The sequence below is a fragment of the Mesorhizobium sp. LSHC412B00 genome (genome assembly GCF_000503035.1).
Classification (GTDB): domain Bacteria; phylum Pseudomonadota; class Alphaproteobacteria; order Rhizobiales; family Rhizobiaceae; genus Mesorhizobium.
Window position 1 is genome coordinate 456909 of record NZ_AYWB01000001.1, and the last position, 114184, is coordinate 571092.

Sequence of the window (114184 nt, forward strand, 5' to 3'; positions counted from 1 at the left end):
GAAGGCCAGCGATGTCGGTCTGCCTCTTCATCCATGCTTCGAACGCCAAGGTCATGCCCGCCACGGCCGAGCCGCGATCCCCGGTAAAGACTCCTGCCGCACCGCGGGGGTGTAAAGCGGCGATCACATAGGGCGGAATCTCGGCGCCGGATGGCTTTCCGGTTGTGGACAGATCTACGAGCCGGGCATTCAGACCATGGCCCTTGAGAATGTGGCGCATGAAGCACAGTTCGATGCCCTTGGTATCCAGGGTGCCGCAGACATAGACTACACCGCCACTCGGAGTTTTCCGTCGATCGGAAGGGTCGGCGCGGCCCGAGCCAATCGTTGCGACCGGCGTCATCGTACGGGCCGCGCCCTCGATGAGTCCGACGGGGACGGGAGGGGTCCACCGTGTCGGCGCCACCGGGTTGGAAACATATATTTTAGTCGAGCTTGCAGGGATGGAGGCGGCTGGCTCGGCAGCAGGCGCGATCTCGTCGTGCGCGTGGCGTCCGACCCCCAACAATGTCTGTTGAAGATCCCGATCGCCGGCGAGAACATGGGCGTCGATGATCCGGCTGATGCGGCCGTTGACCATGATCGCCACGTCGCGAGCGACCGCGCAAGCAACCCCGATGTTCTGTTCGATCACAAGAACGTCGATGTCGCCCTGCTGGCCGAGATCGACAAGCATTTCGGCCACCTGATCGACTATCACAGGCGCCAGCCCCTCGGTCGGCTCGTCCATCACTAGAAGCTTCGGATTTGTGAGAAGGGCGCGCCCGATCGCCAGCATCTGCTGCTCGCCACCCGAAAGCTGGGCACCACCGTTTTGCCGGCGTTCCGCAAGACGAGGAAAAATCGAGTAGACACGCTCAGGCGTCCAGGCGCCGCCTTTCGTTGCGACGAGCCGCAGGTGCTCGTCAACGGTGAGCGAACGCCATAGGCGCCGCCCCTGCGGCACATAGCCGATGCCGGCACGCGCAATCTCGGCCGGACGAGCTCCACTCGTCTGCCAGCCACGGAACGCCACGGATCCGGATGCTGCGGGCAAAATGCCCATAATCGCCTTACACAGCGTCGTCTTGCCCATCCCGTTGCGGCCGACAACGGACATGACTCCGCGCGACAAGGTCAGACTGACGCCTTGCAACGCATGGCTGCGCTCATAATAGACGTTGAGGTCGCGCACTTCGAGCGCTGGAATCCCGTGCTCAGGAGTGGCCATGCTCGCCTCCGCCGAGGTAGAGCGCCTGCACTTCCGGATCTTCTTCAATCTCGGCTGGTTTGCCATCCTTGAAGATGCGGCCGTTGTGCATCAAGGTGACGCGGTCACTGACGCGTAGCGCCACATCCATGTCGTGCTCGATGATGATGTAGCCGATGTGGCTTGGGAGACCGGTGAGAATGTCGACCAGATTCCGCCGCTCGGTCGGGCTCAGTCCGGCCGCCGGCTCATCAAAAAGCACCAGGCGAGGCGCGCCCGCTAACGCCATGGCGATCTCGAGCTGGCGTTGTTGGCCGTAGGACAAGTCGGCTACGCGTCTGTCGCTCACATCCGAAAGGTGGACGGTGCGGGCGAGGTCTTCGGAAGCAGCGACTAGTGCGTCGTCGCGTCTGGGCCGCAGCATCGAGAACCTGCCGCGCGACACGCCCCGGCAAGCAAGGTAGATGTTGTCGGCAACAGAAAGCCCGCCGAACAGAAGGGATATCTGATAGGTCCGGCGCAGCCCGCGGCGAATGCGCTCGTAAGCCGGAAACGCGGTGACGTCCTCGCCAAAGAAACGGATGGCACCGGCCGTTGGCCGAAAGTCGCCAGTGATGCAATTGAAGAGGGTTGTCTTTCCGGCTCCGTTGGAGCCGAGCACAGCACGACGTTCACCGGGGCTTACGACCAGATCAATATCGGCCAGTGCTGCCAGCGCACCGAACGATTTGGACAATCCGCGTAGCTCAAGCGCGTTTGCTGCGCCAGCGGCGATGCTTGGGGCCACGGCCATCACGATCGCCTCCCCGTCAGGCGGTCGACCCCTCGTGAATCGCGCCAGCGGTCCCAAAGGCCGAGAATGCCGTCTGGAGAAAGCGCCACAATGACAAGAAATCCAACACCGATCAGGAGATTGAACCGCTCCGCGCCCAACCCAAGCGCCATGAGGATGTCGATCGCAAACGTCTTGAGGACGACGTACAACAGCGCACCAATGAAGGGACCGATAGGGTGACGAAGGCCGCCGACGACTGCGATGATTAACATGTCGATCGCCGGTCCAATGCCCGCAGTGCCAGGCGAAATCTGCCCTGAACCCCACATCAGCAATATCCCGCCGATGGCAGCGGGTATGGCGGCGAACGTATAGGCTGAGACCCGATGAGCGGTAACCGAATAGCCAAGGGCCGCCATTCGCCGGGAATTGTCGCGCACCCCTTGCAGGGCCATGCCAAATGGGGCGCGCACGACGTAACAGACAATGGCGTAAAACAGCGTCGCCATGGCGAGAGACAGGTAATAGAACGGGACCGGGTGTCGCCAATTTATGCCGAAGAGTTCCGGCGGCAGTGTGTGGTTGAACCCTGTAAAGCCGTTGAAAATGTCGTAATTCTGCCGGGTAAAATAGAAGAACGCGGCGGCCACCGCCAACGTGATCATGATCGTGTAAATGCCGGCTGTTCGTACCGCCAGCCAGCCGATGGCGGTCGCGAATAAAGCAGCTAGGATGATCGCCAGCGGAATTGCCACATACCATGGCCAACCCTGGCTGATCGAGACGACGGCGCTGTTGCCGAAAATCGCAAGCATATAGCCGGCAAAGCCCGCAACGGTCATTTGCGCCAGGCTAACCATGCCGCCGTAGCCGGCCAGCACGGTGAGCCCGAGCGCAATCAGGCCAAGGGCGAAACTCCAGCCGAAGATTTGAAACAGGACGAAAGGGCCGGCGAAAACGGGCATCGTCAGAAGAAGCGACCCAATGATCCAATACGCGGGCGGAACGCGCTCAAGGAGCAACGGTTCGGTACGGGGCTGGTCGATATTGAAAGCCATTACGCCCTCCCCAGCAGGCCCTGTGGCCGAAACGCAAGCACCACAGCCATGATGATGAAGGTGACCACCACCGCATAGGTCGGGAAGTAGACGGACCCGAACTGTTCGGAGAGACCGATAATCAGGGCGCCGATCGCTGCTCCGGGAATGGAACCCATGCCACCCACGATGACCACGACGAGTGAGCCCAGCAGAAACCGAATGTCCTCGCCAGGAGCCAGCGACTGGAAAGTACCCCCCACGACTCCGGCCAAACCGGCGAGCCCCGCGCCGAAGGCAAAAACGCCGACGAACACAATTTGAAGCCGTACCCCCATGGCCTCTAGGATCTCGCCATCGTCAACCCCCGCACGTATCACCATGCCGATACGGGTCCGATTGAGCAGTAGCCATATTCCAATGCCAGCGACGACAGATGCGGCGAAGATGACGACCCGCACGAGCGGATAGCTGAGATAGACAGCATCGCCCGAAGGCTTGACCGCCGTGACGAAGAAGGTGGCCATCGGCCCACCCAGCCATGATGGCGCCTGGATGTTATAGAAGTCGCCTCCGAAACCCCACAGCATGAGATCCGCAATCACTATGGACAGACCGATCGTCACCAGCGTTTGACGCAGGTCCTGACCTTGGATCGGCCGGAAGACGACAAGTTGCATGACGACGCCCAGCGCGCCGACGACCACGAACGCCACAGGGAAGGCGAGAAGCCACCAACCCGTCCATCCGGACACAAAGAAACCGACGTAGCCGCCAAGCAGGTAGAGCGAACCATGCGCCATATTCACGTTGCGCATGAGGCCAAAGATCAGGGTGAAGCCAGAGGCAACGAGGAAATACAGACCGCCAAGTGTAATGCCGTTGAAGAAGGCGTTCAAAAATACCTTCTTGCGCCCTATGACGTCCTCCAGACCTGCAGGCCAGACGGCGAAGATCAGCCAGATCAGGGCGAGCAAGGCGAGCCCGATGAGCCCTGTGGACAGGGGACGACGGGCAGCAAAATCTCTCACGATGCGTCTTCCGCACAGACGTCGGGTACAGTTAGCGACTTGGCGAATCCGGACACAGTTCCTCCTCGGGGCGATGCTCGCAGCCGCGCCCTCTTTCTCTGTGAATGTAAATTAGGATCAGTCGACGCCGACGGATTTACCCGAAAGTCTCGTCACGACGCAGCGGATCGGAAAAAGGTGCCCGCGCGGGGGCTGCGGCTCAAACGTGATGAGCGACGCGACGATACTCGGACGGCGGAATGCCAACGTTGGCCGCAAAAAAACGGCTGAAGCTGGCCTGACTGGAGAAGCCGAGGTCGTCGGCAATGTTGGCGACTGTGCGGTCCGTTGTGATGAGGCTTTCTATCGCCCGCTCGCTGCGCAGTGTGTTTAGGTACATGGTCGGCGGGATCCCGACCTGTTGCTTGAAGAGCTTGAAGAAATGCGGACGCGAAAGCCCCACTTCCCGCGCGACGCTTTCTATTTCGATCTCGTCGCCGACGAATTCCTTGAGCAAGCGCAGTGATCGCCTGACGCGAAAGTCACAAAGCGCGTTCGTATGATGGGGTCGAACCAACGTCGTTTGCCCGTCTTCCCAGGAGAGCTGATACGCAAGGCGGGTGACTTCGAAAAACAGCGGCTCGACGTCGACATCTTCGATGCCGTCTCTCAGCGCGGCCGCAAGCCGCATGGCAAGATGCAAGAGGGATGGCGTGACACGAATGTCGGAGCGGCCAAAGCTCAATGCGTACTCGGCTGACTGCGCATTTTCCAGGAACCAAACGGGCTTGATGTAGAGCACCAGACATATGCACGCCGCGCCAGCCCACGCGCTATCGACCTGGAAATTATGCGGCTCCCAGGGGCTGACCGCAACGACTGTGCTCTTATCGAGCAAAACGTTGGCGTCGCCGACTGCCATTCGGGCTGTCGCTTCCGACAAATAGAAGATCAGATGCCCCTCGCGATGGGCATGTACGATGATGGGCCGATCGAGGCGATATAACGTTGCTCGCCCAAAAGCGGCATGGCTGACGGCCAAAGCCTCGCTCATGACATTCCTCCCAGATGCCATACTCTTTTTCAGGTTCGGAGTGTGGCCTGTTTTCTTTGCCGCGCAAGAGAAACTCCTCGCAACGCAAGCCAAACAGCACGATGATCAGACGCTCAGTAACGAAAAAAGACCGCTGGAAGTCAACGAGCGGCCGCCAGCAGCGACTTCGCGCCCGCCATGAGGGTCGCGTTTCGAGGCCAGAGATGGACCATTTCTTCTGCATCTATGGCCGCGAGTTCCAAGTTCGTCTCAGCGATACCGACATCCGACAACCGTTGTGGGAAGCCTAGAGGACGCAGAAGCTCTGCAATTCCCTCTGCGATCAAGGCATCGCCATCGAGATTGAGTGCCTCCTTGAGCAGTCGCGCCTGCTCGGCCGGAATGTTCCTCACCGCCAAGACACGCGGCAGCAGGACCGCCCGTAGATCACCTCCATCCGCCGGTCCCTTCAAATGCCTGGACAGCGCATAGACGAGCGCCTGTACCGGACCAGCGCCTTTCTCCTGCGCAAGGGTTGCACCGAAACTCGCAGCCATCGCGTCTCGGCGCCAGCCAATGTCGGCGCGTTGGTCGATCGTTCGAAGCGCGCGGGCTGCTGAGCGGACAGCACTTAGCGCGACACCGTCGGCCGGAGGATGAAACGCCGGCGAGAGAAAGGCCTCGATGGCGCGCGACAGCGCCGTGGCCAAGCCCGATGCGGTCGCGTGTCGGTCTGCGTCGCTCGTCAAGGTCGGGTCGAGAATGATCACCGTGGACGTTTTGAGCTCGGGATGTTGTTCGCGCCCTGAATGTGCCGCTTGGTCTTGTGGATCTGGAAGGCCATACACCCAAGGGATTAAGAGCATTGGCGGCAGACCCCTCCCCGCAATTTTTCGAAATTCTTGATGTGCCTGTCGCACGATCTCAAGTGCTCGCGAAGAGCCGGCTGCAACCAGTGCATCTGCGCGTCTGTCACGAAATGCTTCGACTATTCTGGAGGCTAGGGCAGCGCCAGCGGCGTCAACAGGCATATCCAATGCACTCCCCAGCCGCCAGGCAGGCAATGCTGCGATCAGCCGCTCTGAAACTTGCGGACTGAGAGATGCAAAGTCCCCGACAAGAATGGGGCGGTGAATGCCGGAACTTTCAAATTCCGCGAAAATCGCTTCTTCTGTTATGCCGTCCGAGAAATGCACGCGCGAAGAATATGTGATCAGCGTCATCTAGGCATCTCCGCGTCATCTAGAGCGGCGCCGGCCGCACGTCGCGACCGGCGCTTGAGGCAGCCTGGCTATGGCTTAGTAGGACGCCTTGCACTCCGGCACGTCGCGGCTCGGCAAGCCGATCTTGGCGAAGGCCGCCGGATCGATGCCGAGAGTCTGACTGACGTTGTCGACCTTCTCGACCAGGTTGTTGGCGAGGCTCCCGTCGGCGAGTTGCGCCACCTCGGTCACGAAGTTCGAGCCCACCGCTTGGCGGTTCTTGTCAAGCGTGATGTGTCCGTTTGGCGCGTCCAGTGTGAGCGTCGAAAGACATTCGCGGAACTTAGCCTGACCGCCGGAGAGATCCCCACCAGTCTTTTCAAGGCACTGGAGCATGGCGTTGGTCGCATTCGCGTATGTCGTCGCAAACAGCGACGGTGTTGGAAAACGTTTGTCGGCAGGGAAAAAGTCCTGGTACTCCTTGACCCAGGCCTGCCATTTCGGGTCGTTCCAGGTATCGGCTTGCGGTCCAGACGATGGGGTTCCAATCAAGGCCTCCTTGGCCTTGCCCTGCGAGGTCAGCACGGTGCCGTCAACCATGATCGTGCCGCCGATCAGCTTGGCGCTGCCGCCGGCCTGCTGATATTGGTTGAGAAAGTTTACAGCGTCGCCGCCTCCCAGCCCCAGATAGATCGCATCGACATCGTCCGGCAGCGCGGCGATGATTGAGGCAAAATCCTTCGTTCCGAGCGGAACCCAGAACCGATTGGCAACTTTGCCGCCGGCGCCGCAAAACTCCGTCACGAAGCCGAAGACCTGGGTATAGATGAAGGAATAATCTTCTCCGACCGTCGCCACGGTCTTGTAGCCCTTTTTGTCATATACGTATTTTCCAAGTCCTGCGGACCACTGCGCGCCGTCAGTGTTGAAGCGAAAGAAGTTCGCGGAAGGATCCACGTATGTCGTTTCCATCGCGCCAGAGCTGCCGTTGATAAAGGTGACATCGGGCTTGGTCTTGGCGTAGTCACGGATCGCAATGCCTTCCGAGCCGGAAACCGGTCCGATGATAATCTGGACCCCGTCCTGCTCGATCAGCTTGCGTGCCGCCCGAACGGCACTGTCAGGTGTCGTATCGGTGGATGCGACGATCGTCTCGATCTCTCGGCCGCCAGCCATTTTCTTGGCAGCGCCGAGCGCCACTTCTATGCCGCGCACGCCATCCTGGCCGAGAAGGGTGTAGGTTCCTTCCAACGTGGCCAGAATGCCGACCTTCAGCGCCTCGGCTTTCGCATGACCGGCTCCGCTGGCAACGATAGCGAGCGTAGAAATGGCAAGCATCGATACCGCATGTCTATAGAATCTTGTCACGATAACCTCCCTGAACAACGCTCTTTGTCATTGCGAGCGGACAGGAAGCGTCAACCAGCTTCGAGCGCAGGAGAAGCGCCGAGGGTGGCGAGTCATTGCCGAGCGTCGGATTCTTGAATCCCAACTTAATTTATACCCGCACCACTCGTCGCCTCGGAAACCTGAGGGGAATATCCACGGGCCCGATGCAGGACGTGCTGACCCAGAAGGGCGAACGGAAGCGTATCCAGGTGACGTTGCGCCGCCTGTTTGCGACCCCAAGCACGGCGAGGCCATTCGCGAGGATCTGCGCCGGTCTCTCCGCCGTGCACGGCAACCGCGATGAAGACGACTTTACGTCCTTCGAGCACCACCCCCTTGAATGCGGTGATGCCCGCTATCCAATCTAGATGCGCCTCATTGCTATGCTCGGCCGCTTGCACGCTTGCCTCCTGCTTGGCGAACGCCTTGTAATCTCGGTGCAGAAGCGTGAAGCACCGGGGTCGAGCGATTCAAGCCATGATCCAGAGTGAAGCTAATTGAGCGGCTCGCGCGTTAAGACCAACTCACGTGCACACAAACTCTCGCGCGCACTCAATCAGCGGCGAGCAAAGTCTGATTAGGCGTGCCGTCAATCGTTACGGGATGAGACCTGTCGCTCGGTAGGCTCGGATCGTACGGTCATAGATAGCGATGTCCTGGCAGCCGCGTGCGACGAGTTGAGCGCCCTCGATGGCAGCGAAGATTGCCATCGCATGCTCCCGCAATTGTTGCTCGCTCGCCGCAGGCTTGGCCCGCGCCAAGACCTGCGCGATCCAGTCGACGTTCGTCTCAGCGAACCTGTCCACTTCGGTTCGAACCTCCGTGGGAAGATCGTCAAGTTCCGCGCTCATGATCCCGCACAGGCACATGCGATTGTCGTTGGCGAGGGCCGAACGGAAGATTTCGGTGTATCGGTTCATGCACCAGGTCGCGTCCTCGGACGTCGCAAGGAGCTTCGCCAGAAAGGCTGCCCCCTCCTCCGTATAGCGACGCGCCAATGCGGCGCCGAGGTCGCCCTTGGTAGGGAAATGGTAATGCACGCTGGCGCTTTTGATCCCCACCTCTTTCGCCAGTTCGCGAAAGCTGAGTGCGTTGTAGCCATGCGACTGCACCGTCGCTTTTGCGGCGGTCATGACCGCCTCTCGCATATCCGTTTTGGTTCTAGCCATTGTCGTTCCGTACCTATCATCCGATAGATAGTTGTTGACGCCGGAAAAGGGAAGGGATAAACGGCATTGCGTCACCTATCTATCGATAGACAGTTAAAGGAACCCTGTTATGAAAATCTTCGATCGCCCCGGCTTTCCCAATCCGGCTCGTATCCGCATCGTGCTTGCCGAGAAGGGTCTCGTACCGCAGGTCGAGTTCGTCTCCGTCGACCTCATCGGCGCCGAGCACAAACAGCCAGCTTTCCTCGAAAAGAACCCCTCGGGCGTTCTCCCGGTCCTCCAGCTCGAGGACGGCACCTACATCGCTGAGGCCACCGCCATCACCGAATACCTCGACAATGTCGACGGCGATCCGCGGCTCACCGGCAAGACGCCGAAGGAAAAGGCCGTCATCCACATGATGCAAAAGCGGGCCGAGACCGAGCTGCTCGATGCGGTCGGCAACTACTTCCATCATGCGACGCCGGGCCTGGGCGACGAGCTGCAGGCCTTCAAGAGCCCGGAATGGGCCGGCCGTCAGGAGTGGGGCAATCGTCAGCGCGACAAGGCGCTCGCGGGGATGAAGTATTTCGACAGAGTATTGCAGGACCAGTCGTTCGTCGCCGGCGATGTGTTCTCGATGGCCGACATTACAGTCTTTGCCGGGCTGATGTTCGCCGACGCCGCCGGCATTGCCATCCCTAACGATCATTCCGCGCTCAACTCCTGGCGCGCGAAGGTCTCCGAGCTGCCGAGCGTCAAGAACCGTAGCGGCCATATGTTCGTCGCCGAGGATCTGCGCAGGCTCGGCTTCTAATCTCGCACGCGACCTGAACATCGCGCCGACACGTCCAACCACATTCGCCACTCGTGCCGCCAGGCGGCATAACCTCACGGAGTTCCCTCATGTCCACGATCTCAACCGACCGCGCTTCCCGGCGCAACCTGCTGAAAGGGGTCGCCATCGCCAGCGTCGGGCTTGCAGCAGTTGGCGCCGGCGCATCCCCCGCCGATGCAAAGACCCCCGCGCCTGCCCGCGCCGGCAAGGCCACAGGCGATCGCCTCGTCGCGAAAGACGGCACCAGCCTCTACTTCAAGGACTGGGGCACCGGTCCGGCCGTGGTGTTCAGCCATGGCTATCCGCTCTCGTCGGACGCCTGGGAGGACCAGATGTTCTTCCTGTTGCAGAATGGCTACCGCGTCATCGCCCATGACCGTCGGGGTTTTGGCCGATCGAGCCAGCCGTCCGGCGGTTACGACTACGACACCTTCGCCGATGATCTGGCGCAGCTGGTCGAGGCACTCGATCTGCGCGGGGCGACCTTCGTCGGTCATTCGATGGGCGGTGGCGAGGTCGCACGCTATATCGCGCGCCATGGCCAGAGCCGCGTCGCCAAGGTCGCCTTCGTTTCCTCGGTGACACCCTTCCTGCTCAAGACCGCAACCAATCCGAACGGCGCGCCCAAGGAGCTGTTCGATACGTTCCGCGCCGCCGTGCAGGCAAACCGGTCGCAGTGGAATCTCGACGTCACCATGCCGTACTACAGTTTCAACCGTCCGGGCGCGCACGTCTCGGAAGGCCTGCGGGAGAGCTACTGGCGTCAGGGACAGGCAACCGGGTTTCTTGCTGCCTATCACGCGCTTGGCGCCTTCTCGGAAACCGATTTCCGCGACGACCTCAAGAAGATCACCGTTCCCGCGCTCGTGGTCCACGGCAGTGACGACCAGATCGTCCCGCTGGAAATCTCCGCGAAACTGACCGCCGGGCTCGTTCCGCACGCCAAGCTCATTGTCTACGAAGGCGGCTCCCATGGGCTGCTGCATGTCGACAAGGACCGCTTGAACGCCGACCTGCTGGCGTTCCTTCGCGGCTGATGGCGTGCAAAAGGCCGGGGGCTGGCCGTAGCCGGGCCCCCCGCCTTTGCGTGTGATCGTATGCTGATCTGGCAATCAGGACCCGGCGACCTCGTTCACCGGGGCGTTGTAAAAGAGATCGTCACCAAACTTCTCCCCGATGATGCCGCCCAGTCCTGCCGACAGTGACAGCGCAGCGTCCAGAGGCGCAAATGTCATCATCACGCGCCGGACGAGCCCGGTCCCGTCACGCTCGATGACGCCTACCGCTTCCAGATCGAGGCCGGTGCGAAGTGTTGCCTTGTATTGCAGGAAATGGCGCTGATCGATCGCCCCATAGAAGATGGGCGTCTGCGAGGCGTAGAGCGTGCCGACGGCCTCGACCAGGTGCTTGATCTTGTCTCGACCCGAAACCGGACGGCGCAGGACCGTCCCTCTCAGTTCGGCGTTATCGGCAAGATCATCGAGGAATGGATGCTTTTCTCCGTTGCTGCTCGACATGTCGTTTCTCCGGATGGCGTGATTTCTGGGATGGCCGCGTGAGCGCGATCCAGACTCAACTGCGACGTTCCCCGAACTTAGTGTGTAATTGCACTTCAAGCAATGAGCCGAGGAGCCGGGTTGTGCCGACTCTGGCAATTGCAGGTAGAGCGCCGAGGTTCGGACTTGACACTGTGCAATTGCACATTTAGATATGCCCCATGCCGACACCTACTGGTCCTCATCTCTGTTACGCCCTTGCCGCCCGCCAGAACGCGCGGCATCTGAGCCGTCTTTACGACAGTCATCTGGTGCCTGCCGGACTGTCGGTCTCGCAATTCTCGATTTTATCTCTGCTGGAAGCCTACCAAAGCCTCAAGATCACCCGTCTCGCCGAAATGCTGAGCATGGAGCGCACCACTCTTGTCCGCGCGCTGAAGCCGCTGCAGGCGGCCGGATGGGTTGTCGCCGGAAGAGCCGATAGCGGCCGGGCCTTCGATGTCACGCTCTCCCCCTCGGGCGTTGCAAAGGTGGCGAAGGCCATTCCTCTCTGGGAAGACGCCCAGGCCGCGTTTGAGCGGGAGGTCGGACAAGACCGTGCCGTACGCATGCGCGATGAAATCCTGGAACTGAACCTCGGCGGGTAACTCCCCTTTTTTACCCATAAGTGTGTAATTACACACATACTGACGCGACCAAACACAAGGAGATTGAAATGACTGACAAGTTCCTCGTTACCGGCGCGACCGGTGAGACCGGCCGCTACACCGTCCAACGCCTGCTCGAAAAGGGCCATGCCGTCAGGGCATTGGTCCACAGGCAAGACCAGCGGGCCGAGGCGCTTCGCAGCGAAGGTGCCGAGGTCGTGGTCGGCGATCTGTTCGAGCATGACGACGCTATCCGCGCCGCCGCCGGCACCACCGCCGCCTACTTCTGCTATCCGGTCCGTCCCGGCATCATCCAGACGACGGCATATTTCGCCGATGCGGCCAAGCGCGCCGGCCTCAAGGCCGTGATCAACATGTCGCAGATCTCCGCGCGCGAGGACTCCGAGAGTCATGCAGCGCGCGATCACTGGATCGCCGAGCGGATATTCGACTGGTCGGGCGTTCCCGCCATCCACCTGCGGCCAACCTTTTTCTCGCAATGGCTGCTCTACCCGTTCGCGCGCAAGACGATCGTCGAACAGAGCATCATCGACCTACCCTATGGCGCTGGTCGTCATGCTCCCATCGCTGCCGAGGACCAGGCCCGCCTGATTGCAGTGCTGCTGGCCGATCCGGCCGCCCATGTCGGCAAGACCTACACGCTTCATGGGCCGACCGAGCTTGATCAGCCGGGCATCGCCGCAGCCATCAGCGAGGTGCTCGGCCGCAAGATCAGCTATCAGCCGCTGACCATCCCCGCCTATCGCGAGCGCCTGGAAAAGTTCGGCCTGCCGGAATTTTTGATCCAGCATTTCTGCGCCATCGCCCTCGATTACCAGAACGGCATTTTCTCGGGCGCCGACAAGATCATCGCCGAAGTCACAGGCGTGCCGCCGATGACCGTTCAGGACTTCGTCACGTCGCACCGGGCCGCCTTCAATACGCTGGATGCGGCGGCGTAAGCCACTCCGGCGTCGCCCGACGGAACATCGGAATCACTGGGTCGGAGGCACCGGCTCTGTCCAGAACGCTGGTGGCGGCGCAATGAACGCGCCGCCAGGCCAATCTCTCAGGAGAAGCAAGTTGAACATCGACCTATCGGGTAAAATCGCTTGGTTACGCGGCTGCTTCCCTCAATGAGATCATTCGCGCCTCAGGGCTGACAAAGGGCGGGTTACTTCCACTTCGCTTCAAGGCTTGCTCGCGCGCTTGCCGTCGTTGCCGAATGCAGCGGCAGCTCTTGTCCCATGGCGCACGGCAGCGACCCGCTTCCCTCGCGGATTTTCAGCCCGGCCGCCGCCAATAGCATCAGTCCCTTGAAGAAAGCGGTGCTGGGTGCTTCGTTTCGCAGGAGGCATCACGTACCGGATGCGGATGTTTGCCAGGCAGGTACGGATAGATCGGAAGACTATTTTCGGGCAGCAAGCGAGGACGAGACATCGGCCTAGCAAGCATGAAAAGCGCGTTGATGACAATTCCTATCACATGGGAACTGGCATTCGTCAGAGCTGAAGCCTTGAATGGGATGAGTTCCGATTTCTGGAGATTTCCCTCACAATTCCACACTGCCATGCGACGAGTGATTATTGATTTCCAATCGCCACTTATTCGGCTTGCATGTTCCGAAATGGCCGCTTTGGGGCCGTAAGCAGCCGGTCCGCTTCGGGTGAACGGCTGGGGGAGCGGACGCCGCATGCGACGATGATCGAATTCAACGAAACCGCATTGGACCGCCTCGGAGCGACCAGGACGACTGCAGCGATCTTGCGGTTTCTCCGGGAATCTTGAGTCATTTCCAGGCCGCACATCATGCGGTCGCGTTCACGAGGTGGCCCGATACGGTCGAGATGAACGCGCGAAGACGCTGAAGACGCCGCAAGTCCCGGTGGTATCCCATCCAAATGTCTCGCGCCGGCGGTGGCGTCGGCAGTTCCAGTCTGCGAATACCTGGGATCTGATTGCCGACTACGCGGGGCAGGACAGCAATGCCGACGCCTTGCCTGCACATGCGCCCCTGGACATTGCGGTTGTTCGATCGCAGGACCCGTCTTGCGTTGGGGAAACTCTCGATGAGCCACGCGATGTCAGGAAAATGGCCCGTGGATGTGTCATGGGTGATCAGCCGGAAACCGGTCCCATCGCCATATTTGGGATCAGCCGCCTCCTCGGCGATGTAGACGCCGTATTCAAGCCTGAAGAGCCGCCGCTGAACGATATCGGCAGTGTCGAACGGCACGATACGAAAAGCGACGTCGGCCTCCCGTTGGGCAAGGTTGAACTGGCGCGTGCCAGTCAAGATCTCGACGTCGACATCGGGGTAGGCTTTTGAGAAATCCGCCAGGATAGGCGGGAGGACATAGGCCCCAAACCAGTCCGCTGACGAAATGCGCAGACTGCCTTTGAGATTCTGCTCCTGCCCCGCAAGCCGGCGCTCCATGGCCAGCGCGCCTTCTTCCATCTGCTCCGCCAGCGCGATGATCCCGTGGCCCTCGTCGGTCAGAACAAGACCGTCCGCTGTGCGCTGGAAGAGCGTGTGACCGATCGCCTGCTCAAGTGCGCGAAGGCGCCTGCCGACGGTCGGATGGCTTGTCTGAAGAGAACGCGCGGCGCCGCCGAGCGTGCCGGATCGCGCAATAGCAAGAAAAATTCTGACGTCACTCCATTCCATCGCGAGCGCCCATACAAAAATGAACGCCGAGAATACATTTATGTCAGTTAAAGAACAAATCTAAGCACCTAGATTTCCCATCATCGGTCAATCGGGCCGTCTCTCGTGTATCACCTCATGTCATTTGGAAGGATCGGCAAATGTCTCTCAAGTCTCTCTATCTCGGTGCTGCGGCTCTTGCAGTGGTGTTCGGCGCGCCCTCCGCTTTCGCGCAGCCGGCCCAAAATGTGATCTTGGTCCATGGCGCGTTGGTCGATGGCAGCGGCTGGAGGGGCGTATATGAGCGCCTGGTCGTCAAGGGCTTGAAAGTCACGGTCGTTCAGGAACCGAACACTTCGCTGGCGGATGACGTTCAGGCGGTTCATCGCGCTATCGAGCAGCAAAATGGGCCGGTCGTCCTCGTCGGCCACAGCTATGGTGGTCAGATCATCACCGAAGCCGGCGTCGACCCGAAGGTTTCGGCACTTGTCTATGTCGCGGCCATCGTCCCGGATGCTGGCGAGGGCGTAGGCGATGTGTTTGAGAAGTGGCCGAGTCCGACCACGGACGCGTTCAAGCCGACTTCTGACGGCTTCCTGCTGTTCGATCCCGCGAAGTTCCGGGCGGGATTCGCCGCTGACCTGTCCAAGGCCGAGACGGATTTCATGACTAACTCGCAGGTGCCGGTTTCGGCGAAGATCCTCGGAACCAAGACGCAGCACGTGGCCTGGAAGACCAAGCCGAGCTACGGCATCGTGGCCGGGCTGGACATGGCTGTCGGCGCCGAGGCGGAGCGGTCCATGTACAAGCGGGCAAATGCGAAGGTCACCGAGGTGCCCGGTGCCAGCCATGCGGTTTATATTTCGCATCCGCTCGAAGTCGCCGATGTCATCGCCGAAGCGGCGAGCAGATGAAGCCGATGCCCTGATGTTCAGGCTCAGGGCTGCGGAAAGTTTCGTGACCCATGCGCCGAAGCCACTCCTCTGGCTTCGGCATCGCGACCGGCCAACTCATCGGCGCGGGTCTCCCGATGCTTGAAGCTGTGCGCGAGGAGCTCAGCAAAGCTGTCTAGGCGGGCCTCGGGGAGAAGGACTGGTCGATCATGGCCGACATGACGGTTCGTGGCGGCGACAGCTTTGCGTCGTCTGAAAACAACTCGGAGAAGAAGTAATGAAAACTTGGCTCATCACAGGCTGCTCAAGCGGCTTCGGCCAGCGGCTCGCGCTCGCTGCAGCACAGCGCGGCGACCGGGTCATCGCGACGGCCCGCAATGTCAAGACGATCGAGGAAATGGCCGCGCCTTTCGGTGGCCGAATGATCACCTTGCCACTGGACGTGACCGATGCGGCGGCAGCCAAGGCCGCGGTCGCAAAGGCGGTCGAGACATTCGGCGGCTTTGACGTACTCGTGAACAATGCCGGCTACGCACTGTTCGGCGCGATCGAGGAAGGCACGCCCGAGGAATATCGGCCGATGTTCGAGGTGAACGTCTTCGGTCTGATCGAAACCACCAGAGCCGCCCTGCCCGTCCTGCGACGTTCGGGGGGAACGATCGTCAACATGTCGTCCGGCGCGGGCATCGAGGGCCGCGGCGGCGGAGGCTATTACCACGCCGCCAAATTCGCCGTGGAAGGGATTTCCGAGGCGCTCGCCGGCGAGCTGGGGCCTTTCGGCATCCGCGTGCTGATCGTCGAGCCTGGGCCGTTTCGCACCGATTTTCTTGGCCGTTCGATCACGACGGCGGCCAACGAGATGCCGGAATACGCCGCGAGCTCGCGCAAGCACTATCGCGAAACCAACAACGGCAATCAGGCGGGCGATCCCAACAAGGCGATCGCGGTCATCCTGCAGGCAGTCGGTGCCGATAACGCCCCGCTTCATCTGCCGCTCGGTCCGATCGCGCACGCGATCGCTGAGCGAAAGCTGGCTGCATTCCGCAGCGATATCGACGCCTGGCGCGACGTCTCGATCGCCACCGATTTCGGCCAGCCCTAAGCGCTGGCCGCGAGCTCTCTTTGAACGTCAACTTCGATTGGAAAGCGATCATGATCGCAACTTTGAAGGGGTTTACCCAGCAGCTGGTGCCGGCGAATGGCATCAAGATCAACGCTGTCACGGGAGGCTCTGGCCCGCCGATCCTTCTGCTTCACGGCTGGCCGGAAACATGGTGGGAATGGCACCATGTGATGCCGCTGCTGGCCGAGCATTTCAGCGTGGTGACCATGGACCTGCGCGGCGCGGGCTTTTCCGACTGCCCGCTTGACGGCTATGATAAGGCGACGATGGCGCATGACGCACACGAGGTCATGATTGCCCTTGGGCATGAGCGCTACGCTGTTTGTGGCCATGACATTGGCGGAATGGTGGCATTGCCGCAGGCCGCCATTTATCGGGAGGCTGTTACCCACCTGGCCGTCCTCGACGTTCCGCTTCCCGGCTGGACGCAATGGGAGGCGACGACTGCAAGGATCTGGCACTTCAGCTTCCATATGAACCGGGATCTGCCCGAGCGCCTGATCCATGGCCGTGAATATGACTATGTTTCGAGCTTCATGGCGGAGCGGTTCTACGATCACAGCACGTTCAATCCGGCGGACATCGAAATCTACGCGAAAGCAATGGCCCTTCCTGGTCGCACCCGCGGCGGCATGGAATGGTATCGCACCCTCGCCGCCGACCATGCGGCTGCGCTCGAGTACAAGAAGCAACCGCTCGAGATACCGGTGCTAGGTCTCGGCGGGGAGCAGCGCTTCGGTGCGCAGATGGTCCCAATGCTTAAGGAGTTCGCGAGCAATGTGACGGGCGGCTCGATTGCGCGGTGCAGCCACTATGTCGCGGACGAGCGGCCGGACGAAGTGGCGGCCGCTCTGATCGATTTCCTTAAGGCCAATTGAAATTCTGCACCGCCCGTCGCGGGCGGGCGGATCACGACATTGCGGGCGAGTTGCAACCCGCACCTGTCGCATTCGATCAATAAACAAGAAAGGAAAATTGTCATGACCGCACCTGTCATTCGCGGCGTCAATCATATCGGCATCACGGTGCCGGACATCGAAGCAGCAAAATCATTCCTGGTGGAAGCTTTTGGCGGCCAGGTGATTTACCAGTCCTTCGGACCGCAGGATCCGCCGCGGCAGGGACCCGAATTCGAGCGGGCCGTTGGCGCTTTTCCCGGAACCGTGGTGCGTGCGCAGGCTATGGTCAAGATCGGCACCGGACCCGATATCGAGCTCTTCGAAATGCACGGCCCCGAACAAGCCCAGCCGGTTCGAGCGAGCGACTTCGGCATTACACACTTCGGTGTCTACACCGACGACATCGACGCATCGGTCGAGCGCTTCGAAAAGGCCGGAGGCACACCCCTCACCGCGCCGCGCGCTATTCCCTATGCAACCGAGAAAGGTCCTGGAAACAAGGTCTGCTACTGCCGCATGCCATGGGGCACGACGATGGAATTCATCACCACGCCGGATCGCATGGCCTACAATGACCAGACGGCTCTGCGCAGGTGGCAGGACGAGGGCTGAGTAGGTGCGAAAAGGGACCGCATCAGTTAAGTCGCGGCGATGCTGACGCTGTCGGAAAGCACGAAACGAACATTCGCTTCTAAGCTGAACGAGTGTCTGCTTTCGGCCCGCGTCGGGAAAGGAAAATGCTCGCCGCCCCAGAGGCCGAGCCGCTGGGCATAGGCGAGATTGTGGACGGTGGTGGCGCCAGTCGCCGAGACATAGACGATGCGGGCATTCGGCAGCGCGTGTTGCAGCCTCAGGCCGGCACGGCCCTGCTGCGAGGGGGCGGCATCGCCCCGTTCGCTCTTGCCGCCACCGGCGTTTTGCATCGCGTGCGCCTCGTCGAAAATGATGACCCCATCGAAATCCGGACCCAACCATTTGACAATTTGTTTGACCCGCGAAACCTTCTCACCGCGATCGTCGGAGCGCAGCGTGGCATAGGTGGTGAATAGGATGCCTTCCGGCAGCACGATCGGCCTGCCCTGCGGGAAGCGGGAGAGCGGGGTGACCAGCAAGCGCTCCATGCCGAGCGCGGACCAGTCGCGCTGCGCATCCTCGATGAGCTTGTCGGACTTGGAGATCCAGACCGCCTTACGACGGCCCTTCATCCAATTGTCTAGGATTACGGCCGCGGACTCGCGGCCCTTGCCCACCCCAGTGCCGTCGCCGATCATGAAGCCTTGCCGGAAGCGCACGGCACCCGCGGTGTCATCGGCCGCTACGCTAACCACGTCAAAGGTATCGTCGAGCGTCCAGGCGCCGGCGAGATACTCGGCGTGAGCCTCGCCGGCATAGATGACGGTCTCGAGCTGCGCATCCGAGAGCAGGTCAAGGACGTTCTTCGGCAGGCGCGGCCGGTAGCTTGGCTTGGGTGGCGCCACCGAGGCCATGGCCGCCGATTGAACGAGCTGGGTGGGGTGAGCCCGAGAGCCGGGGATGCGGATCGCCTGAAGCCCGTAGGCCTCATAGATGGCGTCGCTGATCTGGGCCCCCTCGGCAGCCTGCCAGTCGACAGCCTTATAGGCGAGGTCGATGGCTTCCGGTTCGGCGATCGACATGCGTGGCGTGGTACTCGCCGCGCGTGTGAGATGGCCGTGCACGGTGCGGGGCGCGGCGACCGCCGATGCCGCGCTGGAAACGGCGGCCATCACGACCGGCGGCCGCGCGGGAAGGCGCTCCTCAATCCACGCGAGGAGCGTCGCGGCATCCGGGGCGATGCCGGGAGCATCCGCGAAGACGGTGGGATTGTCCGCTGGCAGCTTGTCGATGACGGTGAGGCGCGTCGGGAAGGTCGTGCCGTGCTTGGCATAGACCGAGCCATCGATGGCGGCGGAGAAGACCACGCGACCACGCTCCTGCAGGCGAGTGAAGCCGGCGGTCCAGGTCGGACGGTCGGGCGCCAAGTTCGCACCGGTGATCGTCACCAGCCGCCCGCCGGGCGCAAGGCGCGCCAGCGCCGAGGCGATATGCCGCCAGGCCGCGTCGGCCATGCGGCCCTCGACATTGGCCATGACCGAAAAGGGCGGGTTCATCAGCACCACGCTCGGCACGGCACATGGATCGAGATGGTCGTCGATCTGGGCGGCGTCGAAGCGGCTGGCGGAGACCGCCGGAAAGAGGCAGGAGAGAAGTGCCGCGCGCGTCTCGGCAAGCTCGTTGAGGACGAGCGAGGCGCCGGCTATCTCGGCCAGGATGGCGAGCAGCCCGGTGCCGGCGGAAGGCTCCAGCACACGGTCGGCGGGCGTGATGGCGGCGGCCGTTGCCGCGACCAGGCCGAGCGGAATCGGCGTCGAGAACTGCTGGAAGGTCTGCGCCTCTTCGGATCGGCGGGTATGCGTCGGCATGAGCCCGGCAATCTTCGACAATGCGGAAAGCCGGAGAGCCGGCGACGCGGCTTTGCGGAACAACGCCTTTCCGTACTTGCGCAGGAAAAGGACCGTCGCGGCCTCGCAGGCATCGTAGGCCTGCTTCCAGTCCCAGGCGCCGGCGGCGTCGGAGGCGCCGAATGCGGCTTCCATCGCCGAGCGCAGCTTTGGCACGTCGATGCACTCGCCGCGTTCGAGACGGGGAAGCAGCAGGCCGGCGGCGGCGAAGATAGCGCCGGCTGCACGGGTTTGGGCGAGCGGGATCGGCGCGGCAGCGGGAACCGTCGCAGCGGGCGAGATCATGTACATGGTGTGAACCTCGGGAGAGCGGGGACAGGATCGAGCCGCGCGGCGCTCTCTCTGGATCGCGCGGATTCAAACCCATCCCGGCCAGCCTCTCCCTCTCAGGAACCCGCCGAAGCTAAAATGAAACAAGCGCCCCGCCATGAGGTGGAGCGCTCGCCGGTATCAACCGATCCGATCATATTCCGCCGTCAGGCTCCGACTTCTGTAGGAAACCATTGGCGTCATCGGGGAAGGGCGGCAGGTAGGCATCATAGGGATTGCCATCGGCAAGATGGCCGAACGGCGTGAACACGTAGTCCGTGTCGTCTCGTCCGACCGGGATGACATAGCGCGGTTGCCCGGTCGTAGCGTCGGCGCACTCCAACAGCGCGAGGTTGCCGTCGCTGGCGGCGCGAAGCAGCGTGTGGAAGTTGCTGCGGGCATGGTCGGGAATGCTCATGGCAAGTCCTTCGCATCCACGGGTTCAACTGGATCGCGGGCGCCCTTGACGATCGCTTCGCCGCGCGCGATCGCCCATTCGGCCTTGCCGAGCCACCCCGGCGGCGGCGGTCGGCGGGCCTTCGCATCGCCGACGATGATCTTGAGCATGCCCAGCATGAGTTCGAATTGTGCCTTACGCTGTACTTCCTCCTCGAAATGCGCAGGAACCGGAATGGCCTGTCCGCGATAGGCGGCCTCGGCTCCTTCGGAGATGCCGGTGACATGGGATTCGCAGGAGGACTCGTAGTCCTCCTTCTGACCGGACCAGTCATTGTCCTCGATGGCGAGCCGGCAGGCGGCCTCAGGCGTGTCGGCCGAATAGGTTGATTGTCGGAAGACCGGCAGATGGTAGGTGGTCTCGATGGTAAATTCGGGCATCGTGCCGCTCCTGAAAAACAATGGCCCGGCACTCGTCTCCGAGCCGGGGCCTTGGTGTTTTGAGGGTTTGCTCTATGCGCGCGGGTGTGACGCTATGCGGCTCACGCTGCCGCCCTCCCCTCGACGACATCCGCGCCGACCTCGTCGGCGGTGACGTCTTCAAGACGCGCATTGCAATATCCGGTCTTGGCCAACCAGAGTGCGGCCGCCTCCCGGCTCTCGGCGAGGTACAGCAACTCGTCATCGTCGCCGATCTGCTGCAAGACCCGAACCATGCCGATACTGGGCTGCTCGACGATCTTGAAGCAGAGGTCGCTGTCGACCGAGTGGGTGCGCATAACGGTCACGAGGATGATGCCGCCGGAGGAGAAGGTCCCTTCGTTGAGCGTGATCGCGGCCGGTGCGCTGTAGGTCGGACGGTCGCGCGGAGGTGCCTTGCGGACCAGGCGGCCGAGGCCGTTGCGACGCTCCCAGTCCGCGAGCTTGCGGGTAAAGCGCGCCGGCGGTTTGGGCGTGCCGTCGGAATAGCGGATCAGCGAACCGAGCGGGGCGTTGTCATAGACGATGTGGGCGGACATGGATGTCTCCTGAAATGAAAAAGGCCCGGCGGGGAGCCGGGCCGTGAGGTGAAGGGGAGCGGGGCGACCGGAGCCGCCCCGTCGATGGGTGCTATTCGGCAGCTACCGCGTGAGCGATGACCTCATCGGCTGCAGAGGAGTCGTCTTCGTCATCGCCGGCGATGAATTCGGGCAGGTCAGGTTCTTCGCCCTCGCCCGGCTGCGCGGGCGGTGCGTCCTGATCGATCAGACGGAGCGGTTCGGGTAGCCAGCCACTATCGGCAAGGAGGCGTTCGGCCTCCTTGGCCATGTCGCCCTTCTTGAGGTGGTTAATGAGTTGAGCAGCCTGCTCGCCGACGCCCTCACGTATGGCTTCGAGGATGCGGGACTTGGTGACCCGGCCGAGATAGTTCTCGACCGTCGGACGCCAACCCGCACCGACCATGTCGAGCCCGGTCGCGTGGGAGAGCCGGTCGGCTTCGCGCAAGCGCTGCTCCAGCCCGTGCTGGGAAACGCCGCTGCCATAGGGGTTAGGCCTCTCGAACAGCGCGTTGATCCCATAGCTGACGCAATGCGCCAGCAGCGTGTGCCGACTGGCTTCATCGAGATTGTCGAGCCAGGTCCACAGAGTCTGGTCGTCACCGAGCGGGATGTCGCCCTTCCAAGCCTCATGGCGTTCATCGATCGCCTTGGCCGCGGGGCTGTCTTTCAGCTCGGCGTCTTGCGTCGGCAAGTTGACATGTCGGACGAACGCCTCGAGGCAGCCGGTCGCGGAGCGATGACCGAAGGTGTCGAGGACGAGCCGATGCAACAGCGCCGTGATGGCCACATGCTGGTTCTCGGCCACGGCATTGCGCAGCGCCAACGTGCGATGCGCGGTGAGCTCGATCACCAGGCGTTCGGGCAGCGGCTTGATGGCGTCGCCGTCATCCTCATCGGGCTCGGACGTTTGCGCGCCGATGGTGATGGTGGCGCGGCGAACCCAAGGATCGTCCCTGCCGTCCTCGCTCTCGATCGCACCGTCGGGCTCGGCGGCGTCGCCGTCGACCGCTTCCGGCGCTTCGTCCTCGGGGCGCACATATCCGCGATCGACGACCAGGTCACCGTCACGGTCGATGCTGATGAAGGCACCGGCGCGGCCGATATCGGCGGGATCGTAGTTCATCGGGCGACTCTCGAACGCCTCCAGCACAGACTCGATCTCGCCGAGACGTTGATCGACCGCGTCGGGGAGTTCGTCGACCTCGCTATACTCGGCTTGCAGTCGATCGAGCTCGGCGCGCAGGGCTTGGCGTTCCGCCCGCTCCGCGTCGGTCAGATCGACAGCCGTGCCGGCGAGTGCCCGCAGGCCGTGATTGTGGCCGTAAGGCAGATCGACATCGACCACGATCCACTTCCAGCCCTCTTCCGCGATCTCGTCGGCTGCGGACTTGAGCTTGTCGCGGACCAGGCGGTCGAGCAGCGCGGGGTCCTGCAGCCAGCCGCCGTTGTCGGCCTCGAACAGGTCGCGCAGCACCACGCCGCCGGCGGCGACGTAGGCCTCGACACCGACGAACAGCGCCCGGCGATCGTTTGCCCGCACGGTGGTCTCCGTCAGCATGCGCCGGATGTGATGCGGCTCCTTCGACCAGGAGTTTTCGAGCGCCTCCCAGACCTCCTCCTGACGGGCGTGATCGTCGGTCACGGTAAAGGCCATGAGCTGCTCGAGCTGCATGCCCTCCTGCTCGTAGACCTCGTGCAGCTTGCGCGAAACTTTTGCGAGCCGTAGGCGCTGCTGGACAAAGCTAGCGGACACGAAGAAGCGTGCCGCAATCTCCTCGTGGCTGGCGCCTTGGTCGTGCAAGGTCTGGAAGGCCCGGAACATATCCAGGGGATGTAAATCTTCGCGCTGAAAATTCTCGGCCAGCGAATCCTCCTCGATCGGGACCGCGCTGTGGGCATCGCTTATGACGCAGGGAACTGGCTCGGTCTTGCTCATTTGCTTCTGCTTGACCAGCAGCTCCAGCGCGCGATAGCGGCGCCCGCCAGCCGGCACCTCAAACATGCCGGTCTCGTTGCCCTCGCCGTCCAACACTGGCCGGACGTTGAGGCTCTGGAGCAGGCCGCGCCGAGCGATCGACGCGGCGAGATCCTCTATCGTTTCCCCGCGCTTGATGCGCCGGACATTGGACTGGCTCAGCATCAGCTTGTTGAAGGGGATGTCACGTGAAGGGTTGAGGGTGATCTTCTGCTTGGGCGTAGCCATGTGGACTATCTCCGCGACGGGCGGCCGAAACTCTCTCGACCTCCAAACCCGTCAAAAAAGACGGGCGCAGCCCTCTCACTCTGAGGACCGCGCCGCACCGAAGATCCAGAGGTGGGGACAGGGCCGCAGACACGACTTTGCGCATCTGCGGCTTTGCGGATTAAAGCTGAGATCTCACGCGCCGTCTCGGCCAGACTGGGCGGCGTGGTAGAGGATGCGTTCCGCGTCGCGAAGGCTTTCCGGCCCGGCGGGCGGCCTCTGCCCAGACCGAAATCGGTAGGTCGGTGGTAAAGAGGATATCGCGCTCGATGCCCATGCGGATAGGCAGCCGGACCGACGTCATCTCGAAGAGCGAGAAGCTGCCCTGCTCGGGATATCCGAGACCGGCGAGACCGAACATGGTGTCACCATCGGCACTCAGCTCGGTTGCGAGCCAGGTTCCTTCGTCGAGCGGATTGAAGAGCTTCACGACCGGTACGTGATCGGCGTTGCGGCCATTGGCCAGCAGGCGTTTGCGCAGTTCGTCGGTGAGGAGGATCATGCCGCCCTCCTCTCGATCTCGGCCTCATCGACGTCGGCCGGGCCTGCCCTGGCTGCACGGTCAGGTTGCGGCAGGAAGGCGAGCAGCCAGTCGGCCGCCTTGCTGGCCTGGGAGGCGGCACGCACGATGGCGCGGTTGTCTTCGCGCAGGACCTCGAGCCAGGAGGCCAGGTAGTCGGCGTGGCGCACGGTTGGCACGATGCCAAGCGAGGCGCAGCAGAAGGCTGCGTTCATCTCTGCGACCAGTTCCTCGAAAGCATATCTCTTGGTGCCGAAGGCGCCGCCGAGGTCACGGCCGACGCGGGAGGGATGGCCGGTCGCATGGCCAAGCTCGTGCAGGGCGGTGCGGTGCCAGTCGATGGTCTCGAAATAGGCCTGCGGGGGCGGCACCCGCACGTAGTCCTGCGCCGGCACATAATAGGCACTGCTGCCACCGATGCGGAAATCGATACCTGTCGCCTTGATCAGCGCCTCGACTGTAGGCTCGATCAATCCGGGTTCCGGTGCAGGCGGAGCCGCGGCCAGATCGTCTGGCAGATTTTCGCATTGCGCGACGTTGAACACGGTGAAGCGCTTAAGGAACGGTATGGCCTGTGCTGCCTCGCCGGTTTCCCGCGCGCGATGCTTCTCGTCGTCAGGAATGAAGCGGTCAGCATAGACGACGGTGGTCCCGTGTTCGCCCTTGCGGACATGGCCGCCCAGCGACAGTGCCTGGCGGAAAGTCAGCCAGCTTTGGACGGGAAAGCCATGCTCGACGACCGCACCCCACAGGATCAGCACGTTGATCCCGGAATAGGCGCGGCCAGTCGTGGCATTGGCCGGCATGGCGAGGGGCGCTTGCCCCGCCGTCGTTCCCCAGGGCTGCACCCAGGGGAGGCGGCCGGCTTCCAGCTCCGCGATGATCTTGTTGGTGATATCGTCATAGAGGCTTGTCCGGTCGGCGCCGGCGCGAGCGTAATGTCTGGACATCGCGGTTCTCCGCGACGGGCGCCGGAGGCCTCTCCTCCAGCCCTCAACCCGTCACGGCAAACCGGTCCGTACTCTCACTCTGGACGGCGTTGCGGGGACCTCCCGTAGAAGGGGGACGCTCTCGAATTTGGGCAAAGGCGGTCCGCGCCAAATCAAATGTCGCTAACCATCTGGTTTGGTTATTGCTACCGGACTGCGTGGCGGATGCGATCGGTAAGCGTTTGTTCGACGTCGAAATAGCCCTCCCAGGCTTCGGGCAACTGAGCCCGCGCGGCGGCGGCGAAAACATCGAAACCGTTGGCGCTTTCGCAGGAGGGCAATTCCTTCCAACTGACGGGCACCGCGCACGCCGCCCCCGCGCGTGCCCGAGTGGACCACGGACAGATTGCAGTGGAGCCCTGGCCGTTGCGCAGGTAATCGAGAAATATTCGGCCCTTGCGCTTCGACTTGCTCATGTTGGCGACGAAGCGCGACGGATCTGTACGGGCCAGCAGTTCGGCGAAGTCCTGGCAGAAGCTCTTGACCTCGTCCCAGTCTGCCTCGGGGACGAGCGGCACGACCACATGAACGCCCTTGCCGCCGGACAGCAACGGCCACGACTGCAGTCCAAGCGCTTCCAGAATGCCTCGAATGTCGAGGGCTGCCTGCTTGACGGCAGTGAAGCCCAAGCCTTCGTCGGGGTCGATGTCGAAGATCATGCGATGCGGCAGATCCGGCTGCTGGCGCAGGCTTCCCCAGACGTGGAATTCGAGCACGTTCATCTGGACGCCTGCGATCAGCCCAGCCAGGTCATCGACCCACAAGAAGCGGCTTTCCTTCCCGGACATCTTCTCCAACTGGCCGTCATGGATGGCCTTGGGCATGCCGGGCAGTCTGTGCTTCTGAAAGAAGGTCTGCTGCAGGTCGCCATCGGTATCGCGCACCAGCGACAGCGGTCGATCCTGGATGTGCGGCAGCATCTTCTCGGCGACGAGGGCGTAGTAGGCGGCGAGCGTGGCTTTGGTCACCTTGGTCCCGGGATACATGACCTTGTCTGGATGCGTCAGCTTGACGCCGACAGCAGCGGCGATCTCCTTGCCGGTTCCCGGGTCCAGATTGGCGGAGCCAAGAGTTGCCGGCGTCTTCGGCATTTCCATCACCACCTGGTCGGCTCGCTTGTCTTCGCGCATGCCCTCGAAGCTTGGATGCCGCAAGCTGCCGTCCGGTGTCACTTCGGCATAGGTGACCTCGGCAACTAGCTCGGGCTTCACCCACTTGGCACGGCGGGCAATGTCTCTCGGAACGGAGACGAAAGCCGGTTTCTCAACACGGCGTTTCTCGAGCTTCGCGAGGATGTCCTTGCGCATCGCCGCGGTGAACCCCGTGCCGACGCGGCCGCGATAGATGAGCTTGCCATTCTCGTAAGTGCCGAGGATCATCGATGCCATGCCACGTCCTGTGTCACTTGGGCGGTAGCCGCCGACGACGAATTCCTGTCGCTTCGTGCACTTGATCTTGAGCCAACTCCCGGTGCGGTCGCCGACGTAGGAGCTGTCGGCGCGCTTGGCGATGACGCCTTCGTGGCCGCCCTCGCACATGGCGTCGAACACCCTTCTGCCCTGATCGACGATGTGGCTGGAGAATTGCAGGCTGTCGTCAGGGCGGCGCGCGCCCAGCAGGGACTCAAGTCGCGCCTTGCGCTCAAGGAGCGGCAGGGTCGAGAGATCTTCGCCATCGAATTCAAGCAGATCGAAGGCGTAGAACTTGAGGGGCATACCCGCGGCAATGCCGGTTTTCAGCATGGAGAAGTTCGAGCGGCCTTGGCTGTCGATGGCGACGATCTCACCATCGATCAGAACCGCGCCTTTGGTCAGTCTCTGAAGCGGCGGCAGGATGACCTTGAACTGTCGGGTCCAGTCGTGGCCATTGCGGGTATAGACGACAACGTTCGAGCCGGAGATGGCGACTTGGGCACGATAGCCATCGAACTTCATCTCGAAGAGCCAATCCCCGCCCACCGGTATGTGGTCAGTCAATGTGCAGAGCTGGAAGGACCGAAATGCCGGCAGCGGATATGTAGGGATAGATTCTGAGTCTCTGCGCCGTGTGCGCCTTTTGCTGATGCTGAGGGTGCCATCTACAGCCGACATGCGGATCTCGGGTCCATGGTCCGATTCAATACCCTGCCTGGGATTCGGTTCCATGCCCAAGCACCCCGCGCCGGCGATCGTCGGCGCTCAAAGGAAGAACGGCGTATAAGCCGCAGTCCTGCGCGCGTCCGCGAATGCGGACATTGTCGCGCGCGGGACGGAGGAAATTCGCCCCCGCCGCGGGCGGTTAACAGGACAGCCGTAGGAGCGTTCTCTAATTGCGGGTCTGGGGTCAACCGTTTTCTAACCTATCCGATGTCCGGTAGCGGTGTCTCAGTTTGAAATTGTCGGCTTGGCTGGGTTCGGCGCCGCGAGGATCGCGGCTAGCAATTCAGCCGACGCGTCCAGACCTGCCACAGCCTTGTGCAGCGCAGTGGTTGCGGCTGCTAGGTGATCTTCTGGCTTGCCGTTGTCGTTTGCGAGATCGGCCTTCACTGGCAGCTTCATGGCGCGACTATGCGCCTTGCGGGAGCGGTCTACAACCGCATGACCGGGCTTGGACGAATGACATGCCTCCTGCCGGTTTCAGCGTTCTCTTCGTGGTCGAACAGTGCTCGCCACAGCATGGCATCGGACGCTGCGGCTCCCAATGTCAGCAACGCAGTCCGCTCCGATGGAAGGGCTGCATAGCTCCTGGCGGGTTTGCCGCTGCTCGTCCCGGCAAGGGACAAGATTACCGTCGAGCGACGGATTTCTTCGGGTTCACCTCCATCTTCATGCGACTGCCTCCGCTCCAGCGGCCGACCATCGGAAGGATACGCCATCCACCCACATGCGGTGCATGACTACTGCCAGCTTTCGTGCGACGGCGATCTTTGCCTTCTTCAAGCCGCTCCGCTTGGCGATCCGGAGGCCCCAGGCTTTGAGCGCCGACCACTTCTCGACCCTCGTCAGGAGCGTGCCAGCGGCCTCAAATAAATAGGTACGGACAAGACTGTCTCCGCATTTTGAGATGCCCCTGTTGCGATCAATTTCACCCGACTGATAACATCGCGGTGTCAGGCCGAAGTACGCGCCAACGCTTCTGGATTTCGCAAACTTGGACGGATCATCGACCGCTGTCACGAACGCGAGGGCCGTGAGGACGCCCACGCCAGGAATGGCCATAAGCTGCCGGCACACAGCACTCGCTCGAGCACGGCTCATCAGTTGGCGGTCAAGCTGCCGAATCTGCTCCTTCAGGCAGGAATGGACGCACAGCATCGACCGCACGGTTTGATTGAGCATGGGGTCGCTATTGTCGCACGCCTCATCCACGAGCCGTTCGAACGGCTCGCCCGTTCGTCTTGACAGAACGACGCCGAACGTTTTGAGAATGCCCCTGATCTGGTTGGTGACCTCTACCCGCATTCCGACGAGTTGAGCTCGTGCTCCAAGCATCGAGCGGACCGCGTGGCTGTCGAGACTCTTTACCCCGACCTCCCGATACCAGCCCGCCTTGACGATCTGGGCCAATCCATGTGCATCATTCTTGTCGGTCTTGTTTACCTGGCCACTCATGGTCGCCTGCGCATGGCGGGAATCAAGACACAGCACCGGTAGCCCCATCGCCTTCAACGCGTGCCAGTGCCAGGTGGACAGGGGACCGCTTTCGAGCCCAATGCGTACAACATCTGGTGCCTTGGATCTGATGTTTCCGGCTATGTCTTCTGGCGTCGATAGACACCTTCCTTGCCAGACAATCTTACCGTCGCTGCCGATAACGCACAGGTGGGTCATCTCCTGCGAGACATCTAACCCAACAAATTGGTCCATGTTGGCCTCCTTGAGAATCAGTGACGGCGAAGAATCTAGCATCGCCCGCAATTACCCCATGTCAGCATAGCGCCGGCCGCAGGACGGGACGCGGGACCGACTGTCCCCGTCCGCGGCGGTCATCGTTTGCATTCAGGATATGGATGCGACCGGCATCGTTCGCGCGCATTTGCTTTTCTCGACTGTGTCGCCGCTGATCGGCGACGATAGGATTGGCCGATACATCGGCGAGTTGGTATGAAAGAGTCTCGCACGTCATGGCCATTGAGGTGCAGCAGGTCGGCGACGAAGTGGAGGTAGTGCAGCGGCGTGTGAGATGAGGCACATGTGGGGCAGCATCAACCACTGGCGGGGCGATGCTGGCCCGGCCGAGTCTCGCAAGGTCGGCAAACCAGGCAACACACGCACGATAGGCCTTGGGCCGACCCGACCCGTTTGACGTCTGGCTATTCCATGTCCGGAACGTCGCCGCAGACGAATAGCGTCGTGGGCGGCCCATAGTCACCGAGCGCTGGGTCTGCATCACGGCTCCAGGCTATGACACCAACGTGGCCTGACGACAAAGCCTTAGCCGTGCGGACTGCGCGTTCTTCGCTCTGCTGGTCGGTGGGACCGTAAGCGGCAAAAAGCTCGCCGTCTTCGCCTCGATCAAACGCAACGACCACAATCAGCTTCGGCTTAGTCTGCGTGGGCAGCATATTGTCCGACATTCAAACCTCCTAGAGGAACCGTTCCCCGTCGTCGCGATGCTTCAGGCAGAACCAGTGCGATGGCTGCCGCGGCCGGGCAAAGCCGAAACCTCCATCCTTATCGCAGCCGGGGTGCTCGCACGGACGATTGGCAACGCGTCGTCGGTCGCGCGGCGGCGCTGTCATGCCTTCGGCAAGCCGGCTCGGTTCGTCGCTCATAACGGGTTGATCGGCCCGACCAGGCCGGGATAGTCGTTGGGCAATTTGTTGACGGCGCTCGTATTCACTTCACGACCAACGCGATTGAATTGAAGCTCGCCGTCGATGTCGTGGCGGAGAATGTCCTTGAGACTGTCCTTGGGTGTCGCAGGATCCAACCACGCGTCATAGTAGGCTTGGTCGAGGATGAGCGGCTGCCGATCGTGCAACTGCTTCATCGGGTCGCCCGCAGGCTCTGTGATGATGGTGCAGCTGGTGATGTCGAGATTGGAATTGTAGGCCCAGAGGCCGGCGAACGAGAAGGGCGCGTGGTCTGGCTGGTAAATGTGCCATGGATCTTTCTTGCCGTCCGCCGGTGAAATGGTCCATTCGTAGAAGCCATCCGCCGGGATCAGGCAGCGCTTCGATTTGAAGGCGTCGCGAAAGGCCGGAGCTGTTTCGATGCCCTCAATTCTCGCATTAAACATCGCCGCCTTCGGCATCTCCTTTGCCCAGAAGGGGACCAGCCACCAGCGCCCTTCGCGGAGCTTGTGATTGCCGTCTTCGCCGGCTGTTACGAACGGGACATCCTGGGTCGGCGCAATGTTGTAGCGTGGCTCGTCATTGCGGCCGGTTTCTGCCGGCGCCGTCAGTCGGTAGAGCCGGTGGATTTCAGACCATGACAGGTATCTGGTGAAGCGACCGCACATTACTTGCCCCTGATTTCGCAAACCCCGCTAATTCACAGTCCCGCGCGCCAAGTTAGCGTATGCGGTCTTGAATTCGCGTTGGATCTGGCCTTGCACGATGCGGGACAACTCCCTTGCCTCTTCCTCGCTAGACATGAGGCTGACGATTAGATCGGCAATAATCCAGCCACTCGCATATAGGGCACCGTCCGGAGTAAGCTTGTTTAAGACCTTGCATGCCTTCTTGACCGCCTTCTCGATTTCCGGGCGGTCGCGCATAATATTGGCAATCAGCTCGTCTTGCCGTTTCTCGGCGGTGTAAAGCACCTCAATCATTAGTTTCTCTCCTTCGCTGCGGCCACGGCTTCCGGCGGCTGGTGTCACTCTACCAGTTGTAAGAAAAGGTGGTTTTCCGGGACTGCCTCCACAGGCCAATCGGCGCAGCATGCAGCAATTGACGCCTTGTTCGCATCCATCCAAACGCTCGCCGCGTTGTCGTCATCATCATTAGGCTCTTCGTCGGCCGAAAAGCTGGCGTCATCCCAGCCTTCCAACGCGAACATTCCATCGGCCGCCTGCTCAGGCGATATCCCAGCTGCGGCAAAGACAGCTTTTGCGGCTTCGATCCCTCGCTGTTTTTCTTCAGGCAGAGCGCCCTTGATCTCTAAACTGAGCTGCATGGCTCGCATCCTGTGGCTATCGTGCCGACAGTGAACAAAATGAGAACGACAGAGTCAAGATGATCTTGACTGATGAGGAATATGTTCCTCTTTTAGGCGTTATGGCGCACGACCCGATCGACACGCTGGGAAAGGCGACCCGGCACAACATGCTTGTGAAGGCTGAGTGCAGTTGCGGCAACGTCCGCTACTGCCGGTCGGCCGACCTGATGATGGTCTATGGCGGAGGCGTCGATCCTCAGAAGCTGAAATTCGACTGCAACCGCTGCAAGCCACAGATCAAAATTACCTTGCTGGAGGTGCATCCCGAGCATCTGCCGAAGCGCTTGATGATCCACAAGCCGATGAAGATCGACGGCAAGGTCGTCTGGCACACAGAGAGATTTCGAGGATAGGACATGGCCAGGTCGAAAGGTTCGCAGCAATTATCACAGGCTGAAATTGAGCGCTTTGTGACGGCAGCGGAGGCACTGCACTTAAGTATCATCAAGCCGTTTATATCGCCCCATAGCGACCACTACCGGCAGACGCGCGTCCTGCATGAGGTGCTGTTGAAAGCCGTGCGGGAAGTCACCGGGAAGGAAGTGGCGTTCATCCAGTGGAACGGGACAGGGCCGTCCAAGCCGTAGCGTGGCTCTAGACGTTTTCGCAGCCGATCCCATCGCCGTCGCGGTCCAGATCATAGATATCCGTGCCGACAACAGTGACCGGGCCGCGTACCTAGGCGGACCATTGCCCTTTCCGGAGGAGCAATCGACGTCGCTGGCGATTGGAACGCAGGCTCCCGCGTAGTTTGGGTCGCACGCGTCTTCGGCATGAGCGCAGCCGACGAAAGATGCCACACCAAAAGCGACCGCGCCTACACGACGGAGCCGCCGGCTGGATCCTTATCCGAATCAGCGCTGTATCTCAGTCGTCTATCTCTTCGCCTTCATCGTCTTCGTCCGAACCGCGAGACGGGTCTTCGACGAATGTTTGGCAGCCCTCATTAAATGATTGGCTGTTTGAGCTGCAGTCGCTGTCGTTGGAAATCTGATTTTGCTCAGCCCAGTCGTAGCCAGCTTTATGCCCGGAACAATCTTCGGTGCAGTCATTTCCTCCGAAAGTCCCCTGCGCATGACATGGCGTAGCTGATGCCGCCGCAAGCATCAATGTGCCCAAGTGGAACAGCCTTCGAATTCTCATCTGCGCCCCCCATGGTGAGCAACGCTGCTATCTAGGCGCCGCGAATATGCCTACTCGCACGAACCCAAATCACGCAATTTGGTCCTGATATCAGTGGCAGTGATACTCGCCAGTCTTGTGGTTGGTATGGCACCCATTGGCATCGGTGCCGCCGCCGTGTGCGAAGGTATCCACCGAAAATGCCAACATGGTCAAAGCCGCCATGGCGGCAAGAATTGTAGATTTCATATCGCCCTCCAAGATAATTCGGACAGAAGAGCACTATCGCGGAGTTAGCACAACTGGCTGATTGCAAATTACCTACTGGTTAAGTGCCGATCTTCAATATCCAATATTGCTCCCGCGCATCAAGATCGGCCGATGAAATGGCGAGCGACGGGCTTAGACGCCCAATTGCGCGGCCATCTTTTGCGTGGCCGCCGTTGTCCGGTCAATGCCGCTGGTGATCGACAGCAGATGTCGTTTCGTCGAAAGAAATTCCGAGTCGCTGCAATCGGCCACAGCGCGCTTGAATAGGGCTCGCATGGCGATGAGCGCGACCTGCCGTTACCAGATCACAGACCAGCGAGGCATCTGTCGGCGCAAGTTGATTTGCGACGGCCTTTCGGATCGCAAAGCTTCGCGAACTCGGCTTTCTCAAAACGGGTCAACGGCGCGGCGGCGGAAAATCAGGGGATTTGGGATTTGTCTTGGCCATGACTTCTGTACACGATTCAAAAATCATTCTTCGCCGCAAAAAAATGCCGCATCTGTGGTCGTTCGTCGACACGCAACCGACATGTCCCTCCGTCGCGCAGTCGCTGTGGTAATGGGGGTGCCACCGCCCCGGCGCCACAACGGCCTGTGGCGAGTTTCGATCAGCCTGGCTGACTCATAGCAGCCCGAATGCCATTGCGGTGAGAAAGGCCACCACTAGCACCACCAGGACCCCAATAATCAGCCAGACGGCGCTCTTGGCGTCCATTTAGACCCTCAACTGCCGGTTCAATTGATCACATAGCGCGACGCGAAGACGCTCACCAGTCACTGTGACTCCAGCGGATACGCGTCCTGGGCGAACTGACGGGCGTTTGTGGATAGGGACTACTGTGGGAGCATGGGTTCGAAAAGTGGGAATATTCGCGCGCAAAAGGCCGGCCGGCTTACCGGCCTGTCGCGCGGTCAGTCTCAACTGGTTGCCGGCTTGGATGTAGGCGGCTCACGGCGAGCGAGCAGCTTGTCGATCCGCCTTCCATCCATATCGAGGATCTCGAAGCGCCAGCCCTCGTAGTCAAAGTGCTCACCGGCTTCCGGCAAGTGCCCAAGGCGGGACAAGGCGAACCCAGCGATCGTGTGAAAATCCCCTTCGGCAGACCCCGATCGGAATCCTAGGCGAGCGAACGCATCGTGCGCCAGCATCATTCCGTCGATGAGCAAGGACCCGTCATCGCGCTCGATGACATCAGGGTCCTCATTGTCCAGGTCAGGAAGGTCGCCTGCGATGGCTTCGAGCAGATCGGTCTGGGTGACGATCCCCTCCAGAGCGCCATATTCGTCGATGACGATCGCCAGGCGCACCGGCGTCCGCTTGAACTGATCGAGTACACGGAAAATCGGCGTTGCCTCGTGAACGATCAAAGGTTCTCGGATGACCGCAATCGGGTCAAGCATTTTGCCGTCGAGCACCTGGTCGAGAAGGTCCTTCTTCAGAATCATGCCAAGCGGTTCGTCTATCCCCCCACGGCCGACCAGAAGCTGCTCATGGCGACATTGCCGGATGGTGCGCAGAATCTCGTCAGGGATGTCGTCGGTATCGATCCAGTCGATATCGCGTCGCGGTGTCATGATGTCGGCAATGCGCCGATCGCCGATGTTGAAGACACGCTCGACCAGTTCCTGTTGTGTCTGATGAAGGAGCCCTGCCTCCTGGCTTGCCGCCACGAGCAGCTTCAGCTCTTCGGGCGAATGCAAGGACTCCTCGCCTGTGCCCGGACGCAGACCGCACAGACGCAGCACCAGATTGCCGAGACCGTTGAGAACAAGGATCGCCGGCCTGAGCAGGAACAGGAACAGACCGAGAGGGCGGACGACCCGAAGTGCCGTGCTCTCGCTGCGCTGGAGCGCCAGACTTTTCGGCGCTAGTTCACCCAGGACAATGTGTAGCGCGGTTATGATGATGAAGGCGATTGCGACGGCAATGGTGTGCGAAGCTGCCGTGGCCAGCGACCCCATCACTCCCAAGAGGAGTGGCTCGATCAGATGAGCGAGTGCAGGCTCGCCGACCCAACCGAGCGCCAGCGATGAGATGGTGATGCCGAGCTGAGTTGCTGCAAGGTTCGCATCGAGATTCACCAAAGCCCGTTGAAGGAGGCTGGCGTTCGAGCGTCCAGCTGTAGCCAATTCGTCGACGCGGCTTCGTCTAACCGCGACCAGCGCAAATTCGGCGGCGACAAAGAAGCCGTTGGCGCCTACGAGTAGGAGAACCAACAGAATTCCAAGAATGTCGCGTAGACTACCATCGTCCGCAGGCATGATATCCTCTTTATGAAACAGCCACTCTCATCTCTCAAGCGCGTTTGCCGCCGTCGTGGAACCGCCGTTGGCCATCATTGCGGAGCGATCACCGCAGCTCCGCCTCTGACAATCAGGGGCAAGATAGCCAAATCCGCGCTGAGTATCCTACCCCCACAAAAAATCCGCCGGCGCGAACCGGCGGGCCAGAAATCGGATAGAAAAAGAACCGGTCATGCCGGCCGAACTAAATGTGGCGTCTGGGTAGTGGAAGTCAATGGACCCGCCGCGTAGAGATCGCCTTTGATCCAGTGATTTAGCAATATCACCCCGATGCCGGCGAGGATCGCCAGCGCTATCATCCAAATGATCTTCTGACGGTCGCTCAATGTTCTAAACCCAAACCCGAACCACGCGTGCCGGCACTTAATGGCACGACGTCGTTAATTGCAATGTGATCCCTATGAGAATCGCTGTGGCCTTGGCGGTCGGTCAAACTTTCTCATTTCGACGAGATTTGCCAGACAGCCACGCCAGTAAGAATAAGGCCGGCGGTACCTTCGATAGTTCGCGATATCACATCGAACAGGCGCGGCCGACGGTCGAAGAAATGCACCAGCCGTTCCCGAAACAGGATCGACAGAACTGCCACGCAAGACAACGTCAGTGCCACGCCGGCCATCATGGTGATTGCAAAGAGTATGCCCGCGACCGGAACACCTCTTGAGATCGCGAAGGTCATCGCGAAGAGCGTCAATGGACATGGGATCAAACCGGCCATGACGCCCACAACCTCGCCTTCATGCTGATGGTGATGACCGTGGCTGAGCGCCCGCCAAAGCATCCACAGACCAATTAACCCGAGCAGGCCACGACTGACATCCTCCAAAAGCGGCGCCCGGCCGACGCTGCCCAGCGCAATCGAGACCAATGGCAACGAGAGGGCTGCAATCACAACGGCAATCGTGACATGGGTGAAGGAGAGTGTCAGCGACACCAGTAGGCCGCGACGGATGCTGGCATCCGATCCGGCCAAATAGGTAGCCAGCACGGCTTTGCTGTGTCCGGGTGTCAAAGCATGCGCAGCTCCGAACAGGACACCCATCGGCAGGAAGGCAGTGAACGCCAGCCAGTCGCCCCCGGCTGACAGCAATTTGATCTGTTCGGCGAGCGCCAAGTATATCGTGCGTTGAAACTCGACCAGGGTTTGGAAAAACACGTTCTATCCGTTCCGCCGCTTCAACCGCACGTCAATTCAAGGCGTGTCGCGAATATCTTGCCGAGATCGGTTCCGGTCGGATCGCTGAAGAAGGCATCCGTCAATTTCGTCTGATTCTGTGCGATTGCGGTATTCGGATCGGGGCGGACGACGGCCCTCGTGCAATCTTTCGGTAGGCCAGCCACGGCGATCTTATCGTCATCGGTGAAATCGATCGCGGTGTAGAAGGTCGGATCGTAGACGCCGATGCTCACCTTGCCGGCGAGCGCCAACGTGTCTTTCGGCTGCGTCTCGAATTGGATGACGAGTTGATTGTTCTCGTAGCTAGTGACCAGCCTCGCCGGCGGCGTCATCGCCACGTCCTTGCCTTCCGCAGTGACCATTTGGAAATAATTGTATTCTTCCAGTGAGGCATGGATGGTGAGGGCGGCGGCGTCGAGTTCTTCGGCGTCGAGAGTAAGGTCGGAATTCTTGTCGAACTCCATCAGCACCGTCGAGGAGAAGAGCTCGTCGAACCGCCAGAGATGCTTGAGCGACTTGACCGACTTGTCAGCGCCAACCGTTAGGTCCAAACGGGCTTCCGCGAAGACATGAGGATGAGCGCCGGCCGCGACGGTGGAGGCGAGCAGGAGCGCCACGCCAAAAATCGTGCTGGTCAGTCGCATTTGCGCTCGCTTTCTCGTCATTGCGCGCCAACCGAGTGATCTGGCAGCGCAAGCAGGCTAAATTGGGACGCGGCCCGCGAAGCCTTTTCAATCATCGACGATCGAACTTGCTATGATGGCGTTCGCTGTGCCCCGAACGGCTGGCGACGTCAAATGCACGAGCTGCTTGCGATTGCCCGCGATCAGTATGAACAGCCGGGAAACCTGCCTGCCCTTCCTCTCCTCGCCGATTTTTTCGGCGTCGGTGCGGTGGAAGAACCGTTTTTCAAACTCGGCGCGGTCGACATCGAAAAGCTTGAGCGAGCAGGTCTGGACGGACCTGCCGTCCATGGTCGCCCTGGTCACCGCGACCATCGTTCCGGCCGGAAGGTCGTCGCCGGTGACCTGCCATCCGCGGAACGCCTTCATGGCATCCACAGGAGCAAGTGCCGCGCCGTCGACGAGCGGCGTCCATCCGCGCGTCTTTGCCAATGTCGCGGTTCGCTCGAAGTCGGGGCCGTGCGCCAGGCATGTCGCGTGGAAGGCATCCAGCGCCCGGTCGACGCCATCGGCATGCGCAAGCGGTGATGCCAACCATGCGGCCGCAAGCGTCAAGGACAAGTAGGTCTTGGGCATTCGGTAGACTCGCGTATCGAAGCAGGCCGGGATAGCCAATCGGCAAGATAGCGCCGCGGCGGCTGCGCACACAAGGCAGCGCGGCCCGCGACTACCGGCCCGCGCGTCTTCCTGGCGGCGGCGCGCCCGGTCCGGTCGCCGCGGCATGCCGCGCTCAGGCAGGCAGGATCTTGTCCGTGGTCGCGCGCACATAATCGAGGTTCATGGTACCGACGGCGCCGGTATCGTCGACCCTGAAGCCTGTCTCGACCAGTAGAGTTCCGACCGCATTCATGTCGATATGCCCGTGCCGATGGAGCCTCGGCAATGTGGATTCGTGCAGCGGCCTTCCGAAGTCGATAAGCAGCAGTCGGCCTCCCGGCTTCAGAACCCGCTCCGCTTCACGAAAGAAGGTCGATCGGTCGGGTTTCGGCAGGTGATGCAGCATGAGCGTACCGATCACGATGTCGAATTGGCCATCTTCGAAGGGAAGTTCCTGGGCCGTCGCCTGGACGAAGGTCAGATCAACGCCGGCTCGCGTAGCCTTGACGCGCGCCCTCTCGACCATTTCGACCGATGCGTCGACGCCCGTGACGCGTCCGACCGCTCCGACCAACCGTCTCGCGGCTATGGCAAGCGTGCCCGTACCGCAGGCGACATCGAGCATCGCCTCGCCGGGCTGGAGCCTTGCCAGACGCAGCATCAATTCACGGAACCGGTCCTCGCGGCCCCAAGTCAGGACGCGCGTAAGCAGGTCATAGCCGACCGCCCTATGCAGGACGATGCCGATGCCCCTTTCGCCGGCGCCATGCGCGCCGGCGGTCCGCATGTGACGAAAGCCGCCCCAGAGTGCGAATGCCGCGACCGCGGCGAGGATGAGGCCGTGGACTGCAGCCGTCCAAGCACCGGCATTGAGATAGCCGTCCCCGAAATGAAGCATTAGCAGAAAACCGGCGACCAGCGACAGTTTGACGAGCACGGCAAGCATAATAACGCCCTTTCGCGAATGCTGTCCGTTTCCAGCCCGATGACCAAATTGGTGCATTTCCTTTTGCCTCCTCGTCCGTTTCCGGAGTGCTCAAGGCATTCTTGAGCTTCTGGACTTGGCGTATCATACTGGACAGATTGTCCAGTAGCGCTGTTGCTGGACAACGGACCGCTGAACGTCCGAAACCGCACGGTGGAAAGAGCAATGACCATTAAAATCGAGCGGCCCGACGACAGGGGTACGATCGACCGTCGTGTCGCGCGCACGCGCGCCATGCTGCAGGACGCGCTGATTGCCCTGATCCCAGAGTGCGGCTATGCGGCTCTCACCGTGGAAGACATCTGCCAGAAAGCTGATGTCGGCAGGTCGACCTTCTATACGCACTATGCCGGCAAGGACGAATTGCGCAGCGCGGCCCTTGAGGCGCATCTGCTGTCGCTGAGCAGGCGCGTGTCGGCAGACGAAAAGACAGGCAACCGCCCGTTCGAATTCAGCCTGCCGATGTTCGAGCACGCGCGGGCGTTCCGGTCGCTTCACAAGGCGCTACTTGCGAGCAGCGGCGACACGATCCACGATCAATTGCGTGAACGCATACGGCGCGCAGTGCGAACCGAACTGTCTGGCAAGCGGATCGGCGACGCGGGCGTGCCGCTGGAATTCGTCGTCCAGTTCATATCGGGAGCCTTTCTCTCGGTGCTTGCCTGGTGGATCGCCGAGGACGCCAGCCTCTCGCCGGCCCAGGTCGACGACCTGTTCCAGCGGATGGCGGGTTCAGCTCTTCCGGGTCGGTCACCCTAGCAAGAGCTTCCAAATCCAGATCTCGCGCCGGTTGAGGCTAACGTTCCTCGGGCGGCCGAATCTTGCGAAACGTCGTGAGCAAAAGGATTTCGTAGATGGTGTTCAAGCCACCGCGATGAGAATTGGTCAGCCGAATCCGGAAACGGCAAGCAGGGGTCCGGCGACCATCGGACTGACCGCCGAACCGCGTTCGGCCAGAGCCCCACTCGGACCGCCAATCTTCGTCGATTCAAAATCGCATGGCAACGAGTCGAGCTATTTCGGCCGGCGCTTGATCGGGGATGGCAAAGACCGAGCTGACGTTGATCTCACAAAGCACATACGTGTCTTCACCTGACACAGTCCGTGGTCCGTAGAGAAAATCGGCATCCCAAATGATCGGCAGCGATCTGGCATCGATGCCTAGCACAGCCATCATTTGCGGCGTCCACCCGGTTTCCATATTGGTCCGCAGCGCCTGAAACGGTTCGGCCGTGGCGGGATGCATTATCCGCGGCCCTGGTTGCGCAGCCTCGGAATCTGGCCCTTCAGGAGGTGGTGGGATTAGGGCCTTGATGAACTGGTGGCCAAAGCCGACCACCTTGTCGGCGCCCATGTAACAGCGGATCATCCCGTCGGGTAAACGCGGTTGGAATGGCTGATCCACGATGCAGCCATCGGGTGTCAAATACACCTCGCAGCGCGCCATGAAATCCGGCAGTGCGAGTTCTTCCGGCGTACTGCCGCGTCGCGCGTGCAGCACCCGAACCGCCGGCTCTCCGCCAGGAAGCGAACCGATCAGCTCGACCTTCCATACTCCCTGGCCGCCATTGCCGCGGTTCTGCTTCAGCACCCGTGGACCGGCCGTTCGAAGCCGCTCCGGAAACGCCTCGCGAAAAGCCTCGGCGGAGCCGTAGAGGTAGGTATCGGTTCCCCATCCGAGATGCTTCGTACGGTGCAGAACTTCCTTCACGCCCATTTTCAGGATCACGTCTGGATGTGCACTCACCCAGGGGCCGCGTGCCGCCACGTCGCGCAGCAGCGGGTCAAGCACCGCACGGGTTTTTCCCTCGTGCAAGGGATCGACCCAGACCAGCACGCCGTCCGTCGCCAGGAGCTGGGTCCGAACCTCCTCGGCAAACTCTTCGTCATAAACGGCCGGTTCGGCGTGAACACCGATCGCAGCGAGTTCCTCGAACACGCGATGAAACCGGTTGTTCTGCGGTGTCGCCGTGCGACGCGCCTCCCGGTTACCGCGCCAGACCACAGCCACTCGCCTCGTGCCCATTATACCTCGCCTCCTACTTGCTCGCCCATCAGACAGCCCCGATACGAAATAGACTGCGATGCTCGCATCCGAGCAGAAAGATCGGCCTAGATCGAGCCCGCCGCGACGCCGAAAAGCACGCCCAGGATCGAACATGCCGCTAACACCGGGATCACGCCGACCTTGAAGCGGAATACCGCCAGCATACCACATGAAACCAACGAATTGAGTGACCGAAGCCCGCGGCGGCCTGGGCAATCAAGTCGGCACTCAAATCACCGGCCGCCGCTCGCCGTCGGCCAGGTGGCAGGCCGCGACCCCGCCATGCGGCACCGAGCGCAACATCGGCTCCTCGGCCCGGCAGACATCGATCGCCACAGGACAGCGGGTGTTGAAGCGGCATCCCGGTGGCGGCGCGCTGGGGCTTGGAGGATCGCCCGGGAGGATGATTCGGCGACGGCCGGCCTCGATACGAGGATCCGGCGAAGGAACCGCCGAAAGCAGTGCCTGGCTGTAGGGATGGGCCGGCTCGCGAAACAGCGGCCGCGTCACGCCGGCTTCTGCGATGCGGCCAAGATACATCACCGTCACGTTTGAGCAGACCTCGCGCACGATCGCCAGGTCATGCGCAACGATGACGATGGTAAGGCCAAGCTGTTTCTGCAATGATGTGAACAGGTTGACGATCTGCGCCCGGATCGAAACGTCAAGCGCGCTGAGCGGTTCGTCGCAAACCAGGATCGATGGCTTCAGCGCAAGCGCGCGAGCGATCGAAACGCGCTGGCGCTGGCCGCCGGAAAGCGAACGCGGCAGGCGGTCGAGCACGGTCGCTGGCAGCGCCACCAGATCCAGCAGCTCGCCGATACGGCGCCGGCGCTCGGCCGAAGATCCGAGGCGATGGATCTGCAGCGGCTCTTCCAGCGTCTGGTAAACGGTCTGGCGACGGCTCATCGAGCCCAGCGGATCCTGGAAGACGAACTGGACCTCGCGGCTGAACGATTTGCGGTCCGACTTCAGCCACTGGGCGCGATCCCGCCCCGAGATCAGCACCGTACCCTCAGTCTCCTTCTGCAGGCCGACGACGCTGCGAGCCAGCGTGGTCTTGCCACAACCGGATTCGCCAACGATGCCATGGAAGGCACCACGCGGAATGGTCAGGTTGATGCCGTCGACCGCCCGCACGGCGCCTGTGCCGGAGCGGTTGGCGAAATGGACCTTCAGGCCCTTGACCTCAATCGCCGCAATGTCAGCCATGGACCGCTATCCCTTCCCGCCTCAGCACCACCGGGCATCCCACCTTGTGCGGCGTCCCGCCCGTCGAGATCGTCTGGAGCGGCGGCCGATGCACGTGGCATTCGGGCTCAACCAGTTCGCAGCGGGCAGCGAAACGGCAGCCCGGCTCCAGCCTGATCTGGTTCGGCGGCAAACCTGGTATTTCCTTGGTCGCGGCGCGTTCGTCGGCGCGGAAATCCGGTACAGAGGCAAGCAGCCCGCGTGTATAGGGATGCGTCGGCCGCGTCAGCACATCCATCGCGGTCCCCTCCTCCGCCACCTGCCCGGCATAGAGCACCATGACCCGGTCCGCGACCGAGGCGACGACGCCGATGTCGTGCGTGATCAGCACGACCGCGATGCCTTCCTCGCGCTGGATCTGGCGGATGAGCTCCAGGATCTGCGCCTGCACCGTGGCGTCCAGCGCAGTGGTCGGCTCGTCGGCGATCAGCACGCGCGGCCGGCTTGCCAGGGCCAGTGCGATCATGGCGCGCTGCAGCATGCCGCCAGACATTTCATGCGGATAGCGATCATAGCGGTCTTCCGGGTCAGGGATGCCGGTGCGGGCGAGCAGCGAGACCGCTTCCTTGCGGGCATCCGCATGCGACAGATTGGCAAAGCGGCGCGCCTGGCGCGCCAGTTGCGGTCCGATCTTCAGCATCGGGTTCAGCGCGCTCATCGGGTCCTGGAAAATGACGCCGAAATAGCGGCCGCGAAGGTCAGACAAGCGCCTGGACTCCATTCCGACCAGTTCGCTCGCTTCGGCTCGCGCCGATCCCTTGATATCAACGGTGACGCCCTCGGGCAGCAGGCCGAGCGGCCCAAGCGTCATGACGGTCTTGCCCGAACCGCTCTCGCCGACGACGGCGACTGTCTCGCCGGGACGGACGTTGAACGACACCCCATCGACCGCGCGCACGGAAACGGTCGTGGCGTAGAGATCAATGACCATGTTTTCTATGGAGTAGATCGGCTCGTCGCTCATGGCGCGGCTGTTCCCGTTTCGACGGCGTTCCGCTCCGCTTCCTCAACGGCGCGCGCCTTGCGACGCTTGCGCAGCAAATCGCCGCGCACCGGCCTCGGCACCTTTTGCAACGCGAAGGTCTCGCCCAGCAGATTGAAGCTGACCACCACCAAAGTGAGCGCAAGGCCCGGAAGGACGACCAGCCTTGGGTATTCCTCGATGTAGCTCATGCCGTCGACCAGCATCTGGCCCCATTCCGGCGCCGGCGGCGCGACGCCCAGGCCGAGGAAGCTCAGCGTCGCGATGGCCAGGACAAGGGCGCCAGCATCGGCGCTGGCATAGACCACGACGAGGGCCAGGACATGCGGCAGGATATGGCGCACAAAGATCCACAGATGGCTGGCGCCCATCACCCTTGCCGCTTCGATATAGGGCTGTTGCAATTCGGCGGTGACCACGGCGCGGCTCATGCGGGCATAGTTCGCCCACCACGCCAGCGTCAGCGCCGTGATCATCGACCAGTAGCCGGTGCCGAGAATGCCGATCAGCGCCAGCGCGATCACCAGGCTTGGCAGCGCCAGCGCGATGTCGATGAGGCTGATCAACACCAGCTCGACGCGCCCGCCGACATAACCGGCGAACGAACCGATGCTGACGCCGATGGCAAGTGCGGCCACCAGCACGATCACCATCGCCATCAGCGATATGCGGGCGCCGCCGATGATGCGGCTCAGAATATCGCGGCCGAGATAGTCGGTGCCCAGCCAGTGAGCCCAGCTCGGTCCCGCAAGCGTGACGTCGTAGTCTTGCGCGCCGGGATCGTAAGGCATGATCGAGGGACCGAGCACACCGACCGCGACAAAGAAGACGACTGGCAGCAGCACCAGCCAGGGCCAGTCCTTCATGCTCCTGAACAAGGACGTGTTCATCGGATCAAGCTCCTCTCGCCCTACGCATGCGCGGGTCGACAAACATGCAGATCACGTCAACCATCAGGTTGACGACAACGAAGAACACCACGAACAGCAACAGAACCGACTGCATGCCGACGAAGTCGCGGAAGCGGATTGCATCGATAAAGAAGGCGCCGACGCCGCGCAGCGCAAACACCGTTTCAACCACGATCGAACCGATGATCATCAGCGTGAACTGGGCGCCGAAGGTGGTCAGGAACGGGATGGCGATGTTGGGCAGAGCCTCGCGCATCAGCACCTGTGTCCTCGTGTAGCCCTTCGCGAAGCCCGTCGTGGCGAAGGGTCGCGACATGGCCTCCTGGAGGTTGACGCGGACGACGCGGCTCAGCACCGATGCCGGAAACAGGGCGATTGTCACCCACGGCAAGAGCCACGAGGTGAAGCCGCTGACGCCGAAGGTGGGCAGCCAGCCCAGCATCACCGAAAAGACGATGACCAGCAGCGCCGCCACGAAGAAGTTCGGCGTCGAGGCGCCGACCAGCGAGAAGGCGTGGAGGAACCGGTCCAACGCGCCACCATTGCTGACCGCACCGGCAACGCCGAGCGCCAGCGACAGGAAAAAGCCGAGAATGCCGCCGCCCGCAAGCAGCGCCGCCGTCATCGGGATTCTGGCGGCGAATTCCTGCGCGATCGGCTTGCCGGTGCGCAGCGAGACGCCGAGATCGCCGGTGATGGCGCTGAAAAGCCATCGGCCGTAGCGGACCGGCAGCGGATCATAGAGCCCGAGGTCCTCGCCGATCTTCTTGATCATTTCGGCATCCGCGCCCGGGCCTGCCGCACGCTCGGCCATGAGCGCGGCGACGTTGCCCGGCGCCGCGGCAACCAGGGTAAAGGTCAATGCCGATGCCGCCACGACAAGCAGACAGGCAAGCAACATCCTTCGCAGAATCGTGCGTCTCATCGGAACTCCCCCAGGAGGTTCGAGGCGTTCAGGCCTTCAGCGTGATCGCCTTGAACGGCAGGTCGTAGTCCGTCGCGGGAAGCGCGAAGTTCTCGACGCGAGGATTGTGCGCCCACAGCCGCTGGCTGACAACGAGCGGGCAGATCGCCCGGTTGTCGTGCAGCCAGTCGTAGAGCGCCTGCATCTTGGCTTCGCGTTCGTCGCCGCTCGCTTCGAGCGCGGCCTTGACCACGCCATCAAGCTCCGGGGAAACATAGATCTTGCCGTCCGGCCCGCTGTCGGCGGTGGATACGAACGCGTTGCCGAGCGTGCCGTGCGGATCATAGGGCGCGCCATAGGTGGTGAAGAAGGCAAGATCATATTCGAATGCCGGGCGACGGTCGTGCATGGTGGCGTTGTCGACTGACGAGACCTGAACCTGGAAGCCGACCTCGGACAGCTGACCTTGGATCATCTCGGCGATGCGGCGCGAACCCGGCAGCGATTCCTCCGATACGAGGAAATCGATCGCCAGCGGCGCGCCCTCCTTGCTCCAGGCGCCTCCGCTTGCGCTCCAACCGCCATCGGCAAGGATTTTCCTGGCCGCGGCGACGTCGCGTACCGGCACGTCATGCCGCTTGCCCGACGAAGGCACGTTGGCCGGGAAGAGATCCGCCGCCGGATCTGCGTAGCCTTCGAACAACACCTTGGCGATCGCGGCGCGGTCGACCGAGACATAGATGGCCTCGCGCACGGCCTTGTCGGCCATCATCTTGGCCTTCGGCGAATAACCGAGCAGCATGGTTGCGGTGCCGGCCTCGGCCACCACTTTCATACCGTCCTTTTCAAGCGCGCGGGCGCGGCGTGGCGACAGCGTCGCCACCCAGTCGCCGCCGATCACGTCGAGGTCGCCGGAACGCAGGGCGTTGGCGCGAGCGAGTTCGTCGGGAACCACCTTCAGCTCCATGCGAGCAAACAGTGGCTTCTCGCCCCAGTATTTGTCGTTGCGCACCAGCACGGTGCCGGAGGAATCGTAGCTTTCGACGATCCACGGTCCGGTGCCGACCGGAGCGGTCTGCTTGCCGCCGGCGTCGACAGCCTTCGGCGACAGGAAGCGCACCGGACGCACGATGGTGAGCTCCAGCAAGGCGGCGGGCACCGGACGCTTCAGCTTGATCGTCAACTTGCTGGGTCCATCGGTGACGATGCTGTCGAATCCGTCGGACACACCGATCCATGAGAAATCCGCGACGCCCAGCCAGCGTTTGAGATTCCATTCGGCGGCGGTCGAATCGAAGGGCGTGCCGTCACTGAAGGCAACACCTTCGCGCAGGTCGAAGGCGATCGAAAGCTGGTCGTCGGCGACAGCCCACTTGGTGGCGAGCCCGGGCTCGAGCGCGCCGTCCTGGCCATAGTGTATGAGGGCGTCGAACACGACCGTGTAGGAACTCAGCGTGGAGACGTTTTGCAGCAGGTCGAGATCGCCGGTTTCGGCGGCAATGGCGACCTTCAACGTTTCATGCCCCTCCGAGTACGCGGCGCGTGGAAACGCGGCAATGAAGGCCAGGCCGGCTGTGGAGGCCAGGAAATTGCGGCGGTCGAGAGTCATCATGTTAGTTCCCCTTTTTGTTTGATTGGCAACGATCATGTGCACGCTTGCTAATTTGTATAGACATAAGACATAAAGTCGGAAAACCGTTTGAGAGTTTTACCCCAGCGACCCACTTGGTCGCGGTTGCGGCCTACAGCCAGTTCAGCACCGCCGCCGAGAGCGCGAGATAGCGGCCGGCTTTCGCCATCGTGACGATCGCAACGAAGCTCCAGAGCGGCTCGCGCAGAACACCGGCCATCATCGTCAGCGGATCGCCGATGACGGGAACCCAGCTCAGCAACAGGCTCCATCGTCCGTAACGGCGGTAGCGCGCCGCGGCGCGATCGAGCGCAGTGGGCTTGACCGGAAACCATTTGCGGTCGCGAAAGCGGTCGATGCAGCGGCCGAGCAGCCAGTTGACAACCGAACCAAGCACGTTGCCGATCGTCGCGACCAGGATCAGCGCCGCCGGTGACTGGCTTCCGGTCAGCAGCAGGCCGGCCAGCACCGCCTCTGACTGCAGCGGCAGAATTGTCGCTGCGGCGAACGCGGTGAGGAACAGCGCGCCGAAGGCACCAACATCTCGCAGCATTGGGGCCGCTCAGCTCGCTTTCGGCCATTTTGGGTGCCTATCGTTAACGACATAACCATGCGCATGCTCGAAGCCTGCTTCGGTCCAGACGGCGTCCTCGAGGTGCGAATGCCCGTCAGACAGATCGTCATGGGCGTGGCTGAGAACGTCGGGATCGTGACGCGGCCACAACCACATCGCGGCAAAGAGTGCCGCGGCGCCAATGACGCCAAGCAGGATAAAGGTGAAGGGCAGGCCCATCGCCGCGCCGACGAGTCCGGCGATCGGATAGGTGATGAGCCAGCAGGCGTGCGAAAGCGCGAATTGCGCGGCAAACAATGCCGGCCGGTCGACGGGATCGGCCGAGCGCTTGATCAGCCGCCCAGACGGGGTCTGCGCCAGCGAATAGCCGAGCCCGAGCACGAACCAGAGCGGCAAGAGCAGCTGATAGCTGATGGCGAACGGCCCTGCGAACACGCCGGCAACCAGCAGGCCGGCGCCTGACAACATCGCAACCCGATCCGGGATGCTGTCCAGCAGCCGCGGCAGGACCAGCGCCGCGATCATCGAGCCGCCACCGAAGGCGGCAAGGGCAAATGCCGTGTCGCTCTGGGAAAGGCCGAATTTTGCCTGAACCAGCACGACCGTGTTGACGATCACCATGGCACTGGCGGCGGCGACAGCGAGGTTGAGCGCCAGCAGGCCGCGCAATCTCGGCGTCGCCAGATAGTTACGGATGCCGCGTGTGGTGCGCTCGTAAATGCCGCGCGGCTCAGAGGGTTTCGGGCTCGGCAGAACCACCGACACCACCAGCGCGGCCGACGCCAGGAAGCCGATGACCGTGCCTGCGAACAGGCTATGGAAGCTGATGACCGAAAGCAGTGCCGCCGCCAGTATCGGACTGACCACGCTCTCCAGATCGTAGGCAAGCCGCGAGAGCGACAAGGCCCGTGTGTAGTCCTTCTCTTCGGGCAGCACGTCAGGGATCGAAGCCTGGAAGGTCGGGGTGAAGCCGGCTGACGCCGACTGCAGGATGAAGATGAGAAGATATATCTGCCAGACTTCGGTGACGAAGGGCAGGAATACGGCAACCCCTGCCCTGATGAGGTCGAGCGAAACCAGCATGGTACGGCGTGGTAGGCGCTCGGCGAACGCGGCGGCAACGGGCGCCACGCCGACATAGGCGATCATCTTGATGGCAAGCGCCGTGCCGAGCACCGCGCCGGCATCGGCGCCGGCAAGGTCATAGGCCAGCAGCCCGAGCGCCACGGTGGCAAGGCCAGTGCCAATCAGGGCGATGACCTGGGCCAGGAAAAGATGGCGATAAGTGCGATTGGCAAGGACTTGCAGCATATGTCTGTCTTCTTGGAGGAGCGATGGGTCGTTGATCCGTGGCGATTGAATGGCGGGCCTGATCTCAGTGATGGTGGCCTTCCGGCTCGACCATTTTGAACGGCAGCACCTGCTCGCGACCCTTCGCGGCCAAGACCAGCCTCGCCTGGAACTCATGCGGCTCAGCAGGAGCCACGGTGCTCTCAAGGCGATAATGGTTGTCGGCGACGGGTTCGAGGCGAAGCGTCTCCGGCCCGCCAGGCCTATCGATGCTCACCGTTGCCATCAGATCGTCGGCATGCCGGTCGATGGTCAGCCGCATCCGCTCGCCAGCCGGCGTGTCGACGATTTCCAATGTCCCGGCAGCCAGATCGCAGTCGACCTTGAAGGGCTCCGGCGCATGATGACCATGTGAGTGAGAGGGTTCCGTGCCCGTCGCGGCAGACCCGGCCGAACTCTCCAGACGAACATTCGCTTCAGCCAACGCCGGCAAGTGGGCGAACAGTTCCTCCTTGAGGGCTTCGGTGACGCCCATCACGTCCTTGGCCGTCGCCGCGTCGACGACACTGATGGCGACGTCGGCATGCAGGCGATGGCCGATCCAGCGCGCCTGCACGCTTTGGACACGTTCGATACCGGACACATGCTCGGCGGCATGATGGATTTCATCGACGATGCCGGGCTCGACACCGTCGAGCATGCGCGTGAGGACTGCCTTCGAAGACTGCCAGACGATCGCGAAGATGGCCACCGTGATCAAGAGCCCGATGATCGGATCGGCCAGCGGAAACCCCAGCCATACGCCGATAGCACCCAGCACAACCGCCAGACTGGTAAAGCCGTCGGTGCGCGCATGGTAGCCGTCGGCGATCAGCGCCGCACTGTTGATCTCGCGGCCGACCCGGATACGGAACACTGCAACAGCCTCGTTGCCTAAGAAACCTATAATGCCGGCTATGGCGACCCAGCCAAGAAATGCGATCGGCTGCGGATTGATCAACCGGTCGATCGCCTCGTAGCCGGCAACGATGGCGCTGAACAAGATGATGAGGACAATCAGAATGCCGGCCAGATCTTCGACGCGGCCCAGCCCGTAGGTGAACGTCTTGCTCGGTTTGCGACGGGCCAGCATGAAGGCGACCCACAATGGGATGGCGGTGACCGCGTCGCCGACATTGTGGATCGTGTCGGCCAGCAGCGCCACGCTGCCGGAGAGGAACACAACCACCAACTGCAGCGCCGCCGTGATGGCCAGAACGACGAATGACCATTTAATCGCCCAGATGCCGCGCGTCGTCGTGGCGATCGTCGGGTCGATGACGCCATGCGTGTGGCCATGGCCGCCCTCGCCGTGATCATGTCCGTGGCCGCCCATGCCTTGCGTCATCGGGCCGAACCCGAACCAATCGCGAACTTTGTCCATCATGGCGCTTCTCACAGGTACTTGGTGATATCCTTGAACTCGTCGATCGAGCGGCGCTGCTCGAGCGCCAGCGGTCCGACGACGTCTTCAAGGCAGTGGTTGAGGTGGTCCTGGATCAGCGTCTTCTTGGCCTGGGCGATGGCCTTCTCCACGGCATGAAGTTGCTGGGCGATGTCGAGGCACGGTCGCCCGGCCTCGATCATCTCGACGATCCCGCGCAGATGGCCGTCGGCGCGCTTCAGCCGCTTGATGATGGCAGGATGGGTTTCGTGGACGTGGGGACGCTCATTCATGCCCTTGATGCTATCCCCCCAGAGAGGATATTCCAAGCCTCAAAGTGGCCTCGATTCTGGTGCATGCCACCATTCGTTAGGATTTTAGAGAATAATCGTTAAGCATGCCGAATTGGATCCCTAGCACAGCCTTTCGTCTCATCGTCGCGTTCGCGATGACTCTCGGCGTGCTGCTCTCCCCAGTGGGTAGTTCGGCCTCGCATAGCCCGATTGCGCTCGCTGCCGCCGAGGCAGCGCGTCACGCAGAGCTGACATCACAGATCGGAAAACACGGCCACAGCCATGACGATGGCGAAGCCGATGAGCAGAGCTTTGGTCATACCCACGGCCACAATCCGGCCGACCACACCCATGAAACGGCGAGCACGCTTCCGGGCTTCGCGCAGCCAGCACCGCCGATAGGCCGGAGCTGGCTGGTTTACCCGCCTTCGTTTGCCGACCTAGAAATCCGTTTCCGGCTTGAGCGCCCTCCCAGGCAGATCGTCATCGCATGATCGCGGCCGCACGCGCGGCCATCCTCAACGACGACGATTGGAATTCTCATGCAAGGATCCTTCTACAAGGGTCCGCTACGCACGCCTTGCGCGCGCTGGCGGTTTGCCCTTCCTGTGCTCATTGCTCTCCTGACCCTCCCATTGCTTGGGGGGACTGCCTTCGCCCATGCCGTTGCCGAGGGCGACAAGGGCTATATCCAGGAGATCACGGGCATCAATCTGCTGCCCTTCATCTATCTCGGCGCCAAGCACATGGTGACGGGATACGACCACGTCCTGTTCCTGTTCGGCGTGATCTTCTTCCTCTACCGGATGAAGCACATTGGCATCTATGTGAGCCTGTTCGCGCTCGGCCATTCCACGACCATGCTGCTTGGCGTCTATTTCAACGTTGGCATCAACAGCTACATCATCGACGCGATCATCGGCCTGTCGGTCGTCTACAAGGCGCTCGACAATATGGGTGCCTTCCAGAGGTGGCTCGGCTTCCAGCCGAACACCAAGATCGCGACGCTGATCTTCGGCTTTTTCCACGGCTTCGGCCTGTCGACGAAGATCATCGAATACAACATCTCGCCCGACGGGCTCGTGCCCAACCTACTTGCCTTCAACGTCGGCGTTGAGGTCGGTCAGCTTCTGGCGCTCGCTGCTATCCTTATCGTCATGGGCTACTGGCGCCGGACCGACAGTTTCTGGCGCCACGCATACACCGCCAACACCATCATGATGACCGCCGGGTTTGTGCTGATCGGCTATCAGCTCACCGGCTGGGTCGTCTCCTGAACCTCCAAGTAAAGATCAAAAAAGGAATTCTCCCATGTACAACACAGACATCCCGACCCGCGCTGAACTGCCGACATCCATGCAGCTCCTCCGATCTACCCTCATCGCCATTGTCGCGGCAGCGGCCATCCTTGTGACCATCGTGCTGCCGGCCGAATACGCCATCGATCCCACCGGCGTTGGGCGAGCGCTCGAGCTCACCGAGATGGGCGAGATCAAGACACAACTCGCCGAAGAGGCCGAGCAAGACCGCCTTCGCGAATTGCAAAACGGCACGCCGACCGCAGTGCCAGGCCAAGATCAGCAGTCGAGTCTTCTGGAGCGCGTCTTCGCTGAACTGGTGATTGGTTCCGCCTCTGCCCAGGAACTGCGGACGGACGAAATGTCGGTCACCCTCAAGCCCGGCGAAGGAGCTGAGATCAAGCTCGTCATGGCCAAGGGCGCAAAGGCAAACTACTCTTGGACAGCCAATGGCGCGGCGGTGAACTTCGACACCCATGGTGACGGCGGCGGCGAAAACATCTCATACGAGAAGGGACGCGGTGCTGCAGAGGACGAGGGCGTACTTGAAGCAGCCTTTGACGGCAATCACGGTTGGTTCTGGCGCAACCGCACCGGTGCCGACGTCACCGTGACGCTGAAGACGAATGGCGCGTACACCGACATCAAACGCATGATGTGATCGATACGGCACGTCTTATCCGGCGCCGTTTGGCGCCGGGGGAGATCAAGCAGGTGAAATAGCCAACTCGGACCAACACAGTTTGATAATATCCAACCTGTGTTGGTCCCCTTCGGATGTCGTTGGTTAGAATCAGCTCGCAATGATGTAACAGGAGCGTCGCGCTACCTTCCCCAAAGCGTAATCACGCCGCATTGGCCGCGAGCGCGCTCAAAACCCATTGCGGCAAAGGGCTTCAAGATCCGTCTTTGTCATTTTCTCGATGCCGAGCCCAGGAAGAATATCATTATCTCCCTTGAGATCCCGGCCATAAGCCGCCGACAATATGGAAATTCCGGATTCATGGAGAACCGCCGGATTTCCGCTGATCTTCCCCAGGACTGCGGTTGGTAACAGGCCGAACGGAACGTCCTCGAGAATATAGCGGCTCTCGATAGTCGTCGGGCCAAAGCCGCCACGACCTTGGCGATCCATCTCCAGGTTCATTTCCGAAACGGTGCTCATGGGGACGTGGAACGACAATGAAAAATGTTCCTGGACGGTACGAACCGCGATACCGAAATTGCCAGCTATGGCCAATCGTTCGGCATCCAGAGCCTCGATGAAGCGACCAACGGCAGGAGTGACATTTCCCCCCTGGCTCCATCGCTCGGCCTTCTCCATTCGTGTGAGATTGAGAAGGGCAATTCCCAGATGGTTCTGCGGATTGAGGTTGCTGAGCGCAATTGCCAGCAGACCATCGCGCTTGACGAAACGATCGCCGAACAAGGCCGTGCAAAGCTTGTACCCTTGATCGAGCGCATCGAAAGGCAGCGTCGCAACATCAAGCTTCTGGCGAATGGAAGTGACCTGGACTTCTGTTGGTCCGAGCTGGCGGCCGGTCAAGAGCGTTGTACCCCAAACGACGATCGGCAACCTGACCTTGCGCTCGGCTAACCGCTTGGAGAGATACAGCGCGCCGAACGAACTGTGCGAACTGACGATGACAGGAATACCATCTGCCAGGTGAGGGACGGCGGCATCCATCACCATCTTGTGGCCGTAAGCGGGAAGCGCGATCACCACCACATCCGCGTGATCGATGGCATCTTTACAATCATTGGCAATACGCACCGGCACCGTCGCCTCGATATCCCCCGTCGCCTTCAATGATTCGCCAGTCGCCAACGTTCTGGTGCGGTCTCCCGACGGTGACCAAAGTGTTGGCGTATGTCCCGATTGTGCCAAATAGGCCGCAAGGCCATAGGCAATTGCTCCAGCGCCCAGAATACTCACGCGCATAACATTCCTCCTGTCGCCGGCTTTATGGTTCGAGAATCCTTGCCGTCCCCGCCTACAAGTTTTTTCATCGGGAGGATCCGAATTGAAGTCACGTCGGTTGCCATCAGCCGTTCGATCAGGACTCCGGCTCTGAGCCGGCAAACGCCGCAACGACTATTAGTTTCCGCTTGACATATATCAAAAATGAATGAGACGATGTCAATCATACGAATTACGCATGTAGGGAGAACATGGAAACCCGGGACCTTCAGACCTTCCTTGCGGTTGCTGCCAGCGGCAGCATTACCAAGGCGGCTGACATGCTCGGGCGTTCCCAACCTTCGGTGACACGCACCATTCAGGAGCTCGAGGCCGAACTTGGCTTCGAATTGCTGCATCGGATCGGTCGACGGGTGCAGCTGTCTGAAGAGGGCGTCGCCTTCGAGGAAGAGGCGCGGCGATTGTTGATGTCTTTCACCGAACTTGCAGCGCGGGCCAAGATGATCGCCGCCGGCCGTGGGCGGATCCTGCAGATTGTCACAACCTCCGCGATCGGCACCGGCTTGATCCCGGCGGCCCTGGCCGAGCTCAAGGGTGTCGAGCTTCCGCACGAGACGCATCTCGGGCAGTTTCTTCCCTCGATCGTCGCCCAGGAAGTGCGCAGCGGACGTGCCGAGATCGGGTTTTCAAGCCTGCCGCTCGATACGCCCGGTCTGGATGTCCTACGGCTCTATTCGGCGCCTGATGTTGCTGCCGTGCGGGAGGACGATGCGCTGGCTGAACTTGATGTCATACCGCTTTCGGCTTTTGCGGGTCGTCGCGTGGCTACGTTGCTCAATCCGCTGCGGTTTCAGTTGCATGTCGCCAAGGCACTCGCTGCCCGGGGCATCGACACCGGCCCGGTGATCCGGACCAATACTGCCTACGGCGCGTTGCAGATCGTGCGCCATACTGGTGTCGCGGCCGTCATCGATCCCCTCACGGCCTATGGCGTCGCCCTGCCTGGGGTCGTCATTCGCCCGATCGATGTAACCGTTCTCTTTTATTGGGGCGTTGTGGCTGCCTCAAAACGTCCCCTTCGCCCAGTCGCGCAGGCGCTGATGGATGCGGTCGAAGCGGTGGCTGAACGGTCGATCGTCGGTTTCAAGAAGCTCGATCCAGCTTTGGCCAGCCAATTGGTGAACGATCCCGCGTCGGGCACAAATAACGGAACTGGAATATGAAGCATACTCCCACCCCGGCAGCATCGACGGGCCTTGCCGCGTTGGAAGCCCAGCTCGCGCAGGATCTCGACTTTGTCGAGCTGCCCGCCAAGCCCTGGGTCCCCACACGCATGCATGAGGGCGCCCCGGTCCGTGATGTCGTGGTCATTGGCGCTGGCATGTGCGGACTTGCTGCCACGGCAAAGCTGGTGCTGGCAGGGATCACCAATGTCGTCGCCTATGATGCGGCGCCGGCTGGGCTCGAAGGACCGTGGATAACGTTTGCCCGCATGCAAACACTCCGGTCGCCGAAGACCCTGCACGGTCCGTCGCTCGGCTTGCCGCAATTGACGTTCCGCGCCTGGTTCACGGCGCAATGGGGCGTCGACGCCTGGCGGTCGCTGGACAAAATCCCCAAGGGCCAGTGGATGGATTACCTGGTCTGGTACCGCAAGGTTCTTGCTCTGCCTGTGCGCAACGGCGTGCGCATGACCGGCGTCGCACCGGTTGGTGATCTGATTGCGATCGATATCGAAGGCGCGGAATCTGGCCGGGTTCTCACCCGTCATCTCGTTCTGGCCACCGGCCGCTCTGGTCTGGGCGGTTTTGCCGTGCCCGATTTCCTCAGGGGCATCGATCGCGCTTATTGGGCCCATTCTGCGGACGAGATCGATTTCGACGCGCTGCAAGGTAAGCGTGTGGCGGTCATCGGCGCCGGTGCCTCGTCCATGGACAATGCCGCAACCGCACTCGAGGCGGGCGCCGGATCTGTGGACATGTTGATCCGGCGCAAGGAAATGCCGCGCATCAACAAGCTGACCGGAATCGGCAGTCCGGGTGTTGTACTCGGCATGCATCAATTGCCCGATGCCTGGAAGTGGAAGTTCTTCGACTACACCGCCTCAACCCAGACGCCGCCGCCTCGTTCATCGACGCTTCGCGTTTCTCGCCACCCCAATGCCCGGTTCTTTCTCGACTGCGGCATCGTCGCGGTCACGGAAGATGCGGGAGGCCTGCTTATCGAAACCACCCAGGGGCTGATGCGCTACGACTTCCTGATCGCGGCAACCGGCTTTTCAAACGACTTCAACGGCCGCCCGGAATTTGCAGCCATCGCGCCACATATCCGCACCTGGTCGGATGGCCGATATACACCGGACATGGGGCCGGCGCGTGCAGGCATGTCCGACGCACCGGACCTAGGTCCCGCCTTCGAGTTTCGTGAGCGCGTCCCCGGCTCCTGCCCGATGCTGTCGCATATCCACTGCTTCAACGACGCCGCCATGCTGACGCACGGCAAGGTCTCCGGTGATATCCCAGCCGTCAGCGCGGGTGCCGACCGTTTGGTCCGCGGCATTGCCGCATCGCTGTTTGCCGAAGATGTCGAAACCCACTTCGCCAACCTGATCGCTTACGACACGCCCGAACTTCTGGGCGACGAATGGGTCGATTCAACACCCTTGTTGGAGAAGGAGGCCGCGCTGTGATCGACGCAATGGACAAGGCCGCCGGTCTATCACCGCACGATGCGCTATTCAGCGCGCGTCGGTTTCGGCCTGAATTCGTGCTGGGGGCCGAGGAATGTCGCCTCTCCGTCCTGCAGCCAGCAAACGACCAAGGGCTTGCGCCTAATTTGCGGGTTGCTCTGGCCCGTCGCATGGCCGCTCTGAATGCCGATCCGGTCCTGATGGCCGAATTTGATGTGCAGCTGGCTCAGCTCGATCCGACTGAGCAGCTTCTGGCCTTAGCCCAGGGGGAAACGGATTTGGAAGAGCCATTGGCGACCATCGCACGTCATGTGGACCTGATTACGCTGACACCGAAAAAGGCGGAAGCGGGCCACATCGCCCTGCTCGCCCAAGCTGGATTGAACAATCCTCAGATCGTCGCCCTTTCCGAGCTCATCGCCTTCGTCAATTTCCAGACGCGGGTGGCAACCGGCCTGCGATTGTTGAGGACGGCATGATTTCCGCGGTGCGCCTGAAGCCATTGAATTGGCATCCGTACATAGCGCCGGTCGAGCTATCCGAGGCCACGCCGGAACAGCTTGAAGCGATGAAGGTCACGCCATCAGCCAAGAAAGTTTCGGAATATGTGCGCACCCTTGCGCATGACCCTGAGAGCTACCTTGCCCGCACCATCTTGTTCAACGCCATCATGTATGTCGAAGGCGGGCTTGCCCGCCCTGACCGCGAGCTTGGTGCATTAGGTGCGTCCATCGTCAATGGCTGCAAATTCTGCGCCGTTGTTCACGCCCGCAGGCATGCAGAGCTGACCAAGAACGACGAAGTGGTCACCGCGCTCTATCTCGATAAACCTGAAGCGCTCGGCCCACGCGATGCGGCAATCTACAGTTTTGCCCGCCGCCTGTCGGCGGCCCCGTCGGAAGCGACGGCAGACGATATCGCCGCGCTTCGATCAGTCGGCATGGACGACCGCGAGATTATCGACCTGATCCACGCCATATCGATCTTCGGCTGGGCAAACCGGCTGATGCACGTTCTCGGCCATGCGGAGAGCGGGTGATGATGTCGCATGCGGTCGAAGCAGTCCGTCTCACACTTTCCGAAGGGACAACCAGCAATGCTTGAACTCAAAGATGTAAAGCTGTCTTACGGAAGCACGCAGGTTCTGAACGGCGTCAATCTCTCGGTAAAGCGGGGTGACGTGGTTTCGATCATCGGCCCCAGCGGCACCGGGAAGACCACGTTGCTGAAATGCATCAACTACCTGGCCAAGCCGTCGTCAGGAACCATCGCGTTCGATCAGATCCGGATGGATTACCAGCGTGCCGACAAAGTCGCTGTCCAGGCGATCCGGTTGCGAACGGCGATGGTCTTTCAACAATTCAACGTCTTCAAGAACATGACGGTCCTGCAGAACGTGATGGATCCACTGGTCGTCGTGCAGCGCAAGTCCGCGGACGAGGCGCGGGAGATCGCCTTGCGGGAGCTCGAGCGGGTCGGCCTCACCCCGAAGCGAGACAGCTATCCCTCCCAACTGTCGGGCGGCCAGCTCCAGCGCACCGGCATTGCGCGCGCCCTGGCGGTTCGTCCCGACGTGATACTCTTCGATGAGCCTACGTCATCGCTGGATCCAGAACTCGTCGGTGAAGTCCTGAAGGTGATCAAGGACGTCACCTCGTCAGGAATCACTTCGCTGCTTGTGACCCACGAGATGCAATTCGCAAGGAACATCTCCAACCGGATCGTCTTCATGGACCGTGGCGTGGTCGCCGCCGATGGCAGCCCGGCTGATATCTTCGACGCGCCTTCCAGCCCACGACTTGCTCAATTCCTGCAGTCAGAACTCGCTTTTCAATAATCCAACAACAAGGGAACCTAAGAAATGTCTGTAATCACATCCCGCTTTTCCCGTCGTCATGCCCTGGCTGTCGTCGGCGGCATCGCAATAGCCCTTGCAACCGCAGGAGTCAGTTATGGTCAGACCGTTCGGACAATCAAGATCGCGACGTCTGCCGAATCCAAGCCGCTGGCATGGGGCGCGATCGGCGTCGAGCCGCAAGGCTATGAGCCCGATCTCCTGAGGGCGATCAACGCAAAGCTGCCGCAATACAAGTTCGAGATGGAAGGTGTCTCTGACATCGCGCAGGAAACTGGCCTCGCCACGGGCAAGTACGACATCGCGGTGGGTGGCTACTACAAGTCGCCCGAGCGCTCCAAGCAGTTCTTCATTCCGGAAAATCCCATGGGCGCCAGCCTGATGAAGATCTACAGCAAGAAAGACAGCGGCATCAAGGAAATGAAAGACCTGGTCGGCAAGAGGATCGTTCCGACCACGGCCGGCGGTGGAACCTACAAGTTCATCATGAACTGGCAGAAAGAAAACCCGCAATACAAGCTCGATGTCACGGCATCGAGTGCAGGCATTCCCTACCCGAACCGGCTGGACGAAGTTCAGAACGGCAAGTTCGACGCTCTCGTCTTGCCGTCCAATCTCGGTGAGCAGACCGTCATCGAGCAAAAGAAACTCGATATCGTGGCGTCCGAACCAGTGTTCAGCAACAACACCTACATGCTGATCCACAGATCAGACGAGAACAAGGTTCTGGCTGACGATGTGAACAAGGTTCTCAAGGAATTGAAAGACGACGGCACGATCGAGAAGCTCTCGCAGAAGTGGTTCGGCGAGGGCATCGTCCAGTACATGAAATAGCACGGCCGTTTAGGGCCATATTCGCTAGTCAGCGGCAAGGCTGAATTGCAAGAAGGAGCGTTTCAAAGTGGATGTATCTGCTATGATTCCCGAGTTGCTCTCGGCACTGCCGCTGACGCTCGCCATCACGTTTACGGCCCTCATTTCCGGGTTCTGTCTGGCTCTTATCGCGACAACACTCCGTGTTCGCAGGGTGCCACTGATCAGTCACCTGGTGGACCTCTACGTGTCCTATGCCCGGAGCGTTCCTGTCGTCCTGCAGCTGTTCGTCGCGTTTTATGGGCTTCCGCTGTTGGTGATCCTGTTCGGCGCCAAAGATTTTATTTCGCCGACGATGGCTGCCATGGTGGGGTTGAGCCTCTACCATGGAGGATATCTGTCGGAAGTCATGCGGCCTGCATATCTTGCCGTCGATCGCGGCCAGCACGATGCGGCCGATAGCCTTGGATATACGTTCCGGCAGAAAATTACTCGCGTCGTCGGCCCGCAAGCGGTGCACTTCGCACTACCGGGCTACGGGAACTCCGTCATCTACCTGATCCATAACGTTGCGCTGGTCATGTACATCGGCGCCGCCGACGTCATGGCGACTGCGCATTTGATCATGGAGCGCGACTACAACCAGTTCCAGTTCGAAACCTACCTCGTCCTGGCGGTCATCTATTCGCTGATGTGCCTGGTCGCATGGCTCATCGTGCGCTTCTTCGAGCTTCGATCACCGATGCAAGCGCCAGAGGCAACGACAACAACTCCGATCAAGAACGAGCTCCTCGCGAGCGTCTGACGTAAGGGTATTCAACCATGTTTGATACCGACATTTTGCTCCAGGACACGCAGGAAATTCTGAGTGCCGTACCCGTGACCGTTGGAATGGCACTCTTGATTTTCGTCCTGTCGACGATAGTCGGCAGCATATTCGCGCTGATCGAATACAGACGGGTGCCGGTTCTGCGAGAGCTCATCATGACTTACAAGATCGTCTTCAAGGGCGTTCCAATGGTCATCGTGATTTTCCTCGCCTATTTCGGTCTGCCGCCCGCATTTCAGTTCCTGTTCTCGTTGCTCGGGATCAACTTCAACGCTCACGAAACCCCCAATTGGGTCATTCTTGTCGTTGCGATTACCGGCTGTGTCGCCGCGTTCCAATCCGAGATTATCAAGGGAGCCCTGAATGCATTCGACACCGGTCAGTCGGACGCGGCCCATTCGCTCGGCTATACGGGCGGCCAACTGTTTCGACGTATCCTGTTTCCCCAGGTGGCCCTCACCGCAATTCCCGACCTGACGACTTCGATGATGGTCATCATGAAGGCGCTTTCTCTCGGATTCGCCATCGAGGTCGTCGATATCTTCGCCCAGTCCCAGCTGACCGCCGCCCTGAACTACTACTACCTCGAAGCCTTCGTGATTGCCGTCGTGATCTACATGGTGATTGCCTATATCGTCACACAGATTGCCGACAGGCTGGAGCAGGCGCTGAGGGTGCGGACGTGAGGCGGATGTGGGATAGAATCGTCAAGCTTCGGATATCGAGCCGCACCTGGGAGGCAATTCTTTCGGGGATGAAAAGCTTGAGGAGAAACCCAAGTAGCCGATGTATGTACCGCTGAATGCCGACTGAAGCACCGATCGCGCCGACGCAACGTTGCGACTGTGCTGACCAGAGGAATCCGGTCTCCGGCTACTGGCATGGAGATCCCCAAGCCGTATTCGGCGCCGCGAGTACGCATCAATATTGGAGAACCTGGGCCTCTCCGTCTCCCACGCCGGTTTATCCGACTTGTCTCACGTCGTATTCCTGCAGGATACCCGCTTTGATCCGACCAGCGAAATGACAACTTGCGAGATGCGATTCCGACAAGCTGTTGACCGGAGGCGATGTCTCACAAACACTTTGCACGGCAGGGCAGCGCGTACGAAAACGGCATCCGGTCGGCGGATTCACAGGGCTTGGCACATCTCCCTTTAGAATGATCCGCTGACGTTCGCGCTCCTCAACTGGATTTGTCGACGGGACCGCGCTGAGCAGCGCCTGTGTATACGGATGTGCGGGCTGGCTATAGAGCGCGCCGCTCTCACCTTCTTCCATGACGCGGCCGAGATACATCACGTAGACGCGCTGTGCGGCCTGGCGAACGATGGCCAGATCGTGCGCAATGAGAAGACATGACATTCCGAAATCATCGCGCAGCTTCAGAAACAGGTTCATGATCTGCGCTCTGATGGAGACATCGAGCGAACTGACAGGCTCATCGCATATGAGTACGGTTGGGTTGGCAGCAAGCGATCGCGCGATACACACGCGTTGACGTTGGCCACCCGACATCTCGCGCGGATAGCGCTCCATTATCTGTTCGGGCAGCCCCACTTGGTCCAAGAGTTCTTTGACACGTGCCGCCCGCGCGGAATGGTTGTTCTCCCCATTGATGAGCAGCGCTTCATCGATCGCCTGACCAATCGTCTGTCGGGAACTCAGCGAGGAAAGCGGATCCTGAAAGATGTATTGGATCTTGCGCCTTCGTTCGAACAGATGCTTGCCGCTCATAGCCAGGAAATTTTCGCCCTTGAATCGGATCTCTCCGGATTTGGCGCTCTCGAGACCGACGATCGTCCGACCCAGTGTCGATTTTCCGCATCCCGACTCCCCGACCAATCCTACAATCTCGCCCGCGCCAATCTTCAGGCTCACGCCATCACAGGCCTTAATCTCAGCCCCTGTGTGGCGGTCGCGAAAGTGAGTTTTGAGATCGACGATCTCAATGAGGTTCTCAGGCATCTTCCATCACTCGCGCAAGCTTGTTGATGATGACCGGGCATGCGGCGACGTGCGTCGACGACTCTCCTGGTACGGAAAGCAAGTGCGGTTGAGTGGCGCTGCAGCTCTGCAGCGCCGAAGCGCAGCGTGGCGTGAACGCACAACCGCGTATCAACCGAGACAGATCTGGCGGCTGGCCAGGAAGACCAATAAATTTCGAACCAATGTCTGCATTTAGCGATGGAACTGAACCGAGCAGACCTTTGGTGTAGGGGTGGACCGGCGTCATCAGCACGTCGTCCACCGGACCCAGTTCTGACAGCCGGCCGGCGTACATCACCGCCACCTTGGTCGCCATGCCGGAGACCACACCAAAATCGTGAGTGATGATCACGATGGCCATCTGCAGGCGCCTCTGTAGGTCTTTCAGCAGCTCCACGATCTGAGCCTGAACCGTGACATCGAGCGCGGTGGTAGGCTCATCCGCTATGAGGAGCTTGGGCTCGCCGGCAATGCTCATCGCTATGCCAACGCGCTGGCGCATACCCCCGGAAAGCTCGTGCGGATACTGCTGCAGTCGGCTTAGTGGATCGGGTAGCCCGACCAACGCCAGCAGTTCGGCGGCTCGTTTGTCGGCCTGCGCCGCAGTCATGCCAAGGTGCAATTCCGAGACCTCGGCGATCTGCCTTCCAATGCGTCGGACCGGGTTGAGAGAACTCAACGGATCCTGAAATATGACGCCGATCTCGCCGCCACGCAGTTTGCGCATTTGTTGCTCAGGCGCTCGCAGGATGTCGAGGCCGTTGAATTTCACCGTCCCCTCTATTTCAGCGTCGAGTCCCGTCGGAAGCAGAGATAGCGGCGCCATGTTGAGGATGGTCTTGCCGCTGCCGCTTTCGCCGACAATCGCCAGGACCTCGCCTTCGTCCACACGGTAGCTCACGCCATCGACCGGCTTGACGCTGGTTCTCGCCGTATGGAGCGTCACCGACAGATTGGAGACTTCGAGCAATGCAGGTGTTGGGGAACTCCCAGTGCTCATGTCGCGATCTCCTTCATGAACAGTTTCTTGCGGGCGGCCAAGCTCCGCTTGGTCATCCGGCGCGGGTTCTTGGACAGCGCGATCTTCTCGCCGAACAGGTTGAAACCTACGACCATGATGGTAAGCGCGAGCCCCGGAAGGATCACCAGGCGCGGTGCTTCTTCAAGATAGGGCAGGCTCGAAACCAGCATCTGTCCCCACTCCGCTTGCGGCGGCTGCACACCGAGCCCCAGAAAGCTCAAGTTAGCGATCGCGAGGGCCAAAATACCGACGTCCGCGCTCGCGTAGATCAGCACGGATCCCAATGCGACCGGCACCAGATGTTTGAATATGATCCTGAGTCGGCTGGCGCCCAAAACGCGAAGGCTTTCGATATGCGGCTGGTTTACTGCCGCCGCCACCACACCTCGCGTCAGCCGGGCATAGATTGGCGTCCAGGCGATCGCCAGCGCAATGATCATATTCCAATAGCTAGGGCCGAATACACCAACGATCGCCAGCGCCACCACGAGACTAGGCACACTGAGGCCGAAGTCGACCATACGCATGAGGGTTTCGTCGATCCAGCCACCGAAATAGCCGGATATGGTCCCAACCAACATTCCGAATATGCCGGCAAGAAACAGGACAATAGTCACACCCACGAGCGTGGTCTGGGCACCCCCAATAAGTCGGCTGAGCACGTCGCGCCCGAGGTTGTCGGTGCCCAGCCAATAGACTCCTGAAAACGATTCAGTTGGAGCAAGAAGGTTTTGCGTATTCGGGTCATAAGGGCTGACCAGTGAGCCGAAGATCGCGATGAAGACAAAGAACCCGATCATCAGCGAGATCGGCCAGCCGACGCTGCGAAAGAATGATTTTATCGAAATCATGATCAGGCCCTCGCAGCCCGACGTTGAAGCGGATCGACGACAATGACGATCAGGTCGACGACGAGATTCACCACAATGAACAGCACGGAGAAGATCAGCAGGCACGCCTGCAGTACTGGGAGATCCCGGAAGCGAGCTGCCTCAACAAAATAGGCGCCAAGACCTTGCCACGAAAAAATCGGTTCGATGATGAACGCGTTGGGCACCATCTGGGCCAGCGCCATTCCAAACGCTGTCAAAACGACCGGGACGATATTCGGCAAGGCGTCGCGAAAAAGAATTCTTCGTCTGCTGAAGCCTTTGCTGATCGCGGTAATGACATAAGGCTTGCTCATAGTTTCCTCCAGCGCGACCCGTGCGACGCGGCTGAGGAGCGCACCTGGAACAACCCCAATGGCGATGCTCGGCAAAATCCAACTGGAAAGTCCCCTGAAGCCGAAAGTGGGAAACACGTTCCACGTCACGCCGAACGCATAAATGAGCATTGAGGCTAGGAAAAATTTTGGGATCGACACGTTCAAAACGGCGAAGGCGCGGATCATCCGGTCTGTCGTTCCGTTAGGCCACATGGCACCCATGAAGCTGAGCCCGACACCAACGATCAGCATGACAATGCCGCCGCCAGCAATAAGAACCAGAGTGGGCTCAAGGCGTTCCATTATGGCTTCTGAGACCGGCTGACCGGTTCGCAGCGACCTTCCCAAATCGCCCTGCAACACATCGCCGAGCCAGTGCACATATCGCAATGGCAGCGGATCGTTCAGGCCGTATTCGATCGCCACCTGCTCAACGACCTTGTGCGACACAAAGCCGCCTCTCAACTCAGCTATGAGCGCGGCCACGTTTCCGGGAAACGCTGCGATCAAGATGAAAGAGAACACAGAGGCGATGGCGATGAGGATGGCGGCGGAAACACCGCGCTTCATGGCTATTCTCAGCATGGCGAACCTTTGGCTTTCCTGAGACTATGGGTGCCTCGGCGCGAAGCCGAGGCACAGGTACAGCTTAAAGAGATGTGCCTTTCAGCGGCATCTCGTATTCTGTCGCGGGTATGGCAAAAGCCTTGACGCGATCATTGTGCGCCCAGATTCGCTGGGCGTGGAACAGCGGCATCATCGCCCAGTTGTCATGCAGCCAGGTGAAAACGGCCTGGAATGCCTCAGCCCGCTCGGGCTCCGGAGCCGAGAGTGCCTTGAGGATCAGTGGGTCAACCGCCTTGTCCTCGTAGATCTTTCCATCCGTTCCCGGTTCGATCGTCGAGAGGACCATCAAACCAATTGAATTGAAGGGGTCATACGGCGCGCCGTTGGTTATAAACAGCGAGAGATCATACTTGAACTCCGGAATATCACCGTGACGCGTAGCGTGGTCGACGTTGCGCAACTTCACACCGATACCGGCTTCCGAAAGCAACGCCTGTATAACCTCGCCTAAGGCCCGGGAGCTCGGGACCGCGTCTTCGGATATGACAAGATCGATGTTCAGCTGCTTGCCGTCCTTGGATCGGACAGGCTCTCCAACCCAACCGGCCTCGTCGAGCAGGCTCTTAGCTTTTTCCAGGTCACGCTTCGGAACTTCAAATCGGGTTCCCGAATAGGCGATCACCTCGGGATAAAGGTTCATCGTAGGCGTGGCAAAACCCTTCATCACTGCCTTGCAGATGCCCTCGCGGTCGATAAGCAGGTTGAACGCCTCGCGAACACGCACATCCTTAAAAGTATCGATGCGCGGGTTGAAGCCGAGCACAATCGTATCCGTGCCCGTGTCGGTCACCACGGTCATGCCGGAAGACTCAAGGGTCTTCGCATCCTGAGGACTGACGGGAGCGATGAACTGTCCGCCCATCGCGTCGATGTCGCCTGCTCGTAGCGCCGACATCCGACTGCGTGCGTCCGGCATGACAATCAGCGAAACCTTGTCAACAGAAGGCTTTGCCCCCCAGTACCTTTCGTTGGGAATGAGGTCGGTGCCCTCAGGCGCGTCCTTCTCGATCTTCCACGGACCGGTTCCCACAGGAGATGCGTACTTACCCTCTCCATCAACTGCTTTAGGGCTCAGGAACCTTACGGGCCTGACATAGGAAAACTCTACGAGAGCCGTGGGAGTCGGCTGCTTGAAATGGATTGCGATCGTCATCGGGTCGACGATCTCGATCTTGTCGAGATTCGCGCTGATACGCATCCAGTTGTAGTCTTCCTTCGGAAGCCAGCGATCCATATTCCACTTTGCCGCTTCGGCGTTCCAAGGCTCGCCATCCGTGAACGTCACCTCGGGGCGAAGCTTGAACGTGTATACTTTGTCATCGGGTGACTTGTCCCACGAGGCAGCCAGAGCCGGTTCGATCTTGCCGCCTGAAGAGTAGTGCACGAGCGGGTCGAAGATCATATCCTGCACGGCGAAGATGCCGACATAACGCTGCGGATCGAGATTTCCCGCTGCGCGACCGATCGGCAGTCGCAACGTGTTGCCTTCTTCTGCCGAAGCTTGATTCGTGCCAACACCGGTGACCAAGAGGCCGCCAATGGCCGCCGATCCCAGCAATAGAGTTCTGCGTGAAAGAAGTGTCATCTGAGTTCCCCTGTTATGGTTATGACCTGTCTTCTGCGTAGCCTTCGACCCTTGCGCTTCCTTTTGATTGTCGCCCCTTTCCGAGGCTGCGCTCATTTTGTTCGATTCGAATTCCGGACTGGTTGATCTCCTACGGCAGCGCCACACCTCGGTGCTTGACTTGCCTGAATGCTCAGTCGTGGCTGGGGCCGGCAACCGCGGATTTGGGTACGACGCTGCCAGGGGCTCCGCCGAAGAAGCGCGCTGGTCTGAACATGGCGAGTTCTTCGCGGATGTTCCCGTGAACAATCTCATCGGCCAGCAACCGGGCCATCTGCGGGGCGATCGTGACACCGCTATGTGTCACGCCAACATAATACCCATCGACTTGCGGCATCGGGCCGGCGCAGGTCAATCCGTCGCCGGGAATCGGACGAACCGTCGTCCTGACGGCCTCGATGCTGACTGCCTCGAGCGCTGGAAGCAGCTCACGTGCAGCATTGAGAATGGTGGTCGCTTCGATGCCATCGGGCCGAAGCAGTTTCGGTTCGGAGAGCTGATCGTCGACTGATATCTTATGAAGCATCAGGCGGCCTGCGCCGTCGGGACGGACATCGAGATCGTCAGCGTGGAACTGCCGTCTCAAGGTCATCGCCACTGGCTGAGTGAACGCCAGAACGCCGATTGACGACGTCATTGGGATGCCGGGAATCTCGCCCAAGCTTTCTTTGCATGCCCCCCCTGCGCAATTCACCACAATGTCAGCTTCGAATCGTTCGCCGGCCGCCGTGCGCACGCCTGAAACGCGTCCAGACCGCGTCTCCAACGACTTGACTTGCGTGCCGGTGTACACCTGCGCGCCCCAGCGTTCGCACGCACTGCGCAACAGGCAAGCTGCGTACAGAACGGGATCGATCCAGCCCTCTTCGGGGTAATAGACGATAGGCGCCTCACCTATCGCCCGAACATCGAGGTCAGGCTCCATCGCGGCAACGCGATCCCGGGAGATGAAATCGACGCCATACCCCCATTCCTGTTCAAGCTTTACTCCCGCCAGCTGCTTTGCCTGTGCAGCCTCCGTGGTCCACCATTCGAAACTGCCTGTTTGGTTGAACCAGCCCGCGCCCTCGAACTCACGGGCGAGATCGATATAGGCGCGCATACCAGCGACATTGAGCGCATGGTATTCGCGAGGTCTTTTGCCGTTGGCATTGGTCCAAGCAAAACTTACCGCGGAAGCGCCAGAAGCAACTCTACCCTGCTCAAGGACAGAAACTTTCGCTCCAGCTTTCGCCAACTCGTATGCAACGGAGGTACCAATAACTCCGGATCCTATAACGATAGCACGCATATATTATTGCTCCGAGCGCTTTATCCCAGCAATGCTTTCGGCATCTCAGCATGCAGCCGAGTTCGTCTTGGAAGCGGCTGTCTCTGCTGGCGTATTCTGCTGAGAGCGACATGCATCGTCAACGATCCAGCAACGTGTGGTTTATGCTTTAAAGTTATGAACTTCGCGGATGAGTCCGGGAGTGCCGGTGATAGGCTGCACGAAAATTGCCCGGGGACGCATGCATCATGAGTGCCGATCATCAAGCACCAGCTTTTATGGTGCTCGACAAAAATGCCATTCGAGCTGCGCTCTCGATCGAACTGTCGCTCGAGATCGCAGAAGCAGCGCTACGCAAGACGTCGAACGGCGTTGCGAGCCAAGATGTCCGACGAACGCTGACGCTGCCTGGGTCGGAAGGAACTTGCCTATCCGTAATGTACGCGGCGCTCTCCGACCGTGACCTGTTCGGTGCGAAAGTCCTCTCTATCTTTCCTGACAACTTCGCCCTGGGGCTGCCTTCTCATCGAGGAGCTATCATCCTCTTTGATAAGGAAAATGGCAGTCCGGTTGCACTGGTCGATGGCGGGGAATTGACCGCCTGGCGCACAGCGGCAGCGAGTGCCGTCGCTACCAGAGCACTATCTCGCGCCGACTCCTCAATCCTTGCGATCTTTGGATATGGCGAACAGGCGCGACGCCACATAGAAACGATCTCGAAGGTGCGGCCTATCAAGCGGCTTCACATCTGGGGGCGAAATCCTGGGAAGGCGTCGCGTTTCGCCGAAGAACAGGCGAGCGCAGGCTTTCAGACATTGGTCTTCCCATCCGCAAGAGACGCCCTGGTAGAAGCGGACATTGTCTGCACCACAACCTCGGCGCAGGAGCCGGTACTTTTCGGCGAATGGCTGCCTCCGGGGATTCACATCAACGCCGTCGGCGCAAGCGTGTCTCAATGCCGCGAACTCGACCTGGAATGCGTGCGCAGATCGAGCATTTGGGTCGACTACATGCCAATGGCGCTCATCGCGGCCGGAGAGATGGTCGAAGCTTTCAAGCTCGGGGTTGCTAGCCGAGACGACATCCGCGGAGAAGTCGGCGCGATGTTGGAAGGCGCCATCCCCGGCCGCACTACCGATGCGGAGATCACTCTATACCGTTCTCTCGGCGTCCCGGCGCAGGATATCGAACTTGCGAATTTCGTTTACTGCGTTGCCCGCGAAAAGTCGCTTGGCACGCCCATTGATTTCGAGGTGTGATCGTATGCTGGACTGCCAACGTAATCTTTTCGATCTCCCAAGGTCGATCTCCTATCTCGACGCCGCATACATGTCTCCAATCCCGAAAATATCGCTGCAGGCTGGCATAGCCGGGACGGCGGTGAAAGCGTCGCCCTGGAAGATGTCCATCGGGTCGTACTACGACGAGGTCGAGGATGCACGGACACTGGCCGCTTCGATGATCAACGCGGATGCGGACGATATCGCAATCGTTGCTGCCACAAGCTACGGTACAGCAGTTGCCGCGGCCAACGTGCCTGTGGAGCCCGGCTCGACGATCATCCTCATGGAGAACGAACATCCGTCGCATCGGTATGTCTGGTACGAACTGGCGGAGAAAAAAGGTGCGTCGATCACAATCGCGAAACGGCCCGCCGACAATGACTGGACGTCTGCGATCATCTCGACGATCGGGTCGTCCAGCGTGCCGGTCGCTGTCGTCGCAGGTACGATGGTGCACTGGTTCGAGGGAATGTCGGTTGACCTGGAGGCAATCGCATCCGCCGCACGGGAGGTTGGCGCCTGTGTCGTCGTCGATGGAACCCAGTGGGTCGGAGCGCTGCCTTTCGATGTCAAGACGGTGCGTCCGGATTTTCTCGTTTTCGCGACCTACAAATTCCTTCTCGGGCCATATCGGCTTGCGTTTCTTTACGCGGACCGCCGATGGCATTCGACAGGCAAGCCTCTCGAACACCATTCGTGGAACCGTGTAGGCGGCGATAAATCGGACTTCTATGCGGTAGATGTGGCTGAGTTTCTACCAGGCGCCCGGCGATTTGACATGGGCGAACGCTCCGATTTCGCGGTACTGCCAGTTGCGACCGCTTCTCTTCGCCTCTTGAGTGAGTGGAGCGTCCCAACCGTGTTTTCCCGGCTTGATTACCTCAACCAATTGATCTGGGACGAAGCTGCGAAGCTCGATCTAACGGTGTCTGACAACCGCTTTCGAGCCCCGCATATTGCAATCGTCGATCTTGGCGACAGGCCGATAGAGGGACTTTCCGAACACCTCAAGAGCCAGGGAATTTTTGCGACCGTGCGTGGAAAGAAACTACGGATCTCTCCTCACGTCTATAACGACGAAGAGGATGTGAAGCGCCTCTTCGCAGCTATTGCATGAATTGCGGGGCCGCAAGACCCCTCCCCTTCGCTGACACGGTCAGACGGCGGCAGTGAATTGGATTTCCACACGGATGTCCGGGAGCGCGAAGGTCGCGCCCACGGTAGCGCGTGCGGGAGGAACCGTGCCTTCGAGCCACGTGATCCACGCCCTGTTCATCTCATCAAACTCGTTGATGTCGCGCATCCAAATTTGCGCTGACAGAATTTTCGATTTGTCCGACTGAGCCTTGCCAAGAAGCGCGTCAGCCTTCCGCAGCACCTGTAGAGTCTGCCCGAAAGCATCGGCACTTCTGTCATCGGCTGTCAGGCCCGAGAGATATGCCACCCCCTGATGGATAACCACACGGCTCAATTTTTCGTTTGTTTCTAGCCTTTGGATGTCTGACATCAATTTGGTTTCCATTGCTGTTGCATCGGCGGCCAGAGCTTGCTGAACTAGCTTTTTGCTGCCGCCAGATGCGGCGACAGTCGCTTCGGGATCAAAATCGGTCAATTGAGTTGGGGCCGCACGGATCGGGCGAAAAGTTATGAACTCAGCGCACGAGGTTCAGGATGCCTTCCTCTACCCCGTTCATATAGCTGCGCGTGCCCTGGATGAGATGTTCGGTGAACGCATCGGCTGCCGTGGATGCGATCACGCCCCATGGTCGATAGACACTGAGATTGAGATCGAGATGAGGCCGGAAATCCCTGATCTCGATCGGTAGGTCGCGCGCCGTCCAGGCGGACAAGCGATCAACGACGGTTACGCCCATGCCGCACGCCACAAGACTGATGCAGGTACTTGAAAGGCTCGACTCCACTTTGAGTGAACGGTTCACCCCACGCTCCACGCACAAGGCGTCGAGTTGCCGCCGCATTGGATCTGATGATCCCATCGAAATGAAGTTGATGCCGTCGAGATCGTCCGCCTGAATGACCTGCAATTGTGAGAGCTTGTGGCCGGCAGGCATCACGCAAACCGGCGGAGTTGCCGTCAAGGCGCGGCGAACGATTGATGGGTTTTCTTCCGATGAGGTAACGCCGATTCCGATGTCCAACTGGTTACGGCTCGCCCGCTGGATAACGGTTATCGAGCTCCGGATCTCCAGCGAGATCGAGACTGATGGATGAAGTTGGGAAAAGCTGGTGATCAGCGACGGAAGTAGCGTGAGTCCAAAAGCTGGTAATGCACATACGTTCAGCCGGCCGCTGCGTAGTTCACGGATATCTCTAGCCGCACGCGAAATACCTCGTGCCGACTCAAAAACCCGTTGCACTTCAGCGTGCAGCATATGCGCCTCCGGCGTCGGAATGAGACGTTGCCGGGTCTTCCTGAAAAGCTGGAAGCCGGCCTTCTCCGCAAGGTGCTGCAGCATCTTGCTAACGGCCGGTTGCGTGATGTCCAGAGCGTCCGCTGCCTTCGTCGTTGTTCCGTGCAGCATAACCGAGGCGAACACCTCGATTTCGCGGGGAGTGAATTCCTCGTGTTTCCCTGGATCAGTGGCACTTTGATTGCCCATCCAGAACCACCCTTGTTATCAAAAACCAGTTACTTGACGCTAAGGCCAGGCGAGTGTCTCTACTAATAACTTTGGGGAATAATCTCATGCAAGCAGTTCATAGATAATGAGATCATTGCCAGCCGTTCGTATTTTTGGCCCTTTTTGCAGGCGAACATGAGGGAGCGTTGTGGCCGCGCTGCCTCAAGGATGCGCCCGCAAGCCTTCCGATCCTGATCGGCGATCACACAAAATCGGAGAAAACCTCACGGGCGCTTGGCGCAATGCCTCGCCATTTCGCCTGCCCGTTACCTCGGAGAGCGGGCGGAGGGAGGCCAATCATCCCTGCGGTATGGGAGATTCTGCCAGGGTCAACGCAACCTCATTGCCCCGACTTTATGAACGTCGATGATCCCATCCTATAACCCTCGAGAATAGCTCATGCTGATAAAAATATTAGACGGCATGATCTGCGCCATGTCACCTTCCTTAAAATTACATGTGACAGCTGGAGTGGATACCGGCCGTGCCGAATTGGAAAGAGGTTCTGCCCTTGGTTCGGACGGCGTTTGCGGAAACGATCGCGGCAACACCACTTCGGCGACTCACCAAAATAATCCGGCAAGAGGAAAGATCGGAACCGCGCGGAGGCAGCCCGTCCGGCTCGCGAGGTAAAATGGGGAAAAGGGCGATGGAGAAAGCTCAATGACACTTACGCGTCGCAACATTCTAACGTCTTTCGCCACTGCACCACTCCTGTTGGGGTTGGACGGCCTGATCAGGTCTGCCATGGCCGACAACCACACGGGAACCTTGCGTGTCGCGGTGGCCAAAGCGTCCGCCAATCTGGACGCGCGTGACTATGTCGCCCAGTTCCAACTGCAAGATCTCATTTACGAGCCATTGATCAGATATGGGGAAAGGGGTGCTCCGGTACCCTGCCTCGCAGAATCCTGGAGCCTTTCCGACAACGACACTCGATTGACGCTGAATTTGCGGAAGAATGTAAGTTTTACCGACGGGCATCCCTTCGACGCGGATTCGGCTATCTGGAACCTGAAACTCTGGATGGGTGTTGCGGACAATTCCTGGATCAACGCCTCCAAGTTCTTCTCGGGTGTCCAGAAGATCGACGAGCACACGATCGAGATCAAGTTTACGCAGCCCGTACCGGGGCTCATGTATGAACTCAGCTATGTTCGGCCCGTACGTTTCCTGTCTCCCATTTCCGTCAACGAGGACGGAACCCTCAAGGCACCGGTTGGAACTGGGCCGTGGATTGTTCAAGCAAATTCGACCTCCGGCAGTTCTTTCATCCGCAATGATAAATATTGGGGAGATAAGCCATCTTTTTCCGGGATCGAGATTACCGTTATGCCGGATTCTCGTTCCCGTGTTGATGCCATGCGTTCTGATGAATTGGACATTGTCGGCGGCGGAGCCGCTGCGCTGACATCGCAGGAGGCGGACACCTTGCGGCGGGCGGGAATCAACGTCATCACCGCGCAGGGCTCGATGACGATGGTGCTTTCCTTCAATACTCAAAGGAACCCCGCCCTTGCGGAGAAGGCCGTACGACAGGCGATTGATGTTGGCTACGACCGGACTGCCGTATCAGCTGTGCTCTTCAATGGCGACGCCGCTCCGGCTGGTGATCTTCTCGGGCCCACCGTGCCCTTGTCTGGCACGAGGCATGACGCACCCGTTCGCGACGTCGAGAAAGCGAAGCAACTGCTCGAGAACGCCGGTTGGACTGGCGCGCCGTACCGCTCGAAGAGTGGCAAGAACTTGTCCTTGGAGCTTCTAGTTTCAGACGATTTTATCGCCGGCTCCAAGGTGTTTGGCGAAATTCTTCAGCAGCAGCTTGGTGAAATAGGCATAAACGTCACGGTGCATTCCGTCGACCATGCCTCGCGTCATTCCGAGATTCCTAAGCGCGAATATGACATCGCAATCTTTCAGACCTATGGCGCTCCCTATGATCCATTCGGCTCGGTGACACTTCTGTTCCTATCCACGATAGAAAGCGGGTCCGACGGCAAGGTCGCGCTCGATCCAAGTCTGGACCCACTCATCGCAGCTGCCACTGAAGCGGTGGGAGGTGAAACTCAGTTGGCCGCATTGCAGGTCTTCTACGACAAGCTTCGTGAAGATGTCCTATATTCACCAGTCCTCTACCCGCCGACATATTGGGCAGCTTCGAGTCGGGTCGAAGGCTTCAACGTCCCTCCCACCGATACAGAATTCCCCTATCGAGGTATCGTGTTGAAGTCTTAGTTTCGGGGAGGTGGCTTGTTCATGTTTATTTATCTGAGGCGCCGATTGCGAAACTCAGCACTGCTGCTGCTGATGGCGTCAGTATTGTGTTTCGGGCTCGTCGTGGCTGCCCCGGGAAACGTCGCTCAGCTCATCGCCGAGCTGCGCTTTCCGGGCGCATCCAAGGCTATGGTAGACCAGGTCGCGCAGGAGCTCGGGCTGAACGATCCTGTTCCTGTTCGCTATTGGCACTGGTTGCAAGGCGTCGCTCAAGGTGACTTCGGCATTGCCTATATAACAGGCGAAGATGTCGGCAACGCCATCAGAGACAGGGTTCCGACCACGATGAAACTCATTCTCGGGGGGAGCATCGTGACGATAGTCTTGTCGGCAGCGATGGGACTGATCGGTGCGGCTTGGCCAGGACGTTTCCCCGACCACATAGTGCGGCTCATGGCTCTGCTAGGCGCGTCGACACCAGTGTTTTTCGGAGGCGCAGTTCTGATCCTGATTTTCGCCGTCAATTTGCGATGGTTGCCTTCGTTTGGCGACAGCTCCATTTTGAGTTGGGTACTCCCATCAATCGCGATGGCGGCGCCTTCCGCTGCTGTGCTTTCTCGTGTGCTTCGGATCGGCATTTCCGAAGCGATGACACGGCCTTATGCCCTGACGGCGCGCGCGAAGGGGTTCTCGGTCCTGCATATCATGCTCCGCGATGCCTTACCCAATGCAGTTCCCGCATATGTCAGCGCGCTGGGCAACATGATCGGCTCGATGACTATCGGAGCGATCATCGTCGAACCGCTTTTCGCCCTTCACGGCATAGGCGAGCTCTTTGTATCAGGCGTTCGCACCAGAGATTTCATGGTCATGCAGGCCTGTCTCCTGGCGTTTGTACTGTATGTCTCGCTGGTGAACCTGATAGCCGACTTGCTGATGATTGCGGCGGACCCTAAGCTGCGGAGGCAGGTGGCATGAAGCGCTTTTGGCATTCCGTTGGAGAGGCGTTCAGCAACTTTCCAAAGTCCGCGCTGATTGGGGTAGGTCTGTTTCTCTTTCTAGGAGCATTCGGTCCGTGGCTGGTCCCCCACGACCCCAACCTACAGGATCTTACTGCTCGCTTCGCCGGTCCCTCAGCCGATCATTGGCTCGGGACGGACCATATCGGCCGCGATGTCTTCTCGCGCTTGATTGTATCGGCTCGAACAACAGTCGTCGCAATGACCATTGTCGTGACGTTCAAGCTCCTTATCGGAGTCACGCTGGGTACTTTCGCCGGCTTCGTCAAAGGTCGGACCGAAGAGATCCTGATGCGCTTCGTGGAACTCTTCATGGCGCTTCCGTCGCTCATCATAGCTCTCGCAATCATCGGCATGCTCGGAACGGGCTACTGGAACATGGTGCTGGCGCTGATCCTGGCGTTCTGGGCAGGTTCCACTCGCGTCGCCCGCGGCGTGGCGATCGGGATATTGAACCGGCCGCATATCGAAGCACTCCGGGTTCTTGGGGCCAGCCCGCTGCGAATCTATTTCCGTCATCTGCTTCCATCAACGCTAGGAATGGTGCTGGTCTATGTTTCAGCGGATGCAGGAGGGATTGCACTATCAATTGCGACTCTTTCGTTTCTCGGACTGGGCATACAACCGCCCACTCCGGAGTGGGGGCAGATGCTCGTTGATGCGTTGCCGTACCTCGATCTCAATCCGTGGATGGTATTGCTTCCCGGCTTTGCGATCACAGGAGTCGTCGTCAGCTTCAACTTGCTTGGCGAAGCGATTGCACTGAACCGTGTGCCGCGCGACTTGCGACGTTGGGTTTTGCGGCGCGGCCGGCTTGTCGCTGCCTCATGGGAACGAGCACCAATCGAAGATCCGAAAAAGCGGATTGCGACATGAGCACAGATAAAGTTCTGGAGGTAAGAGACCTCAGTGTCGATCTCTTCACCAAGAATGGTGCACTTAGGCCTGTTGACCGGGTCAGCTACAGCGTGCGCAGGGGAGAGACGCTAGCCATTGTCGGCGAGAGCGGCTCCGGCAAGACTGTGATGAACTTCGCGCCACTCGACCTTATGCCAGTTGGGCTGGCGGTCCAGATCAGCGGTTCATTCAACATCGCCGGTACTAATATTGCAGCCTTGCCGCCTTCCAGCCTGCGCCATGTTCGTGGGAAATCGGTTGGAGTGATTTTCCAAGATCCGATGAGCGCCCTGAATCCGGTCAGGCGGGTGGGCCGACAGATCGCGGAGGTGGCGCAAAAGCAGCTAGGCTTGACCACCCGGCAAGCTGAGAAGCGCGCTGAGGAATTGCTCTCCCTGGTAGGAATGTCGGACCCAGTCCAGCGCATGAGACAATATCCTCATGAACTGTCGGGGGGTCTACGACAGCGCGTCATGATTGCGATTGCGGTTGCGAGCGAGCCGCCTCTGCTAATCGCGGACGAGCCGACAACGGCGCTGGACGTGACGATCCAGGCGCAAATACTCAAGCTCCTGCAAAGCCTTCAGAAAAGATTGAACATGGGTATCGTGCTGATCACGCACGATATGGGCGTCGTTGCCGCCATCGCGCATCAGGTCGCCGTGATGTATGCGGGACGTATTGTGGAGTACGGCCCCGTAGCGGACGTACTAGTGTCACCCTCCCATCCTTATACCTGTGGTTTGGTCGACGCGATTCCAAGAGAGGAAGATCCTTCCGGGTCACCCTTCAGGGGAATTGCCGGGCTTCCGCCGATCATGGGAGCGCCTCTGGAGGCATGCGCATTCGCCGAGCGGTGCGCATTTACCCAGCCGGTTTGTCTCAACGGCCGGCCCCAACTGCACTCCATTCCGCAATCATCTGTTTCGATGGCGTGCACTGTAAAATACGAGCAACTGAGGTAAGGACAGTGAAAAGCATCCTCGAGGTAAAGGACCTGACCACCCGCTATAAAAGCGGGGAACGGGACAAATGGATCACCGCTGTCGATAACGTTTCAGTTCACCTAAATGCCGGCGAGATCGTTGGACTTGTCGGCGAATCCGGGTGCGGCAAATCCTCTCTCGGACGAACCATAGTTGGTCTCGAGAATCATCAGCATGGCAGCGTAGTGCTGGACGGCACCGATCTTTCAACCCTCCGGGGGCGCGCGCTACGAGATCGGCGACGTACAATCCAGTACATCTTTCAAGATCCCTATGCCAGCCTCTCCGAACGTCAGACCGTCGGTGAGACCCTGGCCGAGGCACTTGTCATTGCCGGCAAGGTTTCGGCCAAGCAAATCGACACCAAGGTCGGCAAGTTGCTCGATCAGGTTGGGTTACCCTCGCAAATGAATAGCCGGTTTCCTCGCGAACTGTCGGGTGGACAAAGGCAGCGGGTCGCAATCGCCAGGGCCTTGGCGGTCGAACCGAAGGTGTTGATATGCGATGAGCCTGTGTCCGCTCTTGACCTGTCAATCCGGGCTCAAGTCATGAATCTTTTCTTGGAGCTGCAGCGTGATCTGGGGGTGGCGATGCTTTTCATTGCTCACGACCTAGCGCTGGTTCGACAGGCCGTGACGCGGCTCTATGTGATGTATCTCGGGAAAATCGTCGAGGAGGGTACGAGCGAGGAGGTCTATCGAACACCTCAGCACCCTTACACCCGGGCTCTGTTAGCTTCGGTTCTGCAATCGGATCCTCGTGTTGCCGCTGAACGGGGACTTGTCACGCTGGCGGGCGAAATCCCCAGCCCGATCAATCCTCCCTCCGGTTGCCGGTTCCACTCGCGATGTCCGATTGCGCAGAGCATTTGTTCGCAGACCCCTCCTGAGATGAAGAGTGGTGGCCGCGGACGTCAGTTCGCGTGTCATTTCGGCACCGATTTGAAGGCGGCGTGACCGACAGGAACTGTGCGCTTCCAGAATGGATCGCAAATGGGGAGCGGCCTGCTGGCTCCGGTCTCGCCTCGATCGCGTTGTCATGCCTGCGGAGAAAGTCCGGGCGCACCAGCTTTCTCCCCTCTCTCCATGAGTCACGTCGACGACCGGAAACAACTAGCCGCGGACGGCGCTGCGCGGTTCATTTCTCTCGCCGTCGATCAACACCGCGAAGAAGCGCTGCAAATCTTCCTCAAGATCGTCAGGGTGTTCAAGCCCGACATTCAAGCGAAAGAGGTAGTCCGGACCCGTCCAAGGCCGAACCGTTCGCAGTGCCTTCACGGTTGATGGCGCGATCAGGCTCTTGGTTCCTCCCCAAGAAGCGCCAATGGAAATTATCTGTAAGGCGTCCAATGCAGCGAATGCTTGGCCCGCATACTGTTCCTTCAGTATGAACGTGAAGACACCGCAGGAGCCGCTGAAATCTCGCTTCCAGATTTCGTGGCCAGGGCTGCCAGGCAGCGCAGGGTGGATCACCGTTTCAACGCATGGATGTTCGGCTAGCCAAGCCGCGATGCGAAGGCCGGATGTGTCGGATCTTGCGAGGCGTATTGCCAAGGTCTCCAGTCCGCGAGCCAGAAGCACACAGTCGTCAGGCGACGTGCCGATGCCCAGTCTTCCAAGAGAGGCTTTGATTTTCAGGCCCAAGGCGTCGTCCCTTGTGGTGATCGAGCCCAAGACCAGGTCGGAGTGACCGGAGAAATGTTTGCTGAGAGCTTCCGCAACAATATCCACGCCATGGCGGATCGGCCTGAAATTGAGGGGAGAAGCCCATGTGTTATCGCACCCGACGAGTGCGCCTTTGGCGTGAGCTATCAGGACAATCGCCGGAATGTCTTGCATCTCCAGCGTTATTGACCCTGGAGACTCTGTCCAGACGAGGCGCGTGCGCGCATCAATCAGGGAATCCAGTGCGCGCAAGTCGACGGGATCGTAGAAGACGGCCTCAATGCCAAGCGACGCCAACTCATGGGTGGCAAAATCGCGCACGGGGCCATACACGGTGTCGGGTATGAGTACTTTCTCGTGTGCGGCAACAAGGGCCAGCATGGAACAAGCGACAGCAGCCTGACCGGAAGGCACCAGCAGTGTGCGTGCGCCCTCTTCCAGTTCGGTGATCTTCTTCTCCAAGTACCGATGAGTGGGCGTTCCATAGAGCCCGTAAACATATCCATCAGCACTGCGCTCGAACCGGGCGGCGAAGGACGCGGCATCCGGATACCGGATTGTCGAGGCGCGATGTATCGGAACGGTCAGGCTGTCATAGCCTTCCAGGCTCACCGCGAACCTCGCCACCGATCTTGTGTCATCATGCATTCGATCCCGTCTCCGTTAATGACGCCATTGTTGACATGCGGGGATGTATCCCGTCCAATAGCAACAAATGGCGCTGCTATTCTCTTAGGTTATGGGCCTTAACGGAGTTCTCTGGAGCGCGGGTCGGCTTCAAGTCCGCCATTCGGCGCTTTGCCGTCGCAACAAGAGCATGCCATGCATGCGAGTGCTGCACTTAGCAGAAGGCATCATTTCGAGACCTGTTCGCAACAGCTTGAGAGACGCAATTCGAGGTCATCCAGAAAGACCTTGCGTGCAGCTCGAGCCAATTGTGAGCTATGATGGGGCACCGTTGGTGTGCCTTCCATTGTCGAGCGCCGAGCCCGTGTAGGAGGTCTGATCGCGCATCCCGGTGAGGCGACGCTTTCTCAGCCGCCGGCCACCCAATAACCTGACGGAATAGGAGGCCTAGATCTTACCATTGGACGAACCTGTGCGTCCTTCCCATGATGCAGTCGATGGACGAGTGGTGGGAATACTTTCAAGCTTGAGCAGCCGATACTCGCAGCGGCACGCCGCTTCTCTTCATCAACTAGTTGGATGCATCTCAGCCGGGAAGCGTGTTGGTGAAAGGTGGGTTGCAGGGTTTCGTGGAGCGGGATGTGAGCCGTGGAAGTGTGATGGAGGGAACTCTTCACGTAAAGGACTGGTCATCGGAGCAGGCAAGAGCCGATGCATATCCACTCATCCGGAAGCAACCTGACGCACGAGTGTGTTCGACCATTTCAGATCGCGGCCCGCAAGTCCTCGAGGAACTCCGCAATAATACGAGAGGGGAGACGATTGGGCGGCGTGATCAAGAGGGTTCGAAAGTAAAGTGCGGGCTCGAACGGCCGCAAGGTCAGCCCGCGGCCCTCATACGGCTGTGCGGTCAAAGGATCGACAAGGCCGACGCCGACACCAGCAGCCACCATCGCACAGATCGTTGTCGAATAGGGCGTTTCCATCACAGTTCGTATCGCGACGCCGGCTTCCTTGAGAACGTGCTCGGCGTCGCGTCGGGTCGTGTCTTCCGGGGCGAGAGCGATAAATGGACAGCCGGCAAGATCGATTGGGCGGATGATGTCCAAGGACTCGAGTGGATGTCCCTTGGGCACCGCCACGGCTACTGGAAACTGCGCAAACTCGCTCACCTCAACACCCGTGCGATCGATCTCGTCAGCGACAATCCCGAGGTCGAACTGGCCGGAAGCGACGAGGTCGCGCACATTAGAGGACATGCGCGTCTGGAAGGTGACGGCGATGTTCGGATTTCGATCCATAAAGGCGCGAAGGGCGCGCGGAAGAACATTGGTCGAGAGCGCCGAAAGACAAGCGATCCTGAGTTCGCCGGAGCCGTAGTCTCGAATGCGGGCGGCCGCCCCCCTGAGATGGCTGAGGCCAACAAATGCCTGTTCGACCTCGCGGAAGAAAAGCTGTCCCTCGGGAGTAGGGTGGAGTCTACCCTTGATCCGCTGGAAGAGATCGAAACCAAGCGAGCGTTCCAGCTCTTGGATCATCTTGCTGACCGCTGGCTGGGACACATGCAAAACGTCAGCCGCGCGGGCCGTGGTACCGTTGGTCATCACTACCCGGAAGACCTCAACCTGCCGAAAATTCATCGATGCCGCCACTTCAATTCAATAACTCACGCGAATAGATGTGCGGAAAATTCGCGTCCTTTTCGATCGAAATCCGTACAGCGTTCACAGTGGTTTGGAAAGGCGCTCTCATCCAATTCGTTGTTACACCCGAAGGGCCAACCGAGGACTTTGCATCTCTTGGTGTTGGAGTGCATCCAGCGCCTGTCCATCGACGGCTTCCGAAGCGCGACGTCATGGCCAGGCGCCCGACGCAACATTGCGCCTGAGTATCGGCCTGGAGGACGAAAGCGAGCTCTGGGGCGATATCGAGCGCCTCCTGGCAACCAAGCATGGGATCAACGGGAACGAAAAGCGCGAGCGAAGGATCTCTCAAGGTCGTCCGCTGTGTCTGACGGCGTCCGCGATATAATTTTTGCGCACTTAAGGTGATCAACATGCCGGATGTGGAGAATGTGCTCCGTGACATTGACGACAATTTTGAGATTTCAGTCCGCAAACTTCTGGAGTTAATCTCTATCCCGTCGGTTTCGAACGAGATTTCGGGCGAACCAGAAATTCGTCGCGCGGCTCACTGGCTCAAGTCGGAGTTGTCAGCGATCGGGCTTTCCGCGGAGATCATCCAGACCAACGGTCACCCGGTTGTCCTCGCCAGTTCTCCCGCAGGCTCCATGATCGAGCGCCCACGTTTGCTGTTTTACGGACACTACGATGTGCAGCCGGTCGGCGACTTGAAACAATGGACGCATTCGCCGTTTGAGCCGCGCGTGATCGAGGAAGAAGATGGCGCTCATCGCTTTTACGGCCGAGGTGCATCGGACAGCAAAAGCCAGCTCTGGACGTTCATCGAGGCTCTCCGTGCATGGAAAAGTATCGAGTGCAGTTTTCCAGCCGACATCATCGTGATGCTGGAAGGGGAAGAGGAGTCGGGTTCGGCAAGTTTGCCTGCCTTCATCGAAGCGCATCGGCATGATCTTCAATGCGACGTCGCGTTCATCTGCGATGCGGAGATGTGGTCGCCCACCCAGCCAGCCATCACGACACGACTCAAGGGGCTGGTCCACGAGCGAGTGACCATCTTGGCGCCCAATCCCGATCTTCATTCAGGCCACTACGGTGCCGTGGCCGCGAACCCCATCCGCATACTGAGCAACATTCTGACAGACATTCATGACAAAGCTGGGCGAGTGCGCATTGAGGGGTTTTACGACGGAGTTCGCGAGATTCCGGATAATCTGCGTCGGCGATGGCGGGGGCTCGAACAAGACGCAGGCCGGTTTGAAGAGGTCAACCTGAGCGGCGGCATAACGGAAGAAGGATATACCACGCTGGAAGCAATGTGGGCACGCCCCACCGTCGACATGAACGGCATCACGGGAGGCAATCAAGGACCGGGCGGACGGTCAGTCTTGCCTGGAAGTGCAACAGCACGTCTCAGCTTCCGGCTCGTCGATGCACAGGAACCGGGGAAGATCCGTGCCGGGTTCAGGGCCTACGTTGAATCGAAGCTTCCGAAGGGTTGCACTGTGGAATTTGAGGGTGATGACGGCAGTCCGGCGGTAGTCCTTTCGCACGACAGCCCTTTCGTAGCTGCCGCTGCGCACGGACTGGAACGCGAGTGGGAAACACCTGCCATTCTGAGAGGGACAGGTGGTGCGATACCCTTAGTCCACCAACTAAGCGAGGTTCTTGGCGTTGAGTGCGTCGTCATCGGCTTCATCTTGCCCGGTGACTCCATCCATGCGCCAGACGAACACTACGATACGCGACGTCTACGAAAGGGCGTTCGCAGCTGGGTTAGGATCTTTGAAGAAATCCAACTGCGGATCGCAGGATAGACGCCGTGGCGAGGCTGTCGACTTTCGAGACCTTCGGAGGTGATTTGGCACCAGACACCATCTCACCGGCCGCTTCCAGCAGGTATAGACCGGCGGCCCCGCGCTGGCTTGGAAAAGATGATCGAGAAGAGATGGACGCCACCATATTGTGCCAACGGTTTCTGCATTAGATGTAGAGCCTCGCTGCTATGCGCACTGCCGTCCTCGTGGCCGGAGCGGCCTGCATGAGCTTGTCGCTGCATGTGCTGGCGAAGCGGCTAGATCGGTGCATCGGTCGGCAGGGACGAGTTCCTCTCGTTGAAGGGAACTCCATGGTAAGATGGCGGCCACCCGTTCAAGGCCGGCTCGTGAATGAGGTGCGAAGCTGTCGCTCGCGTTGTTGAAACAGTTTGTCGGCTTAGGGACAGACTTTCCGGTCCCCGCGGATCATTGCAGCACCAAGATAGGTTCATTACGCCCAACACCGTAGAAAATGGCCGCAAGTCTGCAAACTTGATAGGAGCTCTCATTTGGGGTTCGAGTTTTTTTAGACTAGAGCGCTACCGCCTTTTCCGCACTCAAAAGGTCTCGACAGAAGCGGAAGCGAAAGCTTTTTGCTCTGCGTCAGAGCAGGCGTGTGGAGGTTTCAGGACATGATGGAGGTCCACCTTTGTGATCGTTATGCTGGTGTATTGTGGAAGTACGGGGCCATGGGCAATGAACCGGTGAGCAACAGCGTATTAATCGAACACATATACGGTCAGTGGGCGGTTCAAATCGTGGAGGGCGGCAAAGTCTCGCAGCAATTCGAAACCGAACAATTTGCTCAGAACTTTGCTGCCGGCCAGAAGGTGCGCCTCAAACTGCCACTGCCCCACTCAGTGAAACCACCACGGCCAGAGCTTCGGTGACTTCTCTGCTTGTCGGAGTTGCTGCCATTCATCTCGGCTGGGTAGCGTCCAAAGGGGAGCCCGCTGCCAATTCGGCAGCGGGCTTTCGGTGAAGACGCGGCTACATCCATGGAGAGGAATCGACCACATACAGCCTTAACCCACGGCCGGTGGATTAGTTTCAGAATCTGCCCATTCTCTATGGCTGGGGAGCGCCTGGTCTGGGGCTCAATCGTCCCGGGAATGCCCGTTGTGTGTTGGCTTGAATGTGCACATCCACCACCCGCGATTCAATAAGCCTAAGATTCCGAAACCAAAAATCGGTCTTTGGTGCAACAAACACGCCAACTGGACGTTGCGGGATGATCGCAGGAGGAATCGATATGGCCGACGACAAGAGCAAGCGGGATTCCCGCGATCGGGACCGTGTTTCAGCCGATGAAGATTATGAGGTCCAGTATTTCGCCAAAAAGGTCGGCATCACGCCTCAACAGGTCAAGGAGTTGATTGCGAAGCACGGCAACGAGCGCGAGACGCTCGAGCGAGAAGCCAAAGCGCTGCGGAAATAATGACCAGGCTATCCGATCTCGGCAGACCACTAGTCGGGCACCGATGTGAAGGCCCGCCCGCGAGCGAACTCGAGCATTTCATCCCTTGCCCTGTTTGCGGTCAGCAGATCGACATGCGCGATCTTCGGCAGGTCGCCTATCATGCTGATCCGGAGCACGAGCCGCTCGAACTGGACGCGTAGGAACAAAAGTGCCGAAATATCATATTGAGGAGATGGATCGCTATGCCGTAATGGCCAGCATCATCAACGCGAAAACTCCGATCAGGCGGACGGAAAGCGACGGAAAAAGGAAACCTAACTCTGCGCACCAGCGGGCCTGTTTGAATCAGGGTCACCGACGAGAAGCGCGGGCTATCTTCGAATACAGTTTTTGCCTGTAGATGGCGGTCCATACCCTGCTCGCCCACTGCGCACGCTGGGACGCACCATGCCGTCGACCTCGATACGCAAGTTCGACTATGACCCGGACACTAGGGTCCTTTCGGTCTGGTTTGTAGCCAGCGGGAAGCAATACGAATTCCTGGACGTGCCGCTTGAGGCGTTTGTCGCGTTCAAATCTGCCTTTGCCAAGGGCCGCTATTTCAACAATCACATCCGTAACCACTATGCATTCCGGCTCACGGAAGGGCAGGCAGGCTCGTCGGACGATTAGAGAGGTTCATAAGTAAAAGACCGCAGCTTTCGAAAGGCGGCGCTGACCCGATCGTTGCCGTCGGTCCGGCAGCGGGAGGCATCCACACCAATCGCTGCCGGCCGGTCGGCACAATTAGCAACCTTCGGCAGTCGTTTTCATCTGCCCAGGGGCGGCGGACTTGGCGCTTGTGTCATCCTGCTGACCAGGAGCCGCCTGCTTCGCACTGCCACTCTGCTGGCCAGGCGCACAGTCCTTCGCAGAGTTCGAGTTTGTCGACTTCGTTGTGGTCGAATCCGTGTTGCTATCTGTCGTCGGCATCGTTGTGGTTGTAGTGGAGGAACCACTCGACGTCGTCCCTGTTGTCCCTGTCGTCCCGGCTAAAGCAAGCCCGGTGGAAAGAGCCATCATGGCAGTAGCAAAAAGAAGCCGTTTCATCGTTCATCTCCAAATGACAAAGCAATGTCCCTTCCGTTCGATAACAAGGGTGCCAACGATCGGTTCCGTGCGCTAATGGATTCTAGCGCAAAGTGGTGGGCTTTTCGGTCGGGTTTGCCCCTGCCCCCTGGCCTCGCGATGTGCTGTTTCGGCAGGGGTTGGGGTCAGGCTTCGGAATAACCATCGGCAGCCGCTTGCGCACCGGTGCGATGCGGATAATGCTGGGTATGGCTGGGCTGGAGCGGAACTCTTTCCAGCCTGGCCCGGCTGCTTTCCCCCTCAGGCGGCAGCGTCTCTGCGGCGGGAGGGCATGCCCATTTGACCGTTTCCGCCCCCTACAGACGCACGGCGGCCTGCGGTGTTTCGGCCAGACAATGTCTGCGTGTTGACCTGGATCGTGCCCGGCGTATCAACATTGTTTCGAGGCCGACTGCTTGGCGACGCGATATGATTGGGTTGTGGGAACCCTGCGATTTCTCGAAAGTACCGGCATAGGGTATCCTGGGGACGATAGGGAGCGGCCAAATCGTCGGCAGAAGAACGTCCGAAAGGGCTATCGGCAGCTCCGTCGTGGGAACGAGAAAAGTAGAGAAGCAGAACTTTCGTGTGCGATTTTTGCACACGCCTTCCGGCAACCATCTGATAGACGTATCTGCCCCGTCCATCATTGCGACGAGTCTTGTTTTTCAACGTCGTGACACTCGATACCGACTTGCCGTCACGCTGGCTGACGATAGCAAAAGAGCGCCCTTGCGAATGTCCCACTACCAATCAACCCCGCTATCGTACGCAACGGCCCGATTGTGTCGGCCGCCCAATGCGGTGTCTGTGCAATAGCGGCTATATTTTGCCCTTCCTATGGCGAGTAGAAGCCTTCCGCGACCTACCGCATCTCGCTCAAGACATTCTCGCCGTCACCCATGCGCATCGGCTTCACCCCTCGGGAGATTTGCGCTCGCTTGTCGGGCCTTGCCTTCGATCTCGATCTTGCTCCGCGCTTGAAGATCGAAGCGCACCGTTACGGTGCGCATGCGTGCATGCAGCACATCGTCCAGCGTGCCGCGCATTTCATGCAGAAAGGTCAGCGACGACTTCCCAAGCTTTTCTATAACGGTGCGAACGGTGACCAGAGTTCCCACCTCGGTTTCGTGCACGTAGTCGATCTCCATCCTCACATCCGCCCAGCCGAGCGTCGGCGTCAAACGGGGATCGGCGATCCTGCCGAGCAGCTGGAAACTAGCGTCGTCGAACATAGCGACGTAGTGACGGACGTTGAGATGGCCCATCGCGTCACACATCCAAGGATGGACGACGCCGACATAGGTTTCAATCGGGGGCGTCAAAACCCGACCTCGTTTCCGCCCTTGAGATCCAGCAACTGGCGGGCTTCGTCGGGGGTTGCGATTTCAAGCGACAGTTCGCCAAGGATGCGCTTGATCTTGGCGACCTGCTCGGCATTGCTCTTGGCAAGCGCGCCCTTGCCGATATAGAGACTGTCTTCCAGCCCGACACGCACATTGCCACCCATGATCGCACCCATCGTGCAGAGGTTCATCTGGTGCTTGCCGGCGGCAAGGATCGACCAGAGATAGTCGTCTCCGAACAGCCTGTCCGCCGTCCTGCGCATGTGCATCATGTCTTCGGCGTCGGCGCCGATTCCGCCCAGAAGTCCGAAGATCGTCTGGACGAAAAGCGGCGGCTTCAGCAGCTTGCGGTCGAGAAAGTGCGCCAGCGTATAGAGGTGACTGACGTCATAGCACTCGAACTCGAACTTGGTGCCGTAGGCCTGGCCAACCTCGAGGATGATGCGCTCGATCTGCTCGAACGTGTTGGAGACGATGCCCTTCTTCGTGTCTTCCAGGTAGCCCTTCTCCCAGTCGTACTTCCAGTCGGTGTATTTCGGCGCGATGTGGTGCAAGGCGAAATTCATCGACCCCATGTTGAGCGAGCAGAGTTCGGGTTTGGCGGCATGGGCGGCTTCGAGACGTTCGTCGAGCGTCATCTTGAGGCCGCCGCCGGTAGAGATGTTCATCACCGCGTTGGTTTGCTGCTTAATGCGCGGCAGGAAGTCCATGAAGAGCTTAGGATCGGGGGTCGGTTTGCCCGTCTCGGGGTCGCGGGCATGCAGATGGATCACCGACGCGCCGGCTTCGGCTGCGCCGACGGCGGCATCGACGATCTCTGACGGCGTTATCGGCAGATACGGGCTCATCGTCGGCGTGTGGATCGAGCCGGTGACCGCACAGGTGATGACGACTTTCGGCGCTTTCTTCATGGTTGGAGTCTCCCTTGTCTGCCTTTTGTTGTTATCTATCGAGCGCGAGGCAATCCTCACGACCACAGCCCAGCCGGACCGCCGTACCCGGATCGAGCTTCGGCTGAGACGACGAAGTAGCAAGCTTGACGATGAATTTCTGGCCGCTCGCGGTCGCGGCGACGAGCCGGACATGATCGCCGACGTAGATTGATTGAACGACCGTCGCCGGAATCTCGTTGAGCGCCGTGACGCCGTCCTGCAGAACGGACAGGCGCTCGGGCCTTATCGACAGCGTCACCTTGGCGCCCGACGCAAGCGCAGCGCCGCAGGACATGGCGTTCAACACGGCGCCGTCGTCGAGGCGGACGATTACGCTCCCATCTTCGCTGCCGGTAAGCACTGCACCTGGCATGCGGTTGTTCTCGCCGATGAAGCTTGCGACGAAGCTTGCTGCGGGACGCTCGTACAGTTCGCGCGGCGTCGACAGTTGCTCGATGCGGCCGGCGCTGAACACCGCGATCCGGTCCGACATGGTTAGCGCTTCGGTCTGGTCGTGCGTGACGTAGACGAAGGTCACGCCCAGCCGGGCGTGAATATCCTTGATCTCGAACTGCATCTGCTCGCGCAGCTGCTTGTCGAGGGCGCCAAGCGGTTCGTCCATCAAGACAAGATTTGGTTCGAAAATCAGGGCACGGGCAACCGCCACACGTTGTTGCTGCCCGCCCGAAAGCTGCGCTGGCCGCCGATTGCCGAATTCGGGCAACTGGACCATGTCGAGAACGTTCCCGACACGTCGCCTGACCTCCTCGCGGCCAAGTTTGCGGACCTCGAGCGGGAAAGCCAGATTTTCGGCGACCGTCATGTGCGGGAAAAGCGCGTAGTTCTGGAACACCATGCCGATGCCGCGACGATTGGCGGGAACGTTGTCGATGCGCTGACCGTCAATGAGAATTTCGCCCTCGGTCGTATCTTCGAATCCTGCCAGCATCATCAACGCCGTCGTCTTGCCGGACCCGGAAGGGCCTAGCAGCGTCAGGAATTCGCCGCGCATGATTTCCAGGTCGAGCTGGCGCACCGCTTGGACCGCATGCCCGTAGCGCTTGCTCACGCCGCGAAACTCGACGTGAACCGGCCCACGCGGAGATCCGCCCATCACCGCGCCTGCGCCTTCGGATCACGGCGCACCGAAGTCGAGCGCTTTCGAGCAGGCTGCGCCTCAGCCGCCGCCGCGGCGCGAAGAATGATGTCGGCGGCCTCGCGCAGATCGGCCACCAGGGCCTTGCGCGCAGCCGCGCCATCGGCGCGACGCAGCGCCGCGAGCATTTCGTCGTGATGGTCCAGGCCCAGGCCGTAGGTCACGTCCGAGCGGACGATGTTCAAGAACGGTCCTGCCTGCAGCCACAATTTCTCGATGATCTGCTGGATGAGAGGTGACCGCGCGGCATGGTACATCGTGAAATGGAACCGCCTGTTCAGGCCGAGATAGTTAGCCATGACGTTGCTCTCGACGCACTCGCGCATCAGGCTGTTCAGCTTCGCCAATTCATCGAGTTCTTCGGGCGTGATGGTCGTCGCAGCCCATTCGGCCGCGGTCCCTTCGACGCTGCAGCGCACACGCACGAGATCCGAAATACGCGCCACCGTGGCCTCGGGGACGATGACGCCCCGGTTTGGGTGGTCGAACATCGCCTCGTCGCTGACGAGTTGCCGCAAGGCCTCGCGCACCGGCATGGCGCTGGTCCGGTACTGTTCGGCAAGCTGTCGCACGACCAGTCTTTGGCCGGGCAGGAAGTCACCGTTCATCAGTGCTTCCTTCAAGCCCGTATGGACACGAACATGAGCTGTCTTTTGCGCGGCCGAGCCGGCGGTGGCATCCTTGCGATCGAGCATCAGTTTGTCCGGCGGGGCAGTATTTTGAGGTTGCTCGACAGGAAATCGTCGAATGCGGCGGCGAAGCCGTCGAGTTCGGCGTCGCCAAATGGCAGTGACAACGCCAGCATGCCGCGCGGCGTCACGTAGTACCCTCGCAACAGCATCTCGATATGCCACAGCGCAATCACCGATGGATCGGCATCGTCGAGCCGCGCCGGCTTGTCCACCGGCCCCCTGACGAAATGCAGGTTCATCAACGACCCGCGCCCTATGACGATGCCCTCGACGCCATGTCGTTCAAGGGAGACGTTCATCGCTTCACGCAAGCGATCGCCGCGCGCATTGATGGCGCGGCTCGCCTCTTGCGTCAGCACCTGCGTCAGACCGGTGAAACCAGCAGCCATGCTGAGAATATTGTTGTTGAACGTCCCGCCATGCGAGAACGCACCAGGCAAAGCCGGATCGAAGCGGTCGACGAGGTCGGCGCGTCCACCGAATGCGCCAAAACTCGCACCGCCGCCGATGTACTTTCCGAGCGTCACGAAATCGGGAAAAATTTCATGCGCACCATGGAGCGCTCGATAGTCGAGGCGCGAGGTCATGACCTCGTCGAAGATCAGCAGCGCGCCGGTCTCCTTCGTCGCTGTGCGCAGCGCCTGCAGGAACTCGCGGGTCGCCGGGATGCAGCCGCCGCCGCCCATCATCGGTTCGACGATGACGGCGGCAAGCTCGTCGCCCTGTTCCTTGATGAGCGCCACGGCGCCTGCACTATCGTTGTAGTCGGCGAAAACAAAGGGGAAAGGCAAATTGAGCGGTGAGCCGCCATGCGCAAAAGTCAGTACGCCGCCGTGATAGCCTTCCCGGAAGGCGAGTATCTTCGAACGCTTCGTGATGGCGCGAGCGGCGGAAATCGCCATGATGTTCGCCTCGGTGCCCGAGTTGCAGAAGCGCACGCGCTCGATGGCTGGAAAACGCTCGACCACCGCCGCTGCCAGGCGCGCCTCGTAGCGGTTGGGTGCACCCAGCATGATGCCGCCCTGTATGACGTCCACAAGGGCCGCCGAAATCGCCTTGTCGGAGTGACCGTAGAAGCCGGCGCTGTATTCCGAGACCAGGTCGATATAGGTATGGCCGTCCAGATCGGTCACCCTGCAGCCCTCGCCGGAGACGAACGAAACAGGGAATGGCGGGTACCAAAGTACAGCCCTCGTATTGCCGCCCGGCAACGATGCCGCGGCCTCGTTCTGACGCGCCAGGCTGTTCGGGTTGGCGTCAGCGAAACACTGTCGCGCCTCGTCCAGAACAGCAGCGAGACTGACATTGGCGCGCACGTCTCTAGTGCCTTGCAGCATTCGATCAAATCCCCTTGTCTTTTTAACTTTTTTGCACCCTATCGCAAATTCCTGTTGCTAATCAATCCATTTTGCGTTTGAAATTTGATCAAATCCACAACGATAAGAAAGGGGAACTGCGATGAGGACTTATCTGCAAGCCGTATCTGCCGCCGCTATCTGCCTCGCGACCTCGACTTTTGCCGCGTCCGCAGCCGATCCCGTCACGGTGGTCGGCTGGGGTGGTACATGGGACAAGGCCTACAAGGATGGAGTCTGGGACAAGTATACCGAAAAGACGGGCGTCCCGATCATCATGGAAGAGTGGGGCGGCGAGGTCGCCAAGGTGCGTGCCCAAGTGCAGGCGGGCAATATTACCTACGACGTCGTCTCGGTGGAAGCGCCCGCCATGGAAGTCGGCTGCGCCGAAGGCCTGTTCGTCCCGCTGACGCCCGAGATCACCGGCGACGCGGCGAATTATCTCCCAGGCACCCTGCATGAATGCGGTGTCGCGTCCGACACATGGGCAACGGTTCTTGCCTACAACACCGATGTCTATAAGGGCGACGCCGCGCCAAAGAGTTGGGCGGACTTCTGGAACGTCGAGAAATTTCCGGGAAAGCGCGGCCTCTACCAGCAAGCGCAGTTCACGCTGGAAAACGCGCTCATGGCCGACGGCGTGAAACGCGAGGACATGTACAAGGTGTTGGCCACGCCGGAAGGTGTCGACCGGGCTTTCGCCATGCTCGACAAGATCAAGCCGAACGTCGTCTGGTGGTCCACCACGACGCAGGGCATTCAGAACCTCGACAGCGGCGAAGTGACGCTCAGCGACGCGTTCAATGCACGCATCACCAACGAAGCCATCAACGAGAAGAAGCCCTACGCCATCGCGTGGGACGCCGGCTTCTTCTACGGCACCGACTACTGGGCCGTGGTGAAGGGCGCACCGCACCAGCAAGGCGGGCTGGATCTCCTCAAGTGGTTCTCCATCCCTGAAAACCAGGCCGGCTTCTCCAAGCTCTATGCCTATGGCACCGGCCGCAAGGAAGCCGCCGACCTCATTCCCGCGGACTGGAAGGCCAACCTGCCGACGTCGCCGGAGCACCTCCAGTACGGCGCCGCCTATGACAACGACTTCTGGACCGAGCACAAGGAAGCGTTGGAAGAACGCTTCAAGGCCTGGCTCGCGAAGTAACTTGGGCATGTTGGTCGGGACAAAACCGGCTATGAAGCGACGCCAACGGGGCGGCATGCTCGCCCTGTTGACGGCTCCGCTTATATTATTCGTAGTCATTCTGTTTCTGTGGCCGGTGGCGCGCTTCCTCGCTCTGGCCGTCGACAACTCGGATTTCTCGAACAACCTGCCGCGCACCATTGCCGCTCTTGCCGGCTGGAAAGCAGAGAGCGGCCTGCCTGGCGAACCCGTCTTTGCAGCACTCGTCGAGGACCTGGCCGACGCGCGGCGCGCCGGGAAGGAAGGCGTCCTGGCGCAACTCGTGAACCAGCGCGTTGTCGGTAGCCGTTTCCTCGTCATCAAGACGGCAAAGGATGCGGCCGACGGCAAGCTCGGCATGCGCCCCGTGCGCGACGAGGTGCTCGCCAAACAGGCCGGCTGGAAAAACATCGATCTCTGGCAGGTCATAGCGCGTCAGCAAAGCGCGCGAACGGACTATTATCTGCTTGCGAGCCTCGACCTGAAGCGCGGGGCGGACAATTCGATCGAAGCCGTTTCGGCCGACCGCGCCATCTTCGTCGACGCGCTGCTGCGTACGATCTGGATCAGCATCGTGGTGACGGTCATCTGCGCGGTGCTCGCCGTGCCGCTGGCGCAGGCGATCGTCAGCGCGCCGCCTGCCTGGTCGAAGCTGATGTTCGCGCTGATCCTGTTTCCGCTCTGGACATCGCTGCTGGTGCGCACCGTCATCTGGATCATCGTGCTGCAGAAGAACGGTCCCGTGAATTCCACACTGCTCGGATTGGGTATCGTCAGCGAACCCCTCGACCTCATCTACACCCGCTTTTCGCTGTACCTGGCGATGGTTCAGGTTCTGCTGCCCATGATGGTCCTCTCCGTCGTCGCCGTCATGCGGCGGGTTCCGACCACCTACATGCGCGCGGCGCTGTCGTTGGGTGCGCCGTGGCTCACGGCGTGGCGCCGCGTGCAGTTGCCGTTGATCCTGCCCGGCATCCTGTCCGGCGGGGCAATCGTTTTTGTCTTCGCGCTCGGCTATTACATCACCCCGACGCTTGTCGGCGGGCCGACAGACCAGATGATCTCCAGCTACATAGCCTTCTACACCAACAGCACGCTGAACTGGGGCATGGGCGCAGCGCTTTCCCTGCAACTGCTGATGATCCTCGTATTGTTTGCGTTCCTGTTCTGGACGGCAGCCGTCCTCTTCCGCAGCAAGGCGCATGTCGCATGAGCGCCGACCGCTTCCGGAAATGGCTGATGTATGCCTATGCGGCGACGTTGCTGGCTTTCATCATCCTGCCCCTCCTGATCGTGGTCCCCATGTCGCTGACCTCGAGCAATTCGCTGGCATTTCCGACGCCGGGCTGGTCGTTGCGCTGGTATGCCGAACTGTGGGTCGACGAGCGCTGGCCGAACGCGCTGTGGAACTCGGTCGTCATCGGGCTATCCACCACGGGTCTGGCTTTGCTGCTCGGCATACCTGCGGCGATCGGGCTCGCCTGGGGTGATTTTGCCGGGAAACGGATCCTCTACGCGATCATCGCCGCGCCTGTGGTGACGCCGGTCGTCATCGTCGGCGTCGCGGCCTTTTCATTCTTCGCCACGCTGGGACTCGTTGGCAACAAGCTATCGATCATTCTGGTGCACACGGCGATGGCCGTGCCTGTGATGCTAACCACCGTCGTCGCCAGCCTTTCGACCTTCGACCGGACGTTGGTTCGTGCGGCGGCATCGCTGGGCGCCGGCGCCATGCGCACCTTCTTCAAGGTGGTGCTGCCGCTGATAGCGCCGGGCGTCGTTACAGGGGCCATCATCGCCTTCATCATTTCTTTCGACGAAGTCGTCGTCGCAAGCTTCCTCTCGACGGGCGCGGAGCGAACCTTGCCCCGCATGATATTCTCCGGGGTGCGCGAGTCCATCAGCCCTGCCATCGCGGCCGTCGCCGTGCTGCTGATCGCTTTCTCCGCGATCCTGCTTGGAGTCATCACCATCCTGCAGAGCCGCTCGCAAGCTCTCCGCGCAAAGGCATCGGCATGAAACTGGTTCCGTCGGTGCAGCAACTCGAGACCGAGATGACGGCGTGGCGGCGGCATCTCCATGCCAATCCCGAGCTCGGTTTCGAAGAGTTCGAGACGGCCCGGTTCGTGGCGGACAAACTGCGCGCGTGGGGCATCGAGACGACCGAAGGCGTCGGACGCACAGGTGTCGTCGGCACGCTCAGGGGCAGGCTCGGCGCTGGTCGCAGCCTTGGCATCCGCGCCGACATGGATGCCCTGCCGATGACTGAGGCACGGCCGCTGGCGCATGCGTCCCGCACCCCCGGGCGGATGCATGGCTGCGGCCATGACGGCCATACCACTATGCTGCTCGGCGCAGCCTCGGCGCTTGTTCGCTCGCCCGACTTCGCCGGCACGGTGCATTTCATCTTCCAGCCGGCCGAGGAGGGTCGAGGTGGGGCGCTTGCCATGCTGAACGAGGGCCTTTTCGAGCGTTTCCCCTGCGATGAAGTCTACGCGCTGCACAATTGCGAACGGCCGCTCGGCGAGATCGCCGTCCACCGCGGAACGGTGGCCGCGGCGGCCGATCGCTTCGAGATCGTCGTCCACGGAAGGGGCGGCCATGCGGCGATGCCGCATCTGGCGATCAATCCGCTCCCCATCGCCGCGCGCATCCTGCTGGCAATCGAAGCCCTGCCCGGCCGCGTCACCGATGTGCATTCTCCCGCAATCGTCACCGTTGGCAGCCTGCGCGCAGGCAAAGCCTTCAACACCATCCCCGATACGGCGTTTCTGACTGGCACCGTGCGCACCTTTGACCATCAGGTTCAAAAGACGCTGGAGACGGCAATCCGCCGCATCGCGAAAAACGAAGCTGAAGCTTTTGGCGCCGACGTCGACATCCGCTACGAAACGCCCTTCGCACCGACGATAAACACTGCGGCGCAAGCCGACGCGATGATCGCAATTGTGAACGAGGTGATGGGACCGGCAAGTCTCGTCATCGATCCGCCTCCCGAGATGGGTTCTGAAGATTTCTGCTACATGCTGGAACAGCGGCCCGGCTGCTATTTCCTGCTCGGCCAGGCCGACGATGCGCACCAGGCTGCGGCTCACGACACCAACTACGATTTCAACGACGCAATCCTGCCGATTGGCGCGAGCCTTTGGGTCAGGCTCGTGGAGCGCCGCCTATCAGCCAGAGGCGCATCGTGATGCAACTGACGGAAAAGGACATCGTCTGGCGAAGCCATTGGCTGCGGCAGGCCCTGCCCGAGGACCCAGACCTTGCGCCTCCGCTCGAAGAGGCGACCCAGGCTGACATCTGCATCGTCGGCGGCGGCTATCTGGGCCTGTGGACCGCTATACGCCTCAAGGAGCACAATCCCGCCTTCGACGTTGTCATCGTCGAGCGCGAAATTTGCGGCGGTGGCCCGAGCGGCCGCAACTCTGGCATGGTGCTCTCGGCATGGACGAAATACAGCGCGCTCGCCGCGCTGCGCGACGGAAACGATGCACTTTCGATCATCAAGGCATCCGAAGCCGCAATCGGCGGCATCGAGGCTTTCTGCAAGGCCGAGGGAATAGACAGCTGGTTTGATCGCATCGGCTGGATCTGGGGTGCGACGTGCGAAGCCCAGCTTGGCGCCTGGGACGACGCGTTGAACAAGCTGGCGGCGCATGGCTACGTGCCGGCGCGACGAGTTTCGCGCGACGAGATCGCGGCGATGGCCGGTACGACGAGCCACTTCGGCGGTGCGTTCGACGATTCGTCGGCAACCGTGCACCCCGGCTACCTGGTGCGCGGCCTGCGCCGGGCAGCACTGAAGCGCGGCGTGCGCATCTACGAGAAATCGCCGATGACGCGTTTTTCACGCGGCGGCAAGCTCAAGGTGGAAACGGCGAGAGGAACTGTGTCCTGCGGCAAGATCGTGCTTGCCATGAATGCATGGTCCGGCGCCATTCCCGAACTTGCGCCGGCAATCTTCAACATCTCCAGCGACGACGCCATGTCGAAGCCCATTCCAGACCTTCTCGACAAGGTCGGCTACCGCCGCGCGCCGCTGATGATCGATTCCCGCGTCTTCGTTGGCGGTTGGTCGCCGACCCGCGATGGCCGGCTGTCTGTTGGCGTCAGTGGCGGCGTCATCGGCCTCGGCGGCATCGTCGACCAGCGATTTCATGGCCAATCGCCACGGGTTGCCGACATGCGCCGCGTGTTGCGGGACGGTCACCCGGCGCTCGCCGGCTTTCCGCTCGAGACATCGTGGAACGGACCCATCGACCGGACCGTCAGCGGCGTGCCGCTGTTCGGCGCCCTGCCCTCTAACCGCGACATCATTTACGGCTACGGCTTTTCAGGCAACGGCACGACGATCGCCTATCTCGGCGGCAAGATCCTGACCACCCTGTTGACCGCAGGCGAATCCGAACTAACCCATTCGGCGCTCGTGCGTCCGGTGACGCGAGGCTTCCCACCCGAACCATTCCGTTTCGTCGGCGCGCATTTCGTTCGTGGCGCGGTGCGGCGGCGCGACGATCTCGAACATGCCGGCCGAAAACCCGACCTCTTGACCAGATGGCTCGCGGGACTGGCCCCGTCCGGCGTCACCCCTTCGAAAGCCAACCTCCGCGCAAGGAAAGGATAAACGGTGTCCAAGGCCAAGATCTTCAAGCACAGCGAATTGACCCTGAAGCCGTCCATCACACCGACAGGCACATCCTCGATTGCCCGCGTCATCAATGCCGATATCAGTCGGACCATGGGCGGCGGCATCGAGTATCTCGAGAACGCCTCGATCGACTGGACCGTGACCTACGACGAGGTGCTGTTCATCCACGAGGGCACCTTGACGATCGAACTGGACGACGGTCGCCATGAGTGCAATCCCGGCGATATCGTCTGGCTGCCAAACGGCACCCACCTGAAATACATCGCCACCGAGCGTACCGGCTATTTCTATTGCCTTTACCCGTTCGACTGGGCAGCGCGGCAGGGAACGGTAGAACCCTGAACTGACAGGCACTCCTTTTCCATGCGTTGTCCATCCGCAGCGCAGTTCCGAACCCGGGGCGTCCAGACATCGACTCCGGCTCCCACTCCTTGGGTTGTCACGTTCATCATATGTCATGCTGGCGCGCATGTCTGGCGGCAGATTGCAGCGACACAGCTCAGCCGCAGCACCTAAGCAGGAACCGGTAGTTCGACGAGTGGGGGGAAAGGCGGTAGCGCTCTCCCGCTACCAAAAATCGATTAAGTTATTGGAATAGCTAGACATTTCTGCATATTTGGTAGCGCCTCCGGAAAAATTTCTCAATAATTTCAATGCTGCATGGCTGGCGCTATGAACAGGATGCTCCCATCCGCTGCCGACCAGACATTCGGATTGGCCTGAATCGTTCGAGGGGGCGGTCAATATCGTTCCAGAGGTAATCGCCGATGAGCGCGATATAAACCAATGGCATCGGTGCGACCTGGGACAAAAGCCCGCCGCCCTATCTCCTCTGCGTTCCGGCCGCAGGCAGTGCGGGTCGATCGCGTCACAGCCGACGCCGAGCCATCGAGACGGGGCGTCTGTTAATCCCTGTCAGCTTGCCGGATTGCGCGCGGTGACGATCCACGCCGCGCCGTCGATCATCTCCGACCGCTCACCGGGGCAGCCCGCGAAGGCGGCACGAACCGCAGCCGAGGTGCGGGCGCGGATATCGTCGGGCTGATCAGCGAGAGAGCGCGCCAGCGGGCCGACCTCGAGTGTCATCTTCACCGCGTCGTCGAGCGCCGCGTCCCGCGTCTCCCCCTTGCCGAACGGGATGGAGGCATCGAAGGGCGCGATAGCGACATCGGTGAAGCCAGCCACCGTTAGAATACGCGCCACCCGCCCCTGGTCGCCAAACGAGAACGGGCCGGGCGCTTCGGGACCGGGCGGCGTCATCGGCGGAAGGATGCCCTTCATCGCGCCCATCGGCACGCGCACCCAATCGTTCTCGGCCATGCCGCGCCAGCAGACGAAAGCGACCCGCGCGCCCGGCTTGAGCGCACGGCGCATATGAGTGAAGGCCGCCGTAGGATCGTCAAAGAACATCACTCCGAAGCGCGAGAACAGGATGTCGAACGCGCCCTCGGGCAATTCGGTGCTGCTGGCGTCGGCCACCTGGAACACGGCCGGCGTATCCTGTGGCGCTAGCGCGCGCGCTCTGCCGATCAGCGGTTCGGATATGTCGACGCCCAGCACATGGCCCCCCGCGCCGACGCGAGCGGCCAGATCCAGACTAGTCGCTCCCGCGCCGCAGCCGACGTCCAGCACGCGTTCGCCTGTAACGGGCGCAGCGGCTTGGATCGCGGCTTGGCCGAACACCGCCATCATGGCATCGAGCCGGGCCTGGTAAGTGACCCAGCGCTCCCCGCTTTGGGCTTTCCAGTCGGCTACCTGATAAACATTCTTCTCTGTCATGCCATATCCTTTGTTCCGGTCCGTTCTTACCCAGGCTATCGGCTCGCGTGGTCGTTGCCACCGTGCGCGGCGATGAACATGGCGACAGCCGACCGGCAATAGGATTCGATTTCGTTGTCGTCCGCTGCTCTCGCCTCATCGAAGCGTGCGATAATCAGGAGATCGGATCCTTTGAAAAGCGCGGCAAACAAGCGGGCGGACCGGAGAGAATCGGGCACGTTCAGAACCGCCTTTGCGTGCAACTGACGCAACAGGGCCTCGATTTGGGCGATGACATGGGCGGGGCCGGCCTCGTAATGGAGCTTGCTTAACGACTTTGGATTCGTCTGGTCGGCCATTACCATGGCTTCGACACTGCGGACGTCTGATCTCAACAGCGTGCGAAGCAGGGATGATCCCACCGCCATGAGCTGATCTTCGACCGAACCGTCGACGCCTTCAAGAAGGGCCTGTGGTGCAAACAACTGATGGCAGCCGGACGCGATGGCCGCGCTGAACAGCGCCTCCTTGTTCTCGAAGTGCCGATAGATGCTGAGCTTGGATATCTTCGCCCGCTGGGCGACCTTGTCCAATGTCGTCGCTTGAAAACCCAATTCCACAAAGAGTTCGGACGCAGCGTCGAGTATCGTTTGGCCAAGCGCCTCGTTGGCGGGCCGGCCGCGCCGGCCCTGGCTATTTTCGGTCACGNCCCAATTCCACAAAGAGTTCGGACGCAGCGTCGAGTATCGTTTGGCCAAGCGCCTCGTTGGCGGGCCGGCCGCGCCGGCCCTGGCTATTTTCGGTCACGGCAATTACAGTCCTTGACAGTATCTTAATTGTTGAATTACGATACCACACAGTTTCGGAAATATGCAAGCCAAAGATTGGATTTTACCCTGTCCTCCAAATCAAGTTTCCCGAGGCCACCTGGAGATATCGAATGCGGCATCATCCGGTCGGTGAACACAGTGATGGGCGATTGTCTCGGCGATGCCGGAGCTCTGCTCGCTGCCCGTCTTGAGCGCGTATCGTTGGACGCTATTTCGCGCCAGGCCCAGCCCACACCCCTCCAACCACAACACGGAGCCCATCACTATGGATGATGTCATCATCATCGGCGGCAGCTTTGCCGGTCTTGCCGCCGCCCTGCAGCTCGGCCGTGCCCGCCGCAAGGTCACCGTTCTCGATACCGGCCTGCCGCGCAACCGCTTCGCCGGCCACTCGCATGGCCTGCTCGGCCACGATCACAAGCCGCCGCTGGACATCCTGGCCGAGGCGCGGCACCAGCTGGCGCGCTATCCCACGATCAGGCTGGTCAATGCCCGGGCCGACAGCCTGTNACTCGGCCGTGCCCGCCGCAAGGTCACCGTTCTCGATACCGGCCTGCCGCGCAACCGCTTCGCCGGCCACTCGCATGGTCTGCTCGGCCACGATCACAAGCCACCGCTGGACATCCTGGCCGAAGCGCGGCAGCAGTTGGCGCGTTATCCCACGGTCAAGCTGGTCAATGCCCGGGCCGATAGCATCTCCGGCGCCATTGACGATTTCTCCGTCCTCACTGGCGATGGCAAAAGCCTTGGGGCGCGGCGACTGATCCTGAGCTATGGCGTTGCCGACCAGATGCCTGATGTCCCGGGCTTTGCCGAAGGCTGGGGCACGTCCATCGTACCCTGCCCCTATTGCGATGGCTTTGAAGTCGCCGGCCAGCATTGGGGCCTCGTCTGGTCCGGCCCGCCGTCGCACAATTATGTCAGGCTGTACCACGACTGGACCGACACGTTGACGGTCTTCGCTGATGGTCACGACATTGCACCCGATATCCGGGCCGATCTGGCGCGCCGCAACATACCTGTCGTTGATGGCCGGATCGCCGAAATCGCCCGTCACGAGGGGCATAACGCCACCCTCAAGCTCGATACCGGCCCCAATGTCGCAGTCGATATCTTATTCGCGCATCCGCGCAACAGGCCGTCCGCAAGCCTGCATGAATCACTGGGACTTGCCACGGTCGATACGCCCCTCGGCATCGCCCTCAAGGTCGACGAGCGCCGCGAAACCAGCATACCCGGCATGTACGCCGCCGGCGATATTGCAAACCCAGCCATGGCTTCGGTCACCACAGCAATATCGCACGGCGCGCTGGCGGGTATCTCGGCCCAGCAGTCGATGCTGGTTTGAGAGCACAGATTGGAGATGAGCATGACCGTCGAACCGGACAGCGCGGGTGTGCGCTTCCCTCCGCCCCTCCTCTATCTGGGAGCGCTGCTGTTGGGGCTGGCGGGGAGCGGTTCGTCACCCTGCGCTCCTTCGGCATCGACTGGCAGTTGCTGGTCGCGACGGGCGCGCTGCTGTTCGTTGCCGGCGCGGCGATGATGCTTGCGGCGGCGGGGCTGTTCCGGCGGCTGGGCACCAACGTTCCGCCGTCGCAGCCAACGACGCTCATCGCAACGACCGGTCCTTATCGGTGGACCCGTAATCCCATGTATCTCGGCATGGCGCTTATCTATGCCGGCCTTGCGATCGGCTTCGACGGGCCGATCGCCTTCGCCTTGCTCCCGTTGGTGCTGATCGCGATCCAGACGCAGGTGATCGCCCGCGAGGAGCGCTATCTCGAAGCGAAGTTCGGCGACGACTATCGCCGCTACAAGGCCGAGGTTCGCCGATGGCTCTGACTATTCCGCCGCTGCCGCCTGCGGGGCGCAAAACCAGCATTGGCTGGGAAGAAAGAGGAAGAATCGAATGAAACTCTACGACAGCGACCGGGCGCCCAATCCGCGGCGGGTTCGCGTTTTCCTTGCTGAGAAGGGGATCGCGGTTCCTTTGGTGTCGGTCGACATGGGCGCGCTTGAGCAAAAGAGCCAGACGGTCAGCTCACGCAATCCGTTGCAACGCCTGCCAGTGCTGGAGCTCGACGACGGCACCATCATCACCGAATCCGTCGCCATCTGCCGCTATTTCGAGGAGTTGCACCCCGAGCCCGCCCTGTTCGGGCATGGCGCGCTCGGCAAGGCGCAGGTCGAGATGTGGCAGAGGCGGATGGAGTTCAACCTGCTCAGTTCCGTCGTGCAGGCCTTTCGCCATATCCATCCGGCCATGAAGGAATTGGAAATTCCGCAGATCCCCGAATGGGGCGAGGCCAACAAACCGAAGGCGGTCGCATTCCTGAAGATCCTCGACGACGAGCTGGCGTGCCGGGAATTCGTCGCCGGCGACAGCTATTCAATTGCCGATATCACCGGCCTGATCGCGGTCGACTTCATGAATCCGGCGCGCATCAAGGTGCCGGATGAATACACCAATGTGTTGCGCTGGCATCAGGCGGTCTCCAGCCGGCCGAGTGCCGCCGCTTGAGCGTGGAACTGGACAGGTTTGCAGCGACGGTTCGGGCCTGCCGCATCTGCGTCGAAAATCCCGTCGGCAACCCGCTGCCGCATGAGCCGCGCCGGTGCTGCGGCCATCATCCAGCGCCCGCATCGTGATCGCCAGCCAGGCGCCGGGATCCAAGGTGCACCTGTCGGGCATGCCTTTCATCGATGCCTCGGGCGAACGCCTGCGCAGTCGGCTTGAAGTGACCGGCGACGAATTATACGACATTGAGAAATTCGCCATCGTGCCGATGGGCTTCAGGCAGTCTCGGATTTGGCGAAAATCGCGACCGACGTGGATATCGTTGTCAACAACGCCGGCACCCCGGTGCCGGAGCCCCGGTTGACCGGTGGCTTCGACGGTGTCGCCGAGATGTTCGACGTCAACGTCTATGGCCGGCTTCGCGTCGCGAAGGCGTTCGCACCGATCCTGCCGACGGCTACTCCGCTGCAGGGGTCGCGGGGGGGGCAGCGGCAGGTCCCGGGACGAGGCCCAAGCGACGCAAGGGCGACAACTTTCGATCGAAACATGGGTGCACTCCAATCTTGTGAATGGACCCTCAATTGCTGGTGACGCGCTGATCAGTCATCGCATCAATTCCTACGACGCTGGCCGATATTCGGCGCGAAGCTGCCGTTCGCGTCACGAAAAACCTCGTCGGCTTCGGTCAGACTTTCGCGCTCCACACCGTTCTTGCAGCACCAAGACAGCTCCGTCACGCCCAACATCGCAGATAATACCGCAAGTCTTTTGAGTGGGGGGAAAGGCGGTAGCGCTCTCCCGCTACCAGCCTACCTAAGCTGTTGAAATCACAGTAAAAACGCCGACCTATGGTAGGCGCCCTGTCCGAAAAAATCTTCAATGATTTTCAGGACCTAGCCTGCTACCATTGTGACGCCAACGAACGTGTTGCGACGCTTCGCAGACAACAAACTGCGCATCGAGAGACGTGATTTGCGAGAATTGGCTGAAGTCTCCACCTGCGGACCCATTCGGTCCCGATTCCGAGGCGCAATCGACGCGGATTTTCGAATGGCGCGCCCATGTCGCACGCCAGCCCTCAACGCTCGGCGGCTTATGCCCAAGTTATCCAGCTAAATTAAGCAGTCTCATCGGGCGGGCGCTCTGGATTCGCCGACGCCAATCCGCGTGAGCGTACGCGGATCGTCTGACAGATACGATCAGCGAGAGAAGCGAGCGCGCCCTGCACAGTGCGTGCCCCAAGAACGGATTGGAGGGTAACGGCCTGTGTTGCAAACCTATGTTTGAAGGCCTCTCCGCCACAGAGGAAATCGACCAGTCCCAAGCCGTGATCAAACGACCACTGTATATACTCCGTAATCAGGACCGCACCCGGCGACGCTCGGCTAAAATCAGGGTCGTAGGTGGTAACGAATGCCATCATGACGTTGTGCTGGACGATGTTGATGGAAACCGCGACCATCGCACCATTGCATTCAAGTACGAAAATGCGCAGCACACCGGCGCGTGACAGCGCGTCCACCAGGGCGGCAAGAACCGGCTCGCCCTCTTCGAAAAGGTCGGATTCACGCGTGTGCTTTTCCAGCCATCTGCGCTTCAGCGCCGACAGTCGCTCCAGCAATGGCTGCAGCGGCTCGTCGGCCGACAGGAGGCGGAATTTCACTTCGCCTGTTTCTTCCAGTATCTTGATGCCGCGCCGATAGTTCTGGCGCATCTTTTTCGACTGGTCCGCCAGCCATGCTGCTCCGCTGGCCCACTGTCCAGCGACGCGATAACTGACTTCCTCCCGGTGATTGGCGCGAAGCTTGACGCCGCTGGAAGAGCCCGGTGTAAAAATCCTGCGGGCTGCCGCATCCGGCGACAGACGATTGATAAAAGCAAGATCGAAGCCACCCGCCGAACAGATCCGGTTCCAGAGGTTCTGGAGGGCCGATAGGGAGCATTCCGGCGCGACAAGAATATCACCATAGTCCGTATAGCTATTGGCGGCCCATTCGAGGAGCCGAAGTCCTTTTCGTCTGCCGATCGCCAGGGGAATGACAGCGACCAGCCTGTCATCGCTCCATACCAGGCCGATCCGCAGCGAGCGCCGGTCGCGGTCGCGCACGGTGCTCCACCATGCCGAAACCCAGGCATGGCTCTGAAAGATCAGTGCATCGGTACGATGCCATAGGTCTACCCATTCGGTTTCGATGGCGGCCAGGCGATCCGTCGAACTGACGATTTCCAGTCGCTCCGCACCAACAGCGTCAATGGAAGCCATTTTGTTCATGGTTGGAGACGGTCCTGCGGCCGCGCGACATCGATGCGCTTTTGAAAAAGTCGCACGATATGGTTTGCCATTTTCTTGAGCGGCAGCACGTAAAGTCCAAAAAGCGACTGATAGTCGCGTACGTCGCGATCTATCAGTCCAAACTTGAGGTCTTCGTCCGGATCCGGGATGAACTGCGTTCCGAATATGCGATCCCAGAATGAAAAAAGCAGCCCGAAATTCTTGTCGTAGTGGCGAGGGTCGACACTGTGATGCACCTGGTGCCAGTGCGGACACAAGATGACGCCGTTCAACCGGCCGAAGGAAATCTTCAGATGCGTGTGGCGAACAAAGTCCATCATGAGAATGTTGCGAATGACATAGACGTTGATGCCAAATATGGCGATCTCGACCGGATTAAGCGCAATCAGGCTCCACAAGCCGAAACTGATCCCCGGTATGACGCCGTCCCAGATCCGGTTCATCAGATCGTCCAGGGGGTGAACCCGGTCCTTGGTGATCCCAACCATCACTTCGGCCGAATGATGCACCTTGTGCAATTCCCACAGGAACGGAAAACGGTGCTGGGCAACGTGATATAGGTAGTAGGAGATATCGTAAGCAACGAGCATGGTTGCGGTGAAGAGGATGATCGTCACTGGGCCGGCGGGGCCGGGTATCAGCGGTTGCGAGATGCTGAAGAGCCAGCCGACTGCCTGGTTTGTTGCATATCCCGTGGCGGCAACGAAAGTGACACCGGCGGGAATCAGCAGGAAGGGCATCACCAGCCTTTTCGTGATCCAGAACAATGCGTCCGCTCGCGCCGATGGGTGCATGATGACTTCCGCGGGAAAGGCGAAGTCGAAAAAGTCCCGGAAGGATTTCTGTTCGACCGTTCGCCAGTAGGCGACCACAGCGCTCCCCAGCGCCGTGAGCAACAGGAGACCGAGTGTCAGCAGATTGATGTGTGAGAGTTTTTCCACGATCACTCTGGCGAATTCCGAAAACATCGATGCAGTGGCTCCTAGGTGGTGAAATGGCGATCCGGCTCGTCGCGAAGCACATATTGCCAGGCCCATCATATGCTGCCCGCAACTGTGTATCGGGATGCGACTGGCAGAACAATCATGGCCAAATTAGCAGATCAACGGTGTCAAAACCGCTAAATATCTGAACGTAATTAATGTCGAACGCTGCGCCTGCAACCTGCCGGTTATCGGGTCTGCGGCGGACTTGGCGCGAGCCGGATGACTACTCCCTTTTCGCCTACTTGGCCACGCCATGCGAGGCGTTCGGCTGGCTGCCTTGCACCAAAACGCGGCGAAACCCAGCCGCCTTGGCCCGGTGTGTCGCCGCCGGAACGGATGTGGATCGCTGCGTCTGGAAAGTGGATAGTCATCAAAGGTTCAGCGCCGCGCAATATCGTGACAATGTTTCCATCCCTGTTGGCGTGGAGGTCGGCGGCGAGTTGGAAGACGATCTCAGCGACGCGGCTGCCGCCGAGCAGTTGGTCGGTCACGAGGATGCCGTCGCCATCGCGTGTCACGGCGCGTTGATGCACAACGCCGAAGCGGCCTTTGTACCCGTCATGTCGGGCACACAGCCTCCAGTGCGGCCCCGGCTCGCTCTCCACCAATGTCGCAACCGCCTTGTGCGACCAGTTGAACGCCCCGGAGATGATGCTTTGGCTTTTACCCTCTAGGTTCAGCGTGTTGTGCGCCGGCGTCGAGCGGAACCAGTCGCGCCAGCCTCCCCCCGAACCATAGAGCCATGTGCCGGGGTCGACCAGCACCGGATCGCCGTCAATGCACAGGGTGAGCGACAGCGCGTCGGCATGACCGTGCGCCGCTATCGAAAGGTAGCCCAGCGGGCCGTGGTCGTATGTCAGATGGACGTTGCGACCATTCATCTCGCCGCGCCAGACGGAGAGCCCGCCTTGCGTGAACGTATGCAATCCATCCGGCACCGGCGCCGGCCGCGGTGGCGCGCCGAAGAAAAGCGCGCGAAAATCGCCGGGCTCCGGTGCCCTGCCCGGCATCCGTAGAAAACCATGGATGGCGGCCGCGACCGATCCGACATAATCGGTTTCGCCCCCCAGCGTGATCACGCGGCCTTCATCATTGTCGCCGAAGCCGCTGGCTTTCGGCGGGAGCCAGCCTGCGAAATTGGCGAAAGCGGCCAAACGCGCTTCGACGGGCTGGGGAAAAGGCAGTCCGGCCTGGCGCGCCGCCGCAGCGCACAGCAGGAAAAGCTCGGCACTGAAGGCGGCGTAGGTCGGGGTCTGCTCGGCCCCGGCGCCATCGGCCAGGATCTGTTTGAGCACCTCAGCCAGGAGCGACTCGCGAGCCACCTCGGCCCCGAAAGCCAGACCGATCAGATATTCGCCAGCCAGTTCCGCGACGAGATGGTTGTTGGCGGACGAAAAACGGGAGGGAAACCGCGGCAGCCAATAGGCGCTTGCCGCCAGTATTTCACCGACTTTTTCTCGCGTCGCCGCGCCAAGCCGCTCGCCGACGAGGTCGAGCGTGACAATCAGGCTGATGGCTCGTAGCGCGACCTCGATGCCCGAGGCCCAGCCAACGCCCCGAAATGGTGGGTTGGCGAAATGCCAGCTCTCGATCGCCGCCTCGATGGCCGCACGGGATTGATCATCGCCGGTGAGAAGCAGATGGGCAGCCAGTGGCGGCAGTTGCTGCAGCCGGTTGATTTCCCAAACATATTTTACATCGCCACGGCCGGTGGCATGGCGAAAATCGATATCGAAAGTATGGGTCTTGGGGCCCGGCCAAAGCCGGCCGGTCACCGGATCAAGGCGCCAGAGCTCGGGTGGAAAGAGAGTATAGGGGTCTCGCTGTGGCCAGGTCTGCCCAAGTGCTGAAAACTGGCCTCGAAGAGTGTTTTGCGCAGCCGCCTCGATAGCTTGCCGCTGGGCTGGTGTCGCAGCGGCCGGCACAGCATTCCGCAATCCGTGCAGCACCGGGTGCAACTGCGGCGACGCATAGCGCTGCCAGCCGTTGTCGCGGCGGCGCGAAACGGTCCTCCGGCGCTGCTCGTCCAACCGATGCAATATCTCGGCCAACTCCATGCTGCGCAATCGGTTGAAATACCACCCGACCCTCATCCGCGCTCCGCCAAGATTTTGATCCTCATACACCATCCCGTCGAAAAAGCGTGTGGCGGCATCCTCTTTTCCGTTCCCGCGGTTAATATCTTCGGCCATGACGCGGAGTTTTGCGATGAGAAAAGTTGTCTACGTCATAGCGTGCGCGCTTGGCATGGCTATGTCAGCCGAGGCGGCGCCGATCCCGCTTGAGCGCGGCGTCGGCGTCCATGAATGGCTCAACTGGTCGCCGGTGGAGAAAGATGGTTCCTACAAATGGCCGCCCTATCGCAGCGAGAAGGAATGGCTTGCGGGCGGCAGGCCGCTCACCGATTGGCCGGACGGCGACCAGTTTGATCGCATTCGATCCATGGGCTTCGACTTTGTCCGGCTGAGTGTCGACCCTGGCCCTCTGCTTGCCAGCGAGGGCGCCAAACGACAACAGGCGCTGGACATGCTTGCCGCTGCGGTGCAGCGGGTCGTTTCAAGCGGGCTCAAGGTGGTTTTCGATCTGCATGGCGTCAGCCAGGTTCCGGCCTACAGCATGGAAATGATCTATGGCGGGGCCGACAGCGAGGGTGTTGCCCGCTATCGCAAAATGGTAGTGGCGGTGGCTGCCATGCTGATCAAAATTGGCGCCGACAAGGTCGCCCTCGAGCCCTATAACGAGCCCGCCTACTACCCGTGCGATTCAAGCGGCAGCGATGACTGGCAGCGGATCATGGCAGGCACGGTTCGCGATATTCGCGCCGTCAGCAGCGAACTCACCATCGTCGCGACCGGCGCCTGCGGCGGGAGCATCGCGGGACTGGTCAACCTGGACCCCAACTTCGACGACCCCAACGTCTATTACAGCTTCCACATGTATGATCCGCACAGCTTCACGCACCAGCGGGCCGATGACAAGAACGCTTTCTCCTCCGGCCTTCCCTGGCCTGCCGACGCCAGCACGCCCGAAGTGGTCGCCGAAACCCTCAAGGCGCAGATGGACGCCGCCGGCTTGAGCCAGATCGAAGAGGTGATGAACATGGCCTCGGCGCGTGAAACGATCGCCCGATACTTTGAGCAGAATTGGGGGCAGAGCCAGCTCGAAGCGGGTTTCCGTCAGGCGGTCGACTGGGCTGAAGCCCATGGCATAGCGAGCCGACGCCTGTTCGTGGGCGAATTCGGCGTTATCTTGATGTCTGCGGATGGCCGCATGGGAGCTTTCGATGCTGATCGCCTGCGCTATCTCATGGCAGTGCGCAGAGAGGCGGAACGCTTCGCGATGCCGTGGTCGGCCTGGGAATTCTCCAATCCTTACGGAATGAGTGTTATCCAACCCAAGGGGCCTGCGATCCCGGACCGGGAGATGTTGCGGGCACTGGGCCTGCCATAACTCGTCATCGCGTCAGGATCGGCTCGAGCGGTCTGCGTGGTTGCTGGCGATCAATCGCGTGAAACCCAAGGACTGTCGTCTCCAGTTGCAGCCGAGAGAGCCTGATCGAACCAAATCAGGCTCAGTTTTAAAATCACTCCACCGAGCAGCTATTTAATATATTCGCTGTAGATGGTGTCCTCAATCATACGCAAACAAGGGAAAGAGGGCCAAGGGAAAGAATGTGCGGAATTGCCGGCTGGATTGGGCGCAGGGTCGAGAAGCCACAAGATCGGGCCGCCGGGATGTCGAATGCCTTGCAGCATCGTGGTCCCGATGCCGAAGGCATCGAACTCCTGGACCTGAACACAGGCGAGGACCAGTTGGCATTGGTGCATCGCCGCCTGGCGATTATTGACTTAAACGCCGATTCAAATCAGCCGATGCAGACCGAGGACGGACGGCTCCGGATTATTTTCAACGGCGAAATATACAACTACATCGAGTTGCGTGAGGAGTTGATCGGTCTCGGCCACCGTTTTCGCACACGCTCCGACACGGAAGTGCTGCTCAGGGCTTATGACCAGTGGCGCCTGGCCATGTTCGACCGATTGAGCGGGATGTTCGCTTTTGCGCTGTGGGACGCTCAACGGCGCGAATTGATCCTCGCTCGCGACCCCTTTGGAAAAAAACCCCTTTACCTCATGCAAGGCAGAAATTTGCTGTCGTTTGCCTCGGAGATCAGCGCGTTGTTGTCTGCGCAGCCAGATGGCCAGCAGCTCGATCTGGATGGAGTGCGCGAGTATCTGACCTGGCGTTACGTGCCTGGACCGCGGACGCTTTTCAAACAGATCCGCAAGCTCAACCCGGGAAGCTACGCTGTGTGGTCGCAAGGGGAAGTAACGGAAACGCGCTACTATGCGCCCCCGGATCAGACCGATCTGACAGCGGATATCGATCCAGGAACCGCCAAGCGGCGATTTCTGGAATTGCTCGACCGTTCTGTCGAGATCAGGATGCGCAGTGATGCGCCGTTTGGCGCCTTTCTGTCCGGGGGCCTCGACTCGTCGGCAATCGTTGCCCTGATGACCAGGCACAGCGACAACCCCATTCGTACGTTTTCGGTCGGTTTCAGCGAACAGGCTTACAGCGAGCTTCCATTCGCCCGGCGCGTCGCCGATCATTTCAAGACCGATCATTGCGAAATCGTCATCCAGGCGGATGACCTGATGAATCATCTGCCCAAGATGGTCCGCCATCGGGGGGCACCTGTTTCACAAAGTACGGACATTCCAATTTACCTGATGTCGGTTCGAGCCTCGCAGGACGTCAAGATGGTGCTTACGGGCGAAGGTGCGGACGAGATTCTCGGCGGCTACCCCAAACATCGCGCAGAGTCTCTGGCGGGTGTCTACCGGTCACTTGTTCCAGCGTCGCTTCACAACAATCTCCTCGCCCCTTTGATGCGCGCATTGCCCGGCGCATCGGCCAAGTTCGATACATTTGCCCGAAGCGCGGGTGAACGGGACTTTGCCACCCGGATGATCTCCTGGTTTGGAGCCATGACGGCGCGGGAACGCGATTCGCTCCTCGGTGGGTTGGCCACTTGCGGCCATGACTGCAACGATTTCCCGTTCTCTTCGAGTGTGACGGAATCTCATCTGCGCCGTGTGTTGTTTTTTGATCAGACATCGTGGTTGCCCGACAACCTCTTGGAACGGGGCGACCGAGTGATGATGGCCGGTTCAATCGAGGGGCGAATGCCATTCCTTGATCGCGATCTGGTTTCCTTCGTCAGCCAACTGCCCGATCGTTACAGGCTGGGCTTCCTGCACAGCAAACAGATCCTGCGCGACTGCATGGCCGGCATGGTTCCCGACGAGGTCCTCAACCGCCCAAAGATCGGCTTCAAGGTGCCCGTCGCCGAATGGTTCCGCGGGCCGATGAGCGATTATGTACGGGACCATCTGTGTTCGTCCCATTCGGTCATCCGTAGCTATTTGAGCGCCAAGAAGCTGGACCAGATTGTCAGGGAGCACGCCGAGCGCGCCGCGGACCACGAAAAACTGATATGGGCGCTTTTGAACCTGGAGATATTCCACCGCGAATTCGCGCTTGGCCCGCCGCAGTGACGACAATGAAGGACAGCGTCAGCGCTTGACCGATCGCGCCTCGGACGCGACCGATCTCCAGACATCGCAGATCGCGTCGACAAACGGTGCAAGCTCAAGCCTTTCCCGGTGCACCGCCATGGCGGCGGCGCCAAGCCGCGCGCGCAGCGCCGTATCCTCGACCAGCCGAGTTAACGCCTCGGTCAACGCCGCCACATCGCCGGGCGGCACCAACAGACCGGATTGTTCGTGGGTGATGATGTCCTCGACCGCGCCAACCGGGGTGGCCACGACAGCCAGGCCGGCCGCCATGCCTTCGATCACCGACATTGGCAGATTTTCGGCGAACGAGGGGAGCACCAGAATATCGGCCGAAGCGATCAGTGATGCGACCTCGTCAGGTCCCACCCAGCCCGGAAAAGCAATACGGTCGGCAATCCCTAGAGCGACCGACCTCGCTCGTGCCGGCTCGACCTCACCATCGCCGGCGATCGTGGCACGCCAACCCCTGAGATGTTTCATCCGCTCCAGCGCCTCGCCCAACTGCGGCACGCCCTTTCGCTCGCCGATGCGGCCGAGGAACAGGATGTGCACGTGATCGCCTCCGCCGACATGCGCCAGGGAAGGAACTGCCGTGGCGTTGGGAACGATGACAATATTGCCGCCGTTCGCCGGTGCCCGGCTGGCGACGAAATCGCGCCAAAGCCCCCCCAGGACAATCACCCGGCCGGCATGCTCGAACAGAGCCCTGATACGGCGGCTCATGAAACTATGATCATCTTTCCAGAATGTCTGATACTGCGCCCCATGCAGATGAAGGACATATGGTATCGACAACAGCCTGGCGCAGCCGGCGATCATCATCTTGCGATAGGTGCTGCCGGAGACCGATATATTGATGTGAATGACGTCGGCGCGTCTGTCGAGGCGGGCCGCAAGCATCCGCGCGCAAAAACCAAGCATGTAGAAGATCGAAAGCCCGACATGTCCCGGGCCACGGCTGGAAAGAAAGCGCAGATCGATGTCGGCGATCTCTTGCCGTTCGAACTCCTGCTTCAGCGCCCCCATGATCCGGTCGATGCCGCCTTGTCCCGAAACGCCCGAGGGCGTTGCGACCAAGACATGTATTTTTCTATTGTGGGCGAGACGCTGCAACATGACACCATTTGGATTGCGGATGCCGGGTGACCCTAAAGCAAACGTTCCAAAAAAGGTTTACGACAAATCTTTTGGTTCAAACTGTATCCGTTCACCCTTTGCCGTCATCATGCTGGAATTCCCGTCGGTCAACGATTAATCGACGGCAAATTTTCCGGGAACAACCCTTTGCTGCTCCGTTCCACACTCATCTATGGCCCAGCTATTCTGCTGACGCGGGTTTCCGCTCTGCTCCTGCTGGTCGTCATGACGCGGCTGATCGACCAGACGGAGTATGGCCTGCTGACCCTGGTGGTCACCGTGGGCGAAATGACGGATGTTGCCGTTACCAACTGGCTGCGCATTGCCTTGTTGCGGCTTGGCGGAAAAGGCGACGTCAGCCGTGGCAGCCTGATGCTTGCCGGACAGGTATTGCTTGTCACCACGGTGCTGGCCCTGATCATATCCGTGATCGCCTCGGCGGTGATCGTGCCGGAGCGCTGGATCGAATTTGCAATCGCCGTCTGCAGCTATCTGATTGCCGGCTCCATCAGCCGGTTCGCGTTGACGGTGCTGCAAATGCAGCAGCGTCATTCCCTCTATTCGATGCTTGAATATCTGCGCGGCCTGCTGCAACTCGCCTTGCCGATCGCCGCCATCCTTATCTTCCAACGCTCGTTTCTGACGGTATCGCTCGGCTCGAGCCTCGCCGTGCTGATTGCCGGCATCGTGGCGTGCGTGGTGGCATCCGGGCGCGTTATTGGCGGCCCGCCGCGCTTCACCCACAAGGAGTTTTTTGCCCTCGGCGTGCCCCTGGTCATCATGGCGCTGGTCGGTTTCGGTCTCAACAGCGCTGAACGCGTCTTCCTCAAGCTCTACTACGATGCCGGCGCGGTGGCCGTCTTCGCAGCCGCCTACGCATTGGCTCGGCAGCCGATCGATATGGTCGCCAACGCAATCAACATGGGCGCATTTCCAGAAGTGGTCAGCCGCTTCGACGAAGAGGGATCCGAGGCGTCCGGGCGGTTGTTGTCGCAACTCATGGCCTTGATGATACGCCTTTGCCTGCCGGTCGCAGCAATGCTTATCGCGCTCAGCGGCGACATCACGCGACTCCTGCTGCCCGCGGAATATCATGGTCGCTTCGGCCTGCTGTTCCCGATCATCGCCTTCAGCGTTCTTTGTGCCAATCTCACAAGCTTCGTTTATGGCGTCGTGGTGCACGCACATAAGCGGCCGTGGTTGCTGATCATCGCCAATTCCTTCGGCTCGGTGGCAACGATTTCACTGTCTTTTCTGTTGATTCCCACCATGGCGGAGGTTGGCGCGGCGTTGGCGTTGGCGGGCGGATCGCTGGCAGGTCTTGCAGCCTGCATCGTCATCGCCGAGAGGCTCACGCCGGTGCCGGTGCCCTGGCGCGACATCGCTGTCTCAATCATAATTTCTATCTGCACCGGATTGGCCGCCAGCCTCGCCAGCACTGCGCTGGGCTATATGCCGGCGATCTTTCCGCTCGCGGCGGGCGGCGTCGCCGGCGCTGCGGCTTTCCTGGGACTGACCTGGTTGTTTCACCCCGCGGCCGTGACGCATTTCATCGGCAAGCTAAGGGCACGGCTCCGGATCGCATAAATCCCGCGCTATGAGGCATGCTTGTCTGAAAGTCGCGAGCTTACGGATTGACGTTTCGGCGTCCCCGGCGAGACCAGAACTCACGCCACAGCAGCAGTGCATAGGCGGTGTTGGTATCGTAGTAGCGGCGCCACAAGCGTCGCGGCTCCTGCGCCACGCGGAACAGCCACTCCAGGCCGGCCGCCTGAACCAGTTTCGGTGCCCGGGCGACCTTTCCACCATAGACGTCGAAGCTGCCGCCCACGCCCATGACGAAACTCGGAGCGAGTACGTCGCGATAGCGCTTGAGAAAGCGCTCCTTGCTCGGCGTCGGCATCGCCACAAACAGGCAGTCGGCACCTGAAGCGTTGATGGCCTCGACGATCGCGGCCTCTTCCTCCGCCTTGAAATACCCATTGCGCCGGCCGGCAATGGCCAGGCTCGGATGATCTCTGGCAAGTCGGCTTTCAACTGCGTCGAGAATGTGCTGTTCAGCGCCCAAAAGGTAGGGGCGATAGCCACGCTTGGCGCACAGCGCAAGCAGGTTGATCATGACGTCGACGCCGGTCACACGCTCCGGCAACTCGACGCCGCAGAGCCGCGCGCCCCAAAGCACGCCTTTGCCGTCGACATTGACCATATCCGCCCCGACGACATCCTCGCGCAGTTCGGCATTCTTGCGCATGTTCACAAGCTTGGCGACGTTCACGACAACATGATGAAGCGGTCGCCGCGTCGCCATCGCCTCGTCTGCGATGGCCAGCGTCTCGGCCATGGTCAGCGCATGGATGGTCGCACCGAGAAACTCGCGGCGGCGTGATGCCAATAGGGAGTGTTGCGCCCATGCCGGGTCATGCGAGTTCATGCCGCTTCTCCGGTGCGAGCGAGAGACTGCGAGCGTTCCATTTCGGATTTCTTGCCTTCGATGCGGGCGTCGGGCTTGCGCGCCTTGCGCCAGGTCCACAGGCCCCGTGTGTCGACGAGCTTCTTGTCCTTGAGCGCTTCGGGATCGATCAGATTGAATTGTCGATGGTCGACCAGCAGGACGACGATATCGGATTGGTCAATAGCGGAAAGTGCATCGGTGAACATGATGCCGCTGCCCTCGAGCTCGTGTGGCAACTGACGCGCATTGGGCTCGGCAGCGACGATCTTGATATTGGGAATCTTGGACAGAAGCTTAACAACCTCGACAGCCGGGCTCTCGCGCATATCGTCGATATTGGGTTTGAAGCTGAGGCCAAGACAGGCGATCGTCTGGTTGCGGGTCGGGTCGAGCAATGCCTCGATGTCCCTGACCACCGACAAGGGTCGCTCGGAATTGATGCGCCGTGCCGAACTGATCAGCCGCGTATTGTTCGGTGCGGCGTCGATGATAAAATACGGATCGATCGCAATGCAGTGGCCGCCCACGCCCGGGCTCGGCTGCAGGATGTTCACGCGAGGATGCCGGTTGGCGAGATCGATTACCTCCCAGACGTTGAGCGATAGATCCTGGCACACCGCCGCAAGCTCATTGGCGAAGGCGATATTGACATCGCGGAACGCATTTTCGGTCAGCTTAACCAGTTCCGCGCTTTCGGCCTGGGTTATGAACAGGTCGCCGGCGACGAAGCTTGAATAGAGTGCCGCTGTCCGCTCCGAAGACTTTCGGGACAGTCCGCCGATCGAGCGATCATTGTTGATCAGCTCGGTCAGCACCTTTCCCGGCAGCACGCGCTCGGGAGAGTAGGCGACCAGGACGTCAGCTTCCTCGCCATGCGCAACGGGAAATTTGAGATCGGGTCGCAGTTCCGCGAGCAGCGCTGTCATGACGCGCGTCGTGCCGACCGGCGACGTTGATTCCAGCACCACCAGG

The 114184-nt window shown here is 60.4% G+C and carries 109 protein-coding genes and 4 pseudogenes (2 of these 113 only partly in view); 48 read left to right on the forward strand and 65 right to left on the reverse strand.

What is annotated here, in order from left to right:
- The 7 genes from X757_RS162370 to X757_RS162350 all read right to left on the reverse strand — a co-directional run.
- Positions 1–1210 carry the 5' portion of an ABC transporter permease gene (locus X757_RS162370; protein WP_023725044.1) on the reverse strand. Its footprint begins 950 nt before the window's first position, so only the first 1210 of its 2160 coding nucleotides appear in the window; its start codon is at positions 1208–1210; its stop codon lies off the left edge, out of view.
- On the reverse strand, positions 1197–1982 hold the full coding sequence (locus X757_RS162365; protein WP_084629368.1) for an ABC transporter ATP-binding protein: 786 nt from the start codon (positions 1980–1982) through the stop codon (positions 1197–1199). The genes X757_RS162370 and X757_RS162365 overlap by 14 nt, the downstream gene beginning before the upstream one ends.
- Positions 1982–3022 carry a branched-chain amino acid ABC transporter permease gene (locus tag X757_RS162360; protein WP_023725046.1) on the reverse strand — a complete coding sequence of 347 codons (1041 nt, stop codon included), beginning with the start codon at positions 3020–3022 and terminating at the stop codon, positions 1982–1984. The genes X757_RS162365 and X757_RS162360 overlap by 1 nt, the downstream gene beginning before the upstream one ends.
- A complete protein-coding gene (locus X757_RS162355; protein WP_031250986.1) occupies positions 3022–4005 on the reverse strand; it encodes a branched-chain amino acid ABC transporter permease in 984 nt (327 codons plus the stop codon). Before X757_RS162355 ends, X757_RS162360 begins: the two co-directional genes overlap by 1 nt.
- A gap of 226 nt (positions 4006–4231) precedes the next feature.
- A complete protein-coding gene (locus X757_RS0133155; protein WP_031250987.1) occupies positions 4232–5065 on the reverse strand; it encodes a helix-turn-helix transcriptional regulator in 834 nt (277 codons plus the stop codon).
- A 140-nt stretch (positions 5066–5205) separates the two neighbouring features.
- Positions 5206–6267 (reverse strand): iron-containing alcohol dehydrogenase, encoded by a 1062-nt coding sequence (locus tag X757_RS0133160; protein ID WP_023725048.1) that lies wholly within the window; start codon positions 6265–6267, stop codon positions 5206–5208.
- A 75-nt stretch (positions 6268–6342) separates the two neighbouring features.
- Positions 6343–7584 (reverse strand): ABC transporter substrate-binding protein, encoded by a 1242-nt coding sequence (locus X757_RS162350; protein WP_023725049.1) that lies wholly within the window; start codon positions 7582–7584, stop codon positions 6343–6345.
- 215 nt (positions 7585–7799) lie between these two features.
- Here X757_RS162350 and X757_RS162345 point away from each other — a divergent pair, with 215 nt between their 5' ends.
- The gene (locus X757_RS162345) at positions 7800–8003 is read left to right on the forward strand and encodes a hypothetical protein (protein ID WP_023725050.1); all 204 of its coding nucleotides are present in this window, start codon (positions 7800–7802) and stop codon (positions 8001–8003) included.
- Positions 8004–8231: 228 nt separating this feature from the next.
- Here X757_RS162345 and X757_RS162340 read toward each other — a convergent pair whose 3' ends face one another.
- On the reverse strand, positions 8232–8804 hold the full coding sequence (locus X757_RS162340) for a TetR/AcrR family transcriptional regulator (RefSeq protein WP_023725051.1): 573 nt from the start codon (positions 8802–8804) through the stop codon (positions 8232–8234).
- 109 nt (positions 8805–8913) lie between these two features.
- Between X757_RS162340 and X757_RS162335 the strand changes: the two genes are divergently transcribed.
- Together X757_RS162335 and X757_RS162330 are read left to right on the forward strand one after the other, a co-directional pair.
- Entirely contained in the window at positions 8914–9600 is a 687-nt protein-coding gene (locus X757_RS162335; RefSeq protein WP_023725052.1) for a glutathione S-transferase family protein, read from the forward strand.
- An 89-nt stretch (positions 9601–9689) separates the two neighbouring features.
- Positions 9690–10658 carry an alpha/beta fold hydrolase gene (locus tag X757_RS162330; protein WP_023725053.1) on the forward strand — a complete coding sequence of 323 codons (969 nt, stop codon included), beginning with the start codon at positions 9690–9692 and terminating at the stop codon, positions 10656–10658.
- 75 nt (positions 10659–10733) lie between these two features.
- Here the strand turns inward: X757_RS162330 and X757_RS162325 are convergent, their stop codons facing one another.
- The gene (locus X757_RS162325; RefSeq protein ID WP_023725054.1) at positions 10734–11138 is read right to left on the reverse strand and encodes a hypothetical protein; all 405 of its coding nucleotides are present in this window, start codon (positions 11136–11138) and stop codon (positions 10734–10736) included.
- Positions 11139–11428: 290 nt separating this feature from the next.
- Between X757_RS162325 and X757_RS162320 the strand changes: the two genes are divergently transcribed.
- The gene (locus tag X757_RS162320; RefSeq protein WP_245275020.1) at positions 11429–11764 is read left to right on the forward strand and encodes a MarR family winged helix-turn-helix transcriptional regulator; all 336 of its coding nucleotides are present in this window, start codon (positions 11429–11431) and stop codon (positions 11762–11764) included.
- A gap of 68 nt (positions 11765–11832) precedes the next feature.
- Complete coding sequence (locus X757_RS162315; RefSeq protein WP_031250989.1) at positions 11833–12726, forward strand: NmrA family NAD(P)-binding protein; 894 nt, start codon at positions 11833–11835, stop codon at positions 12724–12726.
- 845 nt (positions 12727–13571) lie between these two features.
- Here the strand turns inward: X757_RS162315 and X757_RS162310 are convergent.
- A complete protein-coding gene (locus X757_RS162310) occupies positions 13572–14432 on the reverse strand; it encodes a LysR family transcriptional regulator (RefSeq protein WP_023725057.1) in 861 nt (286 codons plus the stop codon).
- Between the two features lie 182 nt (positions 14433–14614).
- Here X757_RS162310 and X757_RS0133165 point away from each other — a divergent pair, with 182 nt between their 5' ends.
- From X757_RS0133165 to X757_RS162295, 4 genes are all read left to right on the forward strand, one after another.
- Positions 14615–15325 carry an alpha/beta fold hydrolase gene (locus tag X757_RS0133165; protein ID WP_245275021.1) on the forward strand — a complete coding sequence of 237 codons (711 nt, stop codon included), beginning with the start codon at positions 14615–14617 and terminating at the stop codon, positions 15323–15325.
- Positions 15326–15581: 256 nt separating this feature from the next.
- Positions 15582–16406, forward strand: coding sequence for an oxidoreductase (locus tag X757_RS162305; protein ID WP_023725058.1), 825 nt, complete (start codon positions 15582–15584; stop codon positions 16404–16406).
- A 50-nt stretch (positions 16407–16456) separates the two neighbouring features.
- Complete coding sequence (locus X757_RS162300) at positions 16457–17305, forward strand: alpha/beta fold hydrolase (protein WP_023725059.1); 849 nt, start codon at positions 16457–16459, stop codon at positions 17303–17305.
- A 102-nt stretch (positions 17306–17407) separates the two neighbouring features.
- Positions 17408–17938, forward strand: coding sequence for a VOC family protein (locus X757_RS162295; protein WP_023725060.1), 531 nt, complete (start codon positions 17408–17410; stop codon positions 17936–17938).
- A 101-nt stretch (positions 17939–18039) separates the two neighbouring features.
- Here the strand turns inward: X757_RS162295 and X757_RS162290 are convergent.
- From X757_RS162290 to X757_RS162235, 14 genes and pseudogenes are all read right to left on the reverse strand, one after another.
- Positions 18040–20097, reverse strand: a pseudogene (locus X757_RS162290) (strawberry notch-like NTP hydrolase domain-containing protein); the annotation flags it as partial.
- 172 nt (positions 20098–20269) lie between these two features.
- Positions 20270–20533 (reverse strand): DUF6117 family protein, encoded by a 264-nt coding sequence (locus X757_RS162285; RefSeq protein WP_023725062.1) that lies wholly within the window; start codon positions 20531–20533, stop codon positions 20270–20272.
- Entirely contained in the window at positions 20530–20952 is a 423-nt protein-coding gene (locus X757_RS162280; protein ID WP_023725063.1) for a hypothetical protein, read from the reverse strand. Before X757_RS162280 ends, X757_RS162285 begins: the two co-directional genes overlap by 4 nt.
- 101 nt (positions 20953–21053) lie before the next feature.
- Positions 21054–21530 carry a hypothetical protein gene (locus X757_RS162275; protein WP_023725064.1) on the reverse strand — a complete coding sequence of 159 codons (477 nt, stop codon included), beginning with the start codon at positions 21528–21530 and terminating at the stop codon, positions 21054–21056.
- A gap of 91 nt (positions 21531–21621) precedes the next feature.
- Positions 21622–23754: a ParB/RepB/Spo0J family partition protein gene (locus X757_RS162270; protein WP_023725065.1), complete on the reverse strand. Its 2133-nt coding sequence runs from the start codon at positions 23752–23754 to the stop codon at positions 21622–21624.
- Between the two features lie 174 nt (positions 23755–23928).
- Positions 23929–24295, reverse strand: a pseudogene (locus X757_RS01000000164445) (DUF2958 domain-containing protein).
- The gene (locus X757_RS162265) at positions 24292–25263 is read right to left on the reverse strand and encodes an ArdC family protein (RefSeq protein WP_023725066.1); all 972 of its coding nucleotides are present in this window, start codon (positions 25261–25263) and stop codon (positions 24292–24294) included. Before X757_RS162265 ends, X757_RS01000000164445 begins: the two are co-directional and overlap by 4 nt.
- Before the next feature lie 185 nt (positions 25264–25448).
- On the reverse strand, positions 25449–27446 hold the full coding sequence (gene ligD, locus X757_RS162260; protein ID WP_023725067.1) for a DNA ligase D: 1998 nt from the start codon (positions 27444–27446) through the stop codon (positions 25449–25451).
- Between the two features lie 219 nt (positions 27447–27665).
- On the reverse strand, positions 27666–27839 hold the full coding sequence (locus X757_RS1000000167705) for a hypothetical protein (RefSeq protein WP_023725068.1): 174 nt from the start codon (positions 27837–27839) through the stop codon (positions 27666–27668).
- 267 nt (positions 27840–28106) lie between these two features.
- Positions 28107–29147: an IS110 family transposase gene (locus X757_RS162255; RefSeq protein ID WP_023725069.1), complete on the reverse strand. Its 1041-nt coding sequence runs from the start codon at positions 29145–29147 to the stop codon at positions 28107–28109.
- A gap of 446 nt (positions 29148–29593) precedes the next feature.
- A complete protein-coding gene (locus tag X757_RS162250) occupies positions 29594–29857 on the reverse strand; it encodes a hypothetical protein (RefSeq protein ID WP_023725070.1) in 264 nt (87 codons plus the stop codon).
- Between the two features lie 194 nt (positions 29858–30051).
- Entirely contained in the window at positions 30052–30744 is a 693-nt protein-coding gene (locus X757_RS162245) for an SOS response-associated peptidase (protein ID WP_023725071.1), read from the reverse strand.
- Positions 30745–30771: 27 nt separating this feature from the next.
- Positions 30772–31059: a hypothetical protein gene (locus X757_RS162240; protein ID WP_023725072.1), complete on the reverse strand. Its 288-nt coding sequence runs from the start codon at positions 31057–31059 to the stop codon at positions 30772–30774.
- A gap of 44 nt (positions 31060–31103) precedes the next feature.
- Positions 31104–31403 carry a hypothetical protein gene (locus tag X757_RS162235; RefSeq protein ID WP_023725073.1) on the reverse strand — a complete coding sequence of 100 codons (300 nt, stop codon included), beginning with the start codon at positions 31401–31403 and terminating at the stop codon, positions 31104–31106.
- 65 nt (positions 31404–31468) lie between these two features.
- Between X757_RS162235 and X757_RS162230 the strand changes: the two genes are divergently transcribed.
- Positions 31469–31798, forward strand: coding sequence for a hypothetical protein (locus tag X757_RS162230; RefSeq protein ID WP_245265537.1), 330 nt, complete (start codon positions 31469–31471; stop codon positions 31796–31798).
- A gap of 3 nt (positions 31799–31801) precedes the next feature.
- Positions 31802–32032: a hypothetical protein gene (locus tag X757_RS162225; protein WP_023696809.1), complete on the forward strand. Its 231-nt coding sequence runs from the start codon at positions 31802–31804 to the stop codon at positions 32030–32032.
- 280 nt (positions 32033–32312) lie between these two features.
- Here the strand turns inward: X757_RS162225 and X757_RS1000000166135 are convergent, their stop codons facing one another.
- The 7 genes from X757_RS1000000166135 to X757_RS1000000165605 all read right to left on the reverse strand — a co-directional run bounded on the left by X757_RS1000000166135 (position 32313) and on the right by X757_RS1000000165605 (position 38544).
- Positions 32313–32564: a hypothetical protein gene (locus X757_RS1000000166135; RefSeq protein ID WP_245263712.1), complete on the reverse strand. Its 252-nt coding sequence runs from the start codon at positions 32562–32564 to the stop codon at positions 32313–32315.
- Positions 32565–32678: 114 nt separating this feature from the next.
- Complete coding sequence (locus X757_RS1000000167710) at positions 32679–32816, reverse strand: YHYH domain-containing protein (RefSeq protein ID WP_023669898.1); 138 nt, start codon at positions 32814–32816, stop codon at positions 32679–32681.
- A 939-nt stretch (positions 32817–33755) separates the two neighbouring features.
- Positions 33756–35099, reverse strand: a complete 1344-nt coding sequence (locus tag X757_RS162220) for a hemolysin family protein (protein ID WP_023725074.1) — start codon at positions 35097–35099, stop codon at positions 33756–33758.
- Positions 35100–35580: 481 nt separating this feature from the next.
- Positions 35581–36297, reverse strand: coding sequence for a sulfite exporter TauE/SafE family protein (locus tag X757_RS162215; protein ID WP_023669894.1), 717 nt, complete (start codon positions 36295–36297; stop codon positions 35581–35583).
- A gap of 20 nt (positions 36298–36317) precedes the next feature.
- A complete protein-coding gene (locus X757_RS162210) occupies positions 36318–36962 on the reverse strand; it encodes a DUF1007 family protein (protein ID WP_156933377.1) in 645 nt (214 codons plus the stop codon).
- 87 nt (positions 36963–37049) lie between these two features.
- Positions 37050–37577, reverse strand: a complete 528-nt coding sequence (locus X757_RS162205) for a hypothetical protein (protein ID WP_023685957.1) — start codon at positions 37575–37577, stop codon at positions 37050–37052.
- A 154-nt stretch (positions 37578–37731) separates the two neighbouring features.
- Entirely contained in the window at positions 37732–38544 is an 813-nt protein-coding gene (locus tag X757_RS1000000165605; RefSeq protein WP_023725076.1) for a class I SAM-dependent methyltransferase, read from the reverse strand.
- Positions 38545–38697: 153 nt separating this feature from the next.
- Here X757_RS1000000165605 and X757_RS1000000165610 point away from each other — a divergent pair, with 153 nt between their 5' ends.
- Positions 38698–39342, forward strand: coding sequence for a TetR/AcrR family transcriptional regulator (locus X757_RS1000000165610; protein WP_050593903.1), 645 nt, complete (start codon positions 38698–38700; stop codon positions 39340–39342).
- Between the two features lie 229 nt (positions 39343–39571).
- On the opposite strand, the gene X757_RS162200 is transcribed toward X757_RS1000000165610, so the two are convergent.
- The 10 genes from X757_RS162200 to X757_RS162155 form a co-directional block, all read right to left on the reverse strand.
- Complete coding sequence (locus tag X757_RS162200) at positions 39572–40609, reverse strand: Cj0069 family protein (RefSeq protein ID WP_031250997.1); 1038 nt, start codon at positions 40607–40609, stop codon at positions 39572–39574.
- 249 nt (positions 40610–40858) lie between these two features.
- Complete coding sequence (locus X757_RS162195) at positions 40859–41842, reverse strand: ABC transporter ATP-binding protein (protein WP_032996097.1); 984 nt, start codon at positions 41840–41842, stop codon at positions 40859–40861.
- Positions 41835–42845, reverse strand: coding sequence for an ABC transporter ATP-binding protein (locus X757_RS162190; RefSeq protein WP_023725080.1), 1011 nt, complete (start codon positions 42843–42845; stop codon positions 41835–41837). Before X757_RS162190 ends, X757_RS162195 begins: the two co-directional genes overlap by 8 nt.
- Positions 42842–43753, reverse strand: coding sequence for an ABC transporter permease (locus X757_RS162185; protein WP_023725081.1), 912 nt, complete (start codon positions 43751–43753; stop codon positions 42842–42844). The genes X757_RS162190 and X757_RS162185 overlap by 4 nt, the downstream gene beginning before the upstream one ends.
- A 4-nt stretch (positions 43754–43757) precedes the next feature.
- The gene (locus X757_RS162180) at positions 43758–44699 is read right to left on the reverse strand and encodes an ABC transporter permease (RefSeq protein ID WP_023725082.1); all 942 of its coding nucleotides are present in this window, start codon (positions 44697–44699) and stop codon (positions 43758–43760) included.
- A gap of 28 nt (positions 44700–44727) precedes the next feature.
- Positions 44728–46290, reverse strand: a complete 1563-nt coding sequence (locus X757_RS162175; RefSeq protein WP_023725083.1) for an ABC transporter substrate-binding protein — start codon at positions 46288–46290, stop codon at positions 44728–44730.
- A gap of 130 nt (positions 46291–46420) precedes the next feature.
- Positions 46421–46861, reverse strand: a complete 441-nt coding sequence (locus X757_RS162170) for a YqaA family protein (RefSeq protein WP_031251003.1) — start codon at positions 46859–46861, stop codon at positions 46421–46423.
- A 9-nt stretch (positions 46862–46870) separates the two neighbouring features.
- A complete protein-coding gene (locus tag X757_RS162165) occupies positions 46871–48193 on the reverse strand; it encodes an MFS transporter (protein WP_023725085.1) in 1323 nt (440 codons plus the stop codon).
- Positions 48194–48257: 64 nt separating this feature from the next.
- On the reverse strand, positions 48258–49598 hold the full coding sequence (locus X757_RS162160) for a cation diffusion facilitator family transporter (RefSeq protein ID WP_023725086.1): 1341 nt from the start codon (positions 49596–49598) through the stop codon (positions 48258–48260).
- An 8-nt stretch (positions 49599–49606) separates the two neighbouring features.
- Positions 49607–49888: a metal-sensing transcriptional repressor gene (locus tag X757_RS162155; RefSeq protein WP_023669876.1), complete on the reverse strand. Its 282-nt coding sequence runs from the start codon at positions 49886–49888 to the stop codon at positions 49607–49609.
- A 104-nt stretch (positions 49889–49992) separates the two neighbouring features.
- Here X757_RS162155 and X757_RS1000000167715 point away from each other — a divergent pair, with 104 nt between their 5' ends.
- The 3 genes from X757_RS1000000167715 to X757_RS162145 are packed head-to-tail and all read left to right on the forward strand — an operon-like array spanning position 49993 to position 51847.
- Positions 49993–50382 carry a hypothetical protein gene (locus X757_RS1000000167715; protein WP_156933378.1) on the forward strand — a complete coding sequence of 130 codons (390 nt, stop codon included), beginning with the start codon at positions 49993–49995 and terminating at the stop codon, positions 50380–50382.
- Positions 50383–50430: 48 nt separating this feature from the next.
- Positions 50431–51165, forward strand: a complete 735-nt coding sequence (locus tag X757_RS162150; RefSeq protein WP_023725088.1) for a HupE/UreJ family protein — start codon at positions 50431–50433, stop codon at positions 51163–51165.
- A 34-nt stretch (positions 51166–51199) separates the two neighbouring features.
- Positions 51200–51847 carry a hypothetical protein gene (locus tag X757_RS162145; protein ID WP_023669873.1) on the forward strand — a complete coding sequence of 216 codons (648 nt, stop codon included), beginning with the start codon at positions 51200–51202 and terminating at the stop codon, positions 51845–51847.
- Between the two features lie 210 nt (positions 51848–52057).
- On the opposite strand, the gene X757_RS0133200 is transcribed toward X757_RS162145, so the two are convergent.
- Positions 52058–53128, reverse strand: a complete 1071-nt coding sequence (locus X757_RS0133200; protein ID WP_031251005.1) for an NAD/NADP octopine/nopaline dehydrogenase family protein — start codon at positions 53126–53128, stop codon at positions 52058–52060.
- Between the two features lie 230 nt (positions 53129–53358).
- On the opposite strand from X757_RS0133200, the gene X757_RS162140 reads away from it, so the two are divergent.
- The 8 genes from X757_RS162140 (at position 53359) to X757_RS162105 (ending at position 59979) form a co-directional block, all read left to right on the forward strand.
- Complete coding sequence (locus tag X757_RS162140) at positions 53359–54330, forward strand: LysR family transcriptional regulator (RefSeq protein WP_023669872.1); 972 nt, start codon at positions 53359–53361, stop codon at positions 54328–54330.
- Positions 54327–55796, forward strand: a complete 1470-nt coding sequence (locus tag X757_RS162135; protein ID WP_023669871.1) for an NAD(P)-binding domain-containing protein — start codon at positions 54327–54329, stop codon at positions 55794–55796. Before X757_RS162140 ends, X757_RS162135 begins: the two co-directional genes overlap by 4 nt.
- A complete protein-coding gene (locus X757_RS162130; RefSeq protein ID WP_023669870.1) occupies positions 55793–56275 on the forward strand; it encodes a CMD domain-containing protein in 483 nt (160 codons plus the stop codon). Before X757_RS162135 ends, X757_RS162130 begins: the two co-directional genes overlap by 4 nt.
- Positions 56272–56835, forward strand: coding sequence for a peroxidase-related enzyme (locus X757_RS162125; protein WP_023669869.1), 564 nt, complete (start codon positions 56272–56274; stop codon positions 56833–56835). Before X757_RS162130 ends, X757_RS162125 begins: the two co-directional genes overlap by 4 nt.
- A 57-nt stretch (positions 56836–56892) precedes the next feature.
- Entirely contained in the window at positions 56893–57633 is a 741-nt protein-coding gene (locus X757_RS162120) for an amino acid ABC transporter ATP-binding protein (RefSeq protein ID WP_023669868.1), read from the forward strand.
- Positions 57634–57657: 24 nt separating this feature from the next.
- A complete protein-coding gene (locus tag X757_RS162115) occupies positions 57658–58485 on the forward strand; it encodes a transporter substrate-binding domain-containing protein (protein ID WP_023669867.1) in 828 nt (275 codons plus the stop codon).
- Between the two features lie 67 nt (positions 58486–58552).
- Positions 58553–59269, forward strand: a complete 717-nt coding sequence (locus X757_RS162110) for an amino acid ABC transporter permease (RefSeq protein ID WP_023703916.1) — start codon at positions 58553–58555, stop codon at positions 59267–59269.
- 17 nt (positions 59270–59286) lie between these two features.
- Entirely contained in the window at positions 59287–59979 is a 693-nt protein-coding gene (locus X757_RS162105) for an amino acid ABC transporter permease (protein ID WP_023669865.1), read from the forward strand.
- Positions 59980–60256: 277 nt separating this feature from the next.
- On the opposite strand, the gene X757_RS162100 is transcribed toward X757_RS162105, so the two are convergent.
- From X757_RS162100 to X757_RS162075, 6 genes are all read right to left on the reverse strand, one after another.
- The gene (locus tag X757_RS162100) at positions 60257–61261 is read right to left on the reverse strand and encodes an ABC transporter ATP-binding protein (protein WP_023725089.1); all 1005 of its coding nucleotides are present in this window, start codon (positions 61259–61261) and stop codon (positions 60257–60259) included.
- Positions 61254–62282, reverse strand: coding sequence for an ABC transporter ATP-binding protein (locus X757_RS162095; protein ID WP_031213837.1), 1029 nt, complete (start codon positions 62280–62282; stop codon positions 61254–61256). Before X757_RS162095 ends, X757_RS162100 begins: the two co-directional genes overlap by 8 nt.
- Positions 62279–63154 (reverse strand): ABC transporter permease, encoded by an 876-nt coding sequence (locus X757_RS162090; protein ID WP_023725090.1) that lies wholly within the window; start codon positions 63152–63154, stop codon positions 62279–62281. The genes X757_RS162095 and X757_RS162090 overlap by 4 nt, the downstream gene beginning before the upstream one ends.
- 2 nt (positions 63155–63156) lie before the next feature.
- The gene (locus tag X757_RS162085) at positions 63157–64095 is read right to left on the reverse strand and encodes an ABC transporter permease (protein WP_023725091.1); all 939 of its coding nucleotides are present in this window, start codon (positions 64093–64095) and stop codon (positions 63157–63159) included.
- A gap of 64 nt (positions 64096–64159) precedes the next feature.
- The gene (locus tag X757_RS162080) at positions 64160–65722 is read right to left on the reverse strand and encodes an ABC transporter substrate-binding protein (RefSeq protein ID WP_031251007.1); all 1563 of its coding nucleotides are present in this window, start codon (positions 65720–65722) and stop codon (positions 64160–64162) included.
- 172 nt (positions 65723–65894) lie between these two features.
- Complete coding sequence (locus tag X757_RS162075; protein ID WP_084629378.1) at positions 65895–67052, reverse strand: FAD-binding oxidoreductase; 1158 nt, start codon at positions 67050–67052, stop codon at positions 65895–65897.
- 227 nt (positions 67053–67279) lie between these two features.
- Here X757_RS162075 and X757_RS162070 point away from each other — a divergent pair, with 227 nt between their 5' ends.
- Both X757_RS162070 and X757_RS162065 read left to right on the forward strand, forming a co-directional pair.
- Positions 67280–68290: an ornithine cyclodeaminase family protein gene (locus tag X757_RS162070; RefSeq protein ID WP_023683339.1), complete on the forward strand. Its 1011-nt coding sequence runs from the start codon at positions 67280–67282 to the stop codon at positions 68288–68290.
- Positions 68291–68294: 4 nt separating this feature from the next.
- Positions 68295–69431, forward strand: coding sequence for an aminotransferase class V-fold PLP-dependent enzyme (locus X757_RS162065; protein WP_023725094.1), 1137 nt, complete (start codon positions 68295–68297; stop codon positions 69429–69431).
- A gap of 39 nt (positions 69432–69470) precedes the next feature.
- Here the strand turns inward: X757_RS162065 and X757_RS162060 are convergent, their stop codons facing one another.
- A complete protein-coding gene (locus X757_RS162060) occupies positions 69471–69926 on the reverse strand; it encodes a RidA family protein (protein WP_245275023.1) in 456 nt (151 codons plus the stop codon).
- Positions 69927–69966: 40 nt separating this feature from the next.
- Positions 69967–70935: a LysR substrate-binding domain-containing protein gene (locus X757_RS0133205; protein WP_023725096.1), complete on the reverse strand. Its 969-nt coding sequence runs from the start codon at positions 70933–70935 to the stop codon at positions 69967–69969.
- Between the two features lie 684 nt (positions 70936–71619).
- Between X757_RS0133205 and X757_RS162055 the strand changes: the two genes are divergently transcribed.
- From X757_RS162055 to X757_RS0133210, 5 genes are read left to right on the forward strand one after another with little or no spacing between them, the layout of a single operon-like run.
- Positions 71620–73191, forward strand: a complete 1572-nt coding sequence (locus tag X757_RS162055) for an ABC transporter substrate-binding protein (protein ID WP_023725097.1) — start codon at positions 71620–71622, stop codon at positions 73189–73191.
- 21 nt (positions 73192–73212) lie between these two features.
- The gene (locus tag X757_RS162050; RefSeq protein WP_023683344.1) at positions 73213–74148 is read left to right on the forward strand and encodes an ABC transporter permease; all 936 of its coding nucleotides are present in this window, start codon (positions 73213–73215) and stop codon (positions 74146–74148) included.
- Positions 74145–75065 carry an ABC transporter permease gene (locus tag X757_RS162045; protein WP_023725098.1) on the forward strand — a complete coding sequence of 307 codons (921 nt, stop codon included), beginning with the start codon at positions 74145–74147 and terminating at the stop codon, positions 75063–75065. The genes X757_RS162050 and X757_RS162045 overlap by 4 nt, the downstream gene beginning before the upstream one ends.
- Complete coding sequence (locus X757_RS162040; RefSeq protein WP_023696840.1) at positions 75062–76051, forward strand: ABC transporter ATP-binding protein; 990 nt, start codon at positions 75062–75064, stop codon at positions 76049–76051. The genes X757_RS162045 and X757_RS162040 overlap by 4 nt, the downstream gene beginning before the upstream one ends.
- 5 nt (positions 76052–76056) lie before the next feature.
- Entirely contained in the window at positions 76057–77028 is a 972-nt protein-coding gene (locus X757_RS0133210) for an ABC transporter ATP-binding protein (RefSeq protein ID WP_031198302.1), read from the forward strand.
- A gap of 156 nt (positions 77029–77184) precedes the next feature.
- On the opposite strand, the gene X757_RS162035 is transcribed toward X757_RS0133210, so the two are convergent.
- Positions 77185–78384 (reverse strand): PLP-dependent aspartate aminotransferase family protein, encoded by a 1200-nt coding sequence (locus X757_RS162035; protein ID WP_023725099.1) that lies wholly within the window; start codon positions 78382–78384, stop codon positions 77185–77187.
- Positions 78385–79127: 743 nt separating this feature from the next.
- Positions 79128–80003 (reverse strand): LysR substrate-binding domain-containing protein, encoded by an 876-nt coding sequence (locus X757_RS162030; protein WP_023725100.1) that lies wholly within the window; start codon positions 80001–80003, stop codon positions 79128–79130.
- 416 nt (positions 80004–80419) lie between these two features.
- On the opposite strand from X757_RS162030, the gene X757_RS162025 reads away from it, so the two are divergent.
- The 4 genes from X757_RS162025 to X757_RS162010 all read left to right on the forward strand — a co-directional run bounded on the left by X757_RS162025 (position 80420) and on the right by X757_RS162010 (position 83912).
- Positions 80420–81820, forward strand: a complete 1401-nt coding sequence (locus X757_RS162025) for a M20/M25/M40 family metallo-hydrolase (protein ID WP_023725101.1) — start codon at positions 80420–80422, stop codon at positions 81818–81820.
- Positions 81821–82452: 632 nt separating this feature from the next.
- Positions 82453–82710, forward strand: coding sequence for a hypothetical protein (locus X757_RS162020; RefSeq protein ID WP_023725102.1), 258 nt, complete (start codon positions 82453–82455; stop codon positions 82708–82710).
- A gap of 362 nt (positions 82711–83072) precedes the next feature.
- On the forward strand, positions 83073–83258 hold the full coding sequence (locus X757_RS162015) for a DUF3606 domain-containing protein (protein WP_023725103.1): 186 nt from the start codon (positions 83073–83075) through the stop codon (positions 83256–83258).
- Positions 83259–83687: 429 nt separating this feature from the next.
- Positions 83688–83912 carry a KTSC domain-containing protein gene (locus X757_RS162010; protein WP_023696849.1) on the forward strand — a complete coding sequence of 75 codons (225 nt, stop codon included), beginning with the start codon at positions 83688–83690 and terminating at the stop codon, positions 83910–83912.
- Positions 83913–85243: 1331 nt separating this feature from the next.
- Here X757_RS162010 and X757_RS162005 read toward each other — a convergent pair.
- From X757_RS162005 to X757_RS161990, 5 genes are read right to left on the reverse strand one after another with little or no spacing between them, the layout of a single operon-like run.
- A complete protein-coding gene (locus X757_RS162005) occupies positions 85244–85672 on the reverse strand; it encodes a thioesterase family protein (protein ID WP_023725106.1) in 429 nt (142 codons plus the stop codon).
- A complete protein-coding gene (locus X757_RS162000) occupies positions 85669–86604 on the reverse strand; it encodes a 3-keto-5-aminohexanoate cleavage protein (protein WP_023725107.1) in 936 nt (311 codons plus the stop codon). Before X757_RS162000 ends, X757_RS162005 begins: the two co-directional genes overlap by 4 nt.
- A 31-nt stretch (positions 86605–86635) precedes the next feature.
- Positions 86636–87694: an ABC transporter ATP-binding protein gene (locus X757_RS161995; protein WP_245275024.1), complete on the reverse strand. Its 1059-nt coding sequence runs from the start codon at positions 87692–87694 to the stop codon at positions 86636–86638.
- Between the two features lie 44 nt (positions 87695–87738).
- On the reverse strand, positions 87739–88476 hold the full coding sequence (locus X757_RS0133220) for a GntR family transcriptional regulator (protein ID WP_023713979.1): 738 nt from the start codon (positions 88474–88476) through the stop codon (positions 87739–87741).
- The gene (locus X757_RS161990; protein ID WP_023725109.1) at positions 88476–89810 is read right to left on the reverse strand and encodes an aspartate aminotransferase family protein; all 1335 of its coding nucleotides are present in this window, start codon (positions 89808–89810) and stop codon (positions 88476–88478) included. Before X757_RS161990 ends, X757_RS0133220 begins: the two co-directional genes overlap by 1 nt.
- Before the next feature lie 121 nt (positions 89811–89931).
- Here X757_RS161990 and X757_RS161985 point away from each other — a divergent pair, with 121 nt between their 5' ends.
- Genes X757_RS161985 through X757_RS161960 form a run of 6 tightly spaced genes read left to right on the forward strand, consistent with a single transcriptional unit; the run spans position 89932 to position 95998 of the window.
- Positions 89932–90987 (forward strand): ABC transporter substrate-binding protein, encoded by a 1056-nt coding sequence (locus X757_RS161985; protein WP_023696855.1) that lies wholly within the window; start codon positions 89932–89934, stop codon positions 90985–90987.
- A 31-nt stretch (positions 90988–91018) separates the two neighbouring features.
- Positions 91019–92218: an ABC transporter permease gene (locus X757_RS161980; protein WP_050593905.1), complete on the forward strand. Its 1200-nt coding sequence runs from the start codon at positions 91019–91021 to the stop codon at positions 92216–92218.
- The gene (locus X757_RS161975; RefSeq protein WP_050593906.1) at positions 92215–93024 is read left to right on the forward strand and encodes an ABC transporter permease; all 810 of its coding nucleotides are present in this window, start codon (positions 92215–92217) and stop codon (positions 93022–93024) included. Before X757_RS161980 ends, X757_RS161975 begins: the two co-directional genes overlap by 4 nt.
- Positions 93021–94199: a M20 aminoacylase family protein gene (locus tag X757_RS161970; RefSeq protein ID WP_023725112.1), complete on the forward strand. Its 1179-nt coding sequence runs from the start codon at positions 93021–93023 to the stop codon at positions 94197–94199. Before X757_RS161975 ends, X757_RS161970 begins: the two co-directional genes overlap by 4 nt.
- Positions 94199–95632 carry an FAD-binding oxidoreductase gene (locus X757_RS161965; protein WP_023725113.1) on the forward strand — a complete coding sequence of 478 codons (1434 nt, stop codon included), beginning with the start codon at positions 94199–94201 and terminating at the stop codon, positions 95630–95632. The genes X757_RS161970 and X757_RS161965 overlap by 1 nt, the downstream gene beginning before the upstream one ends.
- 3 nt (positions 95633–95635) lie before the next feature.
- The gene (locus X757_RS161960; RefSeq protein ID WP_023683363.1) at positions 95636–95998 is read left to right on the forward strand and encodes an AraC family ligand binding domain-containing protein; all 363 of its coding nucleotides are present in this window, start codon (positions 95636–95638) and stop codon (positions 95996–95998) included.
- Between the two features lie 573 nt (positions 95999–96571).
- Here the strand turns inward: X757_RS161960 and X757_RS161955 are convergent.
- Positions 96572–97435, reverse strand: a complete 864-nt coding sequence (locus X757_RS161955) for a class I SAM-dependent methyltransferase (protein ID WP_023725114.1) — start codon at positions 97433–97435, stop codon at positions 96572–96574.
- Between the two features lie 35 nt (positions 97436–97470).
- Positions 97471–98121 carry a TetR/AcrR family transcriptional regulator gene (locus tag X757_RS161950; RefSeq protein ID WP_023725115.1) on the reverse strand — a complete coding sequence of 217 codons (651 nt, stop codon included), beginning with the start codon at positions 98119–98121 and terminating at the stop codon, positions 97471–97473.
- A gap of 388 nt (positions 98122–98509) precedes the next feature.
- Here X757_RS161950 and X757_RS161945 point away from each other — a divergent pair, with 388 nt between their 5' ends.
- The 5 genes and pseudogenes from X757_RS161945 (at position 98510) to X757_RS1000000167725 (ending at position 101353) form a co-directional block, all read left to right on the forward strand.
- Positions 98510–99592: an NAD(P)/FAD-dependent oxidoreductase gene (locus X757_RS161945; RefSeq protein ID WP_023725116.1), complete on the forward strand. Its 1083-nt coding sequence runs from the start codon at positions 98510–98512 to the stop codon at positions 99590–99592.
- Between the two features lie 21 nt (positions 99593–99613).
- Positions 99614–100086 (forward strand): annotated as a pseudogene (locus tag X757_RS01000000164450) (isoprenylcysteine carboxylmethyltransferase family protein).
- 67 nt (positions 100087–100153) lie between these two features.
- Positions 100154–100765: a glutathione S-transferase gene (locus X757_RS161940; protein WP_023725117.1), complete on the forward strand. Its 612-nt coding sequence runs from the start codon at positions 100154–100156 to the stop codon at positions 100763–100765.
- A pseudogene (locus tag X757_RS1000000168815) lies at positions 100705–101039 on the forward strand (uracil-DNA glycosylase family protein); the annotation flags it as partial. The gene X757_RS161940 and the pseudogene X757_RS1000000168815, both read left to right, overlap by 61 nt.
- A 14-nt stretch (positions 101040–101053) precedes the next feature.
- A complete protein-coding gene (locus X757_RS1000000167725) occupies positions 101054–101353 on the forward strand; it encodes a hypothetical protein (RefSeq protein WP_023725118.1) in 300 nt (99 codons plus the stop codon).
- Between the two features lie 526 nt (positions 101354–101879).
- On the opposite strand, the gene X757_RS161930 is transcribed toward X757_RS1000000167725, so the two are convergent.
- The 3 genes from X757_RS161930 to X757_RS161920 form a co-directional block, all read right to left on the reverse strand.
- Positions 101880–103034 (reverse strand): GNAT family N-acetyltransferase, encoded by a 1155-nt coding sequence (locus X757_RS161930; protein ID WP_023725120.1) that lies wholly within the window; start codon positions 103032–103034, stop codon positions 101880–101882.
- Positions 103031–104023 (reverse strand): sterol desaturase family protein, encoded by a 993-nt coding sequence (locus tag X757_RS161925; protein ID WP_023691685.1) that lies wholly within the window; start codon positions 104021–104023, stop codon positions 103031–103033. Before X757_RS161925 ends, X757_RS161930 begins: the two co-directional genes overlap by 4 nt.
- Before the next feature lie 203 nt (positions 104024–104226).
- Entirely contained in the window at positions 104227–106233 is a 2007-nt protein-coding gene (locus tag X757_RS161920) for a heparinase II/III-family protein (RefSeq protein WP_023691686.1), read from the reverse strand.
- 16 nt (positions 106234–106249) lie between these two features.
- On the opposite strand from X757_RS161920, the gene X757_RS161915 reads away from it, so the two are divergent.
- A complete protein-coding gene (locus X757_RS161915) occupies positions 106250–107491 on the forward strand; it encodes a glycoside hydrolase family 5 protein (RefSeq protein WP_031195904.1) in 1242 nt (413 codons plus the stop codon).
- Positions 107492–107712: 221 nt separating this feature from the next.
- Positions 107713–109602, forward strand: coding sequence for an asparagine synthase (glutamine-hydrolyzing) (gene asnB, locus X757_RS161910; RefSeq protein ID WP_023703936.1), 1890 nt, complete (start codon positions 107713–107715; stop codon positions 109600–109602).
- 18 nt (positions 109603–109620) lie between these two features.
- Here asnB and X757_RS161905 read toward each other — a convergent pair whose 3' ends face one another.
- Positions 109621–110739, reverse strand: a complete 1119-nt coding sequence (locus X757_RS161905) for a glycosyltransferase family 4 protein (RefSeq protein ID WP_031251013.1) — start codon at positions 110737–110739, stop codon at positions 109621–109623.
- Positions 110740–110907: 168 nt separating this feature from the next.
- On the opposite strand from X757_RS161905, the gene X757_RS161900 reads away from it, so the two are divergent.
- Positions 110908–112347, forward strand: a complete 1440-nt coding sequence (locus tag X757_RS161900; RefSeq protein WP_023671801.1) for a lipopolysaccharide biosynthesis protein — start codon at positions 110908–110910, stop codon at positions 112345–112347.
- 40 nt (positions 112348–112387) lie between these two features.
- On the opposite strand, the gene X757_RS161895 is transcribed toward X757_RS161900, so the two are convergent.
- On the reverse strand, positions 112388–113191 hold the full coding sequence (locus X757_RS161895; protein ID WP_023725122.1) for a WecB/TagA/CpsF family glycosyltransferase: 804 nt from the start codon (positions 113189–113191) through the stop codon (positions 112388–112390).
- Positions 113188–114184, reverse strand: the 3' portion of a protein-coding gene (gene wecC, locus X757_RS161890; protein ID WP_023725123.1) for a UDP-N-acetyl-D-mannosamine dehydrogenase. 341 nt of this gene lie beyond the right edge of the window; only the last 997 of its 1338 coding nucleotides appear in the window; its start codon lies beyond the right edge, outside the window — the gene reads right to left on this strand; it ends in the stop codon at positions 113188–113190. Before wecC ends, X757_RS161895 begins: the two co-directional genes overlap by 4 nt.

Excerpts from the sequence above, each read along its gene's own strand:
- X757_RS162365 (WP_084629368.1), bottom strand. The coding sequence starts at position 1,982 with ATGGCCGTGGCCCCAAGCATCGCCGCTGGCGCAGCAAACGCGCTTGAG.
- X757_RS162360 (WP_023725046.1), bottom strand. The coding sequence starts at position 3,022 with ATGGCTTTCAATATCGACCAGCCCCGTACCGAACCGTTGCTCCTTGAG.
- X757_RS0133155 (WP_031250987.1), bottom strand. The coding sequence starts at position 5,065 with ATGAGCGAGGCTTTGGCCGTCAGCCATGCCGCTTTTGGGCGAGCAACG.
- X757_RS0133160 (WP_023725048.1), bottom strand. The coding sequence starts at position 6,267 with ATGACGCTGATCACATATTCTTCGCGCGTGCATTTCTCGGACGGCATA.
- X757_RS162350 (WP_023725049.1), bottom strand. The coding sequence starts at position 7,584 with ATGCTTGCCATTTCTACGCTCGCTATCGTTGCCAGCGGAGCCGGTCAT.
- X757_RS162345 (WP_023725050.1), top strand. The coding sequence starts at position 7,800 with ATGCAGGACGTGCTGACCCAGAAGGGCGAACGGAAGCGTATCCAGGTG.
- X757_RS162340 (WP_023725051.1), bottom strand. The coding sequence starts at position 8,804 with ATGGCTAGAACCAAAACGGATATGCGAGAGGCGGTCATGACCGCCGCA.
- X757_RS162335 (WP_023725052.1), top strand. The coding sequence starts at position 8,914 with ATGAAAATCTTCGATCGCCCCGGCTTTCCCAATCCGGCTCGTATCCGC.
- X757_RS162330 (WP_023725053.1), top strand. The coding sequence starts at position 9,690 with ATGTCCACGATCTCAACCGACCGCGCTTCCCGGCGCAACCTGCTGAAA.
- X757_RS162325 (WP_023725054.1), bottom strand. The coding sequence starts at position 11,138 with ATGTCGAGCAGCAACGGAGAAAAGCATCCATTCCTCGATGATCTTGCC.
- X757_RS162315 (WP_031250989.1), top strand. The coding sequence starts at position 11,833 with ATGACTGACAAGTTCCTCGTTACCGGCGCGACCGGTGAGACCGGCCGC.
- X757_RS162310 (WP_023725057.1), bottom strand. The coding sequence starts at position 14,432 with ATGGAATGGAGTGACGTCAGAATTTTTCTTGCTATTGCGCGATCCGGC.
- X757_RS162305 (WP_023725058.1), top strand. The coding sequence starts at position 15,582 with ATGAAAACTTGGCTCATCACAGGCTGCTCAAGCGGCTTCGGCCAGCGG.
- X757_RS162300 (WP_023725059.1), top strand. The coding sequence starts at position 16,457 with ATGATCGCAACTTTGAAGGGGTTTACCCAGCAGCTGGTGCCGGCGAAT.
- X757_RS162295 (WP_023725060.1), top strand. The coding sequence starts at position 17,408 with ATGACCGCACCTGTCATTCGCGGCGTCAATCATATCGGCATCACGGTG.
- X757_RS162285 (WP_023725062.1), bottom strand. The coding sequence starts at position 20,533 with ATGAGCATTCCCGACCATGCCCGCAGCAACTTCCACACGCTGCTTCGC.
- X757_RS162280 (WP_023725063.1), bottom strand. The coding sequence starts at position 20,952 with ATGCCCGAATTTACCATCGAGACCACCTACCATCTGCCGGTCTTCCGA.
- X757_RS162275 (WP_023725064.1), bottom strand. The coding sequence starts at position 21,530 with ATGTCCGCCCACATCGTCTATGACAACGCCCCGCTCGGTTCGCTGATC.
- X757_RS162270 (WP_023725065.1), bottom strand. The coding sequence starts at position 23,754 with ATGGCTACGCCCAAGCAGAAGATCACCCTCAACCCTTCACGTGACATC.
- X757_RS162265 (WP_023725066.1), bottom strand. The coding sequence starts at position 25,263 with ATGTCCAGACATTACGCTCGCGCCGGCGCCGACCGGACAAGCCTCTAT.
- ligD (WP_023725067.1), bottom strand. The coding sequence starts at position 27,446 with ATGGAACCGAATCCCAGGCAGGGTATTGAATCGGACCATGGACCCGAG.
- X757_RS1000000167705 (WP_023725068.1), bottom strand. The coding sequence starts at position 27,839 with ATGAAGCTGCCAGTGAAGGCCGATCTCGCAAACGACAACGGCAAGCCA.
- X757_RS162255 (WP_023725069.1), bottom strand. The coding sequence starts at position 29,147 with ATGGACCAATTTGTTGGGTTAGATGTCTCGCAGGAGATGACCCACCTG.
- X757_RS162250 (WP_023725070.1), bottom strand. The coding sequence starts at position 29,857 with ATGTCGGACAATATGCTGCCCACGCAGACTAAGCCGAAGCTGATTGTG.
- X757_RS162245 (WP_023725071.1), bottom strand. The coding sequence starts at position 30,744 with ATGTGCGGTCGCTTCACCAGATACCTGTCATGGTCTGAAATCCACCGG.
- X757_RS162240 (WP_023725072.1), bottom strand. The coding sequence starts at position 31,059 with ATGATTGAGGTGCTTTACACCGCCGAGAAACGGCAAGACGAGCTGATT.
- X757_RS162235 (WP_023725073.1), bottom strand. The coding sequence starts at position 31,403 with ATGCAGCTCAGTTTAGAGATCAAGGGCGCTCTGCCTGAAGAAAAACAG.
- X757_RS162225 (WP_023696809.1), top strand. The coding sequence starts at position 31,802 with ATGGCCAGGTCGAAAGGTTCGCAGCAATTATCACAGGCTGAAATTGAG.
- X757_RS1000000167710 (WP_023669898.1), bottom strand. The coding sequence starts at position 32,816 with ATGAAATCTACAATTCTTGCCGCCATGGCGGCTTTGACCATGTTGGCA.
- X757_RS162220 (WP_023725074.1), bottom strand. The coding sequence starts at position 35,099 with ATGCCTGCGGACGATGGTAGTCTACGCGACATTCTTGGAATTCTGTTG.
- X757_RS162210 (WP_156933377.1), bottom strand. The coding sequence starts at position 36,962 with ATGCGACTGACCAGCACGATTTTTGGCGTGGCGCTCCTGCTCGCCTCC.
- X757_RS162205 (WP_023685957.1), bottom strand. The coding sequence starts at position 37,577 with ATGCCCAAGACCTACTTGTCCTTGACGCTTGCGGCCGCATGGTTGGCA.
- X757_RS1000000165605 (WP_023725076.1), bottom strand. The coding sequence starts at position 38,544 with ATGCTTGCCGTGCTCGTCAAACTGTCGCTGGTCGCCGGTTTTCTGCTA.
- X757_RS162200 (WP_031250997.1), bottom strand. The coding sequence starts at position 40,609 with ATGGGCACGAGGCGAGTGGCTGTGGTCTGGCGCGGTAACCGGGAGGCG.
- X757_RS162195 (WP_032996097.1), bottom strand. The coding sequence starts at position 41,842 with ATGGCTGACATTGCGGCGATTGAGGTCAAGGGCCTGAAGGTCCATTTC.
- X757_RS162190 (WP_023725080.1), bottom strand. The coding sequence starts at position 42,845 with ATGAGCGACGAGCCGATCTACTCCATAGAAAACATGGTCATTGATCTC.
- X757_RS162185 (WP_023725081.1), bottom strand. The coding sequence starts at position 43,753 with ATGAACACGTCCTTGTTCAGGAGCATGAAGGACTGGCCCTGGCTGGTG.
- X757_RS162180 (WP_023725082.1), bottom strand. The coding sequence starts at position 44,699 with ATGAGACGCACGATTCTGCGAAGGATGTTGCTTGCCTGTCTGCTTGTC.
- X757_RS162175 (WP_023725083.1), bottom strand. The coding sequence starts at position 46,290 with ATGATGACTCTCGACCGCCGCAATTTCCTGGCCTCCACAGCCGGCCTG.
- X757_RS162170 (WP_031251003.1), bottom strand. The coding sequence starts at position 46,861 with ATGCTGCGAGATGTTGGTGCCTTCGGCGCGCTGTTCCTCACCGCGTTC.
- X757_RS162165 (WP_023725085.1), bottom strand. The coding sequence starts at position 48,193 with ATGCTGCAAGTCCTTGCCAATCGCACTTATCGCCATCTTTTCCTGGCC.
- X757_RS162160 (WP_023725086.1), bottom strand. The coding sequence starts at position 49,598 with ATGATGGACAAAGTTCGCGATTGGTTCGGGTTCGGCCCGATGACGCAA.
- X757_RS162155 (WP_023669876.1), bottom strand. The coding sequence starts at position 49,888 with ATGAATGAGCGTCCCCACGTCCACGAAACCCATCCTGCCATCATCAAG.
- X757_RS1000000167715 (WP_156933378.1), top strand. The coding sequence starts at position 49,993 with ATGCCGAATTGGATCCCTAGCACAGCCTTTCGTCTCATCGTCGCGTTC.
- X757_RS162150 (WP_023725088.1), top strand. The coding sequence starts at position 50,431 with ATGCAAGGATCCTTCTACAAGGGTCCGCTACGCACGCCTTGCGCGCGC.
- X757_RS162145 (WP_023669873.1), top strand. The coding sequence starts at position 51,200 with ATGTACAACACAGACATCCCGACCCGCGCTGAACTGCCGACATCCATG.
- X757_RS0133200 (WP_031251005.1), bottom strand. The coding sequence starts at position 53,128 with ATGCGCGTGAGTATTCTGGGCGCTGGAGCAATTGCCTATGGCCTTGCG.
- X757_RS162140 (WP_023669872.1), top strand. The coding sequence starts at position 53,359 with ATGGAAACCCGGGACCTTCAGACCTTCCTTGCGGTTGCTGCCAGCGGC.
- X757_RS162135 (WP_023669871.1), top strand. The coding sequence starts at position 54,327 with ATGAAGCATACTCCCACCCCGGCAGCATCGACGGGCCTTGCCGCGTTG.
- X757_RS162125 (WP_023669869.1), top strand. The coding sequence starts at position 56,272 with ATGATTTCCGCGGTGCGCCTGAAGCCATTGAATTGGCATCCGTACATA.
- X757_RS162120 (WP_023669868.1), top strand. The coding sequence starts at position 56,893 with ATGCTTGAACTCAAAGATGTAAAGCTGTCTTACGGAAGCACGCAGGTT.
- X757_RS162115 (WP_023669867.1), top strand. The coding sequence starts at position 57,658 with ATGTCTGTAATCACATCCCGCTTTTCCCGTCGTCATGCCCTGGCTGTC.
- X757_RS162105 (WP_023669865.1), top strand. The coding sequence starts at position 59,287 with ATGTTTGATACCGACATTTTGCTCCAGGACACGCAGGAAATTCTGAGT.
- X757_RS162100 (WP_023725089.1), bottom strand. The coding sequence starts at position 61,261 with ATGCCTGAGAACCTCATTGAGATCGTCGATCTCAAAACTCACTTTCGC.
- X757_RS162095 (WP_031213837.1), bottom strand. The coding sequence starts at position 62,282 with ATGAGCACTGGGAGTTCCCCAACACCTGCATTGCTCGAAGTCTCCAAT.
- X757_RS162090 (WP_023725090.1), bottom strand. The coding sequence starts at position 63,154 with ATGATTTCGATAAAATCATTCTTTCGCAGCGTCGGCTGGCCGATCTCG.
- X757_RS162085 (WP_023725091.1), bottom strand. The coding sequence starts at position 64,095 with ATGCTGAGAATAGCCATGAAGCGCGGTGTTTCCGCCGCCATCCTCATC.
- X757_RS162080 (WP_031251007.1), bottom strand. The coding sequence starts at position 65,722 with ATGACACTTCTTTCACGCAGAACTCTATTGCTGGGATCGGCGGCCATT.
- X757_RS162075 (WP_084629378.1), bottom strand. The coding sequence starts at position 67,052 with ATGCGTGCTATCGTTATAGGATCCGGAGTTATTGGTACCTCCGTTGCA.
- X757_RS162070 (WP_023683339.1), top strand. The coding sequence starts at position 67,280 with ATGAGTGCCGATCATCAAGCACCAGCTTTTATGGTGCTCGACAAAAAT.
- X757_RS162065 (WP_023725094.1), top strand. The coding sequence starts at position 68,295 with ATGCTGGACTGCCAACGTAATCTTTTCGATCTCCCAAGGTCGATCTCC.
- X757_RS0133205 (WP_023725096.1), bottom strand. The coding sequence starts at position 70,935 with ATGGGCAATCAAAGTGCCACTGATCCAGGGAAACACGAGGAATTCACT.
- X757_RS162055 (WP_023725097.1), top strand. The coding sequence starts at position 71,620 with ATGACACTTACGCGTCGCAACATTCTAACGTCTTTCGCCACTGCACCA.
- X757_RS162050 (WP_023683344.1), top strand. The coding sequence starts at position 73,213 with ATGTTTATTTATCTGAGGCGCCGATTGCGAAACTCAGCACTGCTGCTG.
- X757_RS162045 (WP_023725098.1), top strand. The coding sequence starts at position 74,145 with ATGAAGCGCTTTTGGCATTCCGTTGGAGAGGCGTTCAGCAACTTTCCA.
- X757_RS162040 (WP_023696840.1), top strand. The coding sequence starts at position 75,062 with ATGAGCACAGATAAAGTTCTGGAGGTAAGAGACCTCAGTGTCGATCTC.
- X757_RS162035 (WP_023725099.1), bottom strand. The coding sequence starts at position 78,384 with ATGCATGATGACACAAGATCGGTGGCGAGGTTCGCGGTGAGCCTGGAA.
- X757_RS162030 (WP_023725100.1), bottom strand. The coding sequence starts at position 80,003 with ATGAATTTTCGGCAGGTTGAGGTCTTCCGGGTAGTGATGACCAACGGT.
- X757_RS162025 (WP_023725101.1), top strand. The coding sequence starts at position 80,420 with ATGCCGGATGTGGAGAATGTGCTCCGTGACATTGACGACAATTTTGAG.
- X757_RS162020 (WP_023725102.1), top strand. The coding sequence starts at position 82,453 with ATGATGGAGGTCCACCTTTGTGATCGTTATGCTGGTGTATTGTGGAAG.
- X757_RS162015 (WP_023725103.1), top strand. The coding sequence starts at position 83,073 with ATGGCCGACGACAAGAGCAAGCGGGATTCCCGCGATCGGGACCGTGTT.
- X757_RS162010 (WP_023696849.1), top strand. The coding sequence starts at position 83,688 with ATGCCGTCGACCTCGATACGCAAGTTCGACTATGACCCGGACACTAGG.
- X757_RS162000 (WP_023725107.1), bottom strand. The coding sequence starts at position 86,604 with ATGAAGAAAGCGCCGAAAGTCGTCATCACCTGTGCGGTCACCGGCTCG.
- X757_RS0133220 (WP_023713979.1), bottom strand. The coding sequence starts at position 88,476 with ATGCTCGATCGCAAGGATGCCACCGCCGGCTCGGCCGCGCAAAAGACA.
- X757_RS161990 (WP_023725109.1), bottom strand. The coding sequence starts at position 89,810 with ATGCTGCAAGGCACTAGAGACGTGCGCGCCAATGTCAGTCTCGCTGCT.
- X757_RS161985 (WP_023696855.1), top strand. The coding sequence starts at position 89,932 with ATGAGGACTTATCTGCAAGCCGTATCTGCCGCCGCTATCTGCCTCGCG.
- X757_RS161980 (WP_050593905.1), top strand. The coding sequence starts at position 91,019 with ATGAAGCGACGCCAACGGGGCGGCATGCTCGCCCTGTTGACGGCTCCG.
- X757_RS161975 (WP_050593906.1), top strand. The coding sequence starts at position 92,215 with ATGAGCGCCGACCGCTTCCGGAAATGGCTGATGTATGCCTATGCGGCG.
- X757_RS161970 (WP_023725112.1), top strand. The coding sequence starts at position 93,021 with ATGAAACTGGTTCCGTCGGTGCAGCAACTCGAGACCGAGATGACGGCG.
- X757_RS161965 (WP_023725113.1), top strand. The coding sequence starts at position 94,199 with ATGCAACTGACGGAAAAGGACATCGTCTGGCGAAGCCATTGGCTGCGG.
- X757_RS161955 (WP_023725114.1), bottom strand. The coding sequence starts at position 97,435 with ATGACAGAGAAGAATGTTTATCAGGTAGCCGACTGGAAAGCCCAAAGC.
- X757_RS161940 (WP_023725117.1), top strand. The coding sequence starts at position 100,154 with ATGAAACTCTACGACAGCGACCGGGCGCCCAATCCGCGGCGGGTTCGC.
- X757_RS161930 (WP_023725120.1), bottom strand. The coding sequence starts at position 103,034 with ATGAACAAAATGGCTTCCATTGACGCTGTTGGTGCGGAGCGACTGGAA.
- X757_RS161925 (WP_023691685.1), bottom strand. The coding sequence starts at position 104,023 with ATGTTTTCGGAATTCGCCAGAGTGATCGTGGAAAAACTCTCACACATC.
- X757_RS161920 (WP_023691686.1), bottom strand. The coding sequence starts at position 106,233 with ATGGCCGAAGATATTAACCGCGGGAACGGAAAAGAGGATGCCGCCACA.
- X757_RS161915 (WP_031195904.1), top strand. The coding sequence starts at position 106,250 with ATGAGAAAAGTTGTCTACGTCATAGCGTGCGCGCTTGGCATGGCTATG.
- asnB (WP_023703936.1), top strand. The coding sequence starts at position 107,713 with ATGTGCGGAATTGCCGGCTGGATTGGGCGCAGGGTCGAGAAGCCACAA.
- X757_RS161905 (WP_031251013.1), bottom strand. The coding sequence starts at position 110,739 with ATGTTGCAGCGTCTCGCCCACAATAGAAAAATACATGTCTTGGTCGCA.
- X757_RS161895 (WP_023725122.1), bottom strand. The coding sequence starts at position 113,191 with ATGAACTCGCATGACCCGGCATGGGCGCAACACTCCCTATTGGCATCA.